This is a genomic window from Methylobacterium sp. 2A, from assembly GCF_009806555.1.
Classification (GTDB): Bacteria; Pseudomonadota; Alphaproteobacteria; order Rhizobiales; family Beijerinckiaceae; genus Methylobacterium.
On the sequence record NZ_VUOK01000040.1, the window covers coordinates 57,672 to 168,891 of the forward strand.

The following is a 111,220-nucleotide window of genomic DNA, read 5'->3' on the forward strand; positions in this document are numbered from 1 at the left end:
GGCGGGCGGTCTCGGCCCAGTCGTAGCGGCGCACGTTGTCGTGCCCGCTTGCGATCAGCCGGTCGCGCAGGCCCCGCTCGTCGAGGAGGCGGGTGAGGCCGGCGGCGAGCGCCGCGGCTCGGTCGGGATCGAAGGTCAGCGCGCCCGCCCCCGCGATCTCCGGCATCGCCGAGCGGTCCGAGCAGATCACCGGGCAGCCCAGCGCCTGCGCCTCCAGGATTGGCAGGCAGAACCCCTCCGAGAAGGACGGCACGCACAGGCACAGGGCGTTCCGGTAGAGCGCGGCGAGCCGGCCCTCGCTGATCCGGGACAGCCGCGTCAGGCGGACCGGCGCGCCGTCGAGCGCCGTTGCGATCGCCTCGTCCGGGTCCTCGCCCACATGCACGATGCCGATCTCGGGGCGGCCGAGCGCGGCCACGGCCCGGGCCAGCGTGGAAAAGTTCTTGTTGTACATGGCGTTGCCGACCGCCAGCACGAACGGCCCCGGCGGCAGCGCGGGCTCAGGGTCGACGGCCTGCGGATCGAGCATCGCCGCCGAGGGGATTGTGTGGGTGCGATCCCGGACGAACGGGTAGAACCGGCAGAGGTCGGCCTTCGTCGAGTCCGAGACGGTGATCACCCGTGCGCTGTTGGCCAGGACGAAACGGAAGATCGGGTCGGTGGTCAGGGCCTCGCGCGAGCGGCTTCGGCCGGGCATCGTGCGGAAGTAGAGATCGTGGACGACGCTGACCCGCGCCCGGCCCCCGAAGGCGGCGCCATAGGGATCGGCGTTCAGCACGAGATCGATGGTGAGCGCCCGGCACAGCCTCGGAACCGCGAAGGCCTGCCGCATCACGTCGAACAGCATGATGCGCGGGCGCGGCACGGTGACGACCTCGATCCGGTCGCGGATCGCGGGCGGGAGCTGTTCGCGCGTCCAGGGCGAGCGCAGCACCACCGCGAAGGTGCCGCGGTCGAGCAGGCCGGCGATCACCCGGAAGGCCACGAGGGCGACGCCCGAGGGGCGGCCACCGAACTGGGTCGGCATGTTCACGAGGACGCGCGGCATGGCGGCTCCGGCAACTCCGATCGCGGTGAAGAGCGCCCGTCAGGCGCGGGCGGCGGTTTCGAGGATGAGGTCGGCGAGGGCCTGCTGCATGCCGGCCGCGCCGTAGCGGGTGAGCGCGCGGTCCCGGGCCAGCCGGGTGCGCGGTGCGACCGCGTCCGGGTCGGCCAGCAGATCAGCGAGGGCGGCGGCGAGCAGGTCGGGCCGGCGCGGCGGGATCAGGGTGCCGGCCGCGCCGCCGTCGAGGATCTCCGCGGAGGCGCCCGCATCGGTGGCGATCACCGGCACGCCGGCCAGCATCGCCTCCACCAGCGTCCGGCCGAAGGGCTCGGGATCGACGGAGGGATGCACCACTGCGTCGACCGCCTGCATCAGCCGCGGCACGTCCGGGCGCTGGCCGAGGAACAGCACCCGCTCCGAGAGGCCGAGGGCCGACGCCCGGGCGCGCAACGCGGCCGCGTAGGCATCCTCGCCGAACAGGGCCGTGCCGACGACGAGGCAGCGGACATCCGGGAGCTTCGCCAAGGCCTCGATCACCACATCCTGCCCCTTCCAGGGCGCGAGGCGGCTGAACACGCCGACGAGCGGACCATCCGGCAGGCCGAGTTCGGCGCGCAGGGCCGCCGGGGTTCGGGGATCGCGGTCGAGATCGAGCCCGTTCGGCACGACGGTGACGCGGGAGGCTCGGCCGCCGGCCCTGACGAAGGCGTCCGCCGCGGCCCGCGAGGGCACGACAACCCGGGCCGCGCACAGGTTGGCGAGCCGCGCCTGCACGATCCGCTGGGCGCGGCCGAAATGGGCGCCGTCCAGGATGTCGTGCAGGTGCCAGATGATCGGCCGGCCGACGAGGCGGGCGGGGATCGCCGCGAGGAGGAACGCCTTCTGCGAATTGGCGTAGACGACGTCGCAGGTGCGCGCCGCCCGGGCGATCTCCAGCGCGAGGCCGGCGAGCCGCCCGAGCTTCGGCAGCGCCGTCAGGACCGAGGCGTCCCGGCGCAGGCCCGACAGGCCGGTCCCCCGCCGGGCGAGGCGAATCGCGAGGCCGGCGCCGCGCAGGGCATCGGCCAGCGCACCGTCCTCGAACAGGAACGCCGTGGAGCCGTCCCAGGGGCGCACCACATCGCGCAGGACGAGTTCGGCTCCTGACATCGTTCCGGTGTGGGAGACGAACAGGACCCGGGGGCGCGCCGCGCTCTCCCTCCCTGGCGATCCCGGGCCTGGCCGGGATCGCTCAAGCTTGTGGGGAGGAGTCGGGGGTGGGGGTGGTGCAGGATCGGGCGGAGCGGTGCCTTCTGCGCCACCCCCACCCCTGGCCCCTCCCCGCAAGGGGGAGGGAAAACGCGCTTGTCGTTCGAGCGGTTGATGTCCGCCGTAACCATCCGGCTCCGCCCGGTCGGCGGACAGCGCCCCGGTCATCACGCGGCCCTGCCGGTGTGCGGCTGGGGCAGTTGCAGGACGTCGTAGGTCGGCTGGCGGCCCGACCGGACCATGGTCATCGCGATCCCCAGCACGGTGCCGCCGGCCTGCCGGAGGTTCGTGACCGCCTCGACGATGTCGGACAGCTGCGAACGGCCGTAGCGGGCGCAGCAGAGCACGCCGTCCACGTGGCGGGCGAGCATCGCGGCGTCCATCAGCAGGCCGGTCGGCGGGCTGTCGAGCAGGACGAGGTCGTAGCGGCGCGTCCAGCGCAGGAACTCGGCCATGCGCGTGCTCATCAGCAGATCGGTCGAGTCCGAGGTCGGCGTTCCCGCCGGGATCACGTCGTACCGGCCGGTCGGGATCACCGCCTCGGCGGGACCGACCTCGCCCCGCAGCACCCCGACGAGCCCCGGCCCGCGCCCGAGCCCGAGCGAGGCGTCGAAGTTCGGCCGGCGCAGGTCGCACTCGATCACCAGCACGCGCCGTCCGCTCGCGGCGCCGACGGCGGCGAGCGCGAAGGCCGTGAAGGATTTGCCTTCGCGGGGTTTCGCGGAGGTGACCAGGACGAGGCGGGACGCGCCGCCGCCGGCCAGGACGAGATGCGCGTGCAGATTGCGCAGCACGGTCTGCATCACCGGGTCGGTCCGGGCCCGCTCCAGCGCTGCGGGGAGATCGAGCTCCCGGCGCCGGTCCGCCAGCCGCCCGATGAATCCGGGGGGCTCCAGGGACGGCAGCTGCGCGAAGACCGGGGCACCGGTGCCCGCCATGAGCGGCCCCGGATTGCGGACCCGCTGGTCGGTGACGTCGCGCAGCAGGGCCGCGGCGGCGGCCAGCACGCCCGCCAGCACCAACCCGCCGGCCAGGAACGGCACGGGCTTCGGCGAGAACGGCTCCTGCGGCAGCTCGGCGAGGCTCACGAGGCGCGTCGATCCGGTGAGGATGCGCCGCTCGGTCTCCAGTTCGCCCGCGCGCTTGACGAGGTCGGCATAGCGCGTGCGCTTGATCTCCGCGTTGCGGACCATGCCCTCGATCGAGGCCTCGTCGTCCATGGCGGCGGCGGCCTCGGTCTTGGCGGTCTCCAGCTGGGCGCGCAGCGACCGGGCCAGGGCGCTCGAAGCGTCGTAGGACTTGCGCAGACCCTGGGCGACGTTGCGGATCTCCTGATCGATGCGCTCGCGCAGGCTCGCCCGCTCGGTCGTGAGGGCGCGGATGGCCGGATGGTTCGCGCCGAGCGACGTGCCCTGGTTGGCGAGCTGCGCCGCGACGCCGCTCAGCTGCTGCTTGAGGGACACGATGGTGGGGCTCGACAGGACCGCCGGGGCGGTCTCGGCGCCGCGCGCGCCGCGGCTCTCGATCTCGCCGAGGCGCGCGGCGGCGTCCGCCTTGGCGGCCTCGGCGGTGGCGAGCTGCTGGCTGATGCTGGTCAGGCGCTCGGCGCTGATCGGCGCGTTCGAGCCCTTCAGGAGGCCCTTGCGGCGGCGGAAGGTCTGGATCCGGGTCTCATCCTCGCGGATCGAGGCGTCGAGCTGGCTGATCTCCGTGTGCAGCCAGTCGGATGCCGCCTTGCGGCTGGAGGCCTGGGCTTCGCGCTGGTCGTCGAGGAAGGCCTCGATGAGCGCGTTGGTCATCGTCTGCGCCACCTCGGGCAGCGGCGACCGGTAGCCGATGGTGATGATGCGGGAGCGCCCGGAGCTGATCACGGTGTAGCGCTTTTGCAGGTACTCGACCAAGGCGTTGCGATCGGCGGCGAGCGTCGCGCAGGCGGCGTCCTTCTTCTCGGAGATCGAGTCCGGCTTTCCGCCGCTGGCGGCGTAGCGGCACTCGGCCAGGACGGGGGCGACGAGGCCCCGGTCGATGGCGAGCCGCAGCAGCCGCGGCGAGCGGATCACCAGGATCTGGCTCTCGATATCGGCCGGATCGCCGATCTTCTGGATCCAGGCCATCGAGGCATTGTGGGCGCCGGGCTCCGCCTCGGCGACGATCACCGAGCCGGTTGCCACGTATTGCGGCGCGATCATCTTCAGCGCGGTCACGGCGAGGCCGAGGGTGACGACGAACACCGTCGCGAACAGGTAGCGGCGGCGCCAGATCCGCAGCAGCGGCGCGGCGAGCGGGCTGCCGCGGCCCTGCTCCTGCGCGGCGGCGCGGGCCGGGGGCTGGTCGTTCAGATCGACGGTGACGAGCGACATGGACATCGGCGTCAGCTCACAGCTTCCAGGCGCGGCAGGATGCGCGTCGGCGGCTCGCAATCCGCCCGGTGGAGGGCCATCTGCTCATCCACGAAGCGGGAGAACCGGGCCCGGAACAGCTCGGCCGAGAACTGATCGGCCTGCGCCCGGCAGGCGTCCCGGGTGAAGTTGTGTTCCTGCTGGATGAAGCCCCGCACGCAGGCCGCGACCGCCTCCGGGTCCGGCCTGTCGAAGAACATCCCGGAGCGTTGCGGGCCGCGCCCCTGGACGGTCTCGCGGGCGCCGCCGCGGCCGAGGGCCAGGACCGGGGTGCCCTCCGAGGAGGCCTCCAGCACGATGATCCCGAAATCCTCCTCGGCGGCGAAGATGAAGGCGCGGGCGGTGGCCATCAGCCGGCGCAGCCCCTCGTCGGACACGAAGCCCGTGAAGGAGACGTTCGGCCCGGCGATTCCCCGCAGCCGCGCGGCATCGGGGCCGCTGCCCGCCACCACGAGGTGGAGATCGGGAAGCAACGCGAAGGCGCGGACCACCGCCTCCACGTTCTTGTAGGCAACGAGCCGGCTCGCCACGAGGAAGTGGTTGCCGCGCGGCCCGTCGAAGCGATCGCTCGACAGGGTGATCGGCGGATGGATCACCTCGGCGGCGCGGCCGTAGACCTTCCGGATCCGTCGCGCCACGAAGGCCGAGTTGGCCACGATCGCGTTGGGTCCGGCGGCCGTGCGCACGTCCCACAGGCGCATCCGGTGCAGGACCATGCGGGCGAGCGCGCCCTTGAGGCCGGTGTCGCAGTTGCTCTCGCGCAGGTAGGTGTGCTGCAGGTCCCAGGCGTAGCGCATGGGCGAGTGCACGTACGCGATGTGGAGCTGGTCGGGTCCGGTCAGCACGCCCTTGGCCACGGCGTAGCTCGACGAGATGATGAGGTCGTAGGCCGACAGATCGAACTGCTCGATCGCGATCGGCATCAGCGGCAGGTAGGCCCGGTGCCGCGTGCGGGCGAAGGGCATGCGCTGCAGGAAACTCGTGCGCGACCGGTCGTAGCCGATCCGTGCCCGGTCCGCCGGCGGCAGGAAGTCGAACAGCGTGAAGACGTCCGCGTCCGGATAGATCCGCAGCAGCTGCTCGAGAACGCGCTCGGCCCCGCCGACGACGTACAACCAGTCGTGAACGATTGCGACGCGCATAACAACTTCCTCGTCGATGCGCCGGGGTCGGAAGATAGACTTTCCGTCCGCCGCCCGTGTGCACGACGTTGAGCGGAGACGCATGCAGGAGGCTAGATGAGGCCTCGCGCTTAAAAAATAAGTGAATACGACGGAGTCTACGGCAAATAGTGCTTATTGCGCACTCAAGGATGTCGAGCAACCTTAATATTCATTTTACGTTATGGTTACGAATCGAGCCGGCAAATACACGTTTTCAGCGATGTGACTGGCGGCGCTCACCCGCGCTGCTTGTGCGGTTCCGGAACGGAACCGGGCGGGCCTTCGCGCGGTATCGGCCTCGACGGGCAGGTGGCACGTTCGCTCGGCCGTCCGGATGAAGGGGCGCGCCCGCCCGCACCTTCCCCCTGTCCTCATCGCGCGGACGATCCGATCGGAGCGCCCTCCATTAAGGCGGCGGCCTGCGCCCGGCACGGGCCCCACGCCTCGCTCCCGTCACGGCGTGAGGGCGCTGCGCAGCGGCTGAGCCGTCGGCCGGCGGTCGAAGCGGCGTCGAAGCGCCGCGTTCATCGGGGCTTCGACGCGGCGGAACAGCACCTCCCCGACGAGGGCCGCCGCCGAGAACGCGATCACGAAGATCAGCCCGACGCGCAGGGCGCCCGAGACGGGCAGGACGCCGACGACCTTGGAGGCAGCGTGCAGCATCAGGTTGTGGACGAGATAGAAGGAGTAGCTGGCATTGCCCTGAGACAGCAGCCAGCGCGATCGGAGGAGGATGCCGCCCCGCTCCAGCAGCAGCATCGCACCCACGATCAGGCTGGCGGCCGATCCCCAGACCAGGGGCCGGGCGAAATCCGTCAGTTCGCCTCCCATGGCGAGGGCCTGGGTGGCGATCTGCCCGCCGAGAACCAGCAGCCCCGCCGCCACGCAGGCGGCGCCGGCCACGCGCCGGACCGGGAATCGCGGGTTCGGGGCGGGAAGGCGCAGATACGCGTAGCCGAGTCCGATCCCGGCGGCGAATTCCAGCACGATCGGCTTGGTATAGAAGGCCCAGTACAGGCCGGAGACCGGCAGAAATCCCAGGAGGACCAGGCCGAGGAAGAGTCCCCCCGCCGCGAGCGCCCGGTGCGCCAGGACGGGGATCAGCAGCAGACCGGCGAAGACGACGTAGAAGAACATCTCGTAGTTGAGGGTCCAGCCGACGGAATTCAGCGGCTCGATGTAGCCGTTTCGGGAGAACGGGACGAAGAGGAGGGACTGGATCAGGTATTCCGGTCGGAATTCCATGACGCCGATCGGCTTCAGGCCCGTCAGCGCCAGGAGCGCGATGAGGAGTGTCACGAGCCAGTAGACCGGGACGACGCGGGCGACCCGCCGCATCAGGAACGCGCCAACGCTCGTTCTGTCCCCGCTGGTGCTCACGAACATGATGAAGCCGGACAGGACGAAGAACACGTCGACGCCGGCCGACCCGAAGGCCAGGAAGTCCGCCCTCGGCAGCACCGATCCGGCGTATTGGCCGAAATGCGTCAGGAAGACGAGGTAGGCCGCGAGGGCGCGCAGGATCTGCAGATTGTAGAGCATGGCTCGCCGGCTGCCCGCGGGACATCCTCCGCCCGTGCTGGCGCGAAGACGGGCCACCATGCCGGATCCGAAGCCGCCGAGTCACGGACTCTTCGGAGTCTTGCTGAATGACCCGCTGCGATGGACCGAAGATACCGGCCTGGACAGTCTTGTCCACATGTCCAAGCTGAAACACTGGTCAATTCCGGCTGGAAATTGGTTAGAAAGGCACCCGCGGTCAATATGGCCGGCGCGGTTCGCTTGCGGACCTCTATCCGCAGCCACGCGTCTGCCGGCCCCGGGGACGGTGGAAATTTACTATTAATCAGTAGAATATTTGACGCCTCGCGTGGCGGATCAATAAAGTGCTTACCACTGAATTAAGGAGTTCCGCCTTGAACATCGCTCAAGATATTCGCGAGATCCTGGCCTCGAACGAAGCCTTCGCCGGAAAGGCCGATCAGCTCGCCGACGATGACAGCCTGTTCGACATGGGTCTCGACTCCTTCGGCTCCGTGCAGCTGATGCTGGCGCTTGAGGAGCGCTTCAACGTCGAGTTCCCCGACGAGCTCCTGAACCGCAAATCGTTCTCGTCGATCCGCGCGATCAGCGAGGCCGTCTCCACCCTGATCCGGCAGGAAGCCGCATGAGCACGCTCGCCGCGCGTGCCGAGCGGGCGGCGGCGGTGGCGGCACGGCACGCCGATGCCGTCGACCGCGAGGGCCGCTTCCCCGCGGAGGCGGTCGCCGCTCTGAAGGACGAGCGCCTTCTGGGCCTCCAGATCCCGGGGCAGTTCGGCGGCGAGGGCGCCGGGCTGGTGCAGATCGCGGAGGTCTGCAGCACGCTCGGCCATGCCTGCAGCGCGGCCGCGATGGTCTTCGCGATGCACCACATCAAGGTGTCGAGCCTCGTGACCCACGGGCTCGACAGCGCGTGGCATTGCCGGCTGATGGAGCGGATCGCCCACGAGCAATTGCTCGTCGCCTCCTCGACCACAGAGGCCGGCATCGGCGGCGACCTGCGCAACTCCCTGTGCGCCGTGGAGACCACCGGCGAGACCTTCTCGCTCGGCAAGGACGCCTCGGTGATCTCCTACGGGGCGCAGGCCGACCTGATCCTCGCCACGGCAAGGCGCCATCCGGAGGCCGCGACCTCCGATCAGGTGCTGGTCGCGCTGATGGCCAACCAGATCTCGCTCGCCCGCACCAGCCAGTGGGACACGCTCGGCATGCGCGGCACCTGCAGCGACGGCTTCCGCCTGGAGGCCCGCAACGTGCCGGTCGAGCAGATCCTGCCCAAACCCTTCGCCGAGATCGCCGCCCAGTCGATGCTGGCCTCCTCGCACCTGCTCTGGAGCAGCGTGTGGTACGGCATCGCCACCTACGCGGTCGATCGCGCCCGGGCCTTCGTGCAGGCCGAGGCACGCCGCGCCCCCGGCAAGGTGCCGCCGACCGCGCTCCGGCTCGCCGAGGTCGTGAACGCGCATCAGGCCATGCGCGGCACCGTCGTGGCGGCGCTCCGCCGCTACGAGGACGCGCATGGGGATGCCGACACGATCGGGTCGCTCGGCTTCAGCGTCATGCTCAACAACCTGAAGGTGACCGTCTCCGACATGGCGGTCGACATCGTGCGCCGCGCCCTCTCGATCGTGGGGCTCTCCGGCTACAAGAACGACACGCCCTACAGCCTGGGCCGACCGCTGCGCGACGTCCTGTCGGCGCCGCTGATGATCGGCAACGACCGCATCCTCGCCAACACCGCCAAGCTCCTGCTCGTGCAGAAGGGCAGCGGTCAGCTCATGAGCGCGTGATGGACTCGATCTCCTCTCCCCAGGGCGACCTCATCCTCGACGAGGAGCCGCAGGGCGGCCCGACCTTCCTCGACCGCCTGTTCGATCACGGGCTGCTGATCCGCACCGGCGTGGACGGCCTCTACGGCCGCAGCGGCGCCTTCGAGAGCGTGGTCGAAGCCCTCGACCGGCTGATCAGCCGTTTGGGCGCCGCCGACGGCGCCGAGGTCATGCGCTTCCCGCCCGGCATGAGCCGGCCGGCCTTCGAGCGCAGCGGCTATCTCAAGGGCTTCCCGAACCTCGCGGGCACGGTCCACAGCTTCTGCGGCGACGGGGCGGGACACGCCGAGATCCTGGCCTGCGTCGAGGAGGGCCGCGACTGGACCGGCCAGCAGGAGGCCACCGACATCGTCCTGACGCCTGCCGCCTGCTACCCGCTCTACCCGGTGGCCGCGGCCCGCGGCGCGTTGCCGGCCGAAGGGCGCCTGTTCGACTTGCAGTCTTATTGCTTCCGGCGCGAACCCTCGCTGGAGCCGACCCGGATGCAGCTGTTCCGGATGCGCGAATACGTCCGGATGGGCAGCCCCGAGCAGGTTTTGGCCTTCCGCGAATCCTGGCTGGAGCGCGGCACCGCGATGATGCGCGATCTCGGCCTGCCGCTCGCCATCGACGTGGCCAACGACCCGTTCTTCGGGCGCGCCGGACGGATGCTCGCCAACAACCAGCGGGCGCAGGGCCTGAAGTTCGAGCTGAACGTGCCGGTCAACAGCGTCGAGAAGCCGACCGCGTGCCTGAGCTTCAACTACCACCAGGACCATTTCGGCAGCACCTGGGCGCTGCGGCAGGCCGACGGCAGTGTCGCCCACACGGCCTGCGTCGGCTTCGGGCTGGAGCGGATCACCCTGGCGCTGCTGAAGCATCACGGGCTCGACCGCGCCGCGTGGCCCGAGGCCGTGCGCGATGCGCTCTGGGGCTGAGCCGTGACCGCCGCGTTGCGCCTGCCCGCGGGGCTCGGGAGCGCGGGACCCTACGTCCCGCACCCGCTCCATGACGGCGGCCGGGACTGGCCGGAGACCAATTGCTACGTCGACCTCTGGATCGAACTGCTGCATGGCCGCGGCCTCGTCCCCGAGGCGATGCTGGGCTTCACGCTCCGGCAGGATTTCGAGGGCGACCAGTTCACCTTCTTCAAGCCGCCGCCCGGCGACATCGAACGGCTCTACGGCCTGGAGGTGCTGGAACTCGCGGTTTACGCGAACCTCGAAGCGCATGCCATGACCCAGGCGGCAGCCGGCCGGCCGGTGCTGATGGAGGTCGACGCGATCCACCTGCCCGACACGCACGGCACCACCTACGGGCGCGACCACGGCAAGACCACGATCGGTATCCTGGCCCTCGACCCCATCTCCGGTGAACTCGATTACCTGCACAATGCCGGTCGCTTCCGGCTCTCGGGGGCGGATTACGCCGGGATCTTCGGGCCTTCGACGCTGCCGCCCTATGCGGAATTCGTGAAGACGGTCGCCCCGCCCCTGCCGGAATCGGAGCTGCCGGGCGTCGCGTTGGACCTGCTCGCCAGGCATCGCGCCCGGGCGCCGGAGCGCAACCCGGTCCTGGCGTTCCGCGACGCGCTGGCCGTCACCGCCGACGGACTCGTGTGCCAGCCGCTCAGCGTGTTCCACGCCTACGCGTTCAACACGACCCGCCAGCTCGGGGCGAATTTCGAGATGCTGGCGAGCCACCTGACTTGGCTCGACGCCAACGGGGCCGGGGCCTTCGCGCCCGCCGCCGAGGCGGCCGCCGAGCTGAGCCGCGAGGCGAAGGCGTTCCAGTTCCAGCTCGCCCGCGCCTTTCACCGCCGCAAGGCGGACGGGCTGGCCCCGCGCCTCGACAAGGTGGCGGCGACCTACGACCGCGTCTTCGCCTTTCTCGACGACGCGCTCGGCGCCTGAAGCTAGCGAATGTCATGGTTTCAAAAGGTCGAGACCTTTTGCGGGTGCAGGGCAGAGCCCTGCAAAACGCTTCACCGGCCCCCATCCGGGGGCCGGTGAAGCGTTCGTCGGGGTTTTACCCCGACACCCCACCAAAGGGACGCGTCCCTTTGGAAACCCGTGATCGGCGTGTGGCGCGATGGCCCTGATCCGGAGCATCGATGGACAGGCGCCCCAGGACCTGCCCGGTCCCTGGCGGTTCACCCTGACGCCGCCCGGCGCCTGCGCGGGGCCGGGCGATCTCGACGGGGTGGCCGATTGGATCCCGGCCGTGGTTCCGGGGACCGCCGCCGCTGCCCTGCGCGCGGCCGGACGCTGGTCGGAGGCGGCGCCGACGCCGATCCACGATCGGGACGTCTGGTATCGGACGCGGCTCACCGGCCCCGCCCGGGTCCGCCTGCGCTTCGAGGGCTTGGCGACGCTCGCCGAGATCTGGCTCGACGGCGTGCCGGTGCTCGCCACCCGCTCGATGTTCGCGCCGCACGCGGTGGAGGTCGGGCTCGGCGACGAATCCGATCTCGCGCTCTGCTTCCGCTCGCTGCGGGCGGAACTCGACCGGCCGGCCAAGCGCGGGCGCTGGCGGCCGCGGATGATCACGCCGGGCTCCCTGCGCCATGTGCGGACCAGCGCGCTCGGATTCATGCCGGGCTGGGCTCCGGAAATCGACCATGTCGGCCCCTACCGGCCGATCACCCTTGAGGCGGTGCGCCCCGGCCGTTCGGCCGACCTGCGCGCCACCCTCGACGGGGCGACCGGCCGCCTGACCGCGCGCCTGACCGTCGAGGGCGGCGCCGGGACGGTCACGCTCCGCTGCGACGGGCGCGAGACGATGCTCGCCGAGACGGAACCGGGCCTCTTCGCCGGTGAGATGATGCTGCCGGGAATCGCCCCCTGGTGGCCGCACACCCATGGTGCGCCGAACCTCCACGCGGTCTCCGCCCGGATCGACGGCGTTTCGGTCGATCTCGGCCGTGTGGGCTTCCGGTCGCTGTCGCTGACGCGGCCCTTCGAAACGGGCCTGTCGCTCGCCGTCAACGGCGTCCCGGTCTTCTGCCGCGGCGCCCTCTGGACTCCGCCGGATCTCGTCGGCCTCGGCTCGGGCGGGATGCGGACGCTGCTCACGCTGGCCCGCGAGGCCGGCATGAACATGCTGCGCGTGCCGGGCACGACGCTCTATCCCGCGACCGATTTTTTCGATCTCTGCGACGAACTCGGCATCCTGGTCTGGCAGGACCTGACGCTCGCTAATTTCGATTACCCGCACGACGATCCGGGTTTCGCGGCCGTCCTGACCCGGGAAGTCACCGCCTTCCTCGACCGGACCCAGACGGCGCCGTCGCTCTGCGTCCTGTGCGGCGGCAGCGAGGTCTGGCAGCAGGCCGCCATGCTCGGCGCGCCGCGCGCAATCTGGGCCGACGCTTTCTGCGAGACGACGCTGCCGTCTCTGGTTCAAGCCCAGCGCCCCGACATCGTGGTCGTGCCGAACTCGCCCTCCGGCGGCGCCCTCCCGTTCGCGCCGCGCGGCGGCTGCACCCATTATTTCGGCGTCGGCGCCTATCGCCGGCCCCTCGACGATGCCCGCCGGGCCGAAATCGGCTTCGCCAGCGAATGCCTCGCCTTCGCCAACCCGCCCGAGCCCGGGACGCCGGGGCCGGCAGGTCCGGCCGATCCGGGCTGGGCGGCCGGCATTCCCCGCGACCGGGGCGCCGACTGGGATTTCGAGACGGTCCGCGACCATTATGTCGGCCACCTCTACGGCGTCGATCCCGCCGCCCTGCGCGCCGAGGATCCGGAGCGCTACCTCGATCTCGGCCGCGCGGCCGTGGCCGAGGCGATGGAGGCGACCTTCGCCGAGTGGCGCCGGCCGCGTTCGCCGACCGCCGGCGGGCTCGTCCTGATGCTGCGCGACCTCGGGCCGGGCGCCGGCTGGGGCGTGATCGACTGGACGCAGCGCCCCAAATCCGCGTGGTACGCCCTGAAGCGCGCTTTCCGCCCCGTGCAGATCCTCCTCACCGACGAGGGGCTGGACGGCCTGCACGTCCACATCCTCAACGAGACCGCGGATTCCCGCGCCCTGACGGTGACGCTGACCTTCGCCGAGCGCGGCGGCCGCGTCGCGGCGCGGGCCGCGCGCGCCGTCATCCTCGAAGCCCGCGACGCGCTGACGCTGACCTCTGCCGATCTGCTCGGCCGCTTCTTCGACGCCACCGACAGCTACCGGTTCGGACCACGGGTCCACGATGTCGCCCATGCCTGCCTGACCGACGCCGGTGGTGCCGTGATCGCCGAGGCTTTCCACGTCCCGGGTCCGCGCCCGATCACCCCTGAGCCGATCGGCCTCACCGCCGAGCCGATGACGACGGAGGCGGGGCCGGCCCTGCGGATCGCCGCCGAGCGCTTCGCCTTCTTCGTGCAGATCCTCACCCCCGATGCGCAGCCCTCCGACAGCGGCTTCCATCTCGCGCCCGGGACCTCGCGGCTCATCGCCTTCCCGGATCGTCGGCGGCTGCCCCGCGGCACCGTGCGCACCATCAACGGCACCGAGAGCGTGGAATTCGGCCATGATGCCTGAGACCCGGCCCGCCTCAGCCCCCTCCCCCGGCCGCATCGATCCGGCACCGGTGACGTTCGAGGGCCTGTTCGGCTGGTTCCATCCGGCCGCCGGGCGGCGTGGCGTGGTCCTGTGCGGCGCCTACGGGTTCGAGCAGATGGCGGCCCATCGCCCCTGGCGCGCGCTGGCCGGGCGACTCGCCGGGGCGGGCTGCCCGACCCTGCGCTTCGACTATCCGGGCGAAGGCGATTCCGCCGATCCCGACGCGGCCGGCGCCGCGGCCTGCGTGACCGCCATCCGCCACGCCATCCGGTTCCTGCGCGAGACGGCGGGCGTCACGGAGATCGTCCTCGTCGGCCTGCGCCTCGGCGCGAGTTTCGCGGCGCTCGCCGCCGAAGCGGAGCCCGTGGATCGCCTCGTCCTGCTGGCGCCGATCGCCACGGGCCGCGCCTATCTGCGCGAGATGCGGCTGCGGGCTCAGACGATCGGGCGCCTGCCCGACGGCTCGGCCCCGCCCGCGGATCCCGAGACCCTCACCGTCGGCGGCTTCCGCATGGACGCGGCGTTCCAGGCCGAGCTGTCGGCGCTGAACCTCGCGCGGATCGCGACATCGCCCGCCCGCCAGGTGCTGCTTCTGGCCCCCGACCCGGCCGGGCTCGCCACGCGCCTTCGCACCCTCGGCTGCGCGGTCGAGACGGGACCCTTGCCCGGCCTCGCGAGTCTGGTGGGCGATCCGATCTTCGTGACGGTGCCGGAGGCGGATTTCGCCCGGATCACCGCCTTCGCGGCGGAGGGGGCCGCGCCGGCGCCGGCAGCCTCGGCGGCTCCGCACCCGGCGCGTCTCGCCGGCCCCGGCTGGAGCGAGGAGCCGGTCCATCTCGCCGCGGGCCTGTTCGGCATCGGCTGCGCGCCGCAGCGGCCGGAGCCCGGCGCGCCGACGATCCTGTTCGTCTCCACCGGCATGACGGTTCGGTCCGGCTGGGGGCGGCAGACCACGCGGCTCGCCCGGAGCCTCGCGGCCGAAGGCGTTGCCTCCCTCCGCTTCGACGTCTCCGGCGTCGGCGACAGCGAAGACCGGCTGGACGGAAGCCGGCCGCTCTTCGCGCCGGACGGATTTGCGGACGTGATCCGGGCGGTCGATCCCGTCGCCGGAGGCGGCCCGGTCGTGCTCGTCGGCGGGTGCAGCGGCGCCTACGCGGCCTTCCACGCGCTCTGTCGCGATCCGCGGATCGGCGGGGCGCTGCTCGTCAATCTCTACTGTTTCGACTGGGATCCGGAGCAGAGCGTCGACAGCGTCATCCGCCAGACCTATGGCAGCGCCGCAACCTACGCGGCGCTCCTGACGCAGGGCGACACGTGGCGCCGGCTGATCCGCGGGCAGATCCGGGTTTGGGCGATCGGCAGCGTCCTGGCCCGCCGCGGTCTCGATGCGGCGTTGCGGCGGATTCGCCGGGCGCTCCGTCCGGGGCCAGCGGGCGGATCGGTTGCCCGGCGCGTCTCCGCAATCCGGCAGCGCGGCGCCGAGATCCGCCTGCTCTACAGCGCGGGCGATCCCGGACTGACCGCCCTGCGCCGCCACCTGGGCCGCGATCCCGACCGGGTGACGATGCGCCTCGGCGCACCGGTGACGATCGTGGCGGGGGCGGATCACAACCTCGGTTCCGTCGCGGCGCAGGCCGCTCTCGGACAGGCCGTGCGCGACCTCCTGCGGGCGGTCCGGCGTGCGCACGCTGTGCAGGCCAAGCGGCCGGCCCCGACCATGTCCGGATGGCGTCAGGCCGTGACGGGCCGGGCATGAGCGCGCTCACGCGCCGCTCGGCCCTGGCCCTGGCGGCGGGCGCCCTCGTATCCGGCCGCGCCGAGGCCGCCGCGCCCGTGCACCGTTGCGAGGATCTGATCGATTCGATCGGCGTGAACGTCCATCTCGGCCATGGCGGCACACCCTATGTCGCGCGCTTCGACGCCTGCGCCGCCGCCCTCGACGCGCTGGGCGTGCGGCACCTGCGCGACGACATCGTGCTCACCGGCGCCGAGCCGGAAGGCCAGTTCGCGCGGATCGCCGCCCTCGCCGGCCGCGGCTACCGTTTCAGCCTCGTGTTCTACGACGGCCTGACCCCGGGCCCGCGCGTGCCGCCGGAAAAGTTTGCCGCGATCGCCCGGTGGTCCGGCGGCGGGCTCGTCATCGCGGAGGGCGGCAACGAGCCGCCGATCGCCGGGCGGCGCGACCTCCCGCGCCTCTCGGCCGATCATCAGGCGGCCCTGTTCCGGGCGGTGCGGATGGACGTGCGGGATTCCGAAGTGCGGGTCGCCGGACCGAGCTACATCCAGGGCAACATCGCGGCGGCGCAGAATCTCGCCGCGTCGGTCGATCTCGGCAACATCCACGCCTATCCGGGCTGCGAGCACCCGGAGACCGATGGCGGCGGCAGTCTCGCCCGCTTCGTCGCGGCGTCCCGGCCGGTCTTCGGACCGGCGCCGGTGATCGCCACCGAGAACGGCTACCACACGGCGCTGGCCACTGGCAGCGCACATCTGCCGGTCTCCGAGGGCATCCGGGCGCGCTACCTGCCGCGCCTCCTCCTGTGGAGCTACCTTCAAGGGGTGCGGCGGACCTACCTGTACGAGCTGATCGCCAGCTTCGATCACGGCGACGGCGATCCGGAGAGCCGCTTCGGCCTCCTGGCCTATGACGGCCGGCCGACCCCCGCCTTCGCGGCCGTGCGCAACCTCGTCCGGCTGTTCGCCGGCGTCGGCGCAGCCGTTCCGGGCGACATCGCGGCCGAGCCGGCCGCCGCGATGCCGGACCTCGTCTCGGCTCGCTTCGCCCGGGCGGACGGCGCCCTTCTGGTTCCGCTCTGGCTGGGGATCGACGGATGGGACCGCCGCAGCCTCGCGCCCCGGCCCGATGCGCCGCCGCAAGCGGTGGACATCTTCCTCTCGCGCCGGCCCGGGAGCGTGCGCCTGCATCGCTTCGCGGATGACGGTTCGGTGCGCGTCGATGGGCTCGCCCCCGAACGGCGCGTGCCGGTTCAGGTCACCGACCGGCTCAGCGTCCTGGAAATCACGTAGGCCATCCATACGGACAGAATTTCGCCGCCGGCCGTCCTATCTGACGAGGCCTAGGGAGCCGGATCATCGCGCCGGTTGGGTGGCCGGGTCGCGGACGTAACGGCCCTCCGGCGGATCCGCCCCCGGGATTCGCGCAGCCCGCGAGGGCCCCGTGCGCGGTGCTGACCACAGACTGCGACGGACCGACCGATGCTGGGCCTTCTCCACGACAAGCTCCTCAGCGCGACCCTGCTGGTCCTGAACCTGCTGGCTCCGGTCGACGTCCACGTCGACGCGAACCGCGCCTACGCGGCCGGGGACGGGCATCGGGCCGATATCTACCGGCCGAACGGCATGGGGCCGAGCCCGGTGATGGTGTTCCTCTACGGCGGCGGATGGCGCAACGGCTCCAAGGAGGATGTGGCGTATGTCGGCGCCGCGCTCGCCCGACGGGGCTTCGTCGTCGTGATCCCCGAATATCGACACTTCCCGGCCGTGAGCCTGTCCGACATCCTGACCGACAACGCCGCCGCGGTCGCCTGGACGATCGGCCACGCATCCGAGTTCGGGGGCGATCCCCGCCGCGTCGTCGTGGCGGGCCACTCCTCCGGCGCCTGGGCGGCGGCCATGCTGGGGCTCGATGCGACCTGGCTGGAGCGGGCCGGCTCCAGACCCGCAGACCTCGCCGGCATCGTCGGACTGGCCGGACCCTACGCGAGCTCCGCGCTGACCGATCCCCTGGACAAGCAGGTCTTCTCGGGGGCCGATCCCGCCATGCAGCCGATCAATCATGCCGGCGGTCGGCACCCGGCGCTCCTCCTGCTGACCGGCGCGGAGGACCGGGACGTGCGGCCGTCCGGGACGGTCGCGCTCGCGGATCGGTTGGAGGCCGGCGCGGATCATCCCGAGACGCATATCTATCCCGGCCTCGGTCACGGCGCGATCGTCCGATCCTTGAGCTTCCCGTTCAGCCTGCAGGCCACGACCGCCGACGACATCGCGCAGTTCGTAGCGGGGGCGCATGCCGGACCGTAGCGCGTGTCCCGTCTCGGCCGCGCGATGTTCAGACGGCCTTAAGCCTGCCGAATGGTCGCCACGGCGCGGCCGTTCTCATTCCGTGCGGCTGTGCTTTCGCCGCGGCAGCCAACCCGGACCGGCTCGGATACGGTGCAGCCGTCTCCCCGAGGCGCTCACGATGCTGATTCCCGCGCTCACCCTTCGCCGCATCCTGTTGATCGGGCTCCTGCTCGCCGGCCTCGTCAAACTGGCGGACGGCATCGCGCGGTATGAATTGCGGCAGGCGGCCGGCGCGGTCACGCTGACCGCCGCCGTGATCGGCGCGGAGCCCCTCGAGACGGCCGACGAGTAGCGGCGCGCCACCGCGCTTTCGCTGGACCGGCACCGAGTCCGCGGGCGACGGGACAGCGCGCTCGTCGCGCGGCGTGCTGCGGCGCCGTTCGGCTCGGCCGGAACGGGTCGCCTCCACGGATGTTGGCCCTTCAGCGCGATGTGAGCGGCGCCGCCTCGGCAGCGGAGATCCGGATGCGTCAGTTGATCGGCCTCGGCCTCGTGCTCGGGTGCTGCGTCCTGCCGGCCGGGAGCCAGACGGCCGACCGGTCGAGCCACGATTCCCCGACGCGTGAGTCGGGCTGGGTGGGGACGCTTGCCGGCACATGGCATTGGCGGCTGCCGGATACGCCGAACGGCCTGCACCCGAGCCAGAGCTGGCATGCCACCGGTTCGACGCCGGACGGCGACATCTACGTCGCCGGGATGGACCATCGGACCAACGCGGCGCTCTACCGGATCGACACGCGGTCCGGCTCCCTGCGCTACGTCGGCGACGCGCGCGCCGCCTCCGAGGCCGCCCACAACTGGCGCCCCGGCGAGACCGCGCAGAAGTTCCACACCCGCCCGCTCTGGCATCGGGGCAAGGTCTACGTCGCCACCATGGACCGGTCGGACCTCGACCCGGGCTACCGCGAACGCCGGGGCTTCCACTGGTATGCCTACGACCCCGCCGGAGACCGTTTCACGGACCTGAGCGCCGCCGAGCCCGGCGGGAGCGCCGTGCCCCACGGCAATCTCGTCAGCCTCGCCTCCGATCCGGTGCGCAACGTCATCTACGGCGCGGGCGTGCCCACCGGGACGATCGTGCGCTACGATGTCGCCACCGGCCGGACGCAGGATCTCGGCCGCCCCGCCTCCTACCGGCAGCCCTACGTCTATACGGGCCGCGTGATGTGGGTGGACGCGCGGGGCCGCCTCTACTTCACGGCCAGCAACTGGGACGAGCCGGCGGTGCACGATCACGTGCACACCTACGATCCGGAGACCGGCTTCGGCGAGGAGACGGAGTGGCGGCTGAAGGACGGCATGGCCCTGGAGACGGGCCAGTGCCGGGAGGGTGGCCGCTGGTGCGTGTTCGGCGACGACCGCGGCCACATCTACCGCTTCGATCAGGCCGCGCATGCCTGGACATATCTGGGGCAGGTTGAGACCGGCAGGAAGGCGGGCTGGGACGGCGTCGAGTTCTGGCTCTTCGCGCTCGCGCCGGACGGCAAGAGCGTCTACGTCGCCACCAGCACCTCCCCGCGGCCGAGCGAGGACACGGCGCTCTATCAATTCGACCTCGCGACGGGCCGGACCCAGCGGCTCTGCGCCCTGTCCGAGCTCGACCCGGCCCTGGCCCACAGCCATATCCATACCGGCTACGATGCCTGGGATGCGCAGGGCCGCTTCTACTTCACGAGCTTCGGTTATCCCGACGAGAGCGCCGTGCTGGTGTCCCGGGTCGACCCCGTGCAGTTGAAGGCGGATCTGGCCAGACGGGCGGAATTGCGGGACGCCGGAAAATGAGGCCGTTGAGAGCGGCCGCGGCGTTCCGACGCGCGCAGACCGCACCTCAGAACAAACGGCCGAATCGAGCGTCGGCGTGAGCCTCGAAATCCGATCGAGACGCCCAAACCCGGAGGCTATCGCGCCGGACAGATCGGTTGCGCCTGAACGAAATGGTCGGAGTGGCCGGACTTGAACCGACGACCCCCTGTCCCCCAGACAGGTGCGCTACCGGGCTGCGCTACACTCCGATGCCCAAAGGGCTCCGGGCTCTTAGCCGCCGCGCCGCGCCTGCGCAACCCCTTCGCGCCGTCTTGCCCGGGTCCGGAACCGCTGGCGCTCACGGCGTGCGGCCGCTACGGGGGGCGCGCGTTCCCGATTCTATCGAAGGTTCATGTCCGACCGACCGATCGCCTTTGACCTCACGCGCCTCGTCACGCGTCTGCGCCACGCCAGCCCGTCCGGCATCGATCGCGTCGACCTCGCCTATGCCCGCACCTTCCTGGGGGGCACCCGCAGCGGCGTCGGCGTCGTCTCGACGGCGTTCGGGCCGCGGATCCTCGATCGGGATCAGGCGCTCGCGATCGTCGAGGCGGTGGCGGCCGGCTGGGTCGAGGACCGGGGGGCGCCCGACGACCCGGTCTACCGCCAGCTGGCGTCGCGCTGCGGCGCGACCCCGCTCGCACCCGCAGCCGACGCCCCGGCTCCGCGGACCGGCACCGGCGCACGGCGCCGGATCCAGGCCCGGACGGCGGCCGGGATCGCCTTGCGCGGCGGTCCGGTCGCGGCCCTCCCCCGGGACGCGCTCTATCTCCACACGTCGCATCTGCGACTCGACGACCCCCGGCGCTTCGACTGGCTCTACACCCGCCGGGACGTGCGCGCCGCGTTCTTCGTCCACGATCTGATCCCGATCACACACCCCGAATATGGCCGCGCCGGCGAGGCTGAGCGGCACCGGGCGCGCCTGCGCACGATCGGGCGTCACGCCGCCGCCATCCTCGTGAACTCGGCCGATACCGGACACCGCACCCTCGAGCATCTGGCCGCCGACGGGTTCGGCCGGCCGCCGGTGGCGGTGGGCCATCTCGGGGTCGAGCCCGCCTTCGGTCGCGCCGGGCCGCGCTTCGAGCCCGACAGGCCGACCTTCCTGGTCTGCGGCACGATCGAGTCGCGCAAGAACCACCTGCTCCTGTTCCAGATCTGGCGGCACCTCGCCGAGCGTCACGGGGCCGCAACGCCCCGGCTGATCGTCGTCGGTCGCCGGGGCTGGGAGGCCGAGAGCGCCATCGACATGCTGGAGCGGTGCCCGGGCGTGCGCGCCCACACGATCGAGGCGACAGGCCTGTCCACGCACGGCCTCGCCGCGCTGATGAGGAGCTGCACCGCGCTGCTGATGCCGTCCTTCACGGAGGGCTACGGGATTCCGCTGGTGGAGGCTGCGGCCTCCGGATTGCCGGTCGTGGCCTCCGACATCGCTGTCCATCGGGAGATCGCCGCGGGGTTCGCCCTGTTCCGGGATCCGCTCGATGGCCCGGGCTGGATCGAGGCGATCGAGGCGCTCTCCCGTCCCGCCGCGCCGCTGCGCCGCGACCTCGCCGGCCGCCTCGACGGATACCAGCCGCCGACCTGGGCGACCCATTTCGAGGCCGTGGGACCGATCCTCGCGGCGCTCTGAGGGGGACCACGCTTCGCAAGCCGGCCGCGCCGAGTTGCACGCGCCCGGCCTGATGAATATGCAAAAGCGTCAGTCAGACAGGCTGATGAATCTCGGGCGGAACGGAGATCCTGCCGATGCAGGTGGTCGACCTCGATCGCGATGCGGTCAAGCGCGGGCTTGACGATGGCTCGATGCTGGTCATTGATGTGCGAGAGGCCCACGAATACAGCGCCGGACATATTCCGGGCGCCGTCTCGCACCCGCTCTCCGGCTTCGATCCGCAGGCCGTGGCCGCCCTCGTGGCCGAGGATGGGCGGCAACCCGTCTTCTCGTGTGCCTCCGGGGTCCGATCCGTCCACGCGCTGATGGCGGCGCAGCAGGCCGGCCTCGACATCACGCGCCATTACAAGGGCGGCTTCAAGGATTGGTACGGCGCGGGCGAGCCCATCGAATAGACCCCCGGATCGTCCGACCCGATCGGCCGTCATGTGCGCTGGCGCACAAGCAAGAGCGTTGCGCGCAGGTTACGGCGCGCTCGCGGCGGAACTATCGTCAAGCTCGGCGCGACCTTCGGTCGGCCAATGGACAGCAGGACCCGATGCACAGCCGGCTTCCCAGCCTCCTCACCGTGCTCTCCGGACTGGCCGTCGGCCTCGCCGCGGGGCCGCTCGCGACGCCCGCCGACGCCCAGGCCCCGGGCGGTCCGCCACCCAAGGTCACGGTGGCCAAGCCCGTCGTGCGTCAGATCGTCGAGCAGGACCAGTATACTGGCCGCTTCAACGCGATCGAATACGTCGAGGTTCGCGCCCGCGTCACCGGCTACCTGGAGAAGATCAACTTCATTGACGGGCAGACGGTGAAGAAGGGCGACGTCCTGTTCATCATCGACCGGCGGCCCTACAAGGCGGCCCTGGAGCAGGCGCAGGCGGCCCTGGCCTCTGCCAAGGCGCGGCAATCCTTCTCGCAGACGGACCTGGAGCGCGCGCAGACCCTGTCCCGCAGCGGCAACATCTCCGAGCAGGTCACCGACCAGCGCCGGCAGGCCTCGCAGACGGCCCAGGCCGATGTCGACAGCGCCCAGGCCGCCCTCAACAATGCCCAGTTGAACTACGACTTCAGCGAGGTGAAGGCGCCGATCAACGGCCGGATCAGCCAGCGTCTCGTCACCGAGGGCAACATCGTCAGTGCCGACCAGACGATGCTGACCACGATTGTCTCCCTCGACCCGATCTATTTCAGCTTCACGGTCGACGAGAAGTCGTTCCTGAAATACCAGAGCAGCCTCGGCATCGGCATGGGGGAGACCCAGCGGGGCAAGGGCGTGCCGATCCTGATCGCGCTCTCCGGCGAGGCGAAGCCGACCCGCAAGGGCACCCTCGACTTCGTCGATAACCGCGTCGACAACGCCACCGGCACGATCCTGCTGCGGGCGACGGTCCCGAACGCCGACCTGTTCATCAAGCCGGGCCTGTTCGGCATCGTCTCGATGCCGGCGACCAAGCCGTACCAGGGCGTCCTGCTCCCCGACGAGGCGGTCGCCGCCAACCAGGACAAGCGGATCGTCTACCTGCTCGGCGCCGACAACGTGATCCAGCAGAAGGACGTGCAGCTCGGGCCGAAGGTCGACGGATACCGGGTGATCCAGTCGGGGCTGAAGGGCGACGAGATGGTGGTCGTCAACGGGCTCTCGCGGGTCCGGCCGGGCGCGAAGGTGACGCCCGAGACCATCGAGCTGCCCCCGAGCAAGACGTGAGCCGGACCGGCTCGCCACGACGGCCTTCGCGCGCGCCCTGGGGCGCGCCCCGCACCGACGACGCAGGGCCCCGACCGGGTGACCGGCGGGCCTCAGAGGTTTGACCGATGCGTTTCGCCCATTTCTTCGTCGACAGACCGATCTTCGCGTCCGTCACGTCGATCGTGTTCCTGATCCTCGGCTTCGTGGCCTACGAGAGCCTGCCGGTCTCGCAATATCCCGAGATCGTGCCGCCGACCGTGACGGTGCGCGCCTCCTATCCGGGGGCCAACGCCGAGACGGTGGCGGCCACGATCGCGACGCCGATCGAGCAGGAGGTCAACGGCGTCGACAACATGCTCTACATGACGTCGTTGTCGACCAACGACGGCAACATGCTGCTGACCGTGACCTTCAAGGTCGGCACCAACCTCGATATCGCGAACGTGCTGGTGCAGAACCGGCTCTCGGTGGCGCAGCCCCGCCTGCCGCCCGACGTGCGCAACCTCGGCGTCACGGTGCGCAAGGCCTCGCCCGACCTGATGCTGGTCGTGCACCTGCTCTCGCCGAACAAGACCTACGACCAGAACTATCTGGCCAACTACATCTATCTGAACATCCGCGACGAGCTGCTGCGCCTCGACGGCGTCGGCGACATCACGATCTTCGGCGGTAACGAGTACGCCGAGCGCATCTGGGTCGATCCCAACAAGCTCGCCGCCTACGGCCTCTCGGTCACCGACGTCACCACCGCGCTGCAGGAGCAGAACGTGCAGGTGGCGGCCGGCCAGCTGAACGGCCCGCCCGCCGCCAGGGGCGAGGCGTTCCAGCTCGTCGTGCAGTCGCAGGCGCGGTTCAAGACGCCCGAGCAGTTCGCCGAGGTGATCATCAAGGCGCAGGACGGACGCCTCGTGCGGGTGAAGGACATCGCCCGCGTCGAGATGGGCCAGAAGGACTACACGACCAACTCGTTCCTCAACGACACCCCCGCGGTGGGCATCGGCGCGTTCCAGCGGCCGGGCACCAACGCGCTCGACGCAGCGGCGTCGGTCAGGAAGGTGATGGAGGAGGTCAAGAAGAACTTCCCGCCGGACGTCGAGTACCGCATCGCGTACAATCCGACGGAGTTCATCGAGGAATCGATCCACGAGGTCTACAAGACCCTGTTCGAGGCGGTCGGCCTCGTGGTCATCGTGGTTCTGGTCTTCCTGCAGAGCTGGCGCACGGCGCTGATCCCGGTGATCGCGATCCCCGTGTCGCTCATCGGCACCTTCGCGGCGATGGCGGGGTTCGGCTTCTCGCTCAACAACCTGACCCTGTTCGGGCTGGTGCTCGCCATCGGTATCGTGGTCGACGACGCGATCGTGGTGGTGGAGAACGTCGAGCGCAACATGGCCGAGGGCCTGTCGCCGGGCGACGCCGCGCACAAGACCATGGATGAGGTCGGCGGCGCGGTCATCGCGATCGCGCTGGTTCTGGCCGCGGTGTTCGTGCCGACCGCGTTCATCCCGGGCATCTCGGGCCAGTTCTACAAGCAGTTCGCGCTCACCATCGCGGCCTCGACGCTGATCTCGGCCTTCAACTCGCTCACCCTGTCGCCGGCGCTGTGTAAGCTGCTGCTGGTGCCGCACCATGCCCGCAAGGAGCCGAAGTTCTTCCTGACGCGGTTCATCAACTGGCTGGCGAACGGCTTCAACCGCGCCTTCGATGCGACCTCGAACGCCTACGGCCGGGTCATCCGGGTCCTGACCGGCGGGATCGTCGGGCTCGGCGTGATGCTGCTGGTCTACGCCGCGGTGATCGCCGGGACGCTGCACCTCGCGCGGACGACGCCGACGGGCTTCATCCCGGATCAGGACCAGGGATACCTGATCGGCGTCGTCCAGCTGCCCTCCGGCGCATCGCTCGACCGCACGACGGACGTGATCCTGCGCGCCGCCAAGCAGGCCCGCACGGTCGACGGCGTCGCCAATGCGGTGATCATCGCGGGCTTCGATGGCGCGACCTTCACCAACACCACCAATGCCGGCGTGATGTTCCTGACCCTCAAGGGCGCGAAGGAGCGGGCGGAAACCGGCCGGAGCGCGGCCGTGATTACCGGCGACGTGCTGAAGGCCACCTCCGACATCCAGGAGGCCCGGGTCATCGTCATCCCACCGCCGCCGGTCCGCGGCCTCGGCAACGGTGGCGGCTTCAAGATGCAGATCGAGAGCCGCCAATCCTCCGATATCGGGCCGCTGATGGCCGCCGCCGGACAGGTGATCGGTCAGGCGAACCAGAGCGCGGACGTGCAGCGCGTCTTCACGACCTTCGACAACTCGACGCCGCAGCTCTTCCTCGACATCGACCGCACCATCGCGCAGATGCTGAACGTGCCGCTGGCCAACGTGTTCTCGTCGGTCCAGGCGGATCTCGGCGGCACCTACGTCAACGACTTCAACACGCTGGGCCGCATCTATCAGGTGCGTCTGCAGGGCGACGCGGCGTTCCGCACGTCGATCCAGGACATCTCGCAGATCAAGGTGCGCTCCTCCACCGGCGCGCTGGTGCCGATGGGCACGCTCGCCTCGGTGCGGGACGTCACCGGGCCGCAGATCGTGCAGCGGTTCAACCTGTACTACTCGGTCCCGGTCCAGGGCGTGGCCAAGCCCGGCATCTCGACCGGTCAGGCGCTCGATGCCATGGAGGAGATCGCCAAGAAGAACCTGCCCGCGGGCTATTCCTACGACTGGACCGAGATCGCCTACCAGCAGAAGGCGGCGAGCGGCACGGCGGGCGCGGTCTTCGCGCTGGGCGTGCTGCTGGTCTTCCTCGTGCTCGCGGCGCAGTACGAATCCTGGGCGCTGCCGCTCGCGATCCTGCTGGTGGTGCCGACCGGCGTGCTGGCGGCGCTGGCGGGCGTGCAGTTCCGGGGGCAGGACAACAACATCCTGACCCAGATCGGCCTGATCGTGCTCATCGGCTTGGCGGCCAAGAACGCGATCCTGATCGTGGAATTCGCCCACGACATCGAGCAGCGGGAGCACCGCGGCCCGGTCGAGGCGGCGGTGGAGGCCTGTCGCCTGCGCCTGCGCCCGATCCTGATGACCGCCTTCGCGTTCATCCTCGGCACGCTGCCGCTGGTCATCGCCACCGGCCCCGGCGCCGAGATGCGGCAGGCGCTGGGAACCGCGGTGTTCTTCGGGATGATCGGCGCGACCTTCTTCGGCCTGTTCCTGACGCCGGTCTTCTACGTGGTGATCCGCCACCTCTCGAACTGGCTCGGCCGGTTCCGGAAGAAGCACACCCACGGCGACCACGGAGACGCCGCGCCGGCCCACGGTTGACGCATCGCTTCGTGTCTTCGAAGCCGCGTTCGATCCGCGAGGATCGGGCGCGGCTTTCGCGCGACGGGGGGCCGCGCCCAGTGTAGAGGCTGGCGGCATGCACGCCCTCGGCCGCCTGTTCCTCGGAGCCTTCGCCCTCATCGTCGCCGTTCCGGCGGGCTTCGCCGTCCTCGTGATGGCGCTTCTCGTCGATCCGGCCGCGCAGGCCTGGCTGACCGGCGGGGCGCTCGCGGGGCTCGACATGGCCCTGTCCGACCTCTCGGCCGGGCTGCCGCCGGAGGGGCTCGCCCTGTTCGTCGCCGGGCTCGCCCAGGCGTTGTTCGTGCTGCTGGTCGTGCCGCCGGCCCTGGTGGGATTTTCCGGCGAGATCCTCGGGCGGCGGGGCCTGCTGTGGTACGGCGCCGGCTGCGGCGCGCTGACCGCCGCCCTCCCCTGGCTCACCCGCGGTGTCGTTCGGTCCAGCCGGGATCCGGGCCTCCTGGCCGCCGAAGCGCGGCTGACCCTGATCCTGTTCGTCACCGGCGCGAGCGCCGGCCTCGTCTACTGGCTGATCGCCGGCCGCGGCGCCGGGCTCGCCCGGGACGATCGATCCGCCGGGGCTGCCTGAAGCGCGCCGACGCGCGTTGCGCTTGGCCGCGGGCGCCCGGCCGCGCTACAGGGAACCCGCCACGCCCCGGATTCCAATGCTCGCCCTGCGCTCCCTCGCCTTCAACATCTGCTTCTATGCCGTCACGACGGTCCTGGCGGTCGCCGGCCTGCCGACGCTGATCTCCGGGCGGGCGGTGCTGCGGCTGGCGCGCCTGTGGGGGCGGATCACCCTCTGGCTTCTGGAGGCGGTCGCCGGCACCCGGGTCGAGTTCCGCGGCCTGGAGAACATCCCGCCGGGGCCGCTGCTGGTGGCGGCCAAGCACCAGTCGGCGCTGGAGACCCTCGCGCTCTGCACGGTGCTGCCGAACTTCGCCTACATCCTCAAGCGCGAGCTGCTCCTCATCCCGCTGATCGGCTGGTACCTGTCGCGCAGCGGCATGGTGGCGATCGACCGGTCCAAGGGCACGCGGGCCATGAGCCTGATGAACGCCGCCGCCGTGGAGGCGATTCGGCAGGGCCGCCAGCTGATCATCTTCCCCGAAGGCACGCGGCGCCCGGTCGGGGCGGAGCCGGCCTACAAGCAGGGCCTGTCGCACCTCTACGCCGCTTTGCAGGTGCCCTGCCTGCCGGTCGCGCTGAACACGGGCCTGTTCTGGTCGCGCAACAGCCTCGTCCGCCGGCCGGGGACCGCGATCATCGAGTTCCTGCCGACCATCCCCCCCGGCCTGCCGCGGCAGGCGTTCCAGGCGCTGGCGCAGGAGCGCCTGGAGACCGCTTCGAACGCCCTGGTGGATGGCGGGGTCCAGGGCCTCGCTGCCGCCGGGCATCCCGTCCCGGCCGCCGACGCGCCGGCGACCGCCGCCCCCCGCCGCTGAGGCCTGCGCGGGGCCGCCTGCCCGTCGTCCCGGCTTGTGGATAACGGGCATCATCCCCATCTCCTGTCTTAGGAACGTCGCCCTTGACGGCTGTGGATATCGCGGGTTAGGTTGGAACAAATGGCGAACAGAAGAGCCCTGTCCTGGTCGGCCGCGCTCCGCGACCTGAAGGACGATCGCACCCGGAGGCAGGATGTGCGTGAAGAACGTCTCAAGACGAATGCGGGTCTGCGCGGTGCTCCGGCACTCCCGCTTTCGGCGTGGCGCGGCCGCTCCGGCCGGCGCTACGTGGTCGGGGTTCATCCGGCCGGGGCCTTCGAACTCGACGCAATGGCGGAGGCCGTGGTGATCGCCGTGCGTCGCGACGAGACCGGCATCGCCGAGATGGTGTCGGTCGCCAGCGCGAAGGAGAGCCCGCGCGATCATCTCCGCCGGACCTGGCTGGACCGCGTCCGCCGCGGCGGCGCCACCGAGATGCACGTTCACCGCCTCGCCGACACCGAGGCCGAGCGGATGGCGATCGCGGACGATCTGAGGGTCGATACGGTGGAGCCGGCTCAGGTCTGAGCGGGCGGATGGCGGGCCGTTCCGCGCGGCTCGGAGCGTGCAGCGGTCGCCCCGGAGCGCGGCCGCCCCAGTTTCGCCCCTTGCGTGGCCTCATGGCGGGGCCGCGATGTCCCTGAGGGGATGACGGGGGAGCGGAACGCATGGCGCAGGATCGGACGCAGCCGGAGAACGCGGCGCAGACGCCCCTCCGAACAGGCAGGCGTCGCTCGCGGCTCGGGCTGTTCCTCCCCTACATCCTCCTCGCCGCTGTGGTCGTGGCTTGGTCGGCGGGCTGGTTCTGGATCCGGGGCCGCGCCGCCGGCGAGATCGACGGCTGGATGGCACGGGAGGCGGCCGCGGGCCGCACTTGGACCTGCGCCGACCGGACGCTGACCGGATATCCGTTCCGGATCGAGCTGCGCTGCAGCGCCGTGACCCTGGAGCGCTCGGATGGCCGCTTCCGCCTCGGGCCGAGCACCGCGGTGGCGCAGATCTATCAGCCCCGCCTCGTGGTGTTCGAGAGTGCCGGTCCGTTTCACGTCGAGCAGGGTGCGCTGACCGGCGACGCGTCGTGGGGTGCCCTCCAGGGCAGCTTCCACGGCGCCTCGGACGGCTTCACCCGGGCCTCGGTGGTGATGGACGATCCGAAGGTCACCGTAGCGGGCGCGGAGACCGGGCCGATCGCCGTCTCGGGGCGGCATCTCGAACTGCATGCCCGTCCCGATCCCGGCCGCTACGCGTCCGAAGGCGCCGTCGATGTCAGCCTGCGGCTGACCCAGGCGGACGTTCCCCAGCTCGATGCGCTGACCGGAACCCAGGATCCGGCCGATCTCGCCCTCGACGCGACGCTGTCCCAGGCGACGGTTCTGCGGACCGGGCCGGTGCCGCGGGAGCTGGAGCGCTGGCGTCAGGCCGGCGGGACCCTCGATATTGCGGGGCTCTCCCTCGCGAAGGGCCCGCAGCGCGTTCAGGCGACGGGCACGCTGGCGTTGGATGCCGTTCATCGGCCGGCCGGCCAGCTCAACCTCCGGGCCGCGGGCATCGATGCGCTCGTCGGCAGCATCGTCGGGCAGCGCTTCGGCTCGGATCGCGGCGCGCTCGTGGGCCAGCTCGTCGGCGGCCTGCTGGGCTTGAGCCGCCGCCCTGTGCCGGATGCCCCGGCCGACGCGACGCCGCTGAAGGATCTTCCGCCGCTCCGGCTGATCGACGGCAAGGTCGTCTTCAGCGGCTTCCCGATCCCGAACGTCCACCTGCCTGCCCTGTATTGAGGGCTCCAGCGCCGGAACGCCGCGCTCCGGCACCGCGTGCATGCTCCCGGCGGCCCGATCGGCTATAAGGCGCCATGGCCGCCGCACCTGTTCCCCCGGCCCGCATCAAGATCTGCGGGCTCAGCACCGAGGACACCCTCGACACCACCCTCGCGCTCGGGGTGGATTGGATCGGCCTCGTGCATTTCCCCCGCAGTCCGCGCCATGTGACGCTTGCGCGCGCGGCTGCCCTGTCGTCCCGCGCGCGGGGCCGGGCCGCGCGCGTCGTTCTCCTGGTCGACCCGGACGATGCCCTGCTGTCCGGTGCCGTCGAGGCTGTGGATCCCGACCTGATCCAACTGCACGGGCGGGAGAGCCCGGAGCGCGTCGCCGCGATCCGCGCCCTGACCGGACGTCCGGTGATGAAGGCGCTCGGCCTCGCCTCGCCTGCGGATCTCGCGCCGCTCGCCGCCTATGCGGCCGTGGCCGACCGCATCCTCCTCGACGCCAAGGCACCCGCGGATGCGGCGCTGCCGGGCGGCAACGGCCGGCGCTTCGACTGGACGATCCTCGCCGATCGCGACCTGCCGCAGGGCACGATGCTCTCCGGCGGGCTCGACGCGGCCAACGTCGCGGAAGCGCTTGTGCGGACGCGGCTCGGCGCCGTCGATGTCTCGTCGGGGGTGGAATCGGCCCCCGGCATCAAGGACCCGGACCGGATCGCGGCCTTCGTGGCGGCCGCGCGGGGCGCGCGCTGAGTTACCGCGGTGCCGGCAAAGCCGTCCGGCCGGTATTCGGGACCGTGTAGGGGCCGGGCGTCTCGCTCTCCGGCGCATAGGCGCGCAGGCGCGTGGCCTCGCGCTCGTAACGCACGGCCTCCCGGCGGTGATGGCGCGCCCGCGCCCGTGTCTTGCCCTGGCCGAGCCACGTGAAGATGCCGCCGACGATGATGCCCAGGGCCACCGCCCCGAACAGGATCGCGTAGAGCGGAAGGTCCACGCTGAAGACCGGCGCGTCCGCGTTGAACGGATCGAAGGAGAGCCGGACCGGCGCGCGGTTGGCCACCGCCAGCAGGATCACCACGGCGGCGATCGGCAGCAGCACGAGGCTCTTCAGGAAACGGATCATCGCGCTCAGGACTCCTTCCTACTCTGCGGCCGAGGCGGTCTCGCCGATGCCGGCCGCGTTGAGGCGCTGGCGCATCTCCTTGCCGGTCTTGAACACGGGGATCGCCTTCTCGGACACGGCAACGGCGGCACCGGTGCGCGGGTTGCGTCCCCGGCGCGCCTCCCGGCGCTTCACCGAGAAGGCACCGAACCCGCGCAGCTCGACCCGGTCGCCGCGGGCGAGCGCATCGGAAATGGTGTCGAGGATCGCGTTGACCAGGATCTCCACGTCGCGCTGGTAGAGATGCGGGTTCTGCTCGGCGATCTTGAGGACGAGCTCCGACTTGATCATGGCGTCCGGTCTTCTTGCAGGATCGGGGCGGGCGTCACGGGGACGGCGGTTCAGGGTTCCGGCCGCCAGAGGGCGAGGAGCCCGCCGCGGGCGGCCTGCGCCTCGGCGCCGACGGTCCGGAGCCGTGACGCGAGCCCGTCGAGGCCCAGCAGATCGGCGCCGATGCCGGCCGCGGACCAGAGCGAGAAGTCGCTCTCCGAGCGCGGCTTCCAGTCCTTGACGGGAAGATCCTTCGTGACGCCCCGGGCGCTCTCCAGCCACGCCACCGCCTGACGCTCGCTGCCGAGTTCGTCCACGAGCTTCAGGGGCACGCTCTGGCGGCCGCTGAACACCCGCCCGTCCGAGACGGCCGCGAGCTGGCCGGCATCCATGCCGCGGCGCTCGGCCACCAGCCCCTTGAACCACGCGTAGGTGTCGCCCACCACGGCCGCCAGGGCGGCGCGCGCCTCCGGCGAGGTCGGCGTGAATCCCGAGGGCTCGGCCTTGAGCGGCGACGACTTCACCGATTCCACCTTCACGCCGACCTTGTCGAGCAGGCCCGACACGTCCGGGTACTGGAACAGCACGCCGATGGAGCCGACGAGGCTGGTCTCGCGCGCCACGATATGGTCGGCCGCGATGGCGGTGATGTAGGCGCCCGACGCCGCCGTCCCGTCCACGAAGGCGACGATCGGCTTCTTGGCCGCGAGCGCCCGCAGATTGCGAAAAATCTCCTCCGAGCCGGTCGTCGTGCCGCCCGGCGAGTTGATCGAGACGATCACGGCCTTGACGGCATCGGCCTCGCCGACGCGCTTCATCAGCTTGGCGGTGGCCTCGCTGCCGGCGATGAAGCCGGAGACCGAGATGCGGGCGATCTGGGGTTGAACGGCGAAGCCGCCCTCCGCGCCGGTGCGGACGCGGTAGCCGAGCGCACCGACCGCCACGAGGAGGCCGCCGATGCCGAGCACGCGCCACAGGGACAACCTGCGGCGGAGGCGTCGCCGGTCGATCAGCAGTTCGGCGTCGGCTGCCATGCTGTGCCTTCCCTGAAGCCCCCGGTCCGGCCCCCGCGATGGGGTGCGGGAGCCATGCCCCGCGCCGGGCAAGTCCTTGGTTTCGTTCGGCTCGCCCGGCCCGAACCGGGTGAGGCCGGTGTTCTAAGCATTTACCGCGGGCGTGGATACGGGGCGCGCGAAGAAATTGCGTTGCTTCGCGGACACCGTGAAAGCGGGCCGGCCTCAGGCAGCCTTGAGGGTAACGATTCCGGCCAGTTCCTCGGCCATCTGCGCCTCCAGCAGGCGCAGGTCGTAGGCTTGCTGAAGATCCAGCCAGAACTCAGCCTCATTGCCGAACAGCTTGCCGAGCCGGAGGGCCATGGCAGGGGTAACCGGTTGCCGCTCGGCGATCAGATCGTAGAGGGTCTGGCGGGATACGCCGAGGCGCCGCGCGATCTCGGCCTTGGCCAAGCCGATGGCGGGCAGGATCATCTCGCGCAACCACTCGCCCGGATGCATCGGGGCGAGGCCTGAGAGAAGGGGATCGCCGCTCATCAGTGATAATCCTCCAGATCGACGTCGATCGCGTCTGCACCGTCCCAGCCGAAGGTGATCCGGTAATTACCGCTCGCGTCGACCGCGAACCGCCCGCTCTGCAAACCCTTGAGACCGTGAAACCGAAGGCCGGGCTGATTCATCGCCTCCGATGCTTTGGCGGAATCGCGGGCCAGCAGGATCAAGCGGACCCGTTTCGCATTCGGCACGCTCAATCTGCGCGCATCCCCGTTTCGGCAAACAGGCGAAGCGCCTTGCTGCGGAACGACCGGATCGTGCGGGTCAGCTGACATGACCCGGCTCGATATGTCAACTCATACCTTACAGTTGATCATGCATCGAGCGTGACGACAAAAAAACCCGCGCGGAACGGAGGTTCCACACGGGTTTCTCGATACTGCGTGTCTGCCGCCCGGCTCGATGTCCGGGCGGCAGAGAGAGCGTCTTACTCGTCGTCGGAGCGCTTCTTGTTGAAGGCCGCGCCGAGGATGTCGCCGAGCGAGGCACCCGAATCGGCGGAGCCGAACTGGGCCATGGCCTCCTTCTCCTCGGCCACTTCCAGGGCCTTGATCGAGACCTGCACGCGGCGGGCCTTCCGGTCGAACTGCACGACGCGGGCGTCGAACTTCTCGCCGGTGGCGAAGCGCTCGGGGCGCTGGTCGCCGCGGTCGCGGGCGAGCTCGGCCCGGCGGATGAAGGTCTGCATGTCGGTGTCGACGATCTTCACCTCGACGCCCGAATCCTTCACCTCGACGACCTCGCAGGTGACGATCTGGCCCTTCTTGATCTCGCCGGCCTCGGCGAAGGGGTCACCGCCGAGCTGCTTCACGCCCAGCGAGATCCGCTCCTTCTCGACATCGACGTCGAGAACCTGGGCGCGGACCATGTCGCCCTTCTTGTACTCCTCGATGACCTGCTCGCCCGGACGGTTCCAGTCCAGGTCCGACAGGTGCACCATGCCGTCGACATCGCCCTCGAGGCCGATGAACAGGCCGAACTCGGTCTTGTTCTTGACCTCGCCCTCGACCTCGGAGCCGACCGGGTGCTTCTCGGCGAAGGCCTCCCAGGGGTTCTGCAGGGTCTGCTTGAGGCCGAGCGAGATGCGGCGCTTGATCGGATCGACCTCCAGGATCTGAACCTCGACCTCCTGGGAGGTGGAGACGATCTTGCCCGGATGGACGTTCTTCTTGGTCCAGCTCATCTCGGAGACGTGGATCAGGCCCTCGATCCCCGGCTCCAGCTCCACGAAGGCGCCGTAATCGGTGATGTTGGTCACGCGGCCCTTGAGCTTGGCGCCCTCGGGGTAGCGGGCGGCGATGCCCTCCCACGGATCGGCGAGCAGCTGCTTGATGCCGAGCGAGATGCGGTGCGTCTCGTGGTTGATCTTGATGATCTTGACCTTCACGGTCTGGCCGATCGTGACCACCTCGGACGGGTGGTTCACGCGGCGCCACGCCATGTCGGTGACGTGCAGCAGGCCGTCGATCCCGCCGAGATCGACGAAGGCGCCGTACTCGGTGATGTTCTTGACGACGCCGTCGATGACCTGACCTTCCTCAAGGTTGGCCACCAGCTCCGAGCGCTGCTCGGCGCGGCTCTCTTCGAGGACGGTCCGGCGCGACACGACGATGTTGCCGCGGCGGCGATCCATCTTGAGGATCTGGAACGGCTGCGGGGTGCCGAGCAGCGGGGTGACGTCGCGCACCGGGCGGATATCGACCTGCGAGCGCGGCAGGAACGCCACGGCGCCGTCGAGGTCGACCGTGTAGCCGCCCTTGACCTGGTTGAAGATGGTGCCGATGACCCGGTCGTTGTTCTCGAACGACTTCTCGAGCTTGACCCAGCTCTCCTCGCGGCGCGCCTTGTCGCGCGAGATGACGGCCTCGCCCAGCGCGTTCTCGATCCGGTCGACATAGACCTCGACCTCGTCGCCGACTTTCAGCTCGCCCTCGCGGCCGGGGCCGGTGAATTCCTTGAGTGCGACACGGCCTTCCGTCTTGGCGCCGATGTCGATGACGGCCACGTCCTTCTCGATCGCGACGACGCGACCCTTGACGACGGACCCTTCGGTGATCTCGTGTTCGAGGAAGCTCTCCTCGAGGAGTGCGGCGAAATCGTCGCGGCTCGGGCTGTGCCCCAGAGCGGTACCTGCGGTCATTCCATCTCCTGAACGGCCTCCCTCGGAGGCCTGTTGCGCCGGCGGCTCGCGTTGCAGGCACCCCCATCCGCCGCGGCCGCTCCCTGTTGCTTCGGGGAGAGGCGACCGGACCCATGGAGCCCGGTTTGCCGACGCGTCGATACGGATGACGAGGGCGATCCGTCCGGCGGCTCGGCGGGCGCGCCAGAAGACGAGCGCGCGAGAGCGGGTCCGGAAGACTCGGCTCCCATACAGCAACACCACCGAGAGTTCAACCGAACGGCCGAGGCCTTGAGGCTTGCTCGCCGGGACGGGAGCGCGCTACGTCTACCGGTAGACGAATGACCGCGTCGGACACGTTAAGCGACCAGGGATGGGTCGATGCCGGTTGAGTTCGGGCATAGGCGTACAATGAGGACACGGGTCGGGTGTCGGGCAATCGGCGGTGTCGGAGCCGCGCTGCCCGCCGCGGGACGTCGATCCGCACGGTGTCCCGCCTCCGGATCGTTCGAGGTCTGACCGCCCGATGCCGACCCCCTACAGCACGCCGATGGAGCTTTTGGCGCGGAAGCTCGATAGCTGCGCGCGCCTGAGCGATGCCGACCGCGCCGCGATCCTCGGCTTGGCCCACACGGTGCGCGTGCTGCCGGCGCGCCACGACATCGTCCGGTTCGGCGAGCGATCGAATCAATCCTGTCTGGTGCTCCAGGGCTGGGTCTCGCGCTACGCCGCCCTGTCGGAGGGCGAACGACAGATCCTGTCGTTCTACATCGCGGGCGACATGCCGGATCTGCAGAGCCTGCACCTCGATCGGATGGACCATCATCTCGCGACGCTGACGACCTGCACGATCGCGTTCGTCACGCACGATGAGCTTCACCGCGTGTTCCGGCAGCATCCGAATCTCATCGGCATCCTCTGGCGCGACACCCTGATCGATGCCGCCCATTACCGGGAACGGATCACCAGTCTCGGCCGGCGCCAGGCCCTCGGCCGCGTGGCCCACCTGTTCTGCGAATTGTATCTCCGCCAGCGCGCGATGGGGCTCACGAGCGGTCTGAGTTGTCCCCTCCCGCCCAAGCAGTCGGAACTGGCCGACGCCCTCGGGCTGACCAGCGTTCACCTGAACCGGGTTCTGCGAACGCTCCGGACGCGCCGGCTCGTCACCTTGAACGGGGGTCTGCTCACGATCGAGGATTGGGACGAACTGGCGGCGGTGGCCGAGTTCGACCCGACCTTCCTGCATCAGACCGTGGAAGGGGTGCCCGCATCCGAGCCGGCCGAGACGGTCTGACGCCGATCGCGGGGCGTTCTCAGGCGGCTCGGGCGAGAGACTCCGCCGTCCCCGGGACCTCGTCGGTATGGACGTCGAACCGCGCCAGGATCGCCGTACCGAAGCTCGTGGTCAGGGCGCAGTCGGTGGCATCGCGCCCGCGCGCCATGACGATGCGGCCGATGCGCGGGCGGTTGTGCCGGGCGTCGAAGGTGTACCAGCGCGGCCCGGACGGCCCGTCGAGATAGACCTCGAACCAGGCGGAGAAATCCATCGGCGCCGGGTCCTTGGGCACGCCGATGTCGCCGAGATAGCCGGTGGCGTAGCGGGCCGGGATGTTCATGCAGCGGCAGAACGCGATGGCCAGATGCGCGAAGTCGCGGCAGACGCCTTCGCGCTGCATGAAGCCGTCATGGGCGGTGCGGGTGGCGTCGGCACGCTGGTAGTCGAAGCGCAGGCGCTCGTGGGTGTAGTCGACGATCGCCTGGACGCGGGCCCAGCCCTCCGGCGTGCTGCCGAACAGCGACCATGCGGTCTGGGACAGCTTGTCGGTGTCGCAGTAGCGCGAGCCGAGCAGGAACATCAGCACGGCATCCGGCAGGTCCTGCACCGGGATCTGGCGCGCTCCGGGCTCGACCACGTCCGGCTCGCCCGAATCCGCCACCGTGAAATCCGCCGCCATGGTGATGCGGCCGCCGGGGGCCACGATGCGGGTGCACACGTTCCCGAACGGGTCGACGTGCTGGCGAACCGGCACCGGCGGATCGAAGGTGATCACCTCAGGGGTGATCAGATCGCCGTGCCGATCCGGCTGCACGTTCAGGAGCAGGTTCATCGGCGTCGGGCCGAACGTGTCGAAACTGATCGTGAAGCCGGTGCGGATGTGCATTGGAGTGGACCGTATTGGGCATCGGCACGGCGCCGTGCCAGGGTGCCATGCAGGGGAGACATGGACTGTATAGAGGCCTATAAAGCTTGGATACCGACCAAGTTCCGATGAACAGTGCTGTTTCCGAAGCCGATCTGCCTGAATGTTCGGCAGACGGAGGCCCGGCCTCTCACGGAGACTTGAACCGCGGCCGACCGGCAGTCGCCTCGGCCACGCGATGCTGCCCACGGCCGCGCCATGTTGCATCGCACAGGGCAGGCTCGTATTCCTGACGGTTCACCATCAGGGCCGGCGGCTTCCCGCGCGTCACGGTCCGCTGCCAGACGATCGATCCCATGACGGCCGACAAGCTCTCCCTGCCCAAGGACAAGATCCGGGTCCTGCTGCTCGAAGGCATCAACGACAGCGCCGTCGCGCTGATGCGGGCTGCCGGCTACACCAACCTGACCCGGCTGCCGAAGGCGCTGGACCGGGAGGCCCTGCACGAGGCGCTCCAGGGCGTGCACATGCTGGGCATCCGCTCGCGCACCCAGCTCGATGCGGCGGCCTTCGAGGTGGCGGACCGGCTGCTGGCGGTCGGCTGCTTCTCGGTCGGGACGAACCAGGTGGATCTGGAAGCCGCGCGCCACCGCGGCATCCCGGTGTTCAACGCGCCCTTCTCGAACACCCGCTCGGTGGCGGAACTCACGATCGGCGAGATCGTGATGCTGCTGCGCCGGATCGTGCCGCGCTCGGTCGGCGCCCATGCGGGCCGCTGGGACAAGTCGGCGGTGGGCTCTCTGGAAGTCCGCGGCAAGACCCTCGGCATCGTCGGCTACGGCAATATCGGCACGCAGCTCTCGACGCTGGCCGAGGCCATGGGCATGCGCGTGCTGTTCTACGACCACACCGACAAGCTGCGCCACGGCAACACCGAGCCCACCGAGACGCTGCACGCGCTCCTCGCCCAGTCGGACGTGGTCTCCCTGCACGTGCCGGAGACCGAGGCCACCGCCAACATGATCGGTGAGGCCGAGATCCGCGCGATGAAGCCCGGCGCCTTCCTGATCAACAACGCCCGGGGCACGGTGGTCGACCTCGAGGCCCTCGCGCGCGCGCTGCGCGACGGCCATCTGAAGGGCGCGGCGATCGACGTCTTCCCCGTGGAGCCCGGCTCCAATGCGGAGTCCTTCGTGAGCCCGCTCCAGGGGATCGAGAACGTGATCCTGACCCCCCATATCGGCGGTTCGACCGAGGAGGCGCAGGAGCGCATCGGCTCCGAAGTCGCGCGCAAGCTCGTCGACTACTCCGACATCGGTTCGACGGTGGGTGCCGTCAACTTCCCGCAGGTGCAGCTTCCCGCCCGGCCCACGGGCACGCGCTTCATCCACGTCCAGCGCAACCTGCCCGGCATGCTCGGCCGGTTGAACGACGTGTTCTCCCGCGGGCACGTCAACATCGCGGCGCAATTCTACCAGACCGACGGCGAGGTCGGTTACGTGGTCCTCGAGACCGATGCCACCGACGCGGATGCCGAGGTGCTGCTGGGAGAGATCCGGGCCATCCCGGGAACGATCCGGGCCCGGCTGCTCTACGAGCGGCGCTGAGCGCGGTTTTCCACCGTCATCGATCCGATCGACAGGGGGCGGATGAACGCTCGCGGTGTTGCAGCGTTCGTCTTGCGCGGCCACGCTGGTCGCTGTTCAAGTGAAACGCGGCCAATACGGGTCGAACGGTCGTCCGGCGGAGGATTTGCGGTGACGAAGCGTGTTTGGAGCGCCTGGGCCGGCATCGGGTTCGCCCTCGCGGGCTTGGCCTCGGTTGCCTCCCCCGCCTCGGCCGATTGCCTGCGCAGGGTCTACAACCGATCGAGCCTCGTCCTCGTGGCGCGTCAGGACGGCGGCCCGCCGGCCGTGCTGCTCCCAGGCCAATCCGTGACGATGCGGCTGTCGCGGCCGGGCCAGATCGATCTCGCCGCGTATTGCGGGATCCCGCAAGCCGGGGTTTCGCCCGTCGAACAGCGGACCTTCGATTACGAGGCGGTGCTTGACCGCTGCTTCGTCCGGTTCGGCGGCGATCTGTTCGTCCCGCAGCTCGGGCGCGGCTTCATCGGCCTCCAGGAGACGGCGCCCTTCACGGTCAACAACCCGCAGCAGGGCGATATCATCCTGGGACCCGCGGCACAGCCGGCCTGCGCGGTACCGGGCGCTGTCCTCGACCGGCGCGGCTGAACGTCAGAGATAGTGGCGGAACACCACGCCCCCGTCCGCGACGGCATCGGATGACGGGGGCGTCGCCGGTCCGACGATCGGGCTGAGAAGACGCAGGCCGATCAGGCCGAGGGCGCCCAGAACCGGAGCGACGAAGCGGAACGGGCGAACCATCATGAGCGCCTCCGTGGCGAGCTCACGGGTTCCAGGACCTGTCCTGTGTGCAACCCCGGCGCGCTGAACAAGCATCGCATGGCGGGCTTCTTTCCGAGGTGCCGATTCGCACATCGGCTGCGCCGGGGCTTGGCGGTTCAGCGGACGGCCGGGGCTCCGTTACGGCCGACCGTTTGCGTCGACGGCATCGCTGGCATGTCCGGCTGCGCCCTCCTATGCTGCGGAACCGGGGAGCCGTCCGCGTCGCGCGGTCGGGCAGGCGACATGGGCGGGAACGACGCGCTCTCCGGCGAACCGATGGCGTGAACGAGGACGCGCGTATGCTGAACCAGACGGGTAGTTCGATCCTGCGGGGCGATCTCGGCGTCGAGGAGACGATCGAGTCCGACAATATCGTCCGCTGGGATGGGGAGCGGCTCTACGTCGAGCAGGATGTCTTCCACAACGGCCAGCTGGTTCACCGCAAGTATCGTCGCACCGTGACCGAACCCGTGGCCCGGGCGCTCTGGGCGATCATCAACCGGGCGAAGCAGTAATCCGCGTGCAGCGGCGCTCGGCTCGGGCCGCCGTGCCTGCCCGGTTCGCGCCCGCTCGTTCCGTCACGTCTCGGATCGATGATCCACTGCGGTCCTGATCGGCCATGATCACAGGGTTCGAGGCCGGGGCGGCCGCGGCGGGGCGGACGACAGCGCCGCATCCTGTGCCCGCCGGCAGCGAGGGCGCGTCGATCGTCAGGCGGCGACCGCGGCCGGCGCCTCGACGAGGGCGAGGTGCGGCGGTGCGAGGCGTTCGAGCCGATCATGCGCGTCGTCGAAGGCCGCACGGATCGTCGCGGTCGCATCCTCGACGGCGACCAGCACCGCCAGCTTCTGGGCGCTCGCGCGATCGGCGAGCCCGCGTGCGGCCGCGACCAGCGCGTGTTCCAGGCTCAGCAATTCGGCTTCCGCGTCCTGCCCGGCCCCTCGGGTTGCAGCGGCAAGGCGGTCGAGGACGGCTTGGAGGGCATGACGCAAGACAAGCGTCCGCACGCGCTCCTGCAGGAGCGCCCGTTCATCGATCTTCATCGGAGTCAATCCGTGTTCCGGGGGCACGGTTAAGCTGTCATAGTTCGGCTGGTGGTGCAGCCACCTTTTTGCAACAGCGAAATCCGGTCTGTCCTCGACGCGAGACCTGTCACCGCGCAGAGTCGTCGGCTTCGCTCACCACGTTTTCGTGAGCTTTCGGGCACGGCGCGCCGATCAATACGGCGTCCCGCGCCCGCGTCGCGCGCCGAGAGCCTCCGCGTACCATGTCAGCTCATCGAGAAAACGCGCCGCGGCGGCTTCGAGCCGCGGTTCGTTGGGCGCGCCGTCTTCCGTGATGGCATCCTGCAGGCGGGGGATCGGCAGGAGCGAGGGGATGCTCGGCATGCCCATCTCGGCGAGCATCGCCCGCAGCGGCATGGCCGCGCGGACGCCGCCGAACTGCCCGGCCGAATAGCAGCAGATCGCCGACGGCCGCCAATAATACTCCTCCAGGAAGTGATCGAGCGTGTTCGTGAGCGCCGGCGGGACGCCGTGATTGTACTCGGCCGAGACCACCAGGAACGCGTCGGCGCGTCGGTACAGAGCGGCCAGCCGCTCCAGGGCATCCGGAGCGGTACCCGCGGGATATTCCTTGTACATCCGGTCGAGGAGCGGAAGCTTGAGCTCGGCGGGATCGACCAGAGGGGCCGCATGACCACGCGCTTCGAGCTGCGCGATCAGGAATCGTGCGGCCCGGATGCCGATCCGGTCGCTGCGGACGCTGCCGAGGATCACGGGCACAGTCAGTGACATGGCGGCCTCCAGGGAGGCCGATCATGCCAGGGAAGAACGCGTCGCTCCAGGGGGCTCCCGACGGGCGGTCAGGCCTTCGCGGGGCTCGTCAGTGCGGCGGCCGCGATGCCCACGGGGCCGCCCGTGGCGTAGGCGGCGATCGCCTTCGTCATCTGCTGGAAGAGGGATTGCAGGCCGTCGCTCGGCTCGGTCCCGGTGGCGTTCCCGGCCGACGCGACGCTCGCGCCCGAGCTCGTATCCGTCGCATCGGCCGACGACCCGTTCTGCGCGTCGCCCTCGGCGTCCGATGCCGCAGGATGGGCATGATGACCATGATGGTGATGGACGGGGGCCGAGCCGGTCGCCGTCTGGCCCGGACTCGAGAGCCCGGATGTCGAGGACGCGTCGTCCGAATCCCCTGGTGCCGTGACGCCGGTCTGCAGGCCCATCTGGCTGAAGTCGGATTGCAGCTGGAGCAGCGACGCCATCAGATCGCTGGACAGGGCCGGGCTCGCAGCGGCGCTCGACGTCTGCGTGGTCGAGCCTGTGCTGGCGCCCTGGGCGGTGCCGGTATCCTGGCTCGCCGCGCTGTAGCCGCTTGGGTCGACCGGCTGGATGCTGGCGGCGCGTGCCTGCCGCAGGGCGCTGACCAGATCCTGCCTGAGACTTGTTCCCGATACCGCGTTCACCGACATGCTCAGCCCTCGAACTGTTGCCGGGCTTCTGGCAGGCACGGGGCGTTCCAGAAATTCGCTTGGGATTTCAAGCACCCGTCCGCGCGGGAGGGCGGCAGGATCGGCCGTGCGGCAAATCCTGCCGGCTTGATGGACCCGTCCGGCATCGATCGGATCGGGGCCGGAATGGCCGACCGCGCATGGGTGAAGAATGCCAGGAGCGCGATGGCGTTCAGCAGCGCGCAGAGCAGGAACAGGACGCCGAGCCCGTCCGTCACGGCTTCGGCGCGTCGTCCCGCCTTCTGGATCAGGATGCCGCCCAACGTGAACACCGTGGCGATCGCCAGGGGCAGGCCGAAGACCGAGGACATCGCTGCCTCCACCGCCCGGCGTCAGGGCGCCTTCGGCGCGGTGCTGGCATCGCCGATGTGGCGCAGGTTCTCGGGCGGTGTCTCCGCCTCCGTCGCCTCCACGGAGGCGTTGCTGCCGCCGCTCACGGAATCGAGCTGCGGATGGCCCGATGCGATGCGCGCCGTTTCCGCCTGCCAGCCGGGATCGGATTCGCGGTCGCGTTGCAGGTCTGCCGGGCGGCCGAGATCCCGCGCCTCGTCCTGACCGAGATCCTGGCCGTTGCGGTCGGTGTGGGCGTCGAATTCCCGGAGGCTTGGGCGCTTCGTGCGCCGCGGATCGTCCGCATTCTGAGGCATGGCTGCCCTCCCGGTCCGGTTACGCTGTCGGATCAGATGATCGGCTTGCCGCCGGTCACCGCCACGGTGGCGCCGGAGACGTAGCTGGATTCCGGGCTCGCCAGCATGACGTAGACCGGGGCGAGCTCGCAGGGTTGCCCGGGGCGCTTCATCGGCACCTGGGAGCCGAAGGTGCGCACCTTCTCCTCGGGCATGGTCGAGGGGATCAGCGGCGTCCAGATCGGCCCCGGCGCCACGCAATTCACCCGGATGTCGCGCTCGGCGAGCATCTGGGCGAGGCCGCCGGTGAAGTTCTGGATCGCGCCCTTCGTGGTGGCGTAGGCCAGCAATTGCGGGCTCGGCGTGTCGGCGTTCACCGAGGTCGTGTTGATGATGGCGCTTCCGGCCTTCATGTGCGGCAGCGCGGCCTTCACGAGGTAGAACATGGCGTGGATGTTGGTCGCGAAGGTGACCTGCCATTCCTCGTCCGAGATCTCCTCGGGATTGGCGAACGTCTTCTGGTGGGCCGCATTGTTGACCAGGACATCGACCTGACCGAAGGCGCTGACGGCCTTCTCGATGATCGACCGGCAATGCATCGGGTCCTTCACGTCGCCCGGTACCGCCACGGCCTTCCGGCCGGCCGATTCCACGAGGCGGCAGGTCTCCCGGGCATCGTCGTGCTCGTCGTAGTAGCTCACCAGCACGTCCGCGCCCTCGCGGGCGAAGGCGAGCGCCACCGCACGCCCGATGCCGCTATCCCCGCCGGTGATGATGGTCTTGCGGCCCGAGAGCCGCCCCGAGCCCTTGTAATGCGCCTCGCCGTAATCCGGGCGCGGATCCATGTCGGCGTCCCGGGCCGGCGGGGTGAGCGGGCGCTGCCGATCGAAGGGCGGCTTCGGGAAATCCGTCATGGTGTCTGTCCTTCCGGGGCGTGCGCCGATGGCGAAAGCGGGATGCGACGTCATCAGGTCGCGGATCTCGATGACCGCGGCCGGCTCGACGGATGCCGGCGCCCGGGGCTTCAGGGGATCGCCACGGCCTCGCCGCCGGCATCGGCTCGCCCCGCACAACCCGACCCCCGCGACATTGTTTCGTCCGCCGAGCCGTTCCATGAGGAGTCGCGGTCATCCGGAGCTCAGCCGGGGTGAAGCGTGCGAGCGCGGAAGATCTCCGCGCCGGATCCTGCGCCCCACACAGTATTGTCGAGCTTACAACCGGGGTCGCCGAGCGGCAGATCGTGAGCTTTGCCGGTCAGGATTCACCCGGAACGATGCCGCCGGCGCCGGGTTTGCCCCTCATCGGCAAAGACGGGGATCACATGACCACGAAGCCACCGCCCGTTCCACCGGCCAACCGCTCCGACAAGGGACCCGGGAGCGCGACCGAGGCGCCTGTCTCGCAGGGCCGGACCGGCGCGCAGACCAAGGATCCCGACAAGGTCGGGCAGGCCGGGAACACGAAGGTGAACACCACCAACCAGGGCTATCAGCAGGACCGCTGACCGCCATCCCCGCGGCGGCGCACGGCGTTGCCGCCCAGGAGTTCAGAGACCCACATCGGAGAATGAACATGGCCAACGCAAGTCGGCACAAGGTCGGCCCGGGCGCTCAGGGCAAAGGCTCGGGGACCGGCGCCATGGTGGAGTTGCCGGAGGGTGTGCTGCCGGAGAACATGGTGCTCAGCAATCGCGACAAGTCGCGTCACAGCGATGAGCGGGGCCTCGACAGCAAGAATGTCCAGACCGAGCAGTATCAGGATCACGCCGGCAATCGGCAGATCGAGGCGGAAACCGCGACGGGTGTGGATGGAAACACCAGCGGGCTCGCGAATCCGCAGACGGATGAGTCGGGCGCGCAGAGCAGCCTGAAGAAACAGCAGCACGCCTGAGCCGGCGAATGTCGCCGGCACGGGGCCGCGCATCGCCCCCGTGCCGGATTCGGATGACGGCCGCAATTCAGCAGCCATGTGCGGTCTGGGCGCGATCGGGAGACGACTCATGCTGAGATCAGGATTTCTCGCGCTCCTGCTCACCGGCGCTCTCACCGTCGGCGCTGTCGCTCAGGCGGTGAATCCAACCCCGGGGACCGAGGCCGCGCAGTCGAACGGCCTTCTCGGTCTGCCAACCCTGATCCTCGTCGGTGTGATCGTAGCCTTCGCCGTGCTGTTCGCGTTTCGCGCCCGCAGACGCCGATAGAGGCACGCCGACGGCCCCGTCGAACGAGGCCCGAACCTTAATCCACGTGCGAGATCTGGCCCTTCGATCGTGCGAGATCCTATTCGGACGGCAACGCGACGCGCGGTGGGCTCAGATATCTGTGATCGTTCGGAGTCCGGCCTGAGCAGAGCGGCGCTGCCCTGTCGGGCACGCCAGGCCCGGCGGGCATGCGCGCGCGGCGGTGGCGGGTACGAGCGACCCTCGGGTCGCGACCGGCAGGTAACGCGTGTCTGAAGGCCATCTGCCCCGGCTTGACCGTCTGCTGGACCGGTTGCTTGCCGTCTCGCCCGCCTCACAGACTTGGTTCTTCGCGCTCCGCATCTGGATCGCGATGGCGCTGGCGCTCTACGTCGCCTTCTGGCTCCAGCTCGAGAGCGCGTCATCCGCCGCCGTGAGCGTCGCGATCCTGGCTCAGCCGAAGCGCGGGCAGGCGATCTCCAAGGCGATCTACCGGTTCCTCGGAACGATCACGGGCGGCGTGGTCGCAATCGCCTTTGCGGCGGCGTTCGGACAGGACCGGGTGCTGATGCTGGTCTGCTTCACCGCCTGGCTCAGCCTCTGCGTCTTCGCGGCACAATACCTTCAGGACACGCGTGCCTACGGGGCGATGCTGTCCGGATACACGGTCGCGATCATCGCGATCAGCAATATCGATGCGCCGCAATCCGTGTTCGACGCGGCGGTCTCGCGGGTCGCGGCGATTGCCGTCGCCATAACGGCGATCACCTTCATCAACGATGCGCTGGGCTCGCCGAGCACGTGGCGCGGCCTGCTGCCGCCGCTGGCGAGCGCGCTCCGATCCGCAAAGGCCCTGGCGCGCCACGCCCTGCGCGCGGGTGATCCTGGCCCGGACAAGGCCCTCGACCTGATCCGCGCCGTAGCCGCCCTGCGGGCCGACGCGAATGCGATCGCGGGTGAGCTTGACGACGGAGCCCGACGCGCGGCGGGCGCGCGCAGCGCCATCGCCGGGCTCTACGCCGCCATGGCCGCGAGCCGCAACTTCGCCATCGCGGCCCGCGACGCCGGACCGGAGCATCCGGCGATCGAAGAGGCGCGTGCGATTTGCGCCGGACTCGTCGGCAGTGGCGAATCCGGGATCGGTCAGGCGGATTTCATTGCCGCGCGCGCGCGGTTGCGGGACCTGATCGAGCGGGCCGTCCGCGACGGGGGCTGCGATCTCGATGCGGTGCTGACGCTCCAGCGGGCCCGCGACCTCGCCACGGCGCTGATGCTGGCGCAGGACGGCATGACGGCGCTCAGGACCGGGCGCCGTCCGCTGCGGATCGTGCGCCTGCCGACCCACCGCGATTTTCCGGTCGCGTTCCGCGGCGCCGCGCGGGTGGCGCTCGCCTTCGCGCTGGCGGCCGCCCTGTTCGTCGCCCTCGGCTGGCCGGCGACGACCTACGCTCTGGTCCAGGTCGCCGCGATGGGGGCGATGTCGTCGGTCAATCCCGACCCGCGGAAATACGCGAATGGCGTCCTGATCGGCATTCCCCTGGCGGCCCTGGCGGCCGGCCCGCTGCTGCTCCTCGTCCTGCCGCTGGTGAACGGGTTCCCGGTCCTGGCGCTCGCGGTGGCGCCGGTCGTGTTCGCGGCCTGCTTCCTGATCGCGCATCCGCCGACCGCGTCGATCGGCTTCATCCTGCTGGTCTATTTCCCGGTGCTCCTCTCCCCGGGCAACGCCCAGAGCTTCGACCCGCAGACCTTCTTCTCCAACGCCGTCCAGATGATGATCGTCGCGGTGATCCTGGCGACCACCGTCCGGATCATCCTGCCGATCCGGCCGGATCAGGCCCGGCGCTACGCCTTCGCGTCCGCGATCCGGGACGTGCGCGGCGCCTTGGCCGGAGCCGGGGGCGACGCGGTCGACCGGACAAGCCTGAACTGCGACCGCATCGTCCAGTATGCGCAGGTCAATGACGGGGCCGCGGTGGTGCGCGCCCGACGGCTGAAGCTCGCCTTCGCGATCGCCCATCTGGAGGCATCCGCCGCACGCGCCCACGACCAGCTCGGCGCCCTCGAGCGGGTGCCGGCCTTGCGGGCGGTCGCCGAACGCTCCCGGGGGGCGCTGGCCGGCGGCGTCGGGACGGAGATCGAAACCGCCGCGCAGACGCTCCTCGAAGCCGGCCGTGAGGCGGATGCATCCCAGCACCTCGCGGTGGCGCGGGCGGTGAGCGACCTCGTGGCGGTGGCCCGCGTCATGGCGCGGCACCGGCGCTTCCTTCGAACGCTGCGTCTGCCGGGATTCTGACCGCGCCGTCGGGGAGACACCGGTGCTCGAACGAGCCAGACCGGGCTGGCTCACGGCCCCGCGTTCGATGAAAGAGCGGCCCAAGCACCCGCCGCTCGCGAGTGCCGCCGAACGGCCGCGTCGCCCTTGCCCTCCTTATCCCGATACAACGCCGCATCCGCTGCCGCCATGAGGGGAGCCAGTTCGAACGAATCCGGCGGCGGCGTCGCGATCCCGATGCTGACCTCTCGGCCCTGGATCAGGAACGGTTCGGCGACCGCGCGGTCGACCTGCTGGGCGAGCCGCTCGGCCTCGCCCGGTTGGTGAATCGGACCGTGGACGATCGCGAACTCATCGCCCCCGACACGGGCAACCGCCGCCCTGGTCGGGACGACCGCCAGGAGCCGGTCGGCGATGGCTTGGAGGAGCAGATCCCCGGCCGCGTGGCCATACTAGACGTTGATCGGCTTGAATCCGTCCCGATCCAGGCAATACAGGGCGATCGCACCCCCGCGCGCCTCGGCCACCACGCTGCGGAACGCCTCGTGCAGGCCGAGGCGGTTCAGAAGGCGCGTCAGCGGCTCGTTCCGGGCCAGCGTCGCCATATCGTGCCGCAGGATGATCTGGCGGCGCGTGTTCATGTAGAGATCGCGGATGGTCTCGAACCCTTCGCCGAGGAAGACCGTGAACACCGTCGCAATCGCGATGCTGGTCGCATCGCCCCGGTGGGCCGCCGCCACGATGGCGGGGACGGTGGCGAGCCCGATGGCGGCGCCTGTGACGCGGGGCCTGAACGCGATGCGCGTCACCGTCCCGGAGCCGTAGCCGAAGACGAGCCCGGTCACGAGGATGGGGAGCGCGGGGTCGGACGCGAGAAACCCGCGCGCGGCGACGCATCCGATATGAGCCGCGAACCCGATGGTGAGCGCGGCATGGGCCGTCTCCCAGCGGGGCGCGCACTGGTGCCTCCAGGGGCGGTCCGACAGGGCGCGCTGATGACGACGTTCGAGCAGGCACTTCGAGGCACCGACCAGCGTGCCGGTCACGGCGATCGCAAACAGACATGCAGATTGGAGCCGGAACCCGGCGAAGCTCGCGACGCCGCATTAAGTGGCTGCCATGATGGCAGCCGGCAGCATGCCCGTCGCCAGCTCATCGACGGGGGCGATGAACAGGCTGTTTGCTTCCGGGCTCCGGCCGAATCGGCGCAACATGGCGCGTTTGTCGCGCTTCTACCGCGAAGGTTGAACCGCCCCACCCGCCCGATCGAAGCAAATCGCATCGCTCCTGTGCGGCAAAGAGTCGAGGGCTGAGGGCGGCCAAGCGGTCGTGACCGCGCCACGGGTGAGAATCCGCGGAGGAATCGGTCGGCTTGTTCGGCGCGCGCCGCCCCTCTCAAGCTGCCGGTTGCCCGACCCCCTGTTCCACGGGGCCGAGCCGCACGCGGCTGCGCACCCAGGCATGACGTGCCCGGTTGATCGGCCTGTCCCACACCAGCCAGATCACGACGCTGCTGACGAACACCACGCCCATCGCGAGTCCGGCATAGGGTAGCCGCTGCAGGGGCGACAGCGAGCCGTAGTGATTGTGAACGAAGATGAACGCCGGCCAGTGCATCAGATACACGATGTAGGACAAGTCGCCGAACGCTCGATCCAGCTTCTTCGACTTCACGTGTACGGTGGAGATTGCCAGCGGAACGGCTGCCAGGGCCAGAACGAGGTTGAAGACCGGATTGTAGATGAAATTCGCCCCGGAATTGCTCCCGCCGAGGATCATGGCGCGGAGAGCGGGCACGCTCACGCCCAGACCCAACATCCCGACGACGAGGCCCGCGGACGCGACGACCAGGGCCCGCGGGGGCACCCATCGCCAACGGGCCGCAGCGGCGCCGATCATGAACAGGACGAGGATCTGCGGCAGCGGTTCCGTCATGACGGAACCGCTCCTGACATACAGAATCGCCACCGAGGCGACCGACCAGCAGGCCAGGGCCGCAACGGCCGCACGGCGATCGACCTTGTGGAAGAGCAAATAGAGGATTGGAAATACCATATAGAACTGGAGCTCGACATCCAGTGACCAAGCTGGGACGATCGGCAGGTGGTCCAAGTTCCTGTAGCCGATCACGAAGAGACTGGACGCGATCGCAGCGTACTCGGTCGGGACCAAGTGCGGATACAGGGCGAATGTGATCGCCGAACACAGGAGGAATGTCGGAACGATTCTCCAGAATCTTGAGACGATAAATGTAAAATATCTATGCCTAGCGTAATTGTACTGCCTCTCCCACATGACGAATATCCAATACCCGCTCAACACGAAGAACAGGCATACGGCAGCATCGCCCAGACTCACGCGGCTGAAATGCTGTACGACAACCAGCAGGGCGAGGCACAGGCGGAAGAAGCCCGGAAACAACAACGTACAGCACTCCCACTTCAGGGGTGAGCATTTATAATTTCGTCTCTGTCGTGTATATGATATAGATCGAGATTGGAGTCCCGTTCACTGGTGTAATCTACCGATGAGCAGGCTGACATTGACGCAGGCCGCGCGCCGGTTTGCGAACAGCTCGGCTATTCGGCGCGCCGGACCCGGGGCCGCCTGCGCACGGTGAAAGCAGGAGCCCCCGCAAGCGATCGGATCTTGGGACGTTCAGGCCGCGAGGGATTCGAGCCGTTGCCTCTCCGGTCCGCGTCAAGGACGCTCCAGCATCGACGGGATCCGACGCCGGACACGTTCTGCTGATCGGATGGGAGGATCGATGGCTCCCCGAGCAGGACTCGAACCTGCGACAAGGCGATTAACAGTCGCCTGCTCTACCAACTGAGCTATCGGGGATCACGGAGGCGTCTCTACACACCGGCGCGGCCGGATGCAAGGGCTTTGATGCGATCGCTGCACCCATTCTGGCTGTGTGTCGCTGCGCTCCGTCGACGGACCGACGCGGCCGCATGGCCGTCGCCGACCGTGCGCGCACGCAGCCGGGATAGCCAACGAGACCCGAATCGTCCTCCCCGACGTCAGCCGCAGCGCCCGATCACCCCGCGATCGGCACCCGTAGTCGAGCTGAAATGCTGTGCAGATTTCGGGGTCGGACGTTCGGTGCGCCCGAAGGGATGAAATCGGATCCCAGGATGCGCGAGCAGTCATGCGCCAAATGTATACAAATACTCCCGTTCGACAGAAATTGATTGTCTTGGGTCGACGATTTTTTCGGCATTTGCCGGCTATATTTAACTGTGCAGACCTTCGGACTGCGGTATGGCTCGCGGGTCTCAGCCCTCGTGCAAAAGTGGCTTCGCTTTGATGCGCATCTCCCTCGGCCTCAAGCTCGCGGCAGTGGTCGGCCTCCTGACCGTCGTCGCCATCGGCATCGCGGCTTTCGCCGTGCGCCAGTCGGACCTGGAGCAGGAGCGCGCGGCAGCCACCGACAAGATCTGGAATGCCGGTCTGCAGGCCGGTGCGCTGGGGCAGGCGATCGAGCATGCGGTCGTGCAGGCGACGGCCCTCTTCACCTCCGAGGATGTGACGGAGGCCCGGACGCGCCTCTCCGCGCTCCATGAGGCGCTGGCCACGGTCGAGCAGGTGCGCGTGCCGTTCCTCGAGGCCATGGAGGATCAGCTCCCCGAGGACCGCCGCCGCCGGTTCGATCTCTTCGTCAAGGAATTCATCGCCTACCAGAACGACACGGCCGAGCTGGGCCTCACCGTGTCCCCCAAGGCGGCCCTGATCCAGGCGACCGACGAGGCGACGGTGAAGAACCGGGAGCACATGGTGGCGGAGATCGGCCTGCTGGGACGGGAAGTGCTGAGCCGCCTGAATGCCCGGCGCGCCGCTGATACCGCCGACCGCAGGCGGGCGCGGATCACGCTGATCGCCGTGCCGGCCGTGGCGCTCGCCTTCGGGATGCTCGTGGCGATCTGGATCATCTTGACGCAGGTCCGGCGGCCGCTGCATCGCCTCAAGGCCAGCATGACGGCGCTCGCCGCCAACGAGCTGGGTCGGCCGATCCCGTTCACGCATCGCCGCGATGAGATCGGCGAGATGGCCGGCGCGATCGCGGCCTTCCAGACGGCCCTGATCGAGAAGCGGGACCTCGACGCAGAGGCGCAGGCCCGGCGCGATCGCGACCACACCCGGGCGGAAAAACTGGCGGCCGCGACCCGCGAATTCGAGGTCGAGACACAGCGGGCGGTGGCCGATCTCGCGGGATCGGCCAAAGCGATGCAGGCGGCGGCGGACACGCTCTCGGGCAACGCCAGCGACGTGGCGGCCCGGGCGACCGTGGTGGCGGATACCTCCAGTCAGACGGCGGGCATCGTCGACAGCATCGCCAGCGCGGCTGAGGAACTTTCGGCTTCGGCCCGCGAGATCGAGGGGCGGGTCCGCCATACCAGCGAGATCGCATCCCTGGCCCTGGCCGATACGCGGGGTCTGGAGGAGACCGTCCGCTCGCTCACCGAGGCGGCGGAGGAAATCGGCGCGGTCGTGACGCTCATCCGCGACGTCGCCGAGCAGACCAATCTGCTGGCACTGAATGCCACCATCGAGGCGGCCCGCGCCGGTGCCGCGGGCCGCGGCTTCGCCGTGGTCGCGGCGGAGGTCAAGGCGCTCGCCGGCCAGACCGCGGTCGCCACCGACCGCATTACCGGGCAGGTCGGTTCGATCCAGGGCGCCGCCGACCGGACCGTCAGCGCCATCGAGTCGATCGCCCAGACGATCGCCCGCATGAGCCTGATCGCGTCCGAGGTCGCGGAAGCGACCGATCAGCAGGGCAATGCCAGCCAGGAGATCGCGCGGGCCATCCTGAACGCCGCGGCCGACGCCCGAAAGGTGTCCGAGAGCGTCGCCGGCGTCCGGGCCGCTGCCGCCTCCAACGAGGCGCAGGCCGATCAGGTGCGCGGCAGCGCCGCGCGGGTCAACACCGGAACGGACAGCCTGCAGCAGGCGATCGAGACCTACATGATGCAGGTCCACGGCGCCTGACCATCGTCCCGAACGGCATCCGCCGGCTCACGGGCCGATGCCGAAGGGCCGCCCGGCCCGCGCCGTCGCGGGCCGCTCGCCAGGGCTGATGTCGAAAGGAAGAATGGAGGCCTCGCCCGGAATCGAACCGGGGTGCAAGGATTTGCAGTCCTCTGCGTAACCACTCCGCCACGAGGCCTTACCGACAGCCCGCAGGCGCCGTGCGGAGCTTGGCGGACAGCTCCGGGTGCGCGTCTCTAGCAGAGGTCGGCGGTTCCAGGCAACGGCTTCGATGCGGCCGCCGGGCCGGATCGTTTCAGCACTGCCAGACCCGCGGCATCGGGAGGCCGCGGTAGCCGGCGAGGCAATGGGCCATGAGCGCACGCAGGGGACCCACGCCCCGCGCGAGGGCGCGCACCACGAGATGCCCGTTCCAGGCGCTCGCTGCCGCCTCGATCCCGGCCGGATCGGCCGCTTTCAGGAGGGCGCGGGCTTCCTCCAGCCGGCCCTCGGCCCCGTCGGAAACATCCAGCAGCGTCGCGCAGGCGCACGCGCCGCCGCCGATCGCCGGGCGGGCCAGGAGATCGCTGATCGGGCCCGCGATCGTGAAAGTGTCGGCATAGGCGAGCCGGCCGGCGCGACGCACGCGCCAGGAATCCGAGAACAGGCCGGCCGTGATCCGCTCGCCCCGGGCGACGCGGCCGAAGGCGACGATCTCCACGGCGAGCAGGGATGCGCCGGGGGCAAGATCCGCCTCGAAACGCCGGCTGACCCGGGCCTGATCGAAGAGGATCGTCTCCTGCGGCAGCCAGGCGAGCCTGGCCTCCGCCCCCAGGTTCAGGCGATTCTCGATGCGGCTCACCGGCCCGTCGGAGCGATAGATCTTCTCGGCGGCCGTGGTGGTGAGGGTGAGATCGGCCGCCGGTTCGAGCTCCAGCGCGATCGAGAACGTGTCGCCGCAGGCCACGCCGCCGGCCGTGTTCACGAGGACGGCTTCCAGGCCGCCCGCCCCCCGCGGGAAGCGCAGGCGCGAGGGGCCCGCCTCCGACAGGTCGAGGATCCGCGTGGCGCCGCCCAGGCTGGCCGGTCCGGCTCGCAGCCGGACGCGGCCGTCCGAACGCTGTCGGAGCGGCGCGGTCGCGGTCGTTCGATCCGCATCCGGGCTGTGCGCGTGCATCAGGCGCGCTCGGCCGCGTCGCTCGGCACCGCCTCGACCGGCACGGTCGGCCGATCGAGGATCCGGCGCCCGAACAGGCTCGCCGCGAGCTCGACCAGCACCTTGGCGCTGCGGCCGCGCTCGTCGAGGAAGGGGTTGAGCTCCACGATGTCCAGCGAGCGCACGAGGCCCGAATCGTGCAGCATCTCCATGATCAGATGCGCCTCCCGGAAGGTGGCGCCGCCCGGCACCGTGGTGCCGACGCCCGGGGCGATCGACGGGTCGAGGAAATCGATGTCGAAGCTGACGTGGAGGTGAGCGCCCAGGCCGTCGACCTGCGCGAGGATCTTTCGCAAGGGCGCGACCACGCCGAACTCGTCGATCGTGCGCATGTCGGTGATGCCGACGCGCCGGGCCGTCACCAGGGCGCGTTCACCCGCATCGATGGAGCGCAGGCCGAACAGGTGGACGTTGGCGGGGCTGAGGGCGGGCGGCGCCGGCTCGGCGAACAGGGGCGGGAAGCCCACCTCGCCGCACAGGGCTGCCAGCGGCATGCCGTGGACGTTGCCGGACGGGGAGGTCTCCGGCGTGTTGAAGTCGGCATGGGCATCGAGCCAGAGGACGTAGAGCGGCCGACCCTGCCGGGCGCAGTGCCGCATGACGCCGTCGATCGAGCCGAGGGAGAGGCTGTGGTCGCCGCCCGCGGTCACCGGCACCGCGCCCTGATCGAGCGCAGCCTCGACGACGCGGGACAGGGCGCCTGTCCAGGCGGCTACGGCCTCGAGACCGCGCCCGACCGCGGCGCCATCGGGCGCGATGTCGCCGTGATCGACGACCGAACAGCCGAGGTCGGAGAGGGCACGGACCAGACCGGCCGTGCGCAGGGCCGCCGGCCCCATCAGGGCGCCGGCCTCGCTGGTCCCGATTTCGATCGGCGCGCCGATCAGCGCGATGCGGCATTCGCCGCCGGGTTTGGCCTCGCTCGTCATCCCGTCCCCTCCCGACCTGCGCAACGCCCTCGCTCTAGCAGGCGGCGGGCCGCTGTTCGATGAGGCATCGCGGACGCCATGACCGGGCGGAGAGCCGATGCGCGAAAGACGAGCGGAGTACAAATCAAATATTGAAGTCGTCCAACGTGGTGCCTGCTCGCGCACATGGCCTTACGCCCTGCGCTGGTCGCTGCGGCACAGCAAAACAAATGCTTCTGTTTCGGATATGTTCGGGACTATTGCGGTGCTATTTGGCGTGTCCGCAAAATCTCGGTGCATTGCCGCCGTCACGAAAATTTAAAGAAGCGAATGGGATATAGCGCGTGAGGATGTGCTGAAGTGGCCACGGATGAATATGACGCTGTTGTCTCGGCTGAGCGTGCGGCTTCCCGCGATGATCATCGGCCTCGCATTGCTGAGCGCGACCGTCATGGGCGGATTGAGCTGGTATACGGCGCGATCCGGGCTGATCGATGCAGCGCAGGAGCGCCTGCAATTGGCGGCGGCGGCGCGCCGGGACGGCGTTGAATTGGTCGCGGACCGGATGCAGGCCGACCTGCTGGCGGTCGCCGCCCATCCTCAGATCGTCTCCAATTTCCCGGATCTGATCGAGACCCTCGATCTCGCGAAGGCCGACACCACTGCACTGCTCGAAGCTTTTCGGGCGCCTCAGACGGTCGAGGCACGGGTCGCGCTCGACGGCAGCGGCATGCCCACGATGTACGCACGTCGGCACGTCAAGGTGCAGGAGGTGGCGCGCAAGCTCGTCGCCCAGCCGGGCTACGCCGATCTGATCTTCGTCGATGAGGCCGGCCGGATCGTCTACACGACCACGAAGGGGGCCGATTTCGCCAGATCGGTTTCGGATTCGGATCTCGCGCAGACCGGCCTCGCCCGCCTCGTCGCCCGGCTGAAGGCGGCCGATCCGGGCGCGGTGCTGTTCGAGGATTTCGGCGCCTACCCAGTGGACGGCGTTCCGGCCGCCTTCATCGGCCGAGCCATGACCAAGCGCGCCAACGTCGCCATGGGGACCGCGCAGGCGGCGGAGCGGATCGGCTTCATCATCATGCGGGTCACCCCGGCCCTGTTCGATCAGACGCTGGCCAAGCGAGCCGGGCTCGGCGAGACGGGACAGATCTTCGCCGCCGGCGCCGATGGTCTCCTGCGCAGCAATCCCCCGCTGAACCCCGGTGCGAAGGCCGGGGGCAGCGTCGCGCTCCTGGGGATCGCCGCCGACCGTCTCAAGGCGGGCGGTGATCTCGTCGTCACCGCCCCGGACGGACCGCACTTGGCGGCCACCTCCGCGCTCAGCGTGCTCGGCGCGCCCTGGATCGTGGTCGCCGAGCAGTCGGAGGCCGAAGCGATCGCGGCGGTCCGCGCCCTCTCGTACACGCTGGTGTTGATCGGCCTCTGCATCCTGGCGGCGACGACCGTGCTCGGCCTGCTGCTGGCCCGCTCGATCGTGGCGCCGCTCGGTGCCCTGACCCGCGCGCTGAAGGCGCTCGCCGACCGTCAGGCGCTGCACGATGTGCCCGGCAGCAGGCGGCGGGACGAGATCGGCGACATCGCCCGGGCCGTGGTGACGATCCACGAGATGTCCCTGGAGGATGCGGCGCAGCAATTGCAGACTCGCGAGGCCGGGCGCCTGCGGGAGGAGCAGAACCGGCGGGCCATGCTGCAGGAGCTGGCCGACGGATTCGAGCGGTCGGTCGGCGGCATCGCCGAGGACCTGACCGAGGCCGTGTCGGCGCTTCAGGACGCGTCCGGCGCCATGCGGGTTGCGGTCGCGGGCACGTCAGAGCGCTCGACCAGCGTCGCCGGGGCGGCCCGCCAGACATCCGACAACGTCGACACGGTCGCGGCGGCCGCCGAGGAACTGGGCGCGTCCGTGCGGGAGATCGGCCGTCAGGTCGAGCAGGCGACCGGCCTGTCGGCCACGGCTGTCGGGGAGGCCCGGCGCGCCGAGCAGACCATGACCGACCTCGCCACGGCGGCGATGCGAATCGGCGATGTCGTCGGGATCGTCTCGACCATCGCCGGGCAGACCAACCTTTTGGCGCTGAACGCAACCATCGAGGCGGCCCGGGCGGGCGAGGCGGGGCGCGGATTCGCGGTGGTCGCGGCCGAGGTCAAGGAACTCGCTACCCAAACGAGCCGCGCCACCGAGGAGATCGGGCGGCAGGTGGCCGCGATCCAGACCGTCACCGGGGATGCCGTGTCGGCCATCCGGGAGGTCGCCTCGCAGATCGAGGCGATGAACGAGGTGTCGACCGGCATCGCCGCAGCCGTGGACCAGCAGGGCGTCACCACCCAGGATATCGTTCGCAGCATGAGTCAGGCATCCGCCGGAACCGGCATGATGACGGCCGATATCGCCGAAGTCGCCCGGGTCGCCGACGATGCCGGCCACGCTGCCGCCTCGGTGGCGCAGGCCTCCGACACCCTGGCGGCGCGCGCGGAGCAACTCCGTGCTCAGGTCGCGCAGTTCCTGGGTCATATCCGGGCGGCCTGAAACCGTGCCCGAGCGCGTTGTCCCGCGGGACATGACGGCGGCGTGCCCGCGGACCTTCCGAGCGCGACGGGTTCCTCCCCCATGCGGCCCATGTTGGTCACCTGACTGCGCCGAGGCGCGCGCCTCCCCTGGCGTCCCGGGCTTGCCCGGTATCGCTCAAGCTTCTTGGGAGGAGTCGGAAGCGGGCGTGGAGCAGACGGCACCGCTGCGCCCCATCCCCGATTATCCCTACCCCTGCCCCCTCCCCACAGGGGCGAGGGAAGACACGCGTGTCTTTCAGCCTGATGTGTCGTGACGCGCTCGCGCCGAACCGGTATCCACCCGGGCGGAGCGCGCCCGAGCGGATCCTCAGGCCGCCTCGGCCGGCGCCGGCGCCGGCTTGCGCGCCGCCTGCCCGGCAAAAACCTGCGCGGCGAGCGGCAGTTCGATCACGGCATCGAGGCCGCTCTCGCGAGCGTTCTCCAGAATCAGCCGCCCGTCATGCGCCTCGACGATGGCCTGCACGATCGAGAGGCCCAGGCCGAAGCCCCGCGCCTCGTTGAGGTTCCGGGCCCGGTCGCCGCGGACGAACGGCTGCAGCATCGCCTCGCGCTCCGCCTCCGGAATGCCAGGCCCTGAGTCGCGCACGCAGACGCGGACCCCGCGCGCGGAGGTCTCCATGTCGACCTCCGCCCGGCCGCCGTACTTCACGGCGTTGTCGACGAGATTCGTCACCGCGCGCTGCAATTCCTCGGGGCGACCTCGGACGAGGACGTGGCGGCTTCGGCCGACGCTCACCGGCGCGCCGATATCCGCGAAATCGTCGCAGACCGTCTGCACCACGGAGGCGAGGTCGACGAGCGTGAAGCTGCTCGCATCCCGCGCCTGACCGTCGCGCACGAAGGAGAGGGCCGCCTCCACGAGTCCGTTCATCTGGTCGAGGTCGCGCAGGGTGGCGGCCCGGGCATTGTCGTCCTCGATGAACTCGGCGCGCAGGCGCAGGCGGGTGATCGGCGTGCGCAGATCGTGGCTGATCGCCGCGAGCATCTGGGTGCGGTCGTCGATCAGCCGGCGCACCCGCGAGCGCATCCGGTCGAGCGCCCGCGACACGGCGAGCACTTCGCGCGGCCCCGCCTCCGGCAGGGCGACGTGGTCGTCGCGGGCTCCGAACGCCTCCGCGGCGCCGGCGAGGCGCTTCAGCGGCGCGGTCAGCGCGCGTGTGGCCCAGACGCAGAGCAGCGCCAGCGTGAGCGCCAGGAACACCACGGTGAAGATCAGGGCGCCCTGCTTGGGCGGGCGGAGCGGATCGTTCGGCAGGGTGGCCTGCAGCGTCGCGCCGCCGGCCGTGACGATGCCGACGTGGAGCCGTCCGGCCGAACGCTCCTGCTCCGGGTCGCCCGCGGACAGGTCGACGATCGTGACCGGCCGGCCGGCGCCGTTGCGCAGGCGGCGGATGACCGGCAGATCCGGAACCGGTTCGGCCCCGGGCGGAGCCTCGCCGTCCCAGGCTTCGACATGGAGCAGCGGCAGGCCGCGCCCGCTGGCCAGGAGCGCCGGCCGGGCCGCCGGATCGACCGAATCGAGGAGCCGCGACAGCATGCCGAGGCGGCTCGCGGCGACGCCGGGCAATTCGTCGGGATTCTGCGGCTCGTGCAGCAGCAGGAACGCCGCGGTGGCGACCATATGCGCCACCGCGATGCCCGCCACCACGAGCAGCGCGATCTGCCCCGCGATGGTCGCGGGCCGCAGCCGGGCGCGCAGCCGCCGCAGCACGCTCATGAGCGCGTGACCTCCGGCGTGAACAGGTAGCCCCCGGAGCGGATCGTCCGGATGAATTCGGGATTGCGGGTATCGCGCTCGATCTTCTGGCGGATCCGGGAGATCAGCACGTCGATGCTGCGCTCGAACGGGCCGGCGGCCCGTCCCTGCGTCAGATCGAGCAGCTGATCGCGCGACAGGACCCGGCCGGGGCGCAGGCACAGGGCGTGCAGCAGGTCGAACTCCGCCCCCGTGATGGCGATGCGGGCGCCTTCCGGTGAGAGCACCTGCCGGAGGGACACGTCCAGCGTCCAGCCGGAGAAGTGCAGGCGCCGCCGCTCGTCCGTGTCGGGCGCCTCGGCGGCCACCCGGCGCAGGATCGCGCGGATGCGGGCGAGAAGCTCCCGCGGGTTGAACGGCTTGGCGAGATAATCGTCGGCGCCGAGTTCCAGCCCGAGGATCCGGTCGACATCCTCGGATTTCGCCGTCAGCATCAGGATCGGGATCTGCGAGGATCCGCGCAGGCGGCGGCACAGGCTCAAGCCATCCTCGCCCGGCAGCATCAGATCGAGCACGATCAGGTCGATGCGCGATTCCGCGAGAGCGCGGTCCATGTCGGTCCCGTCGCCGGCGAGCGTCACGCGGCAATCGTTCCCGCGCAGATAGCGCGCGATCAGCGTCGAGATCTCCCGATCGTCCTCCACGACCAGGATGTGGGGGGTTGCCGGTGTCGTCATCGCGACGGAGTCTGTTTGCGGTTCGGCGTGCATCATCGCGCTATCATGCCCCGAACCGGCGATTATTCGAAGACGGCCGGCAGAACCAATTTGTAAGCGCGTGTTTCCCTGCCGCCGCCCGCAGCGATACGCCCGAGGCGCGGCGTCATCTCTTTCGCGGGGCCGCCATCGAGGGCCGGTCCGAGGCTGACCTCTTCCCGGTTGCTTCCCGTCCTGCGGCGAATCGTCGAGCCGGACTCCCCATGCGGATCACCCCGGCTAACTCCCCGGATCAGCATTCGCCCAGCTTGACGGGTGAGGCCGCCATCCGGAATCCCCCGTGTCGAAGCCCATCAGTGACTACGCCCTCATCGGCGACACCCATTCCTGCGCCCTGATCGCCCGCGACGGCTCGATCGACTGGCTGTGCTGGCCGCGCCACGATTCGCCGGCCCTGTTCGTGAAACTCCTCGACGACGAGACGGGCGGCGCCTGCAGCGTGGCGTTCGACGACCTCGACGGGACGGCGCGGCGCTACCTGCCCGACACCAACATCCTGGAAACCACGTTCACGACGCGCACGGGCCGGGCACGCCTGGTCGATGTGATGCCGGTGAACCCCCCGAGCCCCGAGCCCGAGGAGGGCCCGGATGGCGAGGGCGAGAGCCGGCTGATCCGCATGCTCACCTGCGAGGCGGGCAGCGTCGCCGGCGTCTTCTGGGTGTGCCCGACCTTCGATTATGCGCGCCGCCCCAGCACGCCCAGCGTCGAAGGCGCGTCCGTGCTGTTCGAGGCCGGCGACTGGCGGCTGCGGGTCAACGCGCATCCGCAGCCGGTGCTGAGCGATGGCCGCGCCGAGATCCGCTTCACCCTGGCGGCGGGCGAGACCGCCTATCTGGTCCTCACCCACGGCGAGGATCAGCAAGACGCCTCGATCGACGACTTGTCGGGCGCGCAGCGCCGCCTGGAGACCACGGAGGCGTACTGGCGCCGCTGGTGCGCCCGCAGCACCTATCGCGGGGCCTATCGCGACGCGGTGATGCGCTCGGCCCTCTGCCTGAAGCTGCTGACCTATTCGCCCTCCGGCGGCATCCTGGCCGCCGCGACCGCGGGCCTGCCGGAGGCCGTCCCGGGCAACCGCAATTACGATTACCGCTTCACCTGGCTGCGCGACGCCTCCTTCACCGTGACGGCCTTCGTGATGCTGGGCTACGTGCGCGAAGCCTCTGAGTTCCTGCGCTTCCTGCGCGAGCGGGACGGCACCTACGGCCGCGAGACGCGCCTGATGTACGGGATCGCCGACGGCATGCCGCCCGAGGAGGAACTCGACCACCTCGCCGGCTGGAACGGCGTGCGGCCCGTGGTGATCGGCAACCTCGCCGAGGCGCAGGACCAGCACGACATTTACGGCGAGTTGCTGCGGGCCCTGTGCATCTTCCTGGAGGCGGTCGACTACGACCCGCCCGAGAAGGTCAACGACCGTCTGCCCGAGGTGCTCGACAACCTCACGGCGCGGGCCATCCGCCACCGTCACGACGCGGATAGCGGCATCTGGGAGCTGCGGACGGGACCGCGCCAACAGGTCCACACCAAGGCGATGATCTGGGTGGCGCTGACCGATGCGGCGCGGATCGCCCGGAACATCGCGGGCGTGTCCGAGGCGAAAATCGCGGAATGGGAGCGCATCGCCGCCGAGGTCCGGCAGGACTATCTGGACAGGGGCTGGAGCGAGGAGAAGCAGGCCTATGTCGGCGCCTACGACGCGCACCACCTCGACGCCGCCGTGCTGCGCGTCGCGCTGTTCGGAGCGCTCGATCCGAAGGACCCGCGTACGCGCGCGACGCTCGCCGCGGTCGAGCGCGAACTCGGGGTCGGCGACCTGATCTACCGCTACCGGATGGATGACGGGCTCGTGGGCGACGAAGGCACCTTCACGGCCTGCGCGTTCTGGCGCGTCGGCTGTCTCGCCCTCGACGGCCGCACCGCCGAGGCCAAGGCGGCCTTCGAGCGGCTGATCGCCCGGGGCAACGATCTCGGACTGTTCGCCGAGGAGATCGATCCGGATACCGGCGAGCAGCGCGGGAACACGCCGCAGGGCTTTTCGCACATGGCGCTGATCAACGCCGCCCTGCGCCTGGAGGACAGCATCGCGCGCTACGGACTCGCGGACGCGGCGGATGCCGGGGCGCGCCGGGCCGCCGAGTAATCGCTCATGCGGCCCACATCGATCGGAAGGCCGTCAGAATAGTCGCGGAGCAGGTTGCGCCGGCCGTCCACGACGGTGACGATTTTCACGCCGCTGACCGGATCGAGATCCGAGTCCGGAATGGTTCCTCGCTCGGAGCCGATCGCCTCGTAGATGTTGAGTCCTTCGTCCCGGGCGAGGCGAGTCCAGACGATGTCAACCGCCGTGTTCACCGTCACTTTTCCCGGCGGGTCGCGCGCGGGCGTCCCGCCGCAGATCGCTGAAATCCAGCGGGCCGACGAGACCGCTGGCAAGCCCGCAATCCCATGCCATGCGGAGTTCGGCGACATCCTGTTCTCGGAGCTGGCGGCGCGTCGACCAGAGCCGCACGGCGTCCCGGACCGCTTCGCTCGTCGAGGCGTACTCCCCCGCCTCCACAGCGGCCCGAATTTCGGCCGCCATAGGCCCGGTGAACACCACCGTCATGCGCTCGATGTCCGCCCTCTGAACCGCTGCCCTGAAGAGCCCTCGTCGGTATGAACAAAGAATAATTCTGCATACCGACGAGGCAAGCTGTGCGGGCCGTCGCCTCGACGGCAATGTCTCAGATTACCAATCGACGCGGCCCGGCGGGAGGGCGACCGTGCAAGCCCGATGTCGGCGCCATGTCGACAAAACCTTGGGGCCGACATTTTGCGACGCGGGTCCGATGGCGAACGCGCCCCGACCTGCAGCGAGCGATGGTTTTCGCGCTCAAGCGGCGATCTTCGCCGCCTTGTCGGCCTCGCCCGCCTTCTCGGTGGACGCCGCAACGCCGCGGCTGGCCCGGAACTGGTCCAGCAGGCTGTCGCCGAGGCTGTTCAGCACGGCTTCCGTGGCGGCCTCGGCGGCCGGGTCCGCCGCCGGTGTCTCGGTCCGATACCAAGCCAGGATCTGCTCCGGCAGCGCGTCCAGGATCGCGCCGACCGGGTTGTTCGGTTCGGCTGCCGCCGCGGCGTCGGCGGTTCCGATCGCGGTTTCGGCGACGACGATTTGTGCGGCCTCGGAGGAGAAGGCGGTCCGGCGCTGGTTCTCCAGCGCGGCGCGCCACGTGGCGTCGAGCGCCTCGGCCTCGCGGCGCGCGGTCTCGCGCGCGACCGCCGCCGCCGCAATGGCGCGGGCGGCTTCCCGGGCCTCGTCGCGGGCGGCCTCGGCCTCGTAGCGGTTGAGCAGCACGAGGACCGGCTGCATCTCGGCCCCCGGCAGGGTGCCGCAGGCCTCGATGGCGCAGGCGATGATCCGCTGCGACAGGCCGGTGCCGCGGACGGGCGCCGCGCGGCGGGCGACGTCCTGCCACGCCCAGAGCGCGGCCTGCATCGCCGGCAGCAGCGCATCGGGCAGACCGGCCCGGTGGTGCAGATCCGCGAAGGCCCGCGGATCGCGCAGGGCCCGGGCAACGCCGGCATGGTCCTGGCCGGACAGGTCGGCGAGCGCCGCGAGGGCGAAGTCGGTCCGCCCGGACAGCACGGCGCGCAGGATCAGGCCGGCGGTCAGCTGATGGCTCGTGCGCAGATGCGTGACCAGCCGGGCGAGGCCGGCGGCCCCGGAATTCTCGCAGACTTCGAGGGCGACGCGCTCGCCGACCTCCCGGCGCAGCCGGTCGCAGCGCTCGCTTCCGAGCCAGCCCCGGTCGATGACGAAGCCGGAAAGCGCCTGCGCCACCGCGAGGCCGATCGCGTGGCGCACCTCGGGCGGGAGATCGGCGCGGACGAGCAGGGCCTCGCGCAGATCGGCCTCCGCACCCCGGCGTTCGATCATGCGCAGCATCCGGCCCGCGGTGATCTTGGCGGTCGGGTTCCGGACGAGGGCGATCAGGGTCTCGAGTTCGCCGATCTCCGCCAGCGCCCCCGAGACGGTGTGGGACAGGTGGTGCCGGGCGGCGATCACCGCCCGCGTCGCCTCGTCGCCGAGGGCGGCGGCGTCCACGAGGTCGGCATCGGTCAGCACCGGTGAGCGCGCCAGGACCAGACGCGCCACCTCCGGCACATCGCACGAGAGCGCGACCACCAGGGGCCGCGGCGTCCGCGCCGAGGCCGCGCAGGTTTCCGCCAGGGCCCGGCGAACGATCGGCGAGGGATCGTCCAGGAGGGTGAGCAGCGCGGTCTTGGCCTCCCAGGCCTCGTCCGTGGGAAGGCCGCCGTAGAGATAGGCCCGCGCCAGCACGGCGGCGGCCTCGGCGCGCCGGGCCGCGGAGGCGGTCTGTGTCCGGGTCAGGAACTCGCGGATGATCATGGACCCCTCCGGGGTGCGAACAGGCTGTTCCTGACGCCGGCCGGGAAACCCGCCGCAGCGAGTTCGGCCGGGCGCCGCGGCGGCAACGGCGGGTTGACGAGGGCGCTGCCGGGCGGCGTCGCCGCAGGTGCGGCGAGTGCGCCGGTCGTGACCGGATCCGGCGTGGATGTGCCCGTGAACGGATCCGCGCCGGTCCGCGGGAAATAGGTCGGCGCGTCGTGCGGGGCCGGCTGGGCGAGGTTCCGCGCCTGCAGGTTCCGCGCTGCGGCGTCCGTGGCCGCGACGCGCGGATCCGTCTGGAACAGGCTGCGCAGGTCGCTGGTGCCGCCGAAGGCCGTGGCGGCGCTCGTGTAGGCAGAGACCGCCTGCGGCGCGGCCGCCTCATCCTGGCGCAGGCCGGTGAGATCGGTGGCGGCCGCGCCCTGGGCGGCCGCCGCGAGGCTGGCGTAGAGTTCGGCCGCGCTCCGCGGACGGCCGGTGCGGTCGTAGAACAGGGCGCGGTTGGCGGCGGCGGCCTCCGGCAGGTCGAGGGCGGCAGCCCGGGCCGGGAAGGCGCGCGCGGTCCCGATCAGCGCCGCCGCGCCCTTCGCGCCGAGCACGTGGGCCACGTAGAGGTCGCCCGCGGTCGGCTCGCGGCCCAGCGCCCCGGACAAAGCCTCGGCATTCTGCTGCGTGAGGGCGCCGGCGAGCGTCGCCGAGACCTTCGGGTCCCGGCGCAGATCGAGGATCGCCTGCCGCTGCCCGGCATCGGCCACCGCGTAAGTGCCGTCGGCCTGCCGGGTGATGGCGTCGGCCTGGGCCTGCAGACCGAGCCGCGGTCCGGCATTCTTCATCACGCCGAGCCAGGTCTGCTCGATGAATTGAAACAGTCCCGTCGCCGACGAGGTCCCGGCCTTCGCGGCGGGATCCAGGGCGGATTCCCGCCGCGCCGCGGCGAGCAGGTAGTCGAATCCGACGCCGCTCGCCATGGCCCCGTCACGGATCGCCTGGACCACCGGTCCGGAAGCGGCCGTCCCCGGCATCACCCGCGCCGGCGGCGGGTTTTCCGGGGGGCTGGACGGCGTGGTGAACAGGAACATCCGGGCGCGCACGGGGGCTGGAGACCCCCGGAATCTGCGCCCGCCATGGTAAACAAGTCCTCAATCGGTCCTGGAGGAACAGGTCCGTTTTCAGGACGGGGAGAACTCGCCCGCGCCCTTCGGACGGCGCATCTGGAAGCGTGTCTCCGGCGTGGCGTGGAAGTAGTCGAAGTAGCCGCCGCGCATGATCGGGTGCATCGCGCCGGTATCGACGAGGCCGTCCTTCACGTAGGCTACATCGACGTAGATCGACACGACCTGGCCGATCACCAGGAAGTTCTCCGCCTCGCTGCCGTCCAGCGGGACCAGCGGCACGGTCTGCAGCCAGCGGCATTCGAGGGCAGCCGGCGAGGCCGCGACCCGCGGCGGGCGCACCTTCTGCGAGGGGGCGGTCGCGAGCTTGGCGAAGGCGAATTCGCTCTCGCCGCGCGGCAGCGGCGCCGAGGAATCGTTCATCCCGTCGCGCAGATCCCAGGTGGCGAGGCTGCACACGAACTCCCGCCCCTCCTCCGCGAAGGTCATGGCGTCCTTCCGGCCGACGGACGAGAAGGCGACCATGTCGTCGGCGACCGCGTTGAAGAACGAGTAGGGCGCGAGGTTCAGCTTGCCGTCGCGGCTCATGGAGCTGATCCAGCCGATCGGCCGGGGCGCGACGATCGCCTTGAGCGGGTTGTGCGGAAGCGCGCGCGCCTCCCGCGGGACGTCGAGATCGTAATGCACCGGGTGACCTCCGAAGCGCCGCCGGCTGGGGCACCGGCAGCGGGACAGATTGACCCTTAACGCATGATCGCATGCGAATGGCGCTCGATCGGACCCTATTCATGGACCGATCTCCCTATCGATGCGCCTTCATGCAGTGAAGGCAACCTCGCATGCGGCTCAGAGATAGGTGACGATCTCGTCGAGCGCAGGGCGCGGCCGGTCGGAGGGCACTTCGCGCGCCCGGCCGATATGGACGAAGCCCGCGAGCTTCTCCCACGGCGCCAGACCCAGCGCGTCCAGCACGCGGCGGTCATAGGCGAACCACTCCGTCAGCCAGGATGTCGCGAACCCGGCCGCATTGGCGGCGATCACGAGGTTCATGGTCGCGGCGCCGGCCGAGAGCACCTGCTCCCAGTCCGGGATCTTCACGTGCGGACCCGCCCGCGACACCACCGCGACGACGACCGGGGCATGCGCCAGCCGGCCGCGCTCCTGCGCGAGCCGCTCCGGCGTCGCGTCGGGATTGTCCGCCTGGAAGGTCGCCGCGATCGTCTCGCCCACCCGGTCGCGCGCCGCACCGGCGATCACGATGAAGCGCCAGGGCGCGAGCTTGCCGTGATCGGGCACCCGGGAGGCCGCCGTGAGGATCGTCTCGAGCTGCGCCCGGTCCGGACCGGGCTCGTCCAGCAGCGGCGGCGGCACCGAGCGGCGGGTCTTCAGGAGATCGAGGGTGGCGGTCATGCGCTCCGTCCCGGGTTCGCGATGCGGATCGGATGTGGCATGCGCCGGTCGCCCGGAAAAGGGCCGCGGGGACGTGCGGCCTTGCCGTCGCCATGGTCCGGATGCAGAGGCGAGGCGGATAGCCGGACAGAGGCAAGGGGTCCGATCGATGCGCACGAGGCTGGCCGCGACGGCGTTGGCGATTGTCGTCACGGGATGCGCGCTCGTGCCCGCCCGCGCCCAGCAGGACCCCATCCAGAACCGCCTCGGCGGCCCGCTGCCCTCGCCCTCGATCACGACGCCGGATCTGCCGCCCGCCCTCCCCTCCGCCGAGCCGGAGGCGCCGCTCTCCCTGTCGGCGCTGCTGTCGGGACCCGGGACCCCGCTGCGCCAGGGCCTCGCGTGGCGGATCTACGAGGAGGCCGGCGACGGCGTCCGGCCGTCGATCGTCGCACGCTCCTCCGAGGCCGAGCCGCGCTTCGTCCTGCCGCCCGGCACCTACACGGCGAATGTGACCTACGGCTTCGCCAGCGCGTCGAAGCGGATCGTCATGGCGGGCCAGCCGATCACCGAGACGCTGCGCGTCGCCGCCGGCGCCCTGAAGCTCTCGGGGGCCGTCGGCGACCAGAAGATCCCTCCGGCCGAGGTCTCGTTCTCGGTCTTCGTGCCGGTCGGGACCAATTCCGAGGGCCGGCTCGTGCGCTCCGGGATCAAGACCGGTGAGCTGCTGCGGCTGCCGGAGGGCACCTACCATGTGGTCTCGATCTATGGTGAGTCGAACGCGATCCAGCGGGCCGACCTCCGGGTCGAGAACGGCAAGGTGACCGAGGCGACCCTCAATCACCGCGCCGCGACCGTGACCCTCAAGCTCGTCGCGGCACCGGGAGCGGAGGCGTTTGCCGGCACCGCCTTCTCCGTGCTCACGCCCGGCGGCGACACGATCCGCGAGGCGATCGGCGCCTTCCCGCAAGTCACGCTCGCGGAGGGCGACTACGTGCTGATCGCCCGCCACGACGGGCAGGTCTACACCCGCGAGTTCAAGGTCGAGAGCGGGCTCGACCGGGATATCGAGGTCGTGGCCAAGGCGGGCTGAGGCGAAGGCCGCGTCAGGCGAACCGCCGCGCCAGGGCGACGCAGAGCGCGACGGCGGCCGCCGCACCGATCATCGCGGGCTCGATCCGCTCGCCGAGCACGAGGGCGGCGACGCCGAGGCCGAGGAATGGCTGCAGCAGCTGGAGCTGCCCGATCGCCGCGATCCCGCCCCGGGCGAGCGCCCGGTACCAGAACACGAAGCCGATCAGCATGCTGAACAGCGCGACGTAGGCGAGCCCCGCCCAGGCCGGCAGCGGGATCGCCGAGACATCGGCCGGTCTCAGCATCAGCGCCAGCGGCAGGCTCACCGGCAGCGACAGGACGGTCGCCCAGGCGATCACCTGCCAGCCGCCGAGCCGCCGCGCCAGGACGCCGCCCTCGGCATAGCCGAGGCCGCAGACCACGACCGCACCCAACATCAGGGCGTCACCGGCCCCGGGCGGAGTCTCGAGTCCGCGGGCGGCGAAGCCGACGGTGACGAGGGCGCCGCAGATCGACAGCAGCCAGAACACGGCAGAGGGGCGTTCACCGGAGCGCAGAGCGCCGAACAGGGCGGTGGCGAGCGGCAGCAGGCCGACGAAGACCGTGCCGTGTGCCGCGCTCACCGTCCGCAGGGCCAGGGCCGTGAGCAGCGGGAAACCAACGACCACGCCGGCCGCCACGATCGCCAGGGCCGGGATGTCATGCCCGCGCGGCCGCTTCTCCCGGAGGAGCACGAGGGTGGCCGCGCCGGCGATCCCGGCGAGCGCGGCCCGCGCGGCGCTGACGAACAGCGCATCCATGCCGGTCAGCGCGAGCCGCGTCGCCACCAGCGACGCGCTGAAGATGGAGACGCCGATGAGACCGTCGATCCACGCGCCCGCAGCGCCCGGCCGCGCCGATGTCATCCCAACTGCCTGCCCCGCCACGCATCCCTCCCGCTCGCGCCAGGGCATCGAGGTGACACCGCAGGCTCGGTGCAGCCAGAGACGATGCCCGGCCGGGCGGCCGATCTGTCCTGGCATGCGGGCAGTACGGTTCGCGGCCACCGACCTCGGCGGCGTCTTCGGCCGGGCGTGCGCGCCGGTCGCGGATGGTTCCATGTTCCAGTGATTAACATTTCTGCGCGGAGGCGGAACGATAACAAGGTCCGGGTCTTACCAGCGACCCATAAGGGCACTTTGGAGACTCAGATGCGCCGCCTTGTTCTCGCTACCCTCGCCGCCGCCGCCCTGGCCGGACCGGCCCTGGCCGCCAACGAGGCGCCCCCGACCGTCGCGCCGAAATTCGAGTCTGTCCCGCAGGATGCGGTCCTGAGCTACAACCTGATCGGGCTCAACGTCACCGACGCGCAGAACAACACCGTCGGCGAGATCAAGGACCTCGTGATCGATCACGACAAGCTCACCGGCTACATCGTCTCGGTCGGCGGCTTCCTCGGCATGGGCGAGCACTACGTCGCGGTCTCCCCGGCCTCGATCGCCCTCGGCTACGATGCCAACGCCAAGAAGTGGAAGGCGGTCATCGGTGCCACCAAGGATCAGCTGAAGTCGGCGCCCGAGTTCAAGTACGACGGCAAGTTCAAGCGCTGAACATCGGCATCCGTCCCCGTCCGCCGATGGGCGGGGACGGCTCTGCACCGCCGAGACGATGCGCGCCGGCCGAGTCAGACCTGACGGTCGAGGGCCTCGCGGGCCAAGCGCGCCACCATCGCCTCCCGCCGCGCCTGACGCAGGATGATCCGGGCCGCAGCCCGCGCATTCGCGGCACGGAGGGCAGCTTGCGGACCGCCCTCGCGCAGCGCGCGCCAGGCCAGGGCGCGAAACCATTTCATGTTGGCGAGCGCCGCCGCCCGGCGGCTGATCGGACCGCCGACATCGAGCGGCTTCTCGAGTGTAACGGACGCCATTGGCTCAATCCTGGACTGCAACCCGCCGCTTGTCCGCTTTCAAGACAAGAAATGGCGTTGCCTGGGCATTTGGGCAATAGAGATGCCATCGACAAACTTCTGACGGATCGTGAAAATTCGGCATCCTCGAAATGCGGTACGCCGAAGGGGCGCAGCTTCGGGTCATCTGCCGTGGCCACGCGGCGGCGAGGCGCGCGGGAACGCGGCGGCGCGGCGGTGACTTCCCGCTTCGGAACGGCCCGACACCGCGTGTCGCCGGACGTCTGCGGCGAGGAAGCCCGTGTCGACGATCTTCGATGCCCATACCTTCGCCCTCACCGCGCATGCGGGCCAGCTCGACAAGGGGGGCGAACCCTGCATGCGGCACCTGGAGCGCGTCGCGAACGCCGCCCTTGCCCGGGCCGGCCATGCCCGTCTCGTCGACGGGCTGGATGTCGACCCGATGGAGATCATGCAGGCCGCGCTGCTGCACGATGTGCTGGAAGACACGCCGCGCACCGCTTCCGACCTGCGGGCGGCCGGCTTCGCGCCGGCGATCGTCCGGACCGTGACGCTCCTGACGAAGCCCGCGGCGCGAATCGCCTATTCGGAGCGAATCACCGCGCTGATCGAAGCCGATGACCTCGCCGCGATTCTCGTGAAGATGTCCGATACCGAGGACAATCTCGTCCCCGCCCGGATTCCGCCCGCCGCATCCTTTCTGAAGGAGCGCTATGCCACCGCATTCGCGCGCCTCAGAGAAGCTGCGGCCGCCAAGGGCTATACGGGCCGCTGACGCCGCACCGCTCCGGTAATGCCGGAACCCCGGCTCCACCCTCCGGTTGGCTTCATATCCGACGCGGGACCCTCCGGACCGCCGCTCCATAGGTTTGAGGTCGTGCCAGGCCCTTCAAAGGGCTGGTGCTCCTTCGAGGGGCGCGTCGAACTGGCGGCTGCGACGTCCGCATGTCGGAGTGGATCGGGGCAGAGAGGCACCCTCATGAGCACGTCGAAGAAGAATCCGGCCGCAGACCGCCATCACGGGGGACCCGGGAGCAGTCACCAGGATGCCTCGAAGCCGCAGGCGCCGCATCATGAAGACCCGCCGCCCGGCGCCCCGACCAACGATTCGAAATCGCACGTTTCGGGCGGCGGCGGCGAGCGCGACAGCCACCACACGCATAGCGGCCAGGGCCGCGCACCGGATCGGACGGATCGTTCGCACTGATTGCCGCGAGCACGTCTCGTGATCCCGGGCGTCGAGCCCGGCGCCCGAAGACCTGATCGTCGGGATCGGAACGTCCGGCTCGGGAACCTTCGGCGGGGCGGGCGGTAATCCAGGCGCCGCACGAGATGGTCACGTGATGAGGACGCGCGCTTGATCCAGCCGACCCCGCAATCGACCGCCCAGGTCGCCGGGCACCCGATCCACGCGATGCTGGTTCCGATTCCGGTCGTGTGCTTCGTCGGGACGCTGGTGACCGACATCGCCTATTGGCTCACCGCCAACATGCAGTGGGCGAACTTCTCGGCCTGGCTGCTGAGCGTCGGGCTGATCGTATCGGCGCTGGCAGTGCTCGCGGGCCTGATCGATTTCTTCGGCGACCGCCGGATCCGGCGGATCCGAACGGCCTGGATCCACGCGGCCGGCAATGCCGTGGCCCTCGTCCTCAGCATCATCAACGTCTTCGTGCACAGCCGTGACGCCTACACGTCGGTGGTCCCGACCGGGCTGATCCTGTCGGCCGTCGTGGTGCTGATCCTGGGGCTGACCGGATGGCTCGGCGCGGCACTCGTGCATCGTCACGGGGTGGGCGTGCAGGCGGAGGAGCGGGCGTGAGACAGGGCATGACCAACGGCCGACGGATCATCGCTGCCGCGATCCTGCTCCCGCTCTGTGCCTGCGGGCCGGATCCGATCGACCCGCAGACGCAGGTCGGGCCGAACCCGCCGCTGCCCGAGCCGCACCAGTATCTCCTCCCGCCGATGCACGTCTCCCATGTGGTCGGCTGGAAGGAGGGCGAGACGCCGCAGGTCGCCGCGGGTCTCCAGATCAAGGCGCTGGCCACGGGCCTGAAGAACCCGCGCTCGATCCTCGTGCTGCCGAACGGCGATATCCTCGTGGCGGAGAGCGGCGGCCCGACGCCGCCGGTCAACCGGCCCAAGGAGATCATCATGGGCTGGCTGGAGCGGAAGTCGCATTCCCCCGAGACCCCGGGCCAGCGCATCACCCTGCTGCGCGACGCCGACGGCGACGGCGTGCCGGAGCAGCGCTCGATCCTCCTCGACAAGCAGAACTCGCCCTTCGGCATGGCGCTGGTCGGAGGCGACCTCTACATCGCCGACACCGACGCGGTGATGCGCTATCCCTACAAGGCCGGCGAGACCCGGATCACCGAACCCGGCGTCAAGCTCACGGAACTCCCGGCGGGTCACATCAATCACCACTGGACCAAGAGCCTGACCGCCAGCCCGGACGGCACCAAGCTCTATGCCGGCGTCGGATCGAACAGCAACATCACCGAGAACGGCATCGACGAGGAGAAGGACCGGGCGGCGATCTGGGAGATCGACCGGGCGACCGGCGCCCACCGGCTCTACGCCACCGGCCTGCGCAACCCGAACGGCCTGACCTTCGAGCCGCAGACCAAGACGCTCTGGTGCGTCGTGAACGAGCGCGATGAGCTCGGCCCCGATCTGGTGCCGGATTACATGACCTCGGTGAAGGATGGCGGCTTCTATGGCTGGCCGTACAGCTACTGGGGCCAGCACGTCGATCCGCGGGTGATGCCGCAGCGGCCCGAGCTGGTCGCCTCGGCGATCATGCCCGACTACTCGCTGAGCTCGCACGTCGCCCCGCTCGGGATGACCTTCTACACCGGGACCGCCCTGCCGCAGACCTATCAGGGCGGCGCGTTCGTCGGCGAGCACGGAAGCTGGGACCGGAGCCCGCTGAACGGCTACAAGGTGGTCTACATCCCGTTCGAGAACGGCAAGCCGGCTGGCAAGGCCCAGGATGTCGTGACGGGCTTCGTGACCGATAACAGCGAGGCCCGCGGACGTCCGGTCGGCCTCGCGGTCGACAGCCACGGCGCCCTCCTCATCGCCGACGATGCCGGCGGAACGATCTGGCGGGTCACCGGCGCGAATTCGCAGTCTCAGGCCGCACCGAACGCGATCGTCCGTTGATCGAGCCGAACAGGAGGGGCGCCGCGTGACGATCTCAGCCCGTTCCCCCACCGCGATCAGCGACGAGGGACGGCACGCGCGCGACCGCGGCGATCCGGTCACCGCCAATCCGTATCCGCCGGGTTCCGACGCGCATCGCACCTGGGAGCGCGGCTACCGCATGCCCGACGAAGAAGCGCCGGCATCCGAGCCGGCGGCGGAAGAAGCGGGCCGTTCCGACCGAGCGTCGTGACGGCGTCACCCGGCTGGGGGCCGGGAACAGCCGCGCTGACGTCGGGTTCCCCGGACGACCGGCGGCACTCCGTGCCTGGCTGCCGGCCCGATAGGGAGACACACGCCATGAAACCGATGATTCTCGCCCTCGCCGGCCTCGTCGCGATCGCTGCGCCCGCCCTGGCTGCCGAGAGCGGCGGCACGTCCCGCTCGGGCACGGCCAACAGCACCGGTCCGAACGATGCCGGTTCGGGATCGAGCCCGGGTGCCAAGGGCAGCGGGCCGTCGACCGGATCGATGAGCCGCTCAGGGACCACCAACAGCACGGGTCCCAACGATGCCGGATCGGGCTCGAAGCCGGGTCCCTCGGGCCGCTGACGTCGACCGCTCCGGCGCCGACACGATGCCCCGCCCCCTGGGTGTCGGGCGGGGCGGAGAACCGCGACGGGGGCCGCTCGGAGGCCGCCCTGACCGTCGCCGCGGCCCTCTGAACTCCGGCGAACATCCCGTCCTGCCGGGCGGCCGCGGTGCCCGTTACGGGAACGGGGGCCGGTCGCCGAAAATTCGATCTCGCGAACACGCCTCACGGAGGGGTCATGCCGCCATTCAGCCGAATCGTGTGCCTTGGGCTTCTGGTTCTCGGCCTCGCCGCCTGTGACGACAAGCAGGCGCAGAACAATACGCCGACGAAACCGGATACGCAGAAGCTGGAGCCGCAGACGGATCAATCCGCGCCGAGCCCCCAGAAGCGGTAGCGGGTGAATCGGCGGCCGCCGGGAAACCCGGGCGGCGCGTCGCAGGCTAGGTCCCGGCTCGATTCGACTCGGACGGCACGTCGCCCTTCAGGTCGATGATCATCGGGGTAGCGGCTGCGAAACCCTGGGCTGCTTGCGCGATCAGGTCATCGAGCGCGTCGATGAGGTCGAGCGTCCGATCGACGGCCTTGGAGAGGATGCCGTTCACGCCTGCCCCCGGGTTGGAGCGCGCCGCCGTCGAACGGCGGCGCCTCAAAGGTTGCGTGTCATACGAAGCGCATCGGCCGTGATCAGACGAAATGCATCGGCAGGGCCCGGGCGAGCATCTCGGCGTAGGTGCCGGCCAGGACGGCGAAGGTCGCGGCGGTGGTCGCGGCGGCGACGGTGAGGCGGGTGGTGAGGGGCATCGTCTGTCTCCATCGGATCCGCAATGGTGTTCGCGGCGTGTCTCCGATGTAAGCTCAAGCTTTCAGGGTCGACGTGCTCCGGCACACGACCCATGGAAGACAGTCGAAGGTGGGGACTGCTTGGTTATCGTCGCCCCCGATCACCACCTGCGCGGTTCGTCGGGAGGGCGGCATCCGGCTCAGCAAGCCGCGCAGATTGGCTTGGCCGTCCGCTGCCCCTCGCGTTCGAGGCGATCCAATGCGGCATCCCGCCCCGAGCCCGGTGACGCGGCGCCCCGCCGTTTCCCGTCGCCGACGGGCGGCGTGCTGGCCATGCCGCTCAGGCCGGGCCTGTCCTCGGAGTCCGTCCGGCCCGGGTTGCGGGTCTTCGCGATGGCCGACCGGCCGATCGGATCCGCACCGATCGGCGCCCAGGCGGCCCGCTCACGGGCGGATGCGTCGAGCTGAGCCGTGGGATCGACGCCGCCCGCGCGCGCTCCGAGACCGGGTGTCAGGAGCTGGCCGGGCTCGGCGTTGCGCGGCAGGGCGCCGTTCGAGACCGCGACCGGTGCGAAACCCGCGTCCGGCGGCGCGGTAGCGGACGTCGCGACACAGGCCCCGAGGGCCGTCGAGCAGCAGAGGAGGATTGAGATCCGAAGCGCGACGATGGCGGGCTCCTCACGATTTGGGGTCCCGCCCCGCCCGGCAGCCGAGGCGGCGAAACGCCTGGCCGCGGTCTACGCCGGCGGCATCACCCTTGAGCGCGTCTGAGCCGCGAGCCGGCCGCCTTCGGCCGGATCCTCGAACCGCTTCTTGATAGTGAAGGGATGGTGGGCGCACTAGGGTTCGAACCTAGGACCCGCTGATTAAGAGTCAGCTGCTCTACCAACTGAGCTATGCGCCCGATCGCATCTGCGATCCGCCCCGGCGGCCACCAAGTCCGCTGGGGTGGCGGGCTGATACCAACGTGGCCGGGAGCTGTCCACCCCCGGCCGGCATTTTTCTCATTCCGCAGCGGCATGCTGCGCATGCACGCGCACCGCATGGGCCGCGAGCTTGTTCAGCGCCGAGAGATACGCCTTCGCGGACGCGACCAGCGTGTCGGGGTCGGCACCGCGGGCGGTGACGCTGCGCTCGCCGTCCCGCAGTCGCACCGAGACCTCGGCCTGCGCGTCCGTGCCGCCGGTCACGGCGTGAACCTGATACAGCTCCAGCTGCGCCTGATGCGGAACCAGCGCCGAGATCGCGTTGAACACCGCGTCGACCGGCCCGTTGCCGTCCGCCTCCTCGATCCGGGTGCCGGTCTCGTCGGCGATGCGCAGGGTCGCGCGCTGCGGACCCCGGGTACCGGCGATCACCGACAGGGAGACCAGCCGGATCCGATCGTGGGCCGTGGCGAGGTTCTCGTCCACCAGCGCCGCGATATCCTCGTCGTAGACGTGCTTCTTGCGGTCGGCCAGGGCCTTGAACCGCTCGAACGCGTCCTGGAACTGGTTGTCCGACAGGTGCAGGCCGAGATCCTCCAGCTTGGAGCGGAACGCCGCCCGGCCGGAATGCTTGCCCATCACCAGGGAGGTCTTGGTCAGGCCGACCGAGGCCGGGGTCATGATCTCGTAGGTCTCGGCGTTCTTGAGCATGCCGTCCTGGTGGATGCCGCTCTCGTGCGCGAAGGCGTTGCGGCCGACGATCGCCTTGTTGAACTGCACCGGGAAGTTCGTGGCATGGCTCACGAGCTTCGAGGCGCGGGTCAGCATGGTCGATTCGACGCCGGTCTCGTAGGGCAGCACGTCGGCGCGGGTGCGCAACGCCATCACGATCTCTTCGAGCGCGGCATTGCCGGCCCGCTCGCCGATGCCGTTGATCGTGCACTCGACCTGCCGGGCGCCGCCCTCGATGCCGGCGAGCGAATTGGCGATCGCCAGCCCCAGATCGTCGTGGCAATGGACCGAGAACACCGCCTTGTCGGCGTTCGGCACCCGTTCGCGGACGCTCGCGAACATGTCCCGGTACTCGGCGGGCGTGGCGTAGCCCACCGTGTCGGGCAGGTTGATCGTCGTGGCGCCGGCCTTGATGGCCGCCTCGACGCAGCGGCACAGGTAGTCGATCGGCGTGCGGGTCGCGTCCATGGCCGACCATTCCACGTCCTCCACGAGGTCGCGGGCCTGGGCCACGGTCTTCAGGATGATCTCGACCACCTCGTCCTGGCTCTTGCGCATCTGGTGGGCGAGGTGGATCGGCGAGGTCGACACGAAGGTGTGGATCCGCGCGCGCTGGGCGTGCCGCACCGCCTCGCCGGCCCGGGCGATGTCGGCGGGGATCGCGCGGGCGAGGCCCGCGATGGTGGCGCGCTTGGTGCGCTTGGCGATCTCCGACACCGCCTCGAAATCGCCGATCGAGGCGATCGGGAAGCCGGCCTCGATGATGTCGACCCCCATCGTGTCGAGGAGTTCGGCCACCGCCAGCTTCTCGTCGAACGTCATGGTGGCGCCGGGGCATTGCTCGCCGTCGCGCAAGGTGGTGTCGAAGATCAGGATGCGGTCGCGGGCGTTGGTGCTGGTCGTGGTCATGGTCTTACCCTGTCGCGGGCCGCCCGGCGTATGGCGCGGCGCGGCGTGATGCCCAGGCGGGCGGGTTCGCGAATGAAAAAATCCCCTGAAGGCCCAGGCGCGCGCCCGGACGGCCCTCAGGGGCGGGTAAGCAGAAGCGGAAGGCGAAGCCCGGCACGGCGCGCACGCGACCGCGGCGCCGTCGCGGCGGCCTTGTCGGTCTCGGTCGCTGAGCCGGCTCTGGCCAAGGCTCGTCTCTCCCGGGTCGGGCGCGGACGGCATGGAGCGGCATCCGCGCGATGGGCGGCAGAGGTAGCGCCGGAGCGCTGGAAACACAAGGGCGCCAGACACAAGGGCGCCTTGCCAATGGCCGGTTGCCCTCGATAAAGCCCGCCGGCACGTCGAGAGAACCCGCGAGACCGTCATGGCGACCTACAAGCTCCTGCTCCTGCCCGGCGACGGGATCGGCCCGGAGGTCGCTGGGGGCATGCAGGTGGTGCTGGACGCCCTCAAGGAGACCGGCCTCGCGACCTTCGAGACCGAGACCGACCTCGTCGGCGGCTGCGCCCTCGACGCGCATGGCGTTCCCCTCGCCGACGCGACCCTGGAGCGCGCCAAGGCGGCGGACGCGATCCTGCTGGGCGCGGTCGGCGGCCCGAAATGGGCGGGCGTTCCCTACGAGAATCGCCCCGAGGCCGGCCTGCTGCGCCTCCGGAAGGACCTCGACCTCTTCGCCAACCTGCGCCCGGCGATCTGCTACCCGGCGCTGGCCGAGGCCTCGGCGCTGAAGCGCGAACTGGTCGAGGGCCTGGACATCATGATCGTCCGGGAACTGACCGGCGGTGTCTATTTCGGCGAGCCGAAGGAGATCACCACGCTCCCGGACGGCTCGAAGCGCGCGGTCGACACCCAGGTCTACACGACCGGCGAGATCGAGCGGATCGCCCGGGTCGCCTTCGACCTCGCGGCCAAGCGCTCGGGCCGGGTCGCCTCCGCCGAGAAGCACAACGTGATGAAGTCCGGCGTCCTCTGGAAGGAGGTCGTCACCCAGCTCCACGCCGAGCATTATGCCGACATCCAGCTCGAGCACATCCTGGCCGACAATTGCGCCATGCAGCTCGTGCGCCGGCCCAAGCAGTTCGACGTGCTGGTGACCGACAACCTGTTCGGCGACGTGCTCTCCGACCTCGCCGCGATGCTCACCGGGTCGCTCGGCATGCTGCCCTCGGCCTCGTTGGGCGCGGTCGACGACAGCGGCCTGCGCCGGGCGCTCTACGAGCCGTGCCACGGCTCGGCGCCGGACATCGCCGGCCAGGACAAGGCCAACCCGATCGCCATGATCGGCTCCCTGACCATGTGCCTGCGCTACTCCTTCGGCCTGGGTGATGCGGCGGACGCCCTCGACGGCGCCATCACGGACGCGCTCGCGGCCGGCGCGCGCACGGCCGACATCGCCGGCGCGGGCACGAACCCGATGGGCACCCGCGCCATGGCGTCGGCCGTGGCCGATGCCCTGAAGGCCCGCGCGGCCTGATCGTCCTGAGACAGGGGCCGGGGGATCACCGGCACGCGCGTGTTTCGACGCATGGCGGAGTGCCGCGCGCTTCGCTAAGACGCGGCCATCGAGAAGCGGGAGCGTCATGAAGGTCGAAGACGGGGCGTCCGAGCGCGCGAGCGCGGATTTCGGATTCGAGCGCGTGGCGCTCGACGAGAAGCAAGGGCGCGTCGATAGCGTCTTCCACTCGGTGGCCCGGCGCTACGACATCATGAACGACCTGATGTCGGCGGGCCTGCACCGGGCCTGGAAGGCGCAGCTCGTCTCGATGCTGCGGCCGCCGCAGACTCGGGCCTTCGCGCATCTCGACGTGGCCGGCGGCACCGGCGACGTGGCGTTCCGGGTCCTGGCGGCCGGCGGCCCACGCACGCGTGTGACGGTGCTCGACATCAACGAGTCGATGCTGCGCGTCGGCGCCGAGCGGGCGCGGGAGCGCAAACTGGACGAGGCTGGCGACCGGATCGCCTTCGTGACCGGCAATGCCGAGAGCCTGCCGCTGCCGGATGCCGCCTTCGACGCCTACACGATCGCCTTCGGCATCCGGAACGTGCCGCGGATCGAGGTGGCTTTGGCCGAGGCGCGGCGCGTGCTGAAGCCGGGCGGCCGCTTCCTCTGCCTCGAATTCTCGGCCGTCGACATCCCGCTCCTCGACCGGATCTACGACGCCTACTCGTTCAACGTGATCCCCCGGATCGGCGCGCGGGTGGCGGGGGACGCCGATTCCTACCGCTACCTCGTCGAATCGATCCGCAAGTTCCCGACGCGGGGCGCCTTCGCCGGCATGATCGAGCGCGCCGGCTTCCGCCACGTCACCGACCGGCCGCTCTCGGGCGGGATCGTGGCGATCCATTCGGGCTGGAAGGTCTCCTGATCTTGGCCCAGATCCGCGAAGTTCCTCCCCCCTCTGCGGGGGAGGGTACCCTGCGCAGCACGGGGGGAGCGGGGAGCGACGACGCGGAGGGAGGCATTGGCCTCCATGAAGGTCGCGCCACTTTCGGGAGCGGGGTCCCCCTCTTCCGACCCTCGCTGAAGCGAGGTCCACCCTCCCCCGCAGAGGGCGGAGGGGGACTGCGCCCATGATCAGCGCCGTCATCAATCTCTTCCGCGGCGCCCGGGTCGGCTTCGTGCTGGCCCGCGAGGGGGCGCTCGCTTTCGCGGATCCCTCGGAACTGCCCCCGCACCTGCGCCTCGCCCTGAGGATCGGCCGGTCCCTGGAGCGGCCCGGCCTCGATGACGGCGCCGCCCGGCTGTCGGCGGCGATGACACGCCTCGGCCCGTCCTACGTGAAGTTCGGCCAGTTCCTGGCGACCCGGCCCGACATCGTCGGGATGCGGGCCGCCTTCGATCTGGAAAAGCTGCAGGACCGGGTCCCGCCCTTCCCGCAGGAGACGGCCCTGCGCGTCGTGGAGGGCGCCCTCGGCAAGCCGGTCAACCAGCTGTTCGTGTCCTTCAGCGAGCCGATCGCGGCCGCCTCGATCGCCCAGGTCCACAAGGCGGTGGTGCAGGATGCCGACGGCACGCAGCGCATGCTCGCCGTCAAGGTGATGCGGCCCGGGGTGCGCGAACGCTTCATGCGCGACCTTGAGGTCATGCGCTTCATGGCGCGGGTGGTGCACGCCCTGTCGCCGCAGGCGGAGCGACTTCGGCCCCGCGAGGTCGTGGAGATCCTGGCCCGCTCCGTCCTCATGGAGATGGATTTCCGCCTGGAGGCGGCCGCGGCCTCGGAAATCGCGGAGAACACCAAGGACGACCCCGATTTCCGCGTGCCCAGGCCCGAATGGGAGCTGACCGCCCGCGAGGTGCTCTCGGCGGAATGGATCGAGGGGACGCGCCTGCACAGCGCCGCCGAACTCGCCGCGAAGGGCCACGATCCGCAGGCGATCGGCCGGACGGTGATCCAGAGCTTCCTGCGGCAGGCGATCCGCGACGGGTTCTTCCACGCCGACATGCACCAGGGGAACCTGCTGGTCGATGCCGAGGGCCGTCTGGTGGCGGTCGATTTCGGCATCATGGGGCGGCTCGGCCCGAACGAGCGCCGGTTCCTCGCCGAAATCCTGCTCGGCTTCATCCTGCGCGACTACCGCCGTGTGGCGAAGGTGCATTTCGAGGCCGGCTACGTGCCGGCCCACCATTCCGTCGAGGATTTCGCGCAGGCGATCCGGGCGATCGGCGAGCCGATCCACCAGCGCCGGGCCGACGAGATCTCGATGGCGAAGGTGCTGACGCTCCTCTTCGACGTCACGGCCCTGTTCGACATGAGCACCCGGACCGAACTGGTGATGCTCCAGAAAACCATGGTGGTGGTGGAGGGCGTCGCCCGCTCCCTCGATCCGCGGCTCGACATGTGGACCACCGCCGAGCCGGTGGTGCGGGCCTGGATCGCCCGCAACATGGGACCGGTCGGCCGGGCGCAGAGCGGCCTGGAGGCTTTGCGGGTCGTCACCGACTTCGTCGGCGATGTCCCCGACCTCGCGATGCGTCTGAAGCGCGTGCTGATCCGCCTCGACGAGGCCGGCACCGGCGATGCGCGGCGGCTCGAACGGTTCGCCCGGAACGAGCGCCTGCGGGCGATCTGGTCGACGCTCGCCCTCTGGGGCATCGCCATCGGCGCGCTGGCGCTGGCGTTCCGGGGTTTCTGAGCCGGTCAGGCCGCGTCGGCCTGCGACGGCATCAGCGCGCGCAGCTCGCGGACGAGTTCACCGAGCCCCGTCTTCCCCTTGGCGAGCACCCGGTCCGCCTGCCCGGCGAGCCGCCGCCGGTCTTCGGCGGTGATGTCCTTGGCGGTCAGCACCACCACCGGCACGTCGCGCCAGCTCGGTTGCGCCCGTAAGGCGCGCAGGAAGGTGAAGCCGTCCATTTCCGGCATCATCAGGTCGAGCAGGATCAGCCCGGGCCGTGTCTCCGCGAGCTGGTCGAGCGCGCGGACGCCGTTCTCGGCCGCGCTTACGGGAAAACCCTCGCGCTGAAGGTAGGCGCAGATATGCGCGCGCACATCCGCCTCGTCCTCGACCACCAGGATCGGGCCTTCGCCGCCCGCAGGCCGGAACCGGTCGACGATCTGGCGCAGGTTGCCCCAGTCGATCGGTTTCTGGATGTAGTCCGTGGCGCCGAGCGAGAAGGCGAAATTCTGCTCGTCCAGGATCGTCACCATCACGATCGGCGTCGCCCCGATCTCGGGATCGGCCCGCAATGCCCGCAGCACGTCCCATCCGTCCATCCGCGGCATGGTCACGTCGAGGAGCACCGCCCGCGGGCGCAGGCTCCGGGCCAGTTCGAGCCCCCGCCGCCCGTCCTCGGCGACCGTCACCGAGAACCCCTCGCGCTCCAGGAAGCGGGCGAGGAGGTCGCGGGTCGCGGCATCGTCGTCGATCACCAGGATGGTGTTGCGGTCGGCGACGATCACGCCGGCCTCTTCGGGCTCCGCCATCCCGGCGCCCGGAAGGTGCGGCGGCAGGGTCAGCGTGAAGGTGGTGCCCTCCCCTTCCCGGCTCGCCACGGTGATCGCGCCGCCGAGCATCTCGGCGAAGGCGCGGGTGATGGCGAGGCCGAGCCCGGTGCCGCCGAAGCGGCGCGTGGTCGAGGCGTCGGCCTGGGTGAAGCGCTCGAACAGCTTGCCGACCTGTTCGGCCGTCATGCCGATGCCGGTATCGGCGACATCGAAGCGCAGCGCGTCCCCGGTGCGGGCGACCGCCAGGGTGATACGGCCGTTCTCGGTGAACTTCGCCGCGTTGCTGAGCAGGTTGATCAGGCACTGGCGCAGTTTGGTCACGTCGGTATGGGCCGTGCCGAGACCGTCCGCGAGTTCGAGGACCAGGGTGTTGCCCTTCTTCGCGATCAGGCCCTCCACGGTCGCGGCGACGTCGCGTATCACCGCGGCCACGTCGAAATCCTCCGCGAAGATCTCGACCCGGTCGGCCTCGATCTTGGAGATGTCGAGCACGTCGTTGATCAGGCCGAGGAGGTGCCGGGCATTGGCCTCGATCTTCTTCATGTCGGCGGTCAGCCCGGCCTCGCCGAGATCCTCCAGTTCCTCCTGCACCATCTCGGAATAGCCGATCACCGCGGAGAGCGGCGTGCGCAACTCGTGGCTCATATTGGCCAGGAACTGGCTCTTGGCGGTGTTGGCCGCCTCGGCGGCGGCGCGCGCAGCCTCGATCGCGGCTTCCGCCTCCTTGCGCTCGGTGATGTCGGTATGCGTGCCGACCCATTCGCGCAGGGTCCCGTCGGATTCGAGGATCGGGACGGCGCGCACGCTCATGTGCCGGTAGCGCCCCGACGCGTCGCGGATCCGGTGTTCGATGGCGTAGGGTTCGCGTGTGGTCACCGCCTGCGTCCAGGCGGCGCGGGTGTGGGCGCGATCCTCGGGATGGACGGCGTCGAGGAAGCCGAGCCCGGCATAGGACGCTTCGTCCTGCCCGGTGAACCGGCTCCAGGCGACCTGGCGGCGCTGGAGGCTGCCCTCCGGGTTGGCCGTCCAGATGATCGCCGCGCTGGCCTCGATCAGCGAGCGGAAGCGCTCCTCGCTCCGCCGCAGCCGGGCCTCCGCCAGATGGCGGATGGTCTCGTCCACGACGACGAGGCCGACGCCCTCCACATCCTGTCCCACCGTACCCGCCGCAGCGTCCGTGCCGCGCAGCGGGTAGAAACTCATCGAGAACTGGCGCAGCCCCCCCGGGGCCGAGGGTGTCGGGACCGCTATGGGCACGTCGGGCGAGACCAGCCCCTCCTTGAGGGCCGCGGCGAGCTTCGGTGCCAGTTCCTCACGCAGCGTCGGCAGCATCGCCCAGATCGGCGCGCCGATATCCGCCCCGAATCCGCGCTCGCTCATCGTGGCAAGCGCCCGGTTCATGTGGCGGATCTGGAGATCGCGGTCGAGGAAGCCGAGGCCCACGGGCGCATTGGCCAGCACGCCGTCGAGGAGCCGCGACATGCGCAGCGATTCCTGACGCCGCACGAGGGCGAGCCGCGCGAGCAGCACGATGGCGCCCAGCGCCGACAGACCGGAAAGCAGGAACAGGAGCAGGCCGCGCAGGTGCGCCCGGACCTGCAGCGCGGCCAAGTTCGCGGCGGCGACCTCCTGGCGGGCGGCGGCCTCCAGGCGGACCGCGTCCATCAGGCGCTTGCCCGCGCCGGTCCGGACGAGATTGGTGGCCGCATCGAACCCCTGTTCGCGGCGCGCGGCGATCACCCGGGTCGCGAAGTCCCGCTTCTGCGCGATCAGGCCCGCGAGGGACGGCCCTCCGGCCCGGACGGGTTCCTGGGCGGCTGCGCCGAGGGCGGCGAGTTCCGCCTCGATCTTGGGCAGAGCGGCCGTGTAGGGGCTCAGGTATTCCTCGCTGCCGACCAGCACGAAGCCGCGCTCGGAGGTCTCGAGGTCCTTCACCTCGGAGATCAGGCGCTCGACATCGGCGATGACGGCGTTGGTCCGGGCCGTGGCCGCCCGGTCGGCTTCCCCGGACAGATAGTTGGCCGTGCCGGCCCCGAGGGCCACGACGAGGAGGATGAAGGCTGCGGGTGAGCCGAGGAGCGGGCCGAGCGGCCCGGCGCCGCGCCAGTTGCGCCGCCGCAGGCGGAAGATCGATCCGACGCCCGGACGCGTGCTCATGTCTCGACCAGTCCCGTGCTCGCGCCGGACGCTTCCGAATCGGGTTTGCCGTGCGGCAGGGCGAGGTATTCCCGCGAGCGCATCTCGATCAGGCGGGAGACGGTCCGGTCGAACTCGAAGGCCTCCCGTCCGGTCTCGGCGGTGTAGAGGTCCTGCGCCTCGGCCTCCGCCGAGGCCACGAGCTTCACGTGCCGGTCGTAGAGCGTGTCGATCAGCGTGATGAAGCGCTTGGCCTCGTTGCGCTCGGCCTCGGCCATGACCGGGATGCCGTCGAGGATGATCGTGTGGAAGGCGCGGGCCAGCGCCATGTAGTCGGAGGCGCCGAGCGGCTGCCGGCAGAGATCGTCGAACCCGAACCGCGCCACGCCGCCCGCCGCCTCGGGGATGGCGACATCCCGCCCGTGGACCGTGATGGTCGCCGGCTGGCCCTTCGCCCTGCCGGTCAGCCCCTTGAAGGCGGCATCGAGGGCGGCGCGGGCCTCGGGTCCGGCCGGCACATGGTACACCGCCGCCCCGCCGAGCTTCTCCAGCCGGAAGTCGGTGCGCGAATCGAGGCGCAGCACCTCGACCCGCTCCTTCAGCGTCTGGATGAAGGGCAGGAACAGGGCGCGGTTGAGCCCGCCTTCGTAGAGCCGGTCCGGCTCGACGTTCGAGGTCGCCACCACGGTCACGCCGCGCCGGAACAGGTGTCCGAACAGGCGGCCGAGGATCATCGCGTCGGCGATGTCGGTGACCGTGAACTCGTCGAAGCACAGGAGCGTCGCCTCGTCGGCGAGCTGGTCGGCCACCGGGCCGATCGGGTCGTCGCCCTTGACGGTGCCGGCCTTCAGGGCCTGCCGATAGGCGTGGATGCGCTCATGGGCGTCGGCCATGAAACCGTGGAAGTGGACCCGCCGCTTCGGCTCGGGCGCGGCCTCATGGAACAGGTCCATCAGCATGGTCTTTCCGCGCCCGACCGAGCCCCAGATGTAGAGTCCCTTGGGCGTCTCGGCCTCGTCCTTCCGCCGGAACAGCCAGCCCAATGCACTGGTCTTGCTGGCGCGCTTGCGGCGCTGGAGATCCTGGATCAACCGGTCGAGGCCACGGACGAGGCGGGCCTGAGCCGGATCCCGCTCGATCGCACCGGTGGTGACGAGGGTTTCGTAACGCTCGTGGACCGGCCCCGGCGAAACGGCGCCGACGCGCGCCTCCGGCGATGGCGTGGTGTGCAGGCCGGATCTTTGGTTCACGCCGCTGGTCCCTCGCCGCTCGCCGTGGCGCCGCCCCGGCACCCGCGCCCGCATGGAAACACGACGGCCCGCGCCATTTCCCTGTGCCGGGGAAGACCAACCTGAATCAAGTCCACGCCCCGCGTCCGGAGATCACACGGTGCCGTCCGTCACGTCGGCGCATGGCAGGCGCGCGCGGCGTCGTTTCACGGTTCTGCTGCATTGCACAACGAACCTCGGAATGCGACATCAGCCGCTGCTCTCGGGAGGGACGTCCGGAATTTCTGCGCGCGAGCGCTCAGACCGGAGACCCAACATGGCCGTTTTAGCGCGTGACGAACCGACCCGTACCGTTCGACGGTTGTGGCGGGCGGACCGCGACGCGGTTCTCGACTACTTTCTCCGCCTCGATCCCGAAACCCGGGCGAGCCGCTTCATGGGCAATGTGAGCGAGGCCGGCGTACGGGCCTATGCCGCACAGGCCGTCACGGCGGACGGCATCATGTACGGCGCCTTCGTGGATGGCGTGCTGCGCGGGCTCGGCGAGCTCCGGCCGATGGGGCCGTGTCCGTCGCGCTATGTCCTGGGCCCGCGGGCCGAGGCGGCCTTCGCGGTGGAGCGGGCATTTCGTCGCCGCGGCCTCGGGGCCGACCTGTTCGCGCGGATCGCCCGGGCGGCACGCCACCGCGGTGTCGTCGACCTGCACGTGCGCTGTCTGTCCGGGAACGGGCCGATGCTCCGGCTGGCGGCAAAGCACGGGGCGGCGCTCCAGTATGCGGGCAGCGAGATCGACGCGGCCCTCCATCTCGAGCGGCCGACGCCGTTCTCGCTCTGGTACGAGGGCATCGCCGAGGCGTTCGATTTCAGCCTCGCGGTCGGCTTCCCGAGCCGGTCCGGCACCGCGGCCTGAAGCGGCGGCGCTCAGCCGACCGTATCCCCCACCAGCGCGAAGGTCAGCAGATCGACGGAGGCCGCCCCGCCGCGCAGGAGCGCACGCGCGGCGGCGTTGCCGGTGGCGCCGGTGGTCGTGACGTCATCGACCAGGAGAACCCGGCGTCCGCGGATCCGATGGGCCTCGGCGGCCGGCACCCGGAAGGCGCCGCTCAGATTCTCGGCCCGGGCCGCCCGGCTCAGCCCGACCTGTGAGCGCGTCGCCCGAACCCGTTCCAACGCGGCCGGCGCGAACGGAAGCGCTGCGTCCGCGGCGATCGCCCGGCCCAGCAGGGCGGCTTGATTGAAGCGGCGGCGCCAGAGGCGGGCGCGATGGAGCGGAACCGGCACGAGGCACTCGGCCTCGGCGATCAGGGTCCGCCCGCTCGCCGCCATCATCCGGGCCATGACCCTGGCGAGGTCGAGGCGATCCTCGTACTTGAGACGGTGCACCAGGCGGCGCGCCACCCCGTCGTAGAGGGCTACGGCCCGGCAGCGGCCGAACACCGGCGGATCGGCGATGGCCCGGGGTGAGAGCAGCGGCCCCACTCCGAGATCCACCGCGAAGGGCGTTCCGTAGCGCTGGCAGACCGGCTCCTCGATGAGGCGCAGGCCGGACCAGCAGCCCGGACAGAGGGCGCCGGGATCCGCCGTCGCCGCGCCGCAGCCCGAGCAGGTCGGGGGGTAGATCAACGACAGGGCCCCGCGCGGTATCCCGCGCAGGGCCGCGGCGACCGCCTGGATCGCCGTCATCTCGACCGCCGCCTCGGTCAGCCGGGGCTTACTGGGCCGAGACGGGCCGCGCCTGCGGCGCCATCTGTTGCTGGTCCATCTGGCGGGCGCGGGCATTCGCCCGGTGGCGGCCGATGGCGCAGCCGGCAGCGGCGCCGACCAGGCCGTGATGACCGGCGTAGTGGCCGGCGATGCCGCCGACGATCGCGCCCTTGATGCAGCCCCTGGCCTCGGCGCCGCCTGCGGCGGTGAGGGCGGCAAGGGCGACGGCGACTCCGACGAGGGTGCGCTTCATGGTGGATTCTCCCGATCAATCTCGGCCATACGGCCAGCTGCAGCAGGAACAGTGCGGCCGACGAGTCGTTCCACCGTTCGGCAGCTCCTCACGAACCCGTGCGTCTTGCGCAGCATCTTGCGTTCGGGGTGCTGGCGGGAAGCTGGCTCGCACGCCATCTGCGCAGGATGGATGCCTCAGCGACCCTGTTCGACACGGCCATTGCGCGGCGGCGGCTCGCCCGTGCGGTCCGGAGCGGCTATGCCGGCTTCCTCCTCGAGCGCCTTGCCGAGGATCTGGACGATCGCCTCGGCGCCGTGCTGCGCAGCTTCTCGACCGTGCTGGACCTCGCCACGCCGGTCCCGATCGTCGCCCCGCTCCTCGCACGCCGCTATCCGGAGGCGCGGCATCTCCGGCTGGCGCCGCTGCCCGAGCGTGCCGGCAACCGGATCGTCGGCGATCCGGAACTGCTGCCGCTGGCGCCCGGGAGCCTCGACCTCGCCGTCTCGCTGCTCGCCCTGCACGGCGTGAACGATCTGCCGGGTACCCTGATCCAGCTCCGCCGCGCCTTGCGGCCGGACGGCCTGTTCGTCGGATGCCTGCTCGGCGGCGCCACCCTCACGGAGCTGCGCCAGAGCTTCGGGCAGGCCGAGAGCGAGATCGAGGGCGGCATCAGCCCCCGGGTCGCTCCCTTCGCCGCCGTCCGCGAGGCGGGCGGCCTGCTGCAGCGTGCGGGCTTCGCACTCCCGGTGGCCGACACCGACACGCTGACGGTGCGCTACGCCGATCCCTTCAGCCTGATGCGCGACCTGCGCGCCATGGGCATGACCAACGCCCTCACCGAGCGGCGGCGAACGCCCCTGCGCCGGGCGACCCTCCTGCGCGCCGCGGAGATCTACGCCGAGCGCTTCGCGGATCCGGACGGGCGCGTGCGGGCGACCTTCGAGGTGCTGTGGCTCTCCGGCTGGGTCCCGCATGCCAGCCAACAGAAGCCGCTGCGGCCCGGCAGCGCCAAGTCGCGCCTCGCCGACGCCCTCGGAACGATCGAGCTGAAGCCGGAGGAGCCAGGATCGCCATGAAGATACCCGGACCCGACCATCCCATCACCGTCACGCCGGAGCCGCGCCGCGTGCGCGTCGTCGTAGCCGGTACCGTCGTCGCGGAGACGCGCGACGCCCTGCGGCTGGAGGAGGCCCGCTACCCGCCGGTCTTCTACGTGCCGCGCCGCGATACGCACGCGGCGTTCTTCGTGCCGTCGGCGCGCACCAGCCACTGTCCCTACAAGGGCGACGCGCGGTATTTCGACCTTCAGGTGGCAGAGACACGCCGTCCGGATGCGGTCTGGAGCTACGAGGCGCCCTTTCCTGCGGTCGAGGCGATCCGCGGTCACGTGGCGTTCTATCCGGATCGGGTCGACGCCATCGAGGTGACGGACTGATCCGTCAGCCCATCCCGCCGCTCAGGCGCGGACCAGGGTCCAGAACCCGTATTTGCGTCCATGGCTGCGCCGCAGCTTCGCGCGATAGCCCTGCGCATCCGGCTCGATCGCGCTCGCGTCGAGCCGGGCCGCCAGGCCGTCGAGTTCAGCGAGGTAGCGTGCGGCCTTGGGATACGCGACGCTGCGATTGTAATCGAGGATGCCGTCGATCAGCTGGCGGTACAGGATCGTGGCGGCCAGGGGATGGTCCTGGGCCAGGGCTTCGGCGGCCGGCGCGAGGATTCCGTATTCCTGTCCGCCGTCCCAGACGCTCGGATGCCGCGTCACCAACCGCGCGGCGCGGCGCAGATCCGGCCACCCGACCAGGAAGGCGAGCGCCCGATGCGGCTTCGGGAAGTCTTCGGCGTAGTCGAGGGCGCGTTCAAGCGCCTCCTCGTCCTCGAAATCGGGCAGCTTGGCGAGGAAGCCGCGCAGCATCGGCGCATCGAGCTCCGCCTCGAAGCCCCCCCAGCGCAGGGCCTGCGCCTCCGCACTGCGTCCCAGGGCATCGAGGATCTCGATCTCCGCCACCAGCCGCTCGCGCTCGGGCACGCGCGGATCGAAGATGGCGATCAGGTCTTCCCGGGTCGCCATACGGCGTTTGTCGGGATCCTGCTTGCGCCGGATCCAGTCCAGAGCTTCCGGTGCGCGGCCCGCGCCGAGCAGGCGCCGGGCGATCTCGGTTCGGTTCTCGGCCCCGGGCGCGATCTGGCTCTCAAGGGCGATGAAAGCGTCCGGATCGCCCCGGCGATCGGCGATGGCCTGACGCAGGCGCAGGATCTGGTTCTTGTTGTCCAGGCGGAACGCCGCGGACCTCCGCTTCCGACCGATCCCGGACGAGCCGGCCGCCGCGCCCAAACGGGTGTCGATCTCCGCGAGCGCGTCCATCGGCAACGCCGGCACGATCTCGGTCAGGAGAGCGCCGAGCGGACCGAACGGATCGTCCGTGAACGGCCCCACGAGATCGAGCGCGACGCGCGTGGCCGCCTCGGGCTGCAACCCACCGATCATCGCGATGAAACCCGCAGAGGCCCGATCGAAGATGCCCTGGATCGCGCCGTTGCTGTCATCGACCCGGTTCAGCACCAGATCGGCGCCTTCGAGGAACCGGCGGAGGCGGTCGAGCGCGGCGATGGGGTCCAGGGGCCGCAACTCGTCGAGGATCACCGTGACGAGGGCGGTGAGATCGGCCGCGAAGGCCCGGCGCTTCTGCCAGTCGATGTAGCTCTGGGCGCCTTCCAGCGCGGTCAGCCGCCGGTCGACGATCGCCGCCACGGCCTCCGGACCCTGGAGCGCGGCGAGGGCCGCCGTCACGAGCTTCTTGAAGCCGGGGTTGCGCGCCGTCTCGCCGAGGATGAGACCGATCAGGCGGTCGGCACCCAGCGCCGCCAAGGTCTCGGGCGACGGCGTCGTGCGCCGCGCGCCCTTCGGCAGGGACGCCGCCTTGGACGGCGGCGCCCCGGGCTTCACCGCAGGCTTGCGCGCCACGACCGCTCCTGTCGATCTGCACGAGACCGCATGGCCGACCCGGTGGCGTTACTCGACGACCTTGGCGCGCGGCCGGTCGTTGCCCCGGGCGGTCTCGTCGTGCCAGCCACCGGCCTGATCCTGATAGCGGATTCCCTCCGTCGAGCCCGGCACCTGCTGTTCGGCCGCCGCCGCCTGGGCCGCCTGCAGCGCCTCCTCCCGGCTCGGGAAGGTCTCGGAAAAGACGTCGCCGACCTTGTAGGCGAAGCCGCCGTCATGCTCGACGATGCGATAGGTAACCTCGGACATCACGCCTCCTGTACGCGCCCATGATCGTTGAGCGCGAACCCGCCGGATGCGCCACGGTTCCGGCAGGCTTCTCGCGTCGGCCTCCGATCTGCCGGATTGCGTGCCTAACATCGCCCGATTCCGGCACGGCAACGACGACCCAGGTAACGACGACGATGCAGCTCCGAACCATGATCGCCCTGACCCTGGTCCTCGTCGCGTTGCCGGCGCGGGCCGAAGAGGGATTTCTGGACACGCTGTTCGGCGGTTCCGGCCGGGGCGCGCCGCCCAATCCCTTCGCGTCGAATTACGCGTCGGCCCCACCCACGGCCGACGACATCCGGGCCGAGCGGCAGCGGCGGGCCGGTCGCGGCGGGCGCGGGACTCAGGCTGCGCCCCTGCCCCCGGGCCGCATCCCCGGGGAGTGACGGCGATCAGGAATCGCCCACGACCCCGGCCGCATCCTGCGCCTGGAGCACGTCCGGGCGCGGCATCGAGATGATGTTGTAGCCGGCATCCACGAAGTGGACCTCGCCGGTGACGCCGCCCGAGAGCGGCGACAGCAGGTAGAGGGCCGAGCCGCCGACATCCTCCAGGCTGACGGTGCGCCGCAGCGGGGCATGGGCGCGCTGGTGGTTGAACATCAGCCGCGCGTCGGCGATGCCGGCGCCGGCCAGCGTGCGCATCGGACCGGCCGAGAGGGCGTTCACGCGGATCCCGTCCGGCCCGAGATCGCTGGCGAGGTAGCGCACCGAAGCTTCGAGGGCCGCCTTGGCCACACCCATCACGTTGTAGTTCGGCATGACCCGCGTTGCACCGCCATAGGTCAGCGTCAGCAGGGAGCCGCCCGGCTTCATCCGCTTGGCGGCGCGCTGCGCGATCTCCGTGAAGGAGAAGCACGAGATCGTCATCGTGCGCACGAAGTTCTCGCGCGTGGTGACGTCGACGTAGCGGCCCTTGAGCTGCGCCTTGTCGGAGAAGCCGATCGCGTGGACCACGAAATCGAGCCCACCGTCGAACCGCGCGTCGAGCGCCTCGAAGGCGGCGTCCACCGAGGCCAGATCCTCGACATCGCAGGGCAGGACGATGTCCGAATCCAGCCGCGCGGCAAGGGGCGTCACGCGCCGGCCCAGGGCCTCGCCCTGATACGTGAAGGCGAGCCGGGCCCCTTCCGCATGCAGGGCCTTGGCGATACCCCAGGCGATCGAGTGATCGTTGGCGACACCCATGATCAGGCCGCGCCTGCCCGCCATCAAACCCGTCATGCCGACCTTTTCCCGAACGAGCCTGCCGCACCCGGACCGTCGGGCGGGGCCGCGATGCGCTCGACCGAACCGCGGCAGGGTGCCTTAACGTGCCTCGTCCCGTGATCCAAACGCGCTGACGCCACGCAGCCGACAAAAAAGCCCCACCTTTCGGCGGGGCGCTCACGGTTCTGAGGACAGGCTTAGAAGTAGCCGTCGGTCTTCGCGCTGGCGTCTTCGATCAGCGCCTGCTTCGCGTAGATCGCCGCACATCCGGCGATCATCAGACCACTCAGCGTTCCGAGGAAGAATGTCCCCATGGCCACCCCCAAATCTCAACACGCGGTAAACGTCGCCGGCGCGTGAGGGGTTCCGATGCGCCCGGGTCAGGCGTCGACGTGCTTCAACACCAGGGTCGCGTTGGTGCCGCCGAACCCGAACGAGTTCGTGAGCACATGGCCGAGCTTGGCATCGTCCCGGCGCGCCCGAAGGATCGGCATGTCGGCGAAGGCCGGGTCGAGCTCGTCGATATGCGCGCTCTCGCAGATGAAGCCGTGATTCATCATCAGGAGACTGTAGATCGCCTCCTGCACGCCGGTGGCACCCAGGGAATGACCGGTCAGCGACTTCGTGGCGGCGATCGGCGGACAGGCCTCGCCCCGGCCGAACACCGCGCGAATCGCCTCGATCTCCTTGTCGTCGCCCACCGGCGTCGAGGTCGCGTGGGGATTGATGTAGTCGATCCGCGCGCCCTTGAGCCCCTCGAGCGCCTGCCGCATGCAACGCACCGCGCCCTCGCCCGACGGCGCCACCATGTCGTGCCCGTCCGAGGTCGCACCGTAGCCCGCGATCTCGCCGTAGATCCGCGCGCCGCGCGCCTTGGCGTGTTCCAGCTCCTCCAGCACGAGGACGCCCGCGCCACCCGCGATGACGAAGCCGTCGCGGTTGGCGTCGTAGGCACGGGAGGCCCGGGCCGGGGTGTCGTTGAACTTCGACGACATGGCGCCCATGGCGTCGAACAGCACCGAAAGCGTCCAGTTGAGATCCTCGCAGCCGCCCGCGAAGATGATGTCCTGCCGGCCGCCCTGGATGATCTCGGCAGCGTTGCCGATGCAGTGGTTCGACGTCGCGCAGGCCGAGGAGATCGAGTAATTCACGCCGCGGATCTTGAACCACGTGGCGAGCGTCGCCGAGGCGGTCGACGACATCGCCTTCGGCACCGCGAACGGACCGATGCGCTTCGGACCCTTGTCGCGGGCGATAGCGGCGGCCTCGACGATCACCCGGGTCGAGGGTCCGCCCGATCCCATGATGATGCCGGTGCGCTCGTTCGAGATATCGCCGGCCTCCAGCCCCGCATCGGCGATGGCCTGGTCCATGGCGACGTGGTTCCAGGCGGTGCCGCCGCCGTGGAAGCGCATGGCGCGCCGGTCCACCACGCCCTCCGGATCGAGGGTCGGCGCGCCGGAGACCTGGCTGCGGAAACCGTGCTCGGCGTAGCTGGCGTCGCGCGCGATGCCCGAGCGGGCGTCGCGCAGGGAGGCCAGCACCTCCTGCGTGTTGTTGCCGATGGACGAGACGATGCCCATCCCGGTGATGACGACACGGCGCATGATGGTGACGATACCTCCGTCGCGGCGTCGCTCGTCCGCACCGCGTCCCGGTCAGCTAAGATGACGCGGACACAATCTCAACCGCCGAAGCCGTCCGACGTTGCGGCCGAGCTTCCGACGGCACCGCCGAAACGGCGCGCTCAGCTCTGGAACAGGCCCACGCGCATGTCCTGGACTTGGTAGACGCGCTCGCCGTCCGCCTCAAGCCAGCCGTCGCCGATCCCGAGGACGAGCTTGCCCTGCCGGACGCGCTTGACGTCGACATTGTAGACGACCCGCTTCATCGAGGGCAGCACCTGCCCCGCGAGCTTCACCTCGCCCACGCCGAGCGCCCGGCCGCGACCGGGTGAGCCCAGCCAGCCCAGATGGAAGCCGAGCATCTGCCACAGGGCGTCGAGCCCCAGACAACCCGGCATCACCGGATCGCCCTGGAAGTGACAGGGGAAGAACCAGAGGTCGGGGCGGATGTCGAGTTCCGCGGTCACGTGGCCCTTGCCATGCTCGCCGCCATCGGTGGCGATCGACGTGATCCGGTCGAACATCAGCATCGGCGGCAGGGGCAACTGCGCGTTTCCGGCACCGAAGAGCTCGCCCCGGCCGCAGGCCAGAAGATCCTCGTACGAGTAATGCGACCGGCGGCTCGCGTTCGGCGCGGAGGTGTCGGCGTCTGACGGCATCGCGTTGGCTGTTTCCTCGGAGGTCGGGTTCGGCAGGCTCGCGGTCGAACGTGCAGGCGAGCTTGCGAGCGAAGGCGTTCGCCCTCTTTCGGCGCGCGGGTTAGCACGGGGCGGTGCGCCTTCAAAGCCGCCAGCCGATCCGCGGCCTCCGCGCGGCGTCCCTGCCGTGCGACAAGGCTCGGGTTGCGACCACATGACCAGTTCCATATACTGAGCGGAATCTTCCTCAGGCCCCTCGTCGAGCGTTCAGTCCAGCGATGTCCGAACCGGTGCCATTCCAGGCCGTCTTCAACGGGCGGGTCCCCGCTCCCCAGCTGGAGGCCAACGGGACTCCGCGCCGCGGTTGCCCCCTGTCCGACCTGCGCGATCGTCTGCGCCGGGCCGGCCTGCGGCCGACGCGGCAGCGCCTGTCCCTCGGCTGGCTCCTGTTCGGCCGCGGCGACCGCCATCTGACCGCGGAAATGCTCTACGACGAGGCCATGCGCGCCAAGGTGCCGGTCTCGCTGGCGACGGTCTACAACACCTTGCACCAGTTCACGGAGGCCGGCCTGCTGCGCCAGCTCGCGCTCGACGGGTCGAAAGCCTATTTCGACACGAACCCGAGCGAGCACCACCATTTCTACTTGGAAGACGAGAGCCAGGTGATCGACATGCCGGATTGCGGCATCACGGTCGATTCGCTGCCCGAGGCCCCGGAGGGCATGGAGATCGCCGGCGTCGAGGTCATCGTCCGTCTGCGGCGCGCCCGGCCGAATGCGCGCCGCCAGAGTTGAGGCGGCGGCTCGAACCGTAGGATCGTGGAAGAGGCCCGGCCATCGGCTGGGCCTTTCTCGTTGGCGGGTCGGCTACTCCACGACCTCATTCGGGTAAACGCCCCAGAGGCGGTTCTGGCGGATGTAGCCGTCGACATCCCGCTTGTTGGGGAGCGCCACGATCAGGCGGCACCACGTTCCGGTGCAGCTCTTCACGCTTCCGATCACACCCGTCTGGAGCTTGGCTTCGTCGTCGGCGCCGTCATCGGCCTTCGCGCGCAGCGAGACGGCCGCCTTCTCGACCCCCTTATCGGGACCGGCATTGACGATCGCCGTGCGCCGCCCCGAGAGCAGCGAGTGCAGGACCCAGCCCTCGGTGCCCTCCGAATCGCGGATCCGGCGCCAATTCTCGAATTCACCCACGATCTCGACCGGCAGCCCGGCCCGTTGGAACACCCACAGGGTTCGGTGATCCTTGGAGGGCCCCTCCCGCAGGTTGACGCGGTCGGTTTTGAGGCTGGCGTAGCGCGGCAGCGGCATCTTGGTCACCGGCCCGACCCCGGTCTCGATCGGGGCTGCGGGCGCTGCCGCGGCTTCGATCGCGGGTCCGCCCGCCAGCAGCACCGCGACGGCGAGGCTGAGGCGTAACACGCGCATGGTCATCTCCCTGTCCGGATAGGCCGATGGTCGACGATGGGCTTGGCGAAAGCGAGGCCGTTTCGGTGTGCGGGCGGGCCCGCGTCCGATTGTGTTCCGGCCCACCTCTGGTAGAGAGTCCGATGGGTCAGGACAGGCTCCGGAACCGGCGCCGCGCGACCGGTCCTGTCTGGCCGAATCCGGTTAACGGACGCTTGCGCGGGGCGGTCCCGCCCGGCGCCGGGACCACGGCCGCAGAGCTGACGGGGAGAGAGACGTGTCGAAGCGCAAGCCGCTGGTGGTCGTGACGCGACGGCTGCCGGATGCCGTCGAGACGCGGATGCGCGAATTGTTCGACGTCCGCCTGAGTTCAGATGACGCGCCCCTGGCGGCCGAGGCGATGGCGGCGGCCCTGCGCGAGGCCGACGTTCTGGTCCCCACCGTCACCGACGAGATCGATGCCGGGCTGATCGCCCAGGCCGGACCGAACCTGCGGCTCATCGCCAATTTCGGCAACGGCGTCGACCATATCGACGTGGCGGCGGCCCTGGAGCGCGGCATCACGGTCACCAACACGCCCGGCGTGCTGACCGAGGATACAGCCGACATGACCATGGCGCTGATCCTCGCGGTGGCCCGCCGGGTCGCCGAGGGCGCGCGGATCATCCCGGACGACGAGTGGACTACCGGCTGGTCGCCGACCTGGATGCTGGGGCGGCGCATCACCGGCAAGCGGCTCGGGATCGTCGGCATGGGCCGCATCGGTCAGGCGCTCGCCAAGCGCGCCCGGGCCTTCGGGCTGCAGGTCCACTACCACAACCGCCGCCGGGTTCCGGCCGCGATCGAGGGCGCGCTCGACGCCACCTACTGGGAATCCCTCGATCAGATGCTGGCGCGCGTCGACATCGTGTCGGTGAATTGCCCGCACACGCCCGCGACCTACCACCTGCTCTCGGCGCGGCGCCTCAAGCTGCTCAAGCCCGAGGCCGTCGTGGTCAACACGGCCCGCGGCGAGGTGATCGACGAGAACGCCCTGGCGCGGCTGATCGAAGGCGGCGAGATCTCGGCCGCCGGCCTCGACGTGTTCGAGCAGGAGCCCGCGGTGAGCCCGCGCCTCGTGAAGCTCGCCCGGCAGGGCAAGGTCGTCCTGCTGCCGCATATGGGCTCGGCAACCTACGAGAGTCGCATCGACATGGGCGAGAAGGTCATCATCAACATCAAGACCTTCATGGACGGCCACCGGCCGCCGGACCGGATCCTGCCCAGCATGCTCTGACGGAGCGCCGTCAGAGCGTGAGGGCGGTGGCCGCCAATCGCCTGGCGGCCTCGACACTCTGGAACAGCCGGTCGGTCGTCAGCTTCAGGAAAGAGAAGCCGAAATCGGGATTCTGATAGTAGAGTTCCTTGAGATCGGAATAGGTTACGCACAGGGCCTTGCCGGGCTCCGTACAGATCAGTGAAGCCGTGCGGGCGTTGCCGGGCGAAAGCAAGCCGAGTTCGCCGACGATGCCGCCGGCTTGCACCTCGAGATCCGATTCCGGAACCCGGAAGATGCCGCTCTCGATGTAGAGCCTCTCACAAAACTCCCGCTGCGCTGGCGCGGCCAGAGGGAAATGTCCGGTGCCCGGGAGTTTTTTGAGGAGCTCTAATACATCTCGTGAGCCGGATCGCCGGCGCGGAACACCGTTTCGCCCGCGGCGAACGCGCGCTCCGCCCCGAACGGCCGCAACCATGTGAAGGACAGGTCGCCCTCATCGTCAGAGGGCATCGCCCGCCATCACCTGCGGCTTGGCCATGCCCTGCACGCCCTGGAACAGGCGCTCGCTGGTTAGGCGGAGGAAGTAGAACCCGAATTCCGGGTTCTGGTAGTACAGTTGCTTCACATCGGAATAGGATACGCACAGGGCGTGTCCGGCCTCGACGCAGACCAGCGAGGCCGTGCGGGTGTTGCCGGGGGACAGCAGGCCCAGTTCGCCCACGATCCCACCCTTGCGAACCTCGATCCCGACTTCGGGGATCCGGAACACGCCGCTCTCGACGTAGTACATCTCGTCGGCGATGTCGCCCTTGCGGAACACCACCTCGCCGGTGCCGAACGGGCGCCGGGAGCCGAACGGGCGCAGCCATTCGAGGGAGAGGTCGTTGTCGGCGGCCGTCTCGACGTCGCGGACGAGGCGCAGCATCTGCCAGAGCCGGTAGGCGTTGAACGGCATCTGGATCAGCTCGGTGAGCACCACCGGCATGCTGCCGATCAGGCTCCCGTAGGTGATCACCGCACAGCTCGCGCAGAGCGAGATGATCCGCAGGGGGATCATCGTGCTCATGGCGGTGGCCGAGATGGTCAGCGCCGTGCCGAGGTAGCCGATCGCCTCGATCCAATCCATAATCGTCCCCAAGCCGTTTCCGGGCGGGGATGCCCGTCTTGCCGGGTCCCGGCAAGACGGACGGCCGCGTTGTGCGCGTCAGGCTGCGCCCGCGCCGAGGCGCAGGGCGACGGCCTCGGCGGCGCGTGCGCCTTCGGCATAGGCTCCGCCGACCGTGCCCCATTGCTCGCGGGACAGAGCCTCGCCGGCGAACCATAAGGTATCGTCCAGGGATTCCTGCAGGAGCTGGCGCGCCGATGCGTGGCCCGGCGGGACAACGGCCCAGGATCCGCGCGACCAGGGATCGTGGCGCCACGCGCTGACTGCCGGGATGCTCAGATCGCGCAGACGGCGAGGCCCGAACAGGTCGGCCAGCACGGCCCGGACGTGCCGGCGCACGCCGTCCGCCCCGGAACCGGCCGCATCCAGGGCCGCAGCCTCCCGCAGGTCGAGCTCGTAATAGTGGAACGGGGTGCCGTCGATGCGGGTCAGCAGGCCCGGCGGCGTGCGGCGGCGGCCGTGGATCGCGGCCAGACGGTCGCGGCCGCGGAACGGGCTGGATGGCCAGTGCAGCACCGCATGCTCGTAGATCCCGGTGGTGAAACCGTCGATGGCGGCACGGACCGTGTTCGGCAGCGGCGGCGTGAAGGCCGGCCCGTCGCGCAGCACCATCATGGGGATGGTCACGATCAGCGCCCGCGCCCGGTAGCTGGCGCCACCGGCGGTCTCGACCCGCACGCGGCCGCCCGACCAGTCGACCCGCGTCACCGCGGTCCCCAGCGCCACCGGCAGCCCGTCGGCGAGGCGGGCCAGATAATTGCCGTAGCCGTCCGCCAGGAAGAAGTTGTCGCTGTACTCCATGCTGGGAAAGTCGTGGAGCGAGACCTCATCGAGCGGCCGGCCGGAGACGAGGCCATGGACCTGCGCCACCCGGGAGCCCCAGGGGCCCAGCCCGGGCGGGAGGGCGCGGGCGGCCGGGCGGTCGGCGCCGGGCTGCGCGGCGCCCCCGGTCATCACCCGGTCCGCCCGCGCGAAGGCCCGGGCATTGGCGCGAACCTCGTCGGGGCGCCCGGGACGGCGTCCGACCCAGACATGGCTGTCCTGCGGCGCCCGGCGCAGCCGCTCGCCGCGGGCGCGGCCCAGCGCCACCAGGGGGTTGATCGGCCCGGCATGGAGCCAGTGGGCACCGAGATCGAGGGCGTGGCCGCGCAAAGCCACGGTCAGGGCGCGGCCGCCGACCCGGTCGCGGGCTTCCAACACTCCCACCGACACGCCCTGCGCCGTGAGGGCCCGCGCCGCGCCGATGCCCGCCGCGCCGGCCCCGATGATCAGCACCTCCGGCGTCTCCGGCAACGGGACGAGCCGGGGCCGGTAGGCCGGTCGGAACGGCCGATCGGCGCTCTGCGGGGGCGAGATCTCTCGTGTTGCGTCCTGCACGCGCGCTCCTCGTTCCCTCACCTGCCCTGCCTCGGCCCTGCGGCACGGGCAGCCTTGCGCCGCCGGCCGCACCGCTCCACAACGCGCCCGCGCCGCGACCGGCGTCGACCGGAACCCACCCGATGCTCGTCGAGTCCGCCGCGGCGGCGTTGCGCCAGACCTTCTCGCCCCCCCTGCGGGCGATCCTCTGGAAATCGCTGGGCCTGACGCTCGGGCTCCTGGTGCTGGTCTGGCTCGGCCTGACGCGGCTGGTCCAGGCGTTTCAGGCCAGCCATCACATCTCGTCCCAGTACCCGATCCTCGACACCCTCGCCTACTACCTTGCGGGCTTCGGCCTGTTCGTGGCGCTGGCCTATCTGATGCCGGCGATCTCGATTCTGGTGGCGGGCTTCTTCCTCGACGACGCGGCCGAAATCGTCGAGCGGACGGACTTCCCCGAGGACCCGCCGGGCCGGGCCATGCCGTTCGGCACCGCGATGCTCTACGCGGTCCGCTTTGCCGGGGTGACGCTGCTGGTCAACCTCGCGGCGCTCGTGATCTTCTTCGTGCCGGTCATCGGGATCGCGGCCTTCTTCGGCGCCAACGCCTATCTGCTCGCCCGGGAATATTTCGAGATGGCGGCCGCCCGGTTCCGGCCCTTGCCCGAGGCTGCCGCCATGCGCCGCGCCTTCTCGGTGCGGACGCTCAGCGCCGGCTGCCTGCTCTCGGCCATGATGGTGGTGCCGATCCTCAATCTCCTGACGCCGCTGTTCGGCATCGCGCTGATGGTCCACCTGCACAAGCGCCTCAGCCGGCACCCGCGCCTTGCGGCCCCGCGCCCGTTCTGACCCGCGATGCGGCCAAAGCCCGCGCTGGCCGGGACGGGCTTTGACCGCTACCTTCGCCGCAGCCGGGCGGGGGCCGGGGCGGAGAGTGATCGATGAAGGCGCACGACGCGGCGCAGGACGTTCCCCCGCCCCCCGGCGCGATGCCGTTCCTCCTGGTCGGCCTGCTCGGCATCGGTCTGCTCGGCTGGGGCGCCTACGGCCACTGGCAGCGCGACGCCGAGGCGAGCGCGACGCTGGAGCGGATCAAGACCCTCGTGCCGCAGGTGCGCACGGTGACGGCCGAGCGTGCCGAGGGGCCGCTCGATCTGGTGCTGCCGGGCGAGATGCAGGCCTTCACCACCGCGGCCATCGCCGCCCGGGCCACCGGCTACATCGCCGAACGCCGTGTCGACATCGGCGCGCGCGTCAAAGCGGGCGACCTTCTCCTGCGGATCGCGGCGCCGGACCTCGATCAGCAGCTCGCCCAGGCCGAGGCGCAGGTCGGCCAGCTCAAGGCGCAGCTGCTCCAGGCGCAGGCGCAGGTCGAGCAGGCCCGCGCCAGCGTGAACCTCGCCAATCTCACCAACAACCGGACCACGACGCTCGCCGTCCAGGGCTGGGCCTCCCGGCAGAACGCCGACACCTCGCAGGCCGGTGTCCTGTCGCAGGCCGCGACGCTGGCAGCCGCCGAGGCCGGGGTGAAGGTGGCGACCGCCAACATCAAGTCGCAGGAGGCGGCGGTCGAACGGCTGAAGGCACTGACCGCATTCGAGCGCGTCGTCGCACCCTTCGACGGCGTCGTCACGATCCGCAACGTCGATGTCGGCGACCTCGTCCGGGCCGATAACGGCGGCACGCCGCTTCTGAGCATCGATCAGGACAGCACCCTGCGCATCACGGTGAACGTGCCGCAGAACGACGCGGTCGGCGTCCAGCCGGGCGTCAAGGCGGCGATCACGGTGCCGCAGATCCCCGGCCGGAGCTTCGACGGCTTCGTGGAGCGCAGCTCGGTCGCCCTGAACGCCGCCTCGCGCACGCTGACGACCCAGGTGGACGTGCCCAATCCCGACCGGCAGCTGCGGGCCGGGCTCTACGCCTACGTGACCCTCAAGATCCCGCGCCAGGCGCCGGCGGTCTCGGTGCCCGCCGAGGCGACGGTGTTCAACAGCAAGGGGCTTCAGGTCGCGCAGGTCGGCGATGACGACCGCGTGACGTGGCGGACCGTCAAGATCCGGCGCGACCTCGGGCGCACCCTGGAACTGGAATCCGGCCTCTCGGCCGACAGCCGCATCATCTACAGCCCGCCGCCGGATCTGCGCGACGGTCAGGCGATCGAGCGCCTCAAGGCGCCCTCGCCGGAGGCACCGATGCGTTCGGCCCAACGCTGATATCGGTGTGGAATCTAAGACCGTGCCTGATTGTGTTACGATCCTGGGCGCCTCCAAGTCTCCCTCATGACGCGCTCTTTCCGCTCCACCAGTATCTCCTTCGGCTGAGCGCGCTGTAGCACTTCGACAAGCGAAGCGGCGTCAGTGACGATCGCGGCTAATAGCGCTGTTGGACCATCGTTCTGCTGCAAGCGTCCTCCACAGCATAGATCGAATGCCATTCGCACATAAACAGATCAGGGCTTCGATCTAAGGGTCGGCTGTTCCGATCAGACTCGGGAATGGCTGGACCTGTAGCATGTCAGTGAGAGTTGAGAGCGTGAATACTCTTCCTTCAGTGTCACGCACCACTGGCGCGAGCGCATCGTTGATTCGCGCCCAGCCGATGCCACCTAAGACGCCTATGAGAGGAACGCCGTTCAAGCGGGTCGCCTCGCTTCGAAGACTCACAAAACGCAGCGCCTTGTCGCGAGCGGTTCCTCCATTGTTGGTACCTTTGCATTCGAGCATCGCTTTCAAGCTGTCATCTGCCCGATCAAAGACCACAAAGTCGGGTGCCGGCGTCACTTTCACCTCAAAGCGTTCAGCAATTTCCGCCTGATTGTGACTTCCGGTGCGAATGAATGGGATACGATTCTCTGTAAAAAGGTCCTCAACCGCATCTTCAATTAAGTTGCCCCGCTGGGTCGAGGTGGCGTCCAGAACTTGACGAAACGCACCACCGTAATGCCGTTGGTGCAGAAAAATTTTGAGCGGTACTCCATCGGACGCAAATTCGCTGACCGTCTTCCATCCATTCTGAGTATCAGGCTTTTGTTGTTTGCTCCGCAAACCGGGGGGTGCCTCACCAAACAGCTCATGGTTCATCGTCATCGCTATCGTCTTGGCTGCGATTTCAGCCTGCGCTCGTGCGCGCGTCGTCATCGCGCGAGGAGCAACATCACTTCTCTCCATGTTGTCGATTTGTGATGATGAAAGTGGCCTGACATCTGTTGTCGCGGCCGCAAGTAAAGAGGCATGCGCAAATTCGTCTTTGGTCAGACCAAGCAGCGTTCGGAATACCAGAAGAGTGCGTGGGCACTCCGTTATTGCGCGAGCGAGGTCAGCTTCCGCAACCTTGGTAAATCGATCCGTCAGGCGATCAGCCTCATCGTATGCCTCGAAGAAATGGGGTGGATCATAGAAAGTAGAGGTATGAATATAAGCAAAGTCGGGTGCGAGGTGTGGCATGTAAAGCTTTCGCGCGACGGCCGCGTAGATCGTACCGTGCTCCCCTGTTCCGTGGCGATGAGGCACCAACCTTATCTGAGCAATGCGTTGTGCCCAGGACGGTGCATCCAAAATGCTCTGGACCGTGTCATGGAGTGCCATTCGTCAACCTATAGAAGGCCCAAGGCAACGGCCTGGCATGTCATCGGCCAAATCCTCATGGATCCGCCGCCGAGCGACTTGCACAAACTCATCATGTATCTCGAAGCCGAAGGCTTGGCGACCATGACGACGCGCAACGGTGATGGTGGTTCCGCTGCCAGCAAAGGGATCGACGACAATTCCACCCGGCGGCGAGGCAGCTTTAATGAAGAACTCGGCTAATCCCTCGGGCATCGCTGCTGTGTGTGCGACACCGCGATGCTGGTTGTAAGTCTGTGGTACGGTGACAACGTTGCCCGGGTCGGCTCCGCCGAGGAGGTAGGTCTTAGTTCGGTCGCGGCCGAAACCAGCCTCGGTATTGCGGCGCCCGAGGGTATCCAGCCTTCTACGCGCAATCTCAGCCTTGTCGGCCTTGTAAGGAACGCGAACAGCAGCCAAGTCGAAGAACGGCTTCAAGTCCCTTGCGAAGTGATAGACGTATTCGAAGCTATCCTTAGTGCGTGGACCAAAGCGTCCAGGTACCGCATTTGGCTTGGCCCATATGTATGTCTCGATCCAACGCCAGCCAATGTTCTGCAGCGCTAGGACGAGCTGGTAAACATAAGGATGGCGCTGACCCTTCAGTGAACCGTCCTTTGCAACCCGATTTTTGATGTTGATGATAAGACTGCCGGTCGGCTTGGCTGCCTCGAACATCTCGCGTGCGAAGGGCAGGAACCATTCAACATAGCGGTCCGGATGGATGCGGCTGTATGCCCGAGCGTCAGCATAAGGTGGTGATGTGAAGAATAAGTCGATACTGGCCTTCGGCAACTCCGCCAGAAGCTTCTGGCCATCGCCATGCAGCACGCCGAGCCTCAGGCCATCATGAAGAACCGTGTTGGGCAGCTTGACTGGCGGCTCTCCTCTAACGTGAACGAGCGCCAAGCCCCGAGGCTTTCTCATTTGAGGTCCACTCCGGTCCAGATCCTATAAGCCTTATCGGGTTCTCCCACCCCGATCTGTCGCAGCAGAGCATCGACCACAGCTTTTCCTTTGCGCTGCCTCCAAGCCTGCTTCACCTCGGTTGTAAGCACAGTGGCCTCGGTGAGACCCCATTTTCATGATGCCTGCGCTGGTCGTCTTCCCAGCACGATGGCAAATGGTAGACACCGCCGAGCAGGCGGTCCATCAAGCGTCGAACGCACCAAAGAGGGTTACAATGGTACGTCCCGACCTCGGCACCAAGCGGATCTGCCCAACAACGGGCAAGAAGTTCTACGACCTCAACAAGGACCCCGTGATCTCGCCCTACTCAGGCGAGGTCGTCCCGACGTCCGTGTCAGCATCCTTCGCCAGGGGGGCGGCGCCCGTGCTTGCTCGTAAAGACACGCCAATCGACGATGAAGAGGACACGGAAGGCCCGGAACTAGTGTCGCTCGATGAAGTCGAGGCCGAGGAGGCGGACAAAGATACCGACTCTAACGCTGAGGAAGATGTCGCACTTGATATCGATGACGATGACAGCACCGTCGAGGATGATACCCTCGTGGTCGATGAGGACGACGATGACGCGACCGATCTCGTAGAGGCCAGGGACGACGATGACGAGTAGCGCCGCCTGATTTCAGGAGCACACATCTAATTCACCCGCACGACGAGCTTCATCTTCGGATGGATGCCGCAGAGGACCTGGAACGTGCCGCGCTCCGTGAAGGTGACTGGCGTGCGGCTGCCCGGCTCCTGATCGCCGGAATCGAAGTTGAACGTCTCGGACTCGACGAAGGCGTGGTGCAGCAGGTCGCTGTCGTCGTTGACGAACGTCACCACCTCGCCCCGGGCAACCGTCAGGTTGTCGGGGTGGAACATGCGTCCCTTCTGAGAGACCGCGATTCCGGAGGCCTGAAGCTGCTCCGTGATGAGCAATCCGCAGGCTGCCCCCAGGATCAGGGCCAGCACCGCGGGAACCGCCGTCGGCCAGCGCAGCCTTCCGACGATCCGGGATACCGAAGCGGACATGTGACACCTCAGATTGCGAGGGTCAGCGTTGCATGAACTTCATTGAAAAATCATTCATCCATACCCGTATTTCGAGCGCTTCTGCATCGATCGTGCGGAGTACGACGTGTCTTCGCCCGCGCAGTTAAATCGAATTGGCTGAACCGCGGGCTAAGCGCCTCTTAACATGTCGCAACTACAGATGGTCGAACGTGTTCCGCGGCGGACCATGCGATGCAAGACCCCGAGACGGCGAGAGTGGAGATGAGCCCGGCGAAGCTGTCGGTTGCGGCACGCGGGCTCTCGGGTTTCTTCACCACGGTTCGCGGCCGAATCTTCGTCGCCTTCCTGAGCATGAGCCTGCTCTCGGGCGCACTCGGGCTCTACGCGGTGGTCGCGATCTCGCACATCGGCACTCTGGTCAATCGGACCTACGACGAGTCGCTGATGTCCATCAACTACGCCCGGGCGACGGCGGCCGATTTCGCCAAGATGCGCGCGGCCTTCGCCCGTCGGATGCATCTCCACAACGAGGCCGAGACGGCCAAGCTGAATGCCGAGATCGCGGACCTGTCGACGACGCTGGCCGAGGATCTGACGATCGCGGTGGAGCGCTCCCAATCCGATCGGGCGGTGCGGACCGCCGGCGCGGTCCAGGCGGCGGTCAGCGCCTGGGAGGAGATGCGGCGCACGTTCGATCCGGCCACCGGCCGGCCGGATCGTTGGGATGCGCTCGATCAGCAGGCCAGCGTGGTCGACAACCAGATCGACCTCCTCGTCAACTACACGGCCGGCGACGGCTTCACGTTCCGGCAGGCGGCGCGGACCCTCGTCGCCCGCGAGATGCGCGTGAACACGATCGCGGCCTTGCTGGCGATCGTCGCCTGCGCGCTCGTGGCGTGGCTGCTCAACCGTCGCATCACCGGGCCGCTCGCCGCGGCCTCCGCGGCCGCCGAGCACATCGCCAGCGGTCGCCTCGACGACCGCATCCCGGCGGGCGGGCGCGACGAACTCGGCAGCCTGCTCCGCTCCATGGCGGCCATGCGGGACAACATCCGGGCCATGATGGCCCGCGAGGTGAGCCAGCGCCGCCGCGCCGAGGCGCTGGTCACCGACGCGCTCCAGACCTCGCGCGAGGCCGTGGTGGTGGTCGATGCGGCGGGGCGGATTGCGCTCGCCAACGCGCAGGCGCAGCGCTTCTTCGCGGGCCTGGGTGAAGCCATCGAGGCCGGGATCTCCCTCTGGGGCAACGCGGCGGATGCTGGACCCTCGGGATCGAGCCCGCACAGCGACTGCTTCCGGGCGCTCGCCCGCGACGGCGATATCCGCCTGGCGGATGGGCGGTGGCTGCGGGTGAGCCGCAGTGCGACCCAGCAGGGCGGCTTCATCGCCGTGTGCAGCGACATCAGCCTGCTGAAGGAGCAGGAGGATCGGCTGACCGAGACGAATCTCCGCCTCGATGCCGCCCTCGACAACATGTCCCAGGGCCTGTGCCTCTACGACGCGCAGGATCGCCTGATGGTGGTCAACCGGCGCTACAGCGAGATCTACGGTCTGGCGCCCGGCGCGGTCGTGCCCGGGATGGCTGCCGTCGAGGTGATGAATGCCAGCCTGCTCGCCGGCAACCACCCGGGCTGCGATATCGAAACCTTGCTGCGCGAACAGCGGGAGGCCTTCTACGGCGGCGTCTGGCGCACGCATTTCCAGGAGCTGTGCAACGGACGCATCGTGGCGATCGAGCGCCGCAAGACGGCCGACGGCGGGTTCGTCGCCACCTACGAGGATGTCACCGAGCGGCGCCAGGCCGAGGCGCGCATCGCCTTCCTGGCGCATCACGACATGCTCACCGGGCTGCCGAACCGCATCGCCCTCGGCCAGCAGATCGAGATGGCGGTGGCTCAGGCGGGGCGCGATTACGGCTTCGCGGTCTTCGCGATCGATCTCGACGATTTCCGCCCGGTGAACGAGACGCTGGGACATGGGGTCGGCGACGAGCTGCTCGCCGCGGTAGCGAACCGGCTCACCGCCTGCGTGCGCGAGATCGACTGCGTCGCCCGGCTCGGCGCCGACGAGTTCATCGTGATCCAGCGCGGCATCGACCGGCCGGAGGACGCCGCAGTTCTCGCCCGGCGGATCATCGAGGTGGTGGGCGCGCCCTACAGCCTCAGCAGTCACGAGGTCAGCGTCGGGCTCACCATCGGCATCACCCTCGCGCCGAGCGATGGCACCAGCTGCGACAAGCTCCTGAAGAACGCCGAGGTCGCCCTCGACCGCGGCAAGACCGAGGCGCGGGGCTCCTTCCGGTTCTTCGAGCCCGAGATGGATGCCCGCCTGCAGGCCCGCCGGATCCTGGAGCGGGATCTGCGCGAGGCCCTGGCCCGGGAATCGTTCGAGGTCTACTACCAGCCGATCTACAGCCTCGACGCGGATCGGATCTGCGGCTTCGAGGCGCTGCTGCGCTGGAACCATCCGGTCCGTGGCTTCATCTCCCCGGCCGAGTTCATCCCGATCGCCGAGGAGCTGGGCCTGATCGTCCCGCTCGGCGAATGGGTGCTGCGCCGCGCCTGTGAGGAGGCCGCCCGCTGGCCGGACGGGCTCAAGGTCGCCGTCAACGTCTCGGCGGTGCAGTTCACTTCGGCGAGCCTGGTCAACGTGGTGCGGGAGGCGCTGCGCCGCACGGGTCTCCCGGGCCGACGGCTGGAGCTCGAGATCACCGAATCCGTGCTGGTGGCCAATCCCGGCGCGACGACCGCGATCCTGCACAGTCTCAAGGCGCTCGGTGTGCGCGTCGCCATGGACGATTTCGGCACGGGCTACTCGTCGCTCAGCTACCTGCGCAGCTTCCCCTTCGACAAGATCAAGATCGACCAGTCCTTCGTGCGCGATCTCTGCATCAAGGACGGCACGGACTTCATCGTGCGGGCGGTGATCGGGCTCGGCGCCAGCCTCGGCATGACGACCACCGCGGAGGGCGTCGAGACGGAGGCGCAGCTCGCCCAACTTCGCGCGGAAGGGTGCGACGAGGTGCAGGGCTACCTGTTCAGCCGGCCCGTGCCCGTCTCGGAGGTCGCCGCGGTGATCCACCGCTGGAACGGAGCCAGCCGGGCGATCGCGTGAGCGGCACCGCCACGCGCGTTCCCTCCCAGCAGCGAACGGATGCACACATATTCCTCGGAGAGGCGAAGGCGGCTCCGCTTCTCTCCCTCCCCCCTCTGCGGGGGAGGGAGAGCGCATGAGCCATCCGGGACGCCCGACCCGGCAGCCGCACGATGATCCCGAACCCCGAGGTGTGAATCCGCAAGCCCGCAGAGGGGCAGCGAGAGTGGTGGAGCGCCCTGCCCTACTCCGCCGCGTCGAGGCGCGGGCGCTCCACGTGGCTGCGCTCGGCCTTCACCAGCTCGGCCGTGCGGAACGCCACCTCCAGCGCCTGCTCGGCGTTGAGGCGCGGATCGCAGTAGGTGTGGTAGCGGTCCTGCAGGTCGTCGGCCGTCAGCGCCCGGGCACCGCCGGTGCACTCGGTGACGTCCTTGCCGGTCATCTCCAGGTGGATGCCGCCCGCGATGGTCCCCTCGGCCCGGTGGACGCCGAAGAAGCCCTCGATCTCCTGCATCACCCGCTCGAACGGCCGGGTCTTGTAGCGGCCGGCCGGGATCGTGTTGCCGTGCATCGGATCGCAGATCCACACGACCTTGCGGCCCTCGCGCTCGACGGCGCGGATCAGCGCCGGCAGATGGTCGCCCACCTTGTCGGCGCCGAACCGGCAGATCAGGCTCAAGCGGCCCGGCTCGTTCTCCGGGTTGAGCAGGTCGATCAGCCGGATCAGCCCCTCGGCCTTCATGGACGGGCCGCATTTGAGGCCGATCGGGTTCTTGATGCCGCGGGCGTATTCCACGTGCGCGTGGTCCGGCTGGCGGGTGCGGTCGCCGATCCACAGCATGTGGCCGGAGGTCGCGTACCAGTCGCCGGTGGTCGAATCGACGCGGGTCAGCGCCTCCTCGTAGCCGAGCAGCAGGGCCTCGTGGCTGGTGTAGAAATCCGTGGTCCGCACCTCCGGATGGGTCTCCGGGTTGATGCCGATCGCCCGCATGAAGTCGAGCGCGTCGGTCATGCGGCTCGCCACGTCCTGGTAGCGCGAGGATTGCGGCGAATCCTTCACGAAGCCCAGCATCCAGCGATGCGCGTTCTCGAGGTTCGCGTAACCGCCGGTGGCGAAGGCGCGCAGCAGGTTCAGCGTCGCGGCCGATTGCCGGTAGGCTTCGAGCTGACGCCGGGGATCCGGCACGCGCGACTCCTCCGAGAAGCCGATGCCATTGATGATGTCGCCCCGGTAGCTCGGCAGGCTCACGCCCTCCAGCGTCTCGGTCGGCGAGGAGCGCGGCTTGGCGAACTGCCCGGCGATGCGCCCGACCTTCACCACCGGCGAGCCGCCCGCGAAGGTCAGCACCATCGCCATCTGCAGGAACACCCGGAAGAAGTCGCGGATGTTGTCGGCGGAGTGCTCGTCGAAGCTTTCGGCGCAGTCGCCGCCCTGGAGGAGGAAGGCTTCGCCCGCGGCGACGCGCCCGAGCGCCGCCTTCAGCTTGCGGGCCTCACCGGCAAAAACCAGCGGCGGAAAGCTCGCGATCTGCGACTCGACGGCACCCAGGGCAGCCATGTCCGGATAGGTGGGGACCTGCTCGATCGGCAGATGTCTCCAGCTCTTCGGTGTCCAACGCTCGCCCATGGCCTCTCTCCGCGCACCTCTTCGTGCGACCGCGCTTTGCGCGCGAAGCGCGGCTTATAGAGAGGTTCCCGCGCGGTTGCGAGTGCCGGAATACGAGGGGCAGGCGCGCTGAGGCCTCAGGCCTCGCCGTCCTCGACCTCGATCCCGTGTTCGGCGAGAATCCAGAAGATCGCCTCCAGATCCTCCGCGGAGACGTCCCGGGGCGGCAGGGCCTCTTCGAGATCGTCGTAGGTCAGGCAGCGGCGGCGCTGCGCCTCCGCCTTGGCGAGCAGCTGGTCGATGGCGCGGCGGATGTCGGGCGGCAGCGCGTCGTGGCTCGGCGGACGATGGAAGACCGGGCGCAGGGCATCCGCCAGAAGGCCGTCGATGATGGCCTGCCGCCGCGCATGCGCGTCGTCGCCCCGTCCCTTACCTGCGCCCTGCTTTCCCATGACCCTGATATGGCTCGGTCGGGCTTGGCGTCGAGGCCCCGGAGATTCCGAACGTTTCGAGCCGTCCCCCGTACGCGGCGGCAGCCAAATCGCTTTCATAAACGTCCGCGACGAGACGGTTCCGGCCGTCGTCCGGGCTGCGGCCGGCGTTCGATCCAATCATTTCGGCGCGATGATCGCAGATAAGGGGGACCGAACTGTCTTCAGCGCGCCGCGCTGGCCTTGGCCAGCAGCAGGCCGAAGCCGACAAGCAGCGCCCCGAACACCCGATCGATCCAACGACGGAAGGCGACAATGCGAGCCCGTATGCCCCCCGCCGAAAAGAACGTTGCGACCAGCGCGAACCAGATGATGTGCGCGGCTGAGATGAAGGCCCCGTAGCCGACCTGCACCGCAAACGGCGTCGACGGTTGGACCACCTGCATGAAGAGGCTCACCACGAAGATCGTCGTTTTCGGGTTCAGCACGTTGGTCAGGAAGCCGGTGCGCAACGCCGCGCGATCGGACAGGGGTACCGCCCGTGCCGATGAGTCGTCCGACGCATGTTCCGTCCGCAGCATCCGGACGCCCAGCCAGATCAGATAGGCCGCACCGACCAGCTTCAGGGCGTTGAACAGCCAGATCGACTGCTGGATCAGGATGCCGACCCCGAGGATTGTGTAAGCGACATGCACCAGCACGCCGCCGCCGATCCCGAGCGCCGTCAGCAGCCCGGCGCGGCGCGACAGCAACAGACTGTTGCGCGTCACCATCGCGAAATCGGGGCCGGGGCTGATGACGGCCAGGATCGTGATGGTGACCACGGCTAAGAGTTCGGTCATGGCAACCCGAGAAAGTCGGCGTGGAACCCGCTCTCATCATGAGCCGCGCCCGATCACGAAGCAACGGCCCTGTCGTTTTCCTGACCGACGGGTGTTCCGCGCATCCGACGTGAAGCAGATCAAGACTGCGCGGATGGCGGCCAAGAGTTCAGACACGTTGCGTGCCGCCGCGGTTCTGGGGAGATGCTTCATCCTCTCCGGTCAGAGCGGAAACCAACCCTCCATCGCCACGCTCAAGGGAGCGGCTCTAGCCGACGCCCACCGGATGCTTGGTCACCTCGGGAACGCGCATCGTCACCAGCTCTTCGGCGGCGGTCGGATGGACCGCGATGGTCCGGTCGAAATCGGCCTTGGTGGCCCCCATCGTCACCGCGATACCCACCGCCTGGATGACCTCGCCGGCATCGTGGCCGACGATGTGGACGCCGACCACCCGGTCGGTGGCGCAGTCGACGATCACCTTCATCAGGATCCGCTCGTCGCGCCCGGAGAGCGTCGCGCTCATCGGGCGGAAGCGCGCCTTGTAGACGTCGATCTTCCCGTAGACCTCGCGTGCCGCCGCCTCGCTATGGCCGATCACCCCGATCTCGGGGGTCGAGAACACCGCCGTGGTGATCAGGCGGTGATCGACGCAGGTGGGCTTGCCGCCATAGACCGTGTCGGCGAAGGCGTGGCCCTCGCGGATCGCCACCGGGGTCAGGTTCGCCCGGTTGGTCACGTCGCCGACCGCGTAGATCGACGGGACCTTGGTCTGCGAATAGGCGTCCACCGGGATCGCCCCGGCGGCGTCGAGTTCGATGCCGACCCGGTCGAGGCCGAGACCTTCGACGTTGGGCCGCCGGCCCGTGGCGACCAGCACCTGATCGACGTGGATCTCGCTGCCGTTGTCGAGGCGGACGCAGAGGGCATCGTCCCGCCGCTCGATGCCTGTCAGGGTGCGGCCGAGCCGCAGGTCCATCCTGTGGTTGTAGGCTTCGGCCAGGGCGTCACGAACCTCGTCGTCGAAGCCGCGCAGCAGCGCGGCGCCGCGGTGCAGCAGGGTCGTGGCGCTGCCCAGGGCCGCGAACACCCCGGCGAACTCCACCGCGATGTAGCCGCCGCCGACCACCAGGATGCGCTCCGGCAGGCTCTCCAGCTCGAACACCTCGTTCGAGGTGATCGCCAGCCCGATCCCGGGCACCGCCGGCTCCTTCACCGGATGCGCGCCGACCGCCACGAGGATCCGTTCCGCCCGAATCGTGCGGCCGGACGTCAGGAGGCGCACCTTGTGCGGGCCCTCGATCACGGCCCGCTCCGGCGCGATCTCGACGCCCGCCCGAATCAGGTTGGTGTCGTAGATGCCTTCGAGCCGGGTGACCTCGGCGTCGCGGCGGCGCTTGAGGATGCCCCAGTCGAAGCGCGGATTCTCCACCGTCCAGCCGAAGCCCGCGGCGTCCTCGAACGCGTCGGCGAAGCGCCCGGCATAGACCATCAGCTTCTTCGGGACGCAGCCGCGGATCACGCAGGTGCCGCCGACCCGGTATTCCTCGGCCAGCATCA

At 69.8% G+C, this 111,220-nt stretch carries 106 protein-coding genes, 4 tRNA genes and 1 pseudogene (2 of these 111 only partly in view); 52 read left to right on the plus strand and 59 right to left on the minus strand.

Translation table 11 applies throughout. The features are described from left to right. The 5 genes from FVE89_RS18730 to FVE89_RS18750 form a co-directional block, all read right to left on the minus strand. On the minus strand, window positions 1–1,048 hold the 5' portion of the coding sequence (locus tag FVE89_RS18730) for a glycosyltransferase family 1 protein (RefSeq protein ID WP_160535576.1). It extends 89 nt beyond the left edge of the window; 1,048 of the gene's 1,137 nt are visible here — the first part of the coding sequence; the start codon lies at window positions 1,046–1,048; the stop codon falls past the left edge of the window. Between the two features lie 39 nt (window positions 1,049–1,087). Then, a complete protein-coding gene (locus FVE89_RS18735; RefSeq protein ID WP_160535578.1) occupies window positions 1,088–2,194 on the minus strand; it encodes a glycosyltransferase in 1,107 nt (368 codons plus the stop codon). 266 nt (window positions 2,195–2,460) lie between these two features. After that, window positions 2,461–4,659 (minus strand): polysaccharide biosynthesis tyrosine autokinase, encoded by a 2,199-nt coding sequence (locus FVE89_RS18740; protein WP_246730993.1) that lies wholly within the window; start codon window positions 4,657–4,659, stop codon window positions 2,461–2,463. A 5-nt stretch (window positions 4,660–4,664) separates the two neighbouring features. Further along, window positions 4,665–5,834: a glycosyltransferase gene (locus FVE89_RS18745; protein ID WP_160535582.1), complete on the minus strand. Its 1,170-nt coding sequence runs from the start codon at window positions 5,832–5,834 to the stop codon at window positions 4,665–4,667. Between the two features lie 474 nt (window positions 5,835–6,308). Continuing rightward, a complete protein-coding gene (locus tag FVE89_RS18750) occupies window positions 6,309–7,397 on the minus strand; it encodes an acyltransferase (RefSeq protein WP_160535584.1) in 1,089 nt (362 codons plus the stop codon). A 374-nt stretch (window positions 7,398–7,771) separates the two neighbouring features. On the opposite strand from FVE89_RS18750, the gene FVE89_RS18755 reads away from it, so the two are divergent. From FVE89_RS18755 to FVE89_RS18795, 10 genes are all read left to right on the plus strand, one after another. Then, complete coding sequence (locus tag FVE89_RS18755; protein ID WP_160535586.1) at window positions 7,772–8,026, plus strand: acyl carrier protein; 255 nt, start codon at window positions 7,772–7,774, stop codon at window positions 8,024–8,026. Continuing rightward, complete coding sequence (locus FVE89_RS18760; RefSeq protein WP_160535588.1) at window positions 8,023–9,186, plus strand: acyl-CoA dehydrogenase family protein; 1,164 nt, start codon at window positions 8,023–8,025, stop codon at window positions 9,184–9,186. The genes FVE89_RS18755 and FVE89_RS18760 overlap by 4 nt, the downstream gene beginning before the upstream one ends. Further along, window positions 9,186–10,142: an amino acid--[acyl-carrier-protein] ligase gene (locus tag FVE89_RS18765; protein ID WP_160535590.1), complete on the plus strand. Its 957-nt coding sequence runs from the start codon at window positions 9,186–9,188 to the stop codon at window positions 10,140–10,142. The genes FVE89_RS18760 and FVE89_RS18765 overlap by 1 nt, the downstream gene beginning before the upstream one ends. Before the next feature lie 3 nt (window positions 10,143–10,145). Further along, the gene (locus FVE89_RS18770) at window positions 10,146–11,117 is read left to right on the plus strand and encodes a DUF1839 family protein (protein ID WP_160535592.1); all 972 of its coding nucleotides are present in this window, start codon (window positions 10,146–10,148) and stop codon (window positions 11,115–11,117) included. Between the two features lie 178 nt (window positions 11,118–11,295). Continuing rightward, window positions 11,296–13,728 (plus strand): glycoside hydrolase family 2 protein, encoded by a 2,433-nt coding sequence (locus FVE89_RS18775; RefSeq protein ID WP_160535593.1) that lies wholly within the window; start codon window positions 11,296–11,298, stop codon window positions 13,726–13,728. Beyond that, entirely contained in the window at window positions 13,718–15,505 is a 1,788-nt protein-coding gene (locus FVE89_RS18780; RefSeq protein ID WP_246730998.1) for a thioesterase, read from the plus strand. The genes FVE89_RS18775 and FVE89_RS18780 overlap by 11 nt, the downstream gene beginning before the upstream one ends. Beyond that, window positions 15,502–16,776 carry a hypothetical protein gene (locus FVE89_RS18785; protein WP_160535595.1) on the plus strand — a complete coding sequence of 425 codons (1,275 nt, stop codon included), beginning with the start codon at window positions 15,502–15,504 and terminating at the stop codon, window positions 16,774–16,776. The genes FVE89_RS18780 and FVE89_RS18785 overlap by 4 nt, the downstream gene beginning before the upstream one ends. A gap of 189 nt (window positions 16,777–16,965) precedes the next feature. Further along, entirely contained in the window at window positions 16,966–17,790 is an 825-nt protein-coding gene (locus tag FVE89_RS18790; RefSeq protein ID WP_160535597.1) for an alpha/beta hydrolase, read from the plus strand. Between the two features lie 160 nt (window positions 17,791–17,950). Next, the gene (locus tag FVE89_RS30580; RefSeq protein ID WP_202130910.1) at window positions 17,951–18,124 is read left to right on the plus strand and encodes a hypothetical protein; all 174 of its coding nucleotides are present in this window, start codon (window positions 17,951–17,953) and stop codon (window positions 18,122–18,124) included. Window positions 18,125–18,297: 173 nt separating this feature from the next. Further along, entirely contained in the window at window positions 18,298–19,614 is a 1,317-nt protein-coding gene (locus tag FVE89_RS18795; RefSeq protein WP_160535599.1) for a hypothetical protein, read from the plus strand. 153 nt (window positions 19,615–19,767) lie between these two features. Here FVE89_RS18795 and FVE89_RS18800 read toward each other — a convergent pair. Further along, a tRNA-Pro gene (locus FVE89_RS18800) sits at window positions 19,768–19,844 on the minus strand. Between the two features lie 143 nt (window positions 19,845–19,987). Between FVE89_RS18800 and FVE89_RS18805 the strand changes: the two genes are divergently transcribed. From FVE89_RS18805 to FVE89_RS18845, 9 genes are all read left to right on the plus strand, one after another. Further along, complete coding sequence (locus tag FVE89_RS18805) at window positions 19,988–21,271, plus strand: glycosyltransferase family 1 protein (protein ID WP_160535600.1); 1,284 nt, start codon at window positions 19,988–19,990, stop codon at window positions 21,269–21,271. Between the two features lie 116 nt (window positions 21,272–21,387). Then, a complete protein-coding gene (locus tag FVE89_RS18810; protein WP_160535602.1) occupies window positions 21,388–21,708 on the plus strand; it encodes a rhodanese-like domain-containing protein in 321 nt (106 codons plus the stop codon). A gap of 143 nt (window positions 21,709–21,851) precedes the next feature. After that, window positions 21,852–23,006: an efflux RND transporter periplasmic adaptor subunit gene (locus tag FVE89_RS18815; protein WP_160535604.1), complete on the plus strand. Its 1,155-nt coding sequence runs from the start codon at window positions 21,852–21,854 to the stop codon at window positions 23,004–23,006. 107 nt (window positions 23,007–23,113) lie between these two features. Continuing rightward, window positions 23,114–26,311, plus strand: a complete 3,198-nt coding sequence (locus tag FVE89_RS18820; protein ID WP_160535606.1) for a multidrug efflux RND transporter permease subunit — start codon at window positions 23,114–23,116, stop codon at window positions 26,309–26,311. A gap of 97 nt (window positions 26,312–26,408) precedes the next feature. After that, the gene (locus tag FVE89_RS18825; protein WP_160535609.1) at window positions 26,409–26,918 is read left to right on the plus strand and encodes a hypothetical protein; all 510 of its coding nucleotides are present in this window, start codon (window positions 26,409–26,411) and stop codon (window positions 26,916–26,918) included. A 76-nt stretch (window positions 26,919–26,994) separates the two neighbouring features. Beyond that, window positions 26,995–27,774, plus strand: a complete 780-nt coding sequence (locus FVE89_RS18830) for a lysophospholipid acyltransferase family protein (protein ID WP_160535954.1) — start codon at window positions 26,995–26,997, stop codon at window positions 27,772–27,774. A gap of 120 nt (window positions 27,775–27,894) precedes the next feature. Then, complete coding sequence (locus tag FVE89_RS18835; RefSeq protein WP_160535611.1) at window positions 27,895–28,341, plus strand: hypothetical protein; 447 nt, start codon at window positions 27,895–27,897, stop codon at window positions 28,339–28,341. Between the two features lie 140 nt (window positions 28,342–28,481). Continuing rightward, window positions 28,482–29,588, plus strand: a complete 1,107-nt coding sequence (locus FVE89_RS18840) for a DUF2125 domain-containing protein (protein ID WP_160535613.1) — start codon at window positions 28,482–28,484, stop codon at window positions 29,586–29,588. 74 nt (window positions 29,589–29,662) lie between these two features. Beyond that, on the plus strand, window positions 29,663–30,325 hold the full coding sequence (locus FVE89_RS18845) for a phosphoribosylanthranilate isomerase (RefSeq protein WP_160535615.1): 663 nt from the start codon (window positions 29,663–29,665) through the stop codon (window positions 30,323–30,325). Window position 30,326: 1 nt separating this feature from the next. Here the strand turns inward: FVE89_RS18845 and FVE89_RS18850 are convergent, their stop codons facing one another. The 6 genes from FVE89_RS18850 to rpsA form a co-directional block, all read right to left on the minus strand. Next, entirely contained in the window at window positions 30,327–30,695 is a 369-nt protein-coding gene (locus FVE89_RS18850) for a LapA family protein (protein WP_160535617.1), read from the minus strand. Between the two features lie 18 nt (window positions 30,696–30,713). Continuing rightward, a complete protein-coding gene (locus FVE89_RS18855; RefSeq protein WP_010683170.1) occupies window positions 30,714–31,025 on the minus strand; it encodes an integration host factor subunit beta in 312 nt (103 codons plus the stop codon). A gap of 50 nt (window positions 31,026–31,075) precedes the next feature. Beyond that, window positions 31,076–32,038 (minus strand): signal peptide peptidase SppA, encoded by a 963-nt coding sequence (gene sppA / locus FVE89_RS18860; protein WP_160535619.1) that lies wholly within the window; start codon window positions 32,036–32,038, stop codon window positions 31,076–31,078. A gap of 204 nt (window positions 32,039–32,242) precedes the next feature. Then, complete coding sequence (locus FVE89_RS18865; RefSeq protein WP_160535621.1) at window positions 32,243–32,554, minus strand: HigA family addiction module antitoxin; 312 nt, start codon at window positions 32,552–32,554, stop codon at window positions 32,243–32,245. After that, on the minus strand, window positions 32,554–32,847 hold the full coding sequence (locus FVE89_RS18870; protein ID WP_246731000.1) for a type II toxin-antitoxin system RelE/ParE family toxin: 294 nt from the start codon (window positions 32,845–32,847) through the stop codon (window positions 32,554–32,556). Before FVE89_RS18870 ends, FVE89_RS18865 begins: the two co-directional genes overlap by 1 nt. Window positions 32,848–32,999: 152 nt before the next feature. Next, complete coding sequence (gene rpsA / locus FVE89_RS18875) at window positions 33,000–34,712, minus strand: 30S ribosomal protein S1 (RefSeq protein WP_160535623.1); 1,713 nt, start codon at window positions 34,710–34,712, stop codon at window positions 33,000–33,002. A 505-nt stretch (window positions 34,713–35,217) separates the two neighbouring features. Between rpsA and FVE89_RS18880 the strand changes: the two genes are divergently transcribed. Further along, complete coding sequence (locus FVE89_RS18880) at window positions 35,218–35,985, plus strand: Crp/Fnr family transcriptional regulator (protein ID WP_160535625.1); 768 nt, start codon at window positions 35,218–35,220, stop codon at window positions 35,983–35,985. 19 nt (window positions 35,986–36,004) lie between these two features. On the opposite strand, the gene FVE89_RS18885 is transcribed toward FVE89_RS18880, so the two are convergent. Continuing rightward, window positions 36,005–36,853: a transglutaminase family protein gene (locus FVE89_RS18885; protein ID WP_160535626.1), complete on the minus strand. Its 849-nt coding sequence runs from the start codon at window positions 36,851–36,853 to the stop codon at window positions 36,005–36,007. Window positions 36,854–37,188: 335 nt separating this feature from the next. Here FVE89_RS18885 and serA point away from each other — a divergent pair, with 335 nt between their 5' ends. After that, window positions 37,189–38,439, plus strand: coding sequence for a phosphoglycerate dehydrogenase (gene serA, locus FVE89_RS18890; RefSeq protein WP_160535628.1), 1,251 nt, complete (start codon window positions 37,189–37,191; stop codon window positions 38,437–38,439). Between the two features lie 150 nt (window positions 38,440–38,589). Beyond that, a complete protein-coding gene (locus tag FVE89_RS18895) occupies window positions 38,590–39,063 on the plus strand; it encodes a hypothetical protein (protein WP_160535631.1) in 474 nt (157 codons plus the stop codon). Window positions 39,064–39,066: 3 nt separating this feature from the next. On the opposite strand, the gene FVE89_RS30585 is transcribed toward FVE89_RS18895, so the two are convergent. Beyond that, window positions 39,067–39,219, minus strand: coding sequence for a hypothetical protein (locus tag FVE89_RS30585; RefSeq protein ID WP_202130911.1), 153 nt, complete (start codon window positions 39,217–39,219; stop codon window positions 39,067–39,069). Between the two features lie 317 nt (window positions 39,220–39,536). Between FVE89_RS30585 and FVE89_RS18900 the strand changes: the two genes are divergently transcribed. After that, a complete protein-coding gene (locus tag FVE89_RS18900; protein ID WP_160535633.1) occupies window positions 39,537–39,752 on the plus strand; it encodes a hypothetical protein in 216 nt (71 codons plus the stop codon). A gap of 195 nt (window positions 39,753–39,947) precedes the next feature. Here FVE89_RS18900 and FVE89_RS18905 read toward each other — a convergent pair whose 3' ends face one another. From FVE89_RS18905 to FVE89_RS18930, 6 genes are all read right to left on the minus strand, one after another. Continuing rightward, window positions 39,948–40,280 carry a hypothetical protein gene (locus FVE89_RS18905; protein WP_160535635.1) on the minus strand — a complete coding sequence of 111 codons (333 nt, stop codon included), beginning with the start codon at window positions 40,278–40,280 and terminating at the stop codon, window positions 39,948–39,950. Window positions 40,281–40,454: 174 nt separating this feature from the next. Beyond that, window positions 40,455–41,033, minus strand: a complete 579-nt coding sequence (locus tag FVE89_RS18910; RefSeq protein ID WP_160535637.1) for an NAD(P)H-dependent oxidoreductase — start codon at window positions 41,031–41,033, stop codon at window positions 40,455–40,457. A gap of 68 nt (window positions 41,034–41,101) precedes the next feature. After that, window positions 41,102–41,707, minus strand: a complete 606-nt coding sequence (locus FVE89_RS18915) for a cell wall anchor protein (RefSeq protein WP_160535639.1) — start codon at window positions 41,705–41,707, stop codon at window positions 41,102–41,104. A 2-nt stretch (window positions 41,708–41,709) separates the two neighbouring features. Next, window positions 41,710–42,057, minus strand: a complete 348-nt coding sequence (locus tag FVE89_RS30590) for a hypothetical protein (protein ID WP_202130912.1) — start codon at window positions 42,055–42,057, stop codon at window positions 41,710–41,712. A gap of 21 nt (window positions 42,058–42,078) precedes the next feature. Beyond that, window positions 42,079–42,393, minus strand: coding sequence for a hypothetical protein (locus FVE89_RS18925; RefSeq protein ID WP_160535641.1), 315 nt, complete (start codon window positions 42,391–42,393; stop codon window positions 42,079–42,081). A 32-nt stretch (window positions 42,394–42,425) separates the two neighbouring features. Next, window positions 42,426–43,286, minus strand: a complete 861-nt coding sequence (locus FVE89_RS18930; protein WP_160535643.1) for an SDR family oxidoreductase — start codon at window positions 43,284–43,286, stop codon at window positions 42,426–42,428. 407 nt (window positions 43,287–43,693) lie between these two features. On the opposite strand from FVE89_RS18930, the gene FVE89_RS18935 reads away from it, so the two are divergent. The 4 genes from FVE89_RS18935 (at window position 43,694) to FVE89_RS18950 (ending at window position 46,841) form a co-directional block, all read left to right on the plus strand. Beyond that, window positions 43,694–43,876 (plus strand): hypothetical protein, encoded by a 183-nt coding sequence (locus FVE89_RS18935; protein WP_160535645.1) that lies wholly within the window; start codon window positions 43,694–43,696, stop codon window positions 43,874–43,876. 68 nt (window positions 43,877–43,944) lie between these two features. After that, entirely contained in the window at window positions 43,945–44,262 is a 318-nt protein-coding gene (locus FVE89_RS18940; protein WP_160535647.1) for a hypothetical protein, read from the plus strand. Between the two features lie 109 nt (window positions 44,263–44,371). Further along, window positions 44,372–44,569 (plus strand): hypothetical protein, encoded by a 198-nt coding sequence (locus tag FVE89_RS18945; protein ID WP_160535648.1) that lies wholly within the window; start codon window positions 44,372–44,374, stop codon window positions 44,567–44,569. Window positions 44,570–44,816: 247 nt separating this feature from the next. After that, the gene (locus FVE89_RS18950; protein ID WP_160535650.1) at window positions 44,817–46,841 is read left to right on the plus strand and encodes an FUSC family protein; all 2,025 of its coding nucleotides are present in this window, start codon (window positions 44,817–44,819) and stop codon (window positions 46,839–46,841) included. 431 nt (window positions 46,842–47,272) lie between these two features. On the opposite strand, the gene FVE89_RS18960 is transcribed toward FVE89_RS18950, so the two are convergent. From FVE89_RS18960 to FVE89_RS18970, 3 genes are all read right to left on the minus strand, one after another. Next, on the minus strand, window positions 47,273–47,866 hold the full coding sequence (locus FVE89_RS18960) for a hypothetical protein (protein WP_160535652.1): 594 nt from the start codon (window positions 47,864–47,866) through the stop codon (window positions 47,273–47,275). 349 nt (window positions 47,867–48,215) lie between these two features. Beyond that, window positions 48,216–49,244: an acyltransferase gene (locus tag FVE89_RS18965; protein WP_160535654.1), complete on the minus strand. Its 1,029-nt coding sequence runs from the start codon at window positions 49,242–49,244 to the stop codon at window positions 48,216–48,218. 344 nt (window positions 49,245–49,588) lie between these two features. Further along, window positions 49,589–49,664, minus strand: a tRNA-Asn gene (locus tag FVE89_RS18970). A gap of 468 nt (window positions 49,665–50,132) precedes the next feature. Between FVE89_RS18970 and FVE89_RS18975 the strand changes: the two genes are divergently transcribed. After that, window positions 50,133–51,812: a methyl-accepting chemotaxis protein gene (locus FVE89_RS18975; protein WP_160535656.1), complete on the plus strand. Its 1,680-nt coding sequence runs from the start codon at window positions 50,133–50,135 to the stop codon at window positions 51,810–51,812. Between the two features lie 104 nt (window positions 51,813–51,916). On the opposite strand, the gene FVE89_RS18980 is transcribed toward FVE89_RS18975, so the two are convergent. The 3 genes from FVE89_RS18980 to rocF all read right to left on the minus strand — a co-directional run bounded on the left by FVE89_RS18980 (window position 51,917) and on the right by rocF (window position 53,936). After that, window positions 51,917–51,990: transfer RNA gene (locus FVE89_RS18980), tRNA-Cys, on the minus strand. 117 nt (window positions 51,991–52,107) lie between these two features. Next, on the minus strand, window positions 52,108–52,968 hold the full coding sequence (locus FVE89_RS18985) for an urease accessory protein UreD (protein WP_160535658.1): 861 nt from the start codon (window positions 52,966–52,968) through the stop codon (window positions 52,108–52,110). Continuing rightward, window positions 52,968–53,936 (minus strand): arginase, encoded by a 969-nt coding sequence (gene rocF / locus FVE89_RS18990; RefSeq protein ID WP_160535660.1) that lies wholly within the window; start codon window positions 53,934–53,936, stop codon window positions 52,968–52,970. Before rocF ends, FVE89_RS18985 begins: the two co-directional genes overlap by 1 nt. A 355-nt stretch (window positions 53,937–54,291) precedes the next feature. Here rocF and FVE89_RS18995 point away from each other — a divergent pair, with 355 nt between their 5' ends. Next, window positions 54,292–56,448, plus strand: coding sequence for a methyl-accepting chemotaxis protein (locus FVE89_RS18995; protein ID WP_160535662.1), 2,157 nt, complete (start codon window positions 54,292–54,294; stop codon window positions 56,446–56,448). Between the two features lie 348 nt (window positions 56,449–56,796). Here FVE89_RS18995 and FVE89_RS19000 read toward each other — a convergent pair whose 3' ends face one another. Together FVE89_RS19000 and FVE89_RS19005 are read right to left on the minus strand one after the other, a co-directional pair. Further along, entirely contained in the window at window positions 56,797–58,206 is a 1,410-nt protein-coding gene (locus FVE89_RS19000; protein ID WP_160535663.1) for an ATP-binding protein, read from the minus strand. After that, entirely contained in the window at window positions 58,203–58,958 is a 756-nt protein-coding gene (locus FVE89_RS19005) for a response regulator (protein ID WP_202130913.1), read from the minus strand. The genes FVE89_RS19000 and FVE89_RS19005 overlap by 4 nt, the downstream gene beginning before the upstream one ends. A gap of 283 nt (window positions 58,959–59,241) precedes the next feature. Between FVE89_RS19005 and FVE89_RS19010 the strand changes: the two genes are divergently transcribed. Beyond that, a complete protein-coding gene (locus FVE89_RS19010; protein ID WP_160535667.1) occupies window positions 59,242–61,107 on the plus strand; it encodes a glycoside hydrolase family 15 protein in 1,866 nt (621 codons plus the stop codon). Here FVE89_RS19010 and FVE89_RS19015 read toward each other — a convergent pair. The 6 genes from FVE89_RS19015 to FVE89_RS19040 all read right to left on the minus strand — a co-directional run bounded on the left by FVE89_RS19015 (window position 61,056) and on the right by FVE89_RS19040 (window position 65,879). Then, the gene (locus FVE89_RS19015; RefSeq protein ID WP_160535669.1) at window positions 61,056–61,319 is read right to left on the minus strand and encodes a hypothetical protein; all 264 of its coding nucleotides are present in this window, start codon (window positions 61,317–61,319) and stop codon (window positions 61,056–61,058) included. The two genes, FVE89_RS19010 and FVE89_RS19015, sit on opposite strands and share 52 nt — an antisense overlap. Next, window positions 61,303–61,572 (minus strand): type II toxin-antitoxin system ParD family antitoxin, encoded by a 270-nt coding sequence (locus FVE89_RS19020; protein WP_246731003.1) that lies wholly within the window; start codon window positions 61,570–61,572, stop codon window positions 61,303–61,305. Before FVE89_RS19020 ends, FVE89_RS19015 begins: the two co-directional genes overlap by 17 nt. 267 nt (window positions 61,573–61,839) lie before the next feature. Further along, a complete protein-coding gene (locus FVE89_RS19025; RefSeq protein ID WP_160535671.1) occupies window positions 61,840–63,357 on the minus strand; it encodes a DUF2336 domain-containing protein in 1,518 nt (505 codons plus the stop codon). Then, window positions 63,354–64,436 (minus strand): lytic transglycosylase domain-containing protein, encoded by a 1,083-nt coding sequence (locus tag FVE89_RS19030; protein ID WP_160535960.1) that lies wholly within the window; start codon window positions 64,434–64,436, stop codon window positions 63,354–63,356. Before FVE89_RS19030 ends, FVE89_RS19025 begins: the two co-directional genes overlap by 4 nt. A gap of 90 nt (window positions 64,437–64,526) precedes the next feature. Then, entirely contained in the window at window positions 64,527–65,156 is a 630-nt protein-coding gene (locus FVE89_RS19035) for a flavin reductase family protein (RefSeq protein ID WP_160535673.1), read from the minus strand. 159 nt (window positions 65,157–65,315) lie between these two features. Continuing rightward, window positions 65,316–65,879 carry a nitroreductase gene (locus FVE89_RS19040; RefSeq protein WP_160535675.1) on the minus strand — a complete coding sequence of 188 codons (564 nt, stop codon included), beginning with the start codon at window positions 65,877–65,879 and terminating at the stop codon, window positions 65,316–65,318. A 148-nt stretch (window positions 65,880–66,027) separates the two neighbouring features. On the opposite strand from FVE89_RS19040, the gene FVE89_RS19045 reads away from it, so the two are divergent. After that, window positions 66,028–66,951, plus strand: a complete 924-nt coding sequence (locus FVE89_RS19045) for a hypothetical protein (protein WP_160535677.1) — start codon at window positions 66,028–66,030, stop codon at window positions 66,949–66,951. A 13-nt stretch (window positions 66,952–66,964) separates the two neighbouring features. On the opposite strand, the gene FVE89_RS19050 is transcribed toward FVE89_RS19045, so the two are convergent. Further along, window positions 66,965–67,837 carry a DMT family transporter gene (locus FVE89_RS19050; protein WP_160535679.1) on the minus strand — a complete coding sequence of 291 codons (873 nt, stop codon included), beginning with the start codon at window positions 67,835–67,837 and terminating at the stop codon, window positions 66,965–66,967. 285 nt (window positions 67,838–68,122) lie between these two features. Between FVE89_RS19050 and FVE89_RS19055 the strand changes: the two genes are divergently transcribed. Next, complete coding sequence (locus FVE89_RS19055; protein WP_160535681.1) at window positions 68,123–68,521, plus strand: PRC-barrel domain-containing protein; 399 nt, start codon at window positions 68,123–68,125, stop codon at window positions 68,519–68,521. A 74-nt stretch (window positions 68,522–68,595) separates the two neighbouring features. Here the strand turns inward: FVE89_RS19055 and FVE89_RS19060 are convergent, their stop codons facing one another. Next, entirely contained in the window at window positions 68,596–68,838 is a 243-nt protein-coding gene (locus FVE89_RS19060) for a hypothetical protein (protein ID WP_160535683.1), read from the minus strand. A gap of 358 nt (window positions 68,839–69,196) precedes the next feature. Here FVE89_RS19060 and FVE89_RS19065 point away from each other — a divergent pair, with 358 nt between their 5' ends. The 7 genes from FVE89_RS19065 (at window position 69,197) to FVE89_RS30595 (ending at window position 72,974) form a co-directional block, all read left to right on the plus strand. Then, a complete protein-coding gene (locus tag FVE89_RS19065) occupies window positions 69,197–69,613 on the plus strand; it encodes a phosphohydrolase (RefSeq protein WP_246731005.1) in 417 nt (138 codons plus the stop codon). Between the two features lie 204 nt (window positions 69,614–69,817). Further along, a complete protein-coding gene (locus FVE89_RS31245) occupies window positions 69,818–70,045 on the plus strand; it encodes a hypothetical protein (RefSeq protein ID WP_160535687.1) in 228 nt (75 codons plus the stop codon). A 150-nt stretch (window positions 70,046–70,195) separates the two neighbouring features. Next, window positions 70,196–70,657, plus strand: coding sequence for a DUF2231 domain-containing protein (locus tag FVE89_RS19075; RefSeq protein WP_246731007.1), 462 nt, complete (start codon window positions 70,196–70,198; stop codon window positions 70,655–70,657). Between the two features lie 8 nt (window positions 70,658–70,665). Further along, window positions 70,666–72,006 carry a sorbosone dehydrogenase family protein gene (locus tag FVE89_RS19080; protein WP_160535964.1) on the plus strand — a complete coding sequence of 447 codons (1,341 nt, stop codon included), beginning with the start codon at window positions 70,666–70,668 and terminating at the stop codon, window positions 72,004–72,006. Window positions 72,007–72,031: 25 nt separating this feature from the next. Continuing rightward, entirely contained in the window at window positions 72,032–72,238 is a 207-nt protein-coding gene (locus FVE89_RS19085; protein WP_160535689.1) for an Rmf/CrpP family protein, read from the plus strand. 107 nt (window positions 72,239–72,345) lie between these two features. Further along, window positions 72,346–72,597, plus strand: coding sequence for a hypothetical protein (locus tag FVE89_RS19090; RefSeq protein WP_160535691.1), 252 nt, complete (start codon window positions 72,346–72,348; stop codon window positions 72,595–72,597). 218 nt (window positions 72,598–72,815) lie between these two features. Further along, window positions 72,816–72,974, plus strand: coding sequence for a hypothetical protein (locus tag FVE89_RS30595; RefSeq protein ID WP_202130914.1), 159 nt, complete (start codon window positions 72,816–72,818; stop codon window positions 72,972–72,974). Between the two features lie 46 nt (window positions 72,975–73,020). Here FVE89_RS30595 and FVE89_RS30600 read toward each other — a convergent pair whose 3' ends face one another. The 3 genes from FVE89_RS30600 to FVE89_RS19105 all read right to left on the minus strand — a co-directional run bounded on the left by FVE89_RS30600 (window position 73,021) and on the right by FVE89_RS19105 (window position 75,927). Continuing rightward, window positions 73,021–73,182, minus strand: coding sequence for a hypothetical protein (locus FVE89_RS30600; protein ID WP_202130915.1), 162 nt, complete (start codon window positions 73,180–73,182; stop codon window positions 73,021–73,023). A gap of 1,006 nt (window positions 73,183–74,188) precedes the next feature. After that, window positions 74,189–74,264, minus strand: a tRNA-Lys gene (locus FVE89_RS19100). 100 nt (window positions 74,265–74,364) lie between these two features. Continuing rightward, window positions 74,365–75,927: a 2-isopropylmalate synthase gene (locus FVE89_RS19105; RefSeq protein ID WP_160535693.1), complete on the minus strand. Its 1,563-nt coding sequence runs from the start codon at window positions 75,925–75,927 to the stop codon at window positions 74,365–74,367. 403 nt (window positions 75,928–76,330) lie between these two features. Between FVE89_RS19105 and leuB the strand changes: the two genes are divergently transcribed. From leuB to ubiB, 3 genes are all read left to right on the plus strand, one after another. Beyond that, the gene (leuB, locus tag FVE89_RS19110) at window positions 76,331–77,440 is read left to right on the plus strand and encodes a 3-isopropylmalate dehydrogenase (RefSeq protein WP_160535695.1); all 1,110 of its coding nucleotides are present in this window, start codon (window positions 76,331–76,333) and stop codon (window positions 77,438–77,440) included. Window positions 77,441–77,546: 106 nt separating this feature from the next. Next, complete coding sequence (gene ubiE, locus FVE89_RS19115) at window positions 77,547–78,332, plus strand: bifunctional demethylmenaquinone methyltransferase/2-methoxy-6-polyprenyl-1,4-benzoquinol methylase UbiE (RefSeq protein WP_160535697.1); 786 nt, start codon at window positions 77,547–77,549, stop codon at window positions 78,330–78,332. 205 nt (window positions 78,333–78,537) lie between these two features. Then, window positions 78,538–80,100: a 2-polyprenylphenol 6-hydroxylase gene (gene ubiB / locus FVE89_RS19120; protein WP_160535699.1), complete on the plus strand. Its 1,563-nt coding sequence runs from the start codon at window positions 78,538–78,540 to the stop codon at window positions 80,098–80,100. A gap of 5 nt (window positions 80,101–80,105) precedes the next feature. Here the strand turns inward: ubiB and FVE89_RS19125 are convergent, their stop codons facing one another. Both FVE89_RS19125 and zapE read right to left on the minus strand, forming a co-directional pair. Further along, a complete protein-coding gene (locus FVE89_RS19125) occupies window positions 80,106–83,066 on the minus strand; it encodes a response regulator (RefSeq protein WP_160535701.1) in 2,961 nt (986 codons plus the stop codon). Continuing rightward, window positions 83,063–84,295: a cell division protein ZapE gene (gene zapE, locus FVE89_RS19130; protein WP_160535703.1), complete on the minus strand. Its 1,233-nt coding sequence runs from the start codon at window positions 84,293–84,295 to the stop codon at window positions 83,063–83,065. The genes FVE89_RS19125 and zapE overlap by 4 nt, the downstream gene beginning before the upstream one ends. Window positions 84,296–84,590: 295 nt before the next feature. On the opposite strand from zapE, the gene FVE89_RS19135 reads away from it, so the two are divergent. Next, window positions 84,591–85,184: a GNAT family N-acetyltransferase gene (locus FVE89_RS19135; RefSeq protein WP_160535705.1), complete on the plus strand. Its 594-nt coding sequence runs from the start codon at window positions 84,591–84,593 to the stop codon at window positions 85,182–85,184. Window positions 85,185–85,195: 11 nt separating this feature from the next. Here FVE89_RS19135 and FVE89_RS19140 read toward each other — a convergent pair whose 3' ends face one another. Continuing rightward, window positions 85,196–85,957, minus strand: coding sequence for a ComF family protein (locus FVE89_RS19140; RefSeq protein ID WP_160535707.1), 762 nt, complete (start codon window positions 85,955–85,957; stop codon window positions 85,196–85,198). Between the two features lie 28 nt (window positions 85,958–85,985). Continuing rightward, window positions 85,986–86,231 carry a hypothetical protein gene (locus FVE89_RS19145; RefSeq protein WP_160535709.1) on the minus strand — a complete coding sequence of 82 codons (246 nt, stop codon included), beginning with the start codon at window positions 86,229–86,231 and terminating at the stop codon, window positions 85,986–85,988. Between the two features lie 167 nt (window positions 86,232–86,398). On the opposite strand from FVE89_RS19145, the gene FVE89_RS19150 reads away from it, so the two are divergent. Both FVE89_RS19150 and FVE89_RS19155 read left to right on the plus strand, forming a co-directional pair. Then, window positions 86,399–87,289, plus strand: coding sequence for a methyltransferase domain-containing protein (locus FVE89_RS19150; RefSeq protein WP_160535711.1), 891 nt, complete (start codon window positions 86,399–86,401; stop codon window positions 87,287–87,289). Continuing rightward, window positions 87,286–87,648 carry a DUF427 domain-containing protein gene (locus FVE89_RS19155; protein WP_160535713.1) on the plus strand — a complete coding sequence of 121 codons (363 nt, stop codon included), beginning with the start codon at window positions 87,286–87,288 and terminating at the stop codon, window positions 87,646–87,648. The genes FVE89_RS19150 and FVE89_RS19155 overlap by 4 nt, the downstream gene beginning before the upstream one ends. 21 nt (window positions 87,649–87,669) lie before the next feature. Here FVE89_RS19155 and FVE89_RS19160 read toward each other — a convergent pair whose 3' ends face one another. Together FVE89_RS19160 and FVE89_RS19165 are read right to left on the minus strand one after the other, a co-directional pair. Beyond that, window positions 87,670–89,175 carry a DUF6880 family protein gene (locus FVE89_RS19160; RefSeq protein WP_160535715.1) on the minus strand — a complete coding sequence of 502 codons (1,506 nt, stop codon included), beginning with the start codon at window positions 89,173–89,175 and terminating at the stop codon, window positions 87,670–87,672. Between the two features lie 48 nt (window positions 89,176–89,223). After that, window positions 89,224–89,463 carry a hypothetical protein gene (locus FVE89_RS19165; RefSeq protein ID WP_160535717.1) on the minus strand — a complete coding sequence of 80 codons (240 nt, stop codon included), beginning with the start codon at window positions 89,461–89,463 and terminating at the stop codon, window positions 89,224–89,226. Between the two features lie 155 nt (window positions 89,464–89,618). Here FVE89_RS19165 and FVE89_RS19170 point away from each other — a divergent pair, with 155 nt between their 5' ends. Further along, window positions 89,619–89,870 (plus strand): hypothetical protein, encoded by a 252-nt coding sequence (locus FVE89_RS19170; protein ID WP_160535719.1) that lies wholly within the window; start codon window positions 89,619–89,621, stop codon window positions 89,868–89,870. Window positions 89,871–89,876: 6 nt separating this feature from the next. Here FVE89_RS19170 and fabI read toward each other — a convergent pair whose 3' ends face one another. From fabI to fabA, 3 genes are all read right to left on the minus strand, one after another. After that, window positions 89,877–90,707, minus strand: a complete 831-nt coding sequence (gene fabI / locus FVE89_RS19175) for an enoyl-ACP reductase FabI (protein WP_160535721.1) — start codon at window positions 90,705–90,707, stop codon at window positions 89,877–89,879. 365 nt (window positions 90,708–91,072) lie between these two features. Continuing rightward, window positions 91,073–92,299, minus strand: a complete 1,227-nt coding sequence (gene fabB, locus FVE89_RS19180; protein WP_160535723.1) for a beta-ketoacyl-ACP synthase I — start codon at window positions 92,297–92,299, stop codon at window positions 91,073–91,075. A gap of 140 nt (window positions 92,300–92,439) precedes the next feature. Beyond that, window positions 92,440–92,976 (minus strand): bifunctional 3-hydroxydecanoyl-ACP dehydratase/trans-2-decenoyl-ACP isomerase, encoded by a 537-nt coding sequence (gene fabA, locus FVE89_RS19185; RefSeq protein WP_160535725.1) that lies wholly within the window; start codon window positions 92,974–92,976, stop codon window positions 92,440–92,442. A gap of 257 nt (window positions 92,977–93,233) precedes the next feature. Between fabA and irr the strand changes: the two genes are divergently transcribed. Then, window positions 93,234–93,749, plus strand: a complete 516-nt coding sequence (gene irr / locus FVE89_RS19190; RefSeq protein WP_160535727.1) for a Fur family transcriptional regulator Irr — start codon at window positions 93,234–93,236, stop codon at window positions 93,747–93,749. A gap of 72 nt (window positions 93,750–93,821) precedes the next feature. Here irr and FVE89_RS19195 read toward each other — a convergent pair whose 3' ends face one another. Continuing rightward, on the minus strand, window positions 93,822–94,385 hold the full coding sequence (locus tag FVE89_RS19195; protein ID WP_160535729.1) for an SH3 domain-containing protein: 564 nt from the start codon (window positions 94,383–94,385) through the stop codon (window positions 93,822–93,824). A gap of 256 nt (window positions 94,386–94,641) precedes the next feature. Between FVE89_RS19195 and FVE89_RS19200 the strand changes: the two genes are divergently transcribed. Then, window positions 94,642–95,640, plus strand: coding sequence for a D-glycerate dehydrogenase (locus tag FVE89_RS19200; RefSeq protein WP_160535731.1), 999 nt, complete (start codon window positions 94,642–94,644; stop codon window positions 95,638–95,640). 10 nt (window positions 95,641–95,650) lie between these two features. Here FVE89_RS19200 and FVE89_RS31250 read toward each other — a convergent pair. The 3 genes and pseudogenes from FVE89_RS31250 to FVE89_RS19215 all read right to left on the minus strand — a co-directional run. Next, window positions 95,651–96,114, minus strand: a pseudogene (locus tag FVE89_RS31250) (cyclic nucleotide-binding domain-containing protein); the annotation flags it as partial. A 7-nt stretch (window positions 96,115–96,121) separates the two neighbouring features. Continuing rightward, window positions 96,122–96,748 carry a cyclic nucleotide-binding domain-containing protein gene (locus tag FVE89_RS19210; RefSeq protein WP_160535733.1) on the minus strand — a complete coding sequence of 209 codons (627 nt, stop codon included), beginning with the start codon at window positions 96,746–96,748 and terminating at the stop codon, window positions 96,122–96,124. A gap of 78 nt (window positions 96,749–96,826) precedes the next feature. Beyond that, window positions 96,827–98,164 carry an NAD(P)/FAD-dependent oxidoreductase gene (locus FVE89_RS19215; RefSeq protein WP_160535735.1) on the minus strand — a complete coding sequence of 446 codons (1,338 nt, stop codon included), beginning with the start codon at window positions 98,162–98,164 and terminating at the stop codon, window positions 96,827–96,829. A gap of 122 nt (window positions 98,165–98,286) precedes the next feature. Between FVE89_RS19215 and FVE89_RS19220 the strand changes: the two genes are divergently transcribed. After that, entirely contained in the window at window positions 98,287–98,991 is a 705-nt protein-coding gene (locus tag FVE89_RS19220) for a sulfate transporter family protein (RefSeq protein WP_160535737.1), read from the plus strand. A 92-nt stretch (window positions 98,992–99,083) separates the two neighbouring features. Continuing rightward, on the plus strand, window positions 99,084–100,358 hold the full coding sequence (locus FVE89_RS19225) for an efflux RND transporter periplasmic adaptor subunit (RefSeq protein ID WP_160535739.1): 1,275 nt from the start codon (window positions 99,084–99,086) through the stop codon (window positions 100,356–100,358). A 249-nt stretch (window positions 100,359–100,607) separates the two neighbouring features. Here the strand turns inward: FVE89_RS19225 and FVE89_RS19230 are convergent, their stop codons facing one another. Beyond that, window positions 100,608–101,729, minus strand: a complete 1,122-nt coding sequence (locus FVE89_RS19230) for a hypothetical protein (protein WP_160535741.1) — start codon at window positions 101,727–101,729, stop codon at window positions 100,608–100,610. Between the two features lie 3 nt (window positions 101,730–101,732). Next, window positions 101,733–102,656: a site-specific DNA-methyltransferase gene (locus tag FVE89_RS19235; protein ID WP_202130916.1), complete on the minus strand. Its 924-nt coding sequence runs from the start codon at window positions 102,654–102,656 to the stop codon at window positions 101,733–101,735. Between the two features lie 175 nt (window positions 102,657–102,831). Here FVE89_RS19235 and FVE89_RS19240 point away from each other — a divergent pair, with 175 nt between their 5' ends. Next, window positions 102,832–103,323, plus strand: coding sequence for a TIGR02300 family protein (locus FVE89_RS19240; RefSeq protein ID WP_348644714.1), 492 nt, complete (start codon window positions 102,832–102,834; stop codon window positions 103,321–103,323). 26 nt (window positions 103,324–103,349) lie between these two features. Here FVE89_RS19240 and FVE89_RS19245 read toward each other — a convergent pair whose 3' ends face one another. Beyond that, the gene (locus FVE89_RS19245) at window positions 103,350–103,727 is read right to left on the minus strand and encodes a plastocyanin/azurin family copper-binding protein (protein ID WP_160535745.1); all 378 of its coding nucleotides are present in this window, start codon (window positions 103,725–103,727) and stop codon (window positions 103,350–103,352) included. A 213-nt stretch (window positions 103,728–103,940) separates the two neighbouring features. Here FVE89_RS19245 and FVE89_RS19250 point away from each other — a divergent pair, with 213 nt between their 5' ends. Beyond that, a complete protein-coding gene (locus tag FVE89_RS19250) occupies window positions 103,941–106,823 on the plus strand; it encodes an EAL domain-containing protein (protein ID WP_160535747.1) in 2,883 nt (960 codons plus the stop codon). A 223-nt stretch (window positions 106,824–107,046) separates the two neighbouring features. On the opposite strand, the gene FVE89_RS19255 is transcribed toward FVE89_RS19250, so the two are convergent. The 4 genes from FVE89_RS19255 to gor form a co-directional block, all read right to left on the minus strand. Beyond that, window positions 107,047–108,429 carry a 3-deoxy-7-phosphoheptulonate synthase class II gene (locus tag FVE89_RS19255; protein WP_160535749.1) on the minus strand — a complete coding sequence of 461 codons (1,383 nt, stop codon included), beginning with the start codon at window positions 108,427–108,429 and terminating at the stop codon, window positions 107,047–107,049. Window positions 108,430–108,545: 116 nt separating this feature from the next. Then, window positions 108,546–108,860, minus strand: a complete 315-nt coding sequence (locus tag FVE89_RS19260) for an RNA polymerase sigma factor region1.1 domain-containing protein (protein WP_160535750.1) — start codon at window positions 108,858–108,860, stop codon at window positions 108,546–108,548. Between the two features lie 203 nt (window positions 108,861–109,063). Continuing rightward, window positions 109,064–109,681 carry a LysE family transporter gene (locus tag FVE89_RS19265; RefSeq protein ID WP_160535752.1) on the minus strand — a complete coding sequence of 206 codons (618 nt, stop codon included), beginning with the start codon at window positions 109,679–109,681 and terminating at the stop codon, window positions 109,064–109,066. A 247-nt stretch (window positions 109,682–109,928) separates the two neighbouring features. Continuing rightward, on the minus strand, window positions 109,929–111,220 hold the 3' portion of the coding sequence (gene gor, locus FVE89_RS19270) for a glutathione-disulfide reductase (protein WP_160535754.1). Its footprint extends 91 nt past the window's final position; 1,292 of the gene's 1,383 nt are visible here — the last part of the coding sequence; its start codon lies off the right edge, out of view — the gene reads right to left on this strand; the stop codon is at window positions 109,929–109,931.

Coding starts and splice junctions, on each gene's coding strand:
- fabA (WP_160535725.1), bottom strand. CDS start 92,976: ATGCCGTCAGACGCCGACACCTCCGCGCCGAACGCGAGCCGCCGGTCG.
- fabI (WP_160535721.1), bottom strand. CDS start 90,707: ATGACGGGTTTGATGGCGGGCAGGCGCGGCCTGATCATGGGTGTCGCC.
- FVE89_RS18905 (WP_160535635.1), bottom strand. CDS start 40,280: ATGAAGATCGATGAACGGGCGCTCCTGCAGGAGCGCGTGCGGACGCTT.
- leuB (WP_160535695.1), top strand. CDS start 76,331: ATGGCGACCTACAAGCTCCTGCTCCTGCCCGGCGACGGGATCGGCCCG.
- FVE89_RS19170 (WP_160535719.1), top strand. CDS start 89,619: ATGCAGCTCCGAACCATGATCGCCCTGACCCTGGTCCTCGTCGCGTTG.
- FVE89_RS19045 (WP_160535677.1), top strand. CDS start 66,028: ATGCGCACGAGGCTGGCCGCGACGGCGTTGGCGATTGTCGTCACGGGA.
- FVE89_RS19195 (WP_160535729.1), bottom strand. CDS start 94,385: ATGCGCGTGTTACGCCTCAGCCTCGCCGTCGCGGTGCTGCTGGCGGGC.
- sppA (WP_160535619.1), bottom strand. CDS start 32,038: ATGGCAGCCGACGCCGAACTGCTGATCGACCGGCGACGCCTCCGCCGC.
- FVE89_RS19055 (WP_160535681.1), top strand. CDS start 68,123: ATGCGCCGCCTTGTTCTCGCTACCCTCGCCGCCGCCGCCCTGGCCGGA.
- FVE89_RS30590 (WP_202130912.1), bottom strand. CDS start 42,057: ATGTCCTCGGTCTTCGGCCTGCCCCTGGCGATCGCCACGGTGTTCACG.
- rocF (WP_160535660.1), bottom strand. CDS start 53,936: ATGACGAGCGAGGCCAAACCCGGCGGCGAATGCCGCATCGCGCTGATC.
- FVE89_RS19145 (WP_160535709.1), bottom strand. CDS start 86,231: ATGAAGCGCACCCTCGTCGGAGTCGCCGTCGCCCTTGCCGCCCTCACC.
- FVE89_RS18885 (WP_160535626.1), bottom strand. CDS start 36,853: ATGCACATCCGCACCGGCTTCACGATCAGTTTCGACACGTTCGGCCCG.
- FVE89_RS19040 (WP_160535675.1), bottom strand. CDS start 65,879: ATGACCGCCACCCTCGATCTCCTGAAGACCCGCCGCTCGGTGCCGCCG.
- FVE89_RS19165 (WP_160535717.1), bottom strand. CDS start 89,463: ATGTCCGAGGTTACCTATCGCATCGTCGAGCATGACGGCGGCTTCGCC.
- ubiE (WP_160535697.1), top strand. CDS start 77,547: ATGAAGGTCGAAGACGGGGCGTCCGAGCGCGCGAGCGCGGATTTCGGA.
- FVE89_RS18785 (WP_160535595.1), top strand. CDS start 15,502: ATGAGCGCGCTCACGCGCCGCTCGGCCCTGGCCCTGGCGGCGGGCGCC.
- FVE89_RS18855 (WP_010683170.1), bottom strand. CDS start 31,025: ATGATCAAGTCGGAGCTCGTCCTCAAGATCGCCGAGCAGAACCCGCAT.
- FVE89_RS19090 (WP_160535691.1), top strand. CDS start 72,346: ATGAAACCGATGATTCTCGCCCTCGCCGGCCTCGTCGCGATCGCTGCG.
- FVE89_RS19135 (WP_160535705.1), top strand. CDS start 84,591: ATGGCCGTTTTAGCGCGTGACGAACCGACCCGTACCGTTCGACGGTTG.
- FVE89_RS18810 (WP_160535602.1), top strand. CDS start 21,388: ATGCAGGTGGTCGACCTCGATCGCGATGCGGTCAAGCGCGGGCTTGAC.
- FVE89_RS18775 (WP_160535593.1), top strand. CDS start 11,296: ATGGCCCTGATCCGGAGCATCGATGGACAGGCGCCCCAGGACCTGCCC.
- FVE89_RS18825 (WP_160535609.1), top strand. CDS start 26,409: ATGCACGCCCTCGGCCGCCTGTTCCTCGGAGCCTTCGCCCTCATCGTC.
- FVE89_RS19140 (WP_160535707.1), bottom strand. CDS start 85,957: ATGACGGCGATCCAGGCGGTCGCCGCGGCCCTGCGCGGGATACCGCGC.
- FVE89_RS18910 (WP_160535637.1), bottom strand. CDS start 41,033: ATGTCACTGACTGTGCCCGTGATCCTCGGCAGCGTCCGCAGCGACCGG.
- irr (WP_160535727.1), top strand. CDS start 93,234: ATGTCCGAACCGGTGCCATTCCAGGCCGTCTTCAACGGGCGGGTCCCC.
- FVE89_RS18850 (WP_160535617.1), bottom strand. CDS start 30,695: ATGATCCGTTTCCTGAAGAGCCTCGTGCTGCTGCCGATCGCCGCCGTG.
- FVE89_RS18760 (WP_160535588.1), top strand. CDS start 8,023: ATGAGCACGCTCGCCGCGCGTGCCGAGCGGGCGGCGGCGGTGGCGGCA.
- FVE89_RS19240 (WP_348644714.1), top strand. CDS start 102,832: ATGATGCCTGCGCTGGTCGTCTTCCCAGCACGATGGCAAATGGTAGAC.
- FVE89_RS19020 (WP_246731003.1), bottom strand. CDS start 61,572: ATGACGGTGGTGTTCACCGGGCCTATGGCGGCCGAAATTCGGGCCGCT.
- FVE89_RS18845 (WP_160535615.1), top strand. CDS start 29,663: ATGGCCGCCGCACCTGTTCCCCCGGCCCGCATCAAGATCTGCGGGCTC.
- ubiB (WP_160535699.1), top strand. CDS start 78,538: ATGATCAGCGCCGTCATCAATCTCTTCCGCGGCGCCCGGGTCGGCTTC.
- FVE89_RS18940 (WP_160535647.1), top strand. CDS start 43,945: ATGGCCAACGCAAGTCGGCACAAGGTCGGCCCGGGCGCTCAGGGCAAA.
- FVE89_RS19250 (WP_160535747.1), top strand. CDS start 103,941: ATGCAAGACCCCGAGACGGCGAGAGTGGAGATGAGCCCGGCGAAGCTG.
- FVE89_RS19265 (WP_160535752.1), bottom strand. CDS start 109,681: ATGACCGAACTCTTAGCCGTGGTCACCATCACGATCCTGGCCGTCATC.
- FVE89_RS18740 (WP_246730993.1), bottom strand. CDS start 4,659: ATGTCCATGTCGCTCGTCACCGTCGATCTGAACGACCAGCCCCCGGCC.
- FVE89_RS30580 (WP_202130910.1), top strand. CDS start 17,951: ATGCTGATTCCCGCGCTCACCCTTCGCCGCATCCTGTTGATCGGGCTC.
- FVE89_RS19245 (WP_160535745.1), bottom strand. CDS start 103,727: ATGTCCGCTTCGGTATCCCGGATCGTCGGAAGGCTGCGCTGGCCGACG.
- FVE89_RS19155 (WP_160535713.1), top strand. CDS start 87,286: ATGAAGATACCCGGACCCGACCATCCCATCACCGTCACGCCGGAGCCG.
- FVE89_RS18900 (WP_160535633.1), top strand. CDS start 39,537: ATGCTGAACCAGACGGGTAGTTCGATCCTGCGGGGCGATCTCGGCGTC.
- FVE89_RS18945 (WP_160535648.1), top strand. CDS start 44,372: ATGCTGAGATCAGGATTTCTCGCGCTCCTGCTCACCGGCGCTCTCACC.
- FVE89_RS19220 (WP_160535737.1), top strand. CDS start 98,287: ATGCTCGTCGAGTCCGCCGCGGCGGCGTTGCGCCAGACCTTCTCGCCC.
- serA (WP_160535628.1), top strand. CDS start 37,189: ATGACGGCCGACAAGCTCTCCCTGCCCAAGGACAAGATCCGGGTCCTG.
- FVE89_RS18805 (WP_160535600.1), top strand. CDS start 19,988: ATGTCCGACCGACCGATCGCCTTTGACCTCACGCGCCTCGTCACGCGT.
- FVE89_RS18795 (WP_160535599.1), top strand. CDS start 18,298: ATGCGTCAGTTGATCGGCCTCGGCCTCGTGCTCGGGTGCTGCGTCCTG.
- FVE89_RS30585 (WP_202130911.1), bottom strand. CDS start 39,219: ATGATGGTTCGCCCGTTCCGCTTCGTCGCTCCGGTTCTGGGCGCCCTC.
- FVE89_RS19225 (WP_160535739.1), top strand. CDS start 99,084: ATGAAGGCGCACGACGCGGCGCAGGACGTTCCCCCGCCCCCCGGCGCG.
- rpsA (WP_160535623.1), bottom strand. CDS start 34,712: ATGACCGCAGGTACCGCTCTGGGGCACAGCCCGAGCCGCGACGATTTC.
- FVE89_RS18820 (WP_160535606.1), top strand. CDS start 23,114: ATGCGTTTCGCCCATTTCTTCGTCGACAGACCGATCTTCGCGTCCGTC.
- FVE89_RS18830 (WP_160535954.1), top strand. CDS start 26,995: ATGCTCGCCCTGCGCTCCCTCGCCTTCAACATCTGCTTCTATGCCGTC.
- FVE89_RS19150 (WP_160535711.1), top strand. CDS start 86,399: ATGGATGCCTCAGCGACCCTGTTCGACACGGCCATTGCGCGGCGGCGG.
- FVE89_RS19125 (WP_160535701.1), bottom strand. CDS start 83,066: ATGAGCACGCGTCCGGGCGTCGGATCGATCTTCCGCCTGCGGCGGCGC.
- FVE89_RS18930 (WP_160535643.1), bottom strand. CDS start 43,286: ATGACGGATTTCCCGAAGCCGCCCTTCGATCGGCAGCGCCCGCTCACC.
- FVE89_RS19065 (WP_246731005.1), top strand. CDS start 69,197: ATGCGGCACCTGGAGCGCGTCGCGAACGCCGCCCTTGCCCGGGCCGGC.
- FVE89_RS18995 (WP_160535662.1), top strand. CDS start 54,292: ATGACGCTGTTGTCTCGGCTGAGCGTGCGGCTTCCCGCGATGATCATC.
- FVE89_RS18870 (WP_246731000.1), bottom strand. CDS start 32,847: ATGTCAGCTGACCCGCACGATCCGGTCGTTCCGCAGCAAGGCGCTTCG.
- FVE89_RS19025 (WP_160535671.1), bottom strand. CDS start 63,357: ATGATCATCCGCGAGTTCCTGACCCGGACACAGACCGCCTCCGCGGCC.
- FVE89_RS19050 (WP_160535679.1), bottom strand. CDS start 67,837: ATGACATCGGCGCGGCCGGGCGCTGCGGGCGCGTGGATCGACGGTCTC.
- FVE89_RS19260 (WP_160535750.1), bottom strand. CDS start 108,860: ATGGGAAAGCAGGGCGCAGGTAAGGGACGGGGCGACGACGCGCATGCG.
- FVE89_RS30595 (WP_202130914.1), top strand. CDS start 72,816: ATGCCGCCATTCAGCCGAATCGTGTGCCTTGGGCTTCTGGTTCTCGGC.
- FVE89_RS18815 (WP_160535604.1), top strand. CDS start 21,852: ATGCACAGCCGGCTTCCCAGCCTCCTCACCGTGCTCTCCGGACTGGCC.
- FVE89_RS18925 (WP_160535641.1), bottom strand. CDS start 42,393: ATGCCTCAGAATGCGGACGATCCGCGGCGCACGAAGCGCCCAAGCCTC.
- FVE89_RS18735 (WP_160535578.1), bottom strand. CDS start 2,194: ATGTCAGGAGCCGAACTCGTCCTGCGCGATGTGGTGCGCCCCTGGGAC.
- FVE89_RS18915 (WP_160535639.1), bottom strand. CDS start 41,707: ATGTCGGTGAACGCGGTATCGGGAACAAGTCTCAGGCAGGATCTGGTC.
- FVE89_RS19030 (WP_160535960.1), bottom strand. CDS start 64,436: ATGTTCCTGTTCACCACGCCGTCCAGCCCCCCGGAAAACCCGCCGCCG.
- FVE89_RS19060 (WP_160535683.1), bottom strand. CDS start 68,838: ATGGCGTCCGTTACACTCGAGAAGCCGCTCGATGTCGGCGGTCCGATC.
- FVE89_RS18975 (WP_160535656.1), top strand. CDS start 50,133: ATGCGCATCTCCCTCGGCCTCAAGCTCGCGGCAGTGGTCGGCCTCCTG.
- FVE89_RS19000 (WP_160535663.1), bottom strand. CDS start 58,206: ATGAGCGTGCTGCGGCGGCTGCGCGCCCGGCTGCGGCCCGCGACCATC.
- FVE89_RS18840 (WP_160535613.1), top strand. CDS start 28,482: ATGGCGCAGGATCGGACGCAGCCGGAGAACGCGGCGCAGACGCCCCTC.
- FVE89_RS18790 (WP_160535597.1), top strand. CDS start 16,966: ATGCTGGGCCTTCTCCACGACAAGCTCCTCAGCGCGACCCTGCTGGTC.
- FVE89_RS18835 (WP_160535611.1), top strand. CDS start 27,895: ATGGCGAACAGAAGAGCCCTGTCCTGGTCGGCCGCGCTCCGCGACCTG.
- FVE89_RS18780 (WP_246730998.1), top strand. CDS start 13,718: ATGATGCCTGAGACCCGGCCCGCCTCAGCCCCCTCCCCCGGCCGCATC.
- FVE89_RS19080 (WP_160535964.1), top strand. CDS start 70,666: ATGACCAACGGCCGACGGATCATCGCTGCCGCGATCCTGCTCCCGCTC.
- FVE89_RS19210 (WP_160535733.1), bottom strand. CDS start 96,748: ATGGATTGGATCGAGGCGATCGGCTACCTCGGCACGGCGCTGACCATC.
- FVE89_RS18935 (WP_160535645.1), top strand. CDS start 43,694: ATGACCACGAAGCCACCGCCCGTTCCACCGGCCAACCGCTCCGACAAG.
- fabB (WP_160535723.1), bottom strand. CDS start 92,299: ATGCGCCGTGTCGTCATCACCGGGATGGGCATCGTCTCGTCCATCGGC.
- FVE89_RS18865 (WP_160535621.1), bottom strand. CDS start 32,554: ATGAGCGGCGATCCCCTTCTCTCAGGCCTCGCCCCGATGCATCCGGGC.
- FVE89_RS18750 (WP_160535584.1), bottom strand. CDS start 7,397: ATGCTCTACAATCTGCAGATCCTGCGCGCCCTCGCGGCCTACCTCGTC.
- FVE89_RS19105 (WP_160535693.1), bottom strand. CDS start 75,927: ATGACCACGACCAGCACCAACGCCCGCGACCGCATCCTGATCTTCGAC.
- FVE89_RS19230 (WP_160535741.1), bottom strand. CDS start 101,729: ATGGCACTCCATGACACGGTCCAGAGCATTTTGGATGCACCGTCCTGG.
- FVE89_RS18985 (WP_160535658.1), bottom strand. CDS start 52,968: ATGCACGCGCACAGCCCGGATGCGGATCGAACGACCGCGACCGCGCCG.
- FVE89_RS18745 (WP_160535582.1), bottom strand. CDS start 5,834: ATGCGCGTCGCAATCGTTCACGACTGGTTGTACGTCGTCGGCGGGGCC.
- FVE89_RS31245 (WP_160535687.1), top strand. CDS start 69,818: ATGAGCACGTCGAAGAAGAATCCGGCCGCAGACCGCCATCACGGGGGA.
- FVE89_RS18880 (WP_160535625.1), top strand. CDS start 35,218: ATGCCGACCCCCTACAGCACGCCGATGGAGCTTTTGGCGCGGAAGCTC.
- FVE89_RS19005 (WP_202130913.1), bottom strand. CDS start 58,958: ATGATGCACGCCGAACCGCAAACAGACTCCGTCGCGATGACGACACCG.
- FVE89_RS19255 (WP_160535749.1), bottom strand. CDS start 108,429: ATGGGCGAGCGTTGGACACCGAAGAGCTGGAGACATCTGCCGATCGAG.
- FVE89_RS18765 (WP_160535590.1), top strand. CDS start 9,186: ATGGACTCGATCTCCTCTCCCCAGGGCGACCTCATCCTCGACGAGGAG.